Source organism: Kribbella sp. NPDC056345 (assembly GCF_042262745.1).
In the GTDB taxonomy this organism is placed as follows: Bacteria; Actinomycetota; Actinomycetes; order Propionibacteriales; family Kribbellaceae; genus Kribbella.
The window spans coordinates 223,740-338,102 of the sequence record NZ_JBHJQQ010000001.1; the positions used below are offsets into that span (position 1 = coordinate 223,740).

Here is a 114,363-nt window from a genome sequence, read left to right on the forward strand (position 1 = left end):
GCACTCGGGAAGCCGACGAGGCCGATGTCCGCGACGACCTTGAGCTCGAGGACGAGCGTGCGCTCCTCGCCGTCCTCACCGAGCAGCGCGAAACCAGGCGCCTTGCGGGCGCTGCTGGCCAGTGCCGCGTTGCCGAGACCACCCTTGCCGCCTTGTGCAGCAACGAATTCGGCGCCGGGGCCGACGAGGTCGGCGAGCACTTCGCCGTCCGCCGTGCTGATGACCGTGCCGTCCGGGACAGGCAGTACGACGCTGTCGCCGTTGCTGCCGGCCTGGTTGTCACCCTTGCCCTGGGCACCGTTCGTCGCGGTGCGGTGGCTGGAACGGTGGTAGTCGACGAGCGTGGTGGTGTCCGGGTCGACGCGCAGGATCACGCTGCCGCCGTCACCACCGTTACCGCCGTCGGGACCGCCGAGGGGCCGGAACTTCTCCCGGTGCACCGAGGCACATCCGTGTCCGCCGCGGCCCGCGGTGACGTGCACCGTCACGCGGTCGACAAAACTGGGGATTGCCATCGGTGCCTTCTCAACTTCCTGTTGCCTGATAAAAAAGTACAGCTATCTAAGACAGCAAAAGAGCGGGTCCGCGGCATTCCGCGACCCGCTCTCTTGAAGAGCTGTGACAAAACCCGGGTGGCGGTGTTACTCCGCCGGGGCCGGGACGATGTTGACGACGCGGCGACCGCGCCGGGTGCCGAACTCCACCTTGCCCTCAGCGAGCGCGAACAGCGTGTCGTCGCCGCCACGGCCCACCAGGTTGCCCGGGTGGAAGTGGGTGCCCCGCTGGCGAACGATGATCTCGCCGGCGTTGACCAGCTGGCCGCCGTACCGCTTCACGCCGAGGCGCTGCGCGTTGGAGTCACGACCGTTGCGGGTCGAGGCTGCTCCCTTTTTGTGTGCCATTTTCTAATCAGCTCACTTCTTCGCGTCGATCGCGGTGACCTTGACCTGGGTGTAGTGCTGACGGTGCCCCTGGCGCTTGCGGTAACCGGTCTTGTTCTTGTACTTCAGGATGTGGATCTTGGGGCCCTTGGTGCGGCCGAGAACCTCAGCCGACACGGCTACCTTGGCCAGCGCCGCCGCATCGGTCGTCACGGTGTCGCCATCGACAACCAGGACTGCCGGCAGGACGACGGTGTCGCCCGCCTTGTCCGTGAGGCTGTCGATCTCGATGACATCGCCGACGGCGACCTTCTGCTGGGTGCCGCCACTGCGCACGATCGCGTACACCGTGGATCTCACTCTCTGCTGGATCGGAAGTTCTGTACGAAGTGTGCTGGTCCGTCACCGCGAGCAATCCCTCAGTGACACACTCACAACACACAAGTCGGCGCGCCTGGAGCGCACCGAAGGTCCAGGATACTACGACAGCGCAGCATCCCGGAAATCGGGTTACTGAGCGGCCGAGACCAGCTCCGCAGGCGTCTCCGGAGCCTCCCCCGCCGCCTTACCGCGGCCCCGGCTGCTGCGCCGGCGTCGCGTGCTCTTGGTGCCGTTCTGCTCGGCTTCCGGCTCGTCCGCCGGTACGTCGGCCGGCGGGAAGCCGGTCGCCTCCGGGCTCACGGGCTCGTCGGCTGCGCCGGAGACCGGGTAGCCGGTCGGCTCCGGCGTCCCGTTCGGCTCCGTGGCGCCGTTGGACGCCGACTCGTCGGCATCCTTCTTCGCCGAGGCCGCGGCGATCTGGGCGAGGCGCTGAGCGGCGTCGGCGTGGTGCTGGGCGGTCTCCTGCTCGGCGGTCTCCTCGTCGGAGCGGCCCTTGCCGCGGCGGCGGCGCGAGCTCTTCCGGCCGGACTCCTCGGCCTGCGCGGCCGCCTTGTCGTGGCCGTTGCCGTTCTGGCTGCCGTTGCCGTTGCCGTTGCCGTTCTGGGCGCCGGCCGCGGCGCGGCCGCCGTCGCGGCGACGGGACTCCTTGGGCTCGTCGTGCAGGATCAGGCCGCGGCCACCACAGTGGTCGCAGTTCTCGCTGAACGCCTCGAGCAGACCGGTACCGATCCGCTTCCGGGTCATCTGGACCAGGCCGAGCGAGGTGACCTCGGCGACCTGGTGCTTGGTCCGGTCGCGGCCCAAGCACTCGACCAGGCGACGCATGACGAGGTCCCGGTTCGACTCCAGCACCATGTCGATGAAGTCGATCACGATGATGCCGCCGATATCGCGCAGCCGGAGCTGGCGGACGATCTCTTCGGCCGCTTCCAGGTTGTTCTTGGTGACGGTCTCCTCGAGGTTTCCACCGGAGCCGGTGAACTTGCCGGTGTTGACGTCGACGACCGTCATCGCCTCGGTGCGGTCGATGACCAGCGAACCACCCGACGGCAGCCAGACCTTGCGATCCAGCGCCTTCTTGATCTGCTCGTCGATCCGGAAGTTCGCGAAGACATCGTTGTCCCCGGTCCACCGCTCGACCCGCTCGGCCAGGTGCGGCGCGACGCCGGCGACGTACTCGCGGACCTCGTCGACCGCGTCGCTGCCCGAGATGACCAGCTTCGTGAAGTCCTCCGTGAACAGGTCACGGACGACGCGGATCAGCAGGTCGGGCTCGGCCGACAGCATCTGCGGGGCCTGGCCGTTCTTCGACTTCTTGTCGATCTCGGTCCAGACGGTCTGCAGGCGGGTGACATCCGCGGTCAGCTCCTCCTCCGACGCACCCTCGGCCGCGGTCCGGACGATCACGCCGGCCTCGTCGGGGACGATGTCCTTGAGGATGGTCTTGAGCCGGTTCCGCTCGGTGTCGGGGAGCTTGCGGCTGATGCCGCCGTTCCCGCCGCGGGGGACGTAGACGACGTACCGGCCGGGGAGGCTGATCTGGTTGGTGAGCCGGGCGCCCTTGTGACCGATCGGGTCCTTGGTCACCTGGACCAGGACCGCCTGGCCGGACTTCAGCACCTGCTCGATCTTGCGCGGCCCGTTGGCCCCGCCGAGCGTGGCCCAGTCGACCTCACCGGCGTACAGCACCGCGTTGCGGCCCTTGCCGATGTCGATGAAGGCCGCCTCCATGCTGGGCAGCACGTTCTGCACGCGACCGAGGTAGACGTTGCCGATCAGCGAGGTGTGCTCGGCCTGGGCGACGTAGTGCTCGACCAGGACGTTGTCCTCGGAGACCGCGATCTGGGTCAGGTCCTCGCGGGACCGGATCACCATCGTCCGCTCGACCGACTCACGCCGGGCCAGGAACTCGGCCTCGGACACGATCGGCGCGCGGCGGCGACCGGCGGCGCGACCCTCGCGGCGACGCTGCTTCTTCGCCTCGAGCCGGGTCGAACCCTCGATCGCGGTGACCTCGTTGGACGTGTTCTTGCTACGCGGCTCCCGGACCCGCACGACGATCTCTTCGGGGTCGTCGGCCGCGCTGGTGCCCTCTTCGCCCTTGCGGCGACGGCGACGCCGGCGGCGACGTGACGAGCTGCCACCGTCCTCACCGTCGTCGGCAGAGCCGTCCTGCTCGTCGTCGGCCGAGGCCTCGGCGTCGTCGGAACCGTCGCCGTCCTCGTCCTGCTCGTCGGCGCTGTCCTCGGCGTCACCGGTCTTGCGGCGACGACGGCCGCCACGGCGGCGGCGCCGGCGGCGGGTGCCCTCGGCGGACTCGTCGTCGTCGCCGTCCTCGGCCTGTACGTCGTCGGTCTGCTCGTCCGTCTCGTCGGCCTCGGTCTCGGCCGCCTCGTCGGTCTCTTCCTCGTCCTCGAGCTCCTCGACGGGCTCGACAATCTCTTCCCGCGCCTCGGCATCGCGCCCACGACGGCTGCGACGACGGCGCGACGTGGCCGGCTGCTCGTCGTCACCCGGCTCGGCGGTCTCGGCGATCGGCTCGGCCGCGACCTCCGCGGTCTGGGCGTTCTTGGCGCCGCGACGGCTCCGCGAACGGGTCGTCGGGGCCGGGTCGGTCGCCTCGACCGGGCTGGTCGCCGCGGCCTGCGCCGGAGCCTCGGTCTGCGCCTGCCCGGCCGGAGCGGTGCTCGGCACGGTGGGCGCCTGGAACAGCACGGCGGCAGCGGCCGGAGCCCGCCGACGGGTGCGTCGGGTCGTGGTCTCCTCAGCCGGTACGTCGGCCTCCGCGGCCGGGGCGTCGGCGGTCGGGAAGAGCGGGGTCGCCTCGGATGCGGCGGGCGCGTCGGCGGCGGACTGGCCGCCGCGGCGCCGCGAAGTGCGCTTGCTGGTGCGGCCGGAGCCGGCCCCCGCTGCGCTGCCGGAATCACCAGTCGAGTCAGCGGTGCTGCTGGCCGAGCTCGCGGCGGTACCGGCTGAGTCGGTGGTGCCGGCGGAGCTGCGCACGTGGGAGCTGCCGGTGAAGGTGGTGGGGCGGTTCGCGGGGGCCGGGGCGGTGGACGTGCTCGCGGAGGCGGTCGCGTCAGTTGCGCTCGCGGTGTCCGCAGCAGTGGCGCTCGCGGTGTCAGCGGCGGCGCCGCGGCGGGAGCGGGTGCGACGGGCGGGAGCGGAGTCCGGCGTACCGGTCTGCTCGGCGTCGGCTACCGGGCCGTCGGTGAGGGGGGTGTCGGTCGCGACCAGGGTGGCGGCGGCCTTCTTGGTGGTGCGCTTGCGCGCGGTCGTCTTCTTGGCCGGGGTCTCCTCGACGACCGGCTCGGCGGCCTTCTTGGCGGCGCGCTTGACCGGGGCCTTGGCGGCGGCCTTCTTGGCCGGTGCCTTCTTCGCGGCGGCCTTCTTGGCCACGGCCTTCTTCGCCGTCCGCGGCGCCGGGTCGGCGGCCACGTCGTCGGACTGGGTCGGCACGTCGGCGGACTTGGCCACCCGCTTGCGAGCGGTCGTCGTGGCCTTCTTCGCCGCGGTCTTCTTCACTGTCTTCTTGGCAGTGGAACGGGCGGTGGCAGCCTTGGCTGCCTCGGTGGTCGGCTCGTTGTCGAGCATGTGGTGCGGTCTCCTCAAGCCCGGCGGCGCTGCCTGCGACCCCTGTCACGGGTCCGGCGCTGCCACCTGGCGGTCACGGTTCGCCGCTCCTGGCCGTTGAGCCCGGGCGACGGAAGCCTGCTGGATCCGCTCCGCCCGCACTTCAGGGCACAGAGGGAGCGGCGGCGTCGCCCTCCGCTGTATGCGTCTGGTGGGGACCTGCCTGGCCGGTCGCGGTCGCCTGGTTGGCGTCGCGGTCACGGGCGAGCGGGTCGTCCACTGTGCCGGTTGCCGCGATCAGCGGGCCCTGGGCGAGCCTGGTCAGAAGAGCCGGGCCCGTCACCGGGAGCGTCGCTACTTCGAGCAAGCCGGCGAGAACGTCGTCGGGTCTCACGGCCGGGGTTCCGTGCCGTAACACCACTTGCAGTATCGCACATGTCTCAACCGACCCCGGTTCACTGCCGACGGTGAGTCGGAGAACGGCGTCCCGACAGTCGAACGAGCGAATGCCCCGTTTGGTCATGCGCTCGACCGTGATTTCGGTCCGGGCCAGGAACGCCTCGACCGCCGCCGCGGCCGGCTCCGGATCCACCCCGGGCAACGCGATCCGCCACTCACTGACCTCCAGCCGCTCGGCCAGCGCACCCGGCCCGGCGACGACCACCTCGAGCACATCCAGCCCCGGCGGCAGCGCCTCGTCCAGCGCGGCCCGGACCTGCTCGGCGTCCCGCTCATGTGTGAGCGAGATCTCCAAGTACTCCGCCTCCGAGGCGGCTCCGGTGGGCGCGGCGCCGGCGTACGAGATCTTCGGGTGCGGGCTGAAGCCGTGCGAGAAGGCCACTGGGAGCTCGGCGCGCCGGACGGCACGCTCGAACGCCCGCTGGAAGTCGCGGTGTGAGGTGAAGCGCAGCCGCCCGCGCTTGGCGAACCGGATCCGCAGTTTCTGGACCGCGGGGAGCTGCTGCGACGGCGGAGCTTGAACAGGCACAGCCGCATTCTGTCAGGAACGACACGTAGTAGTCGCCCGAGCTGCTGGGTTTGACGCTCAGCGAGGAGGCTGACTAGTCCGGAATTCGGGACCAGTACGTGTCCTTACCGACCATCTAGGGCTGGGTGGCGGATTTGCCGGTGAGGTAGAGGGCCCAGGCGAGGAGGCCGAAGGCGGTGAGGTCGAGGACGGTGCGGATGTTGTTGAAGGTGCGCCAGCGGGCCTCGTCGAAGGCGGCCCGGGCGGCGGTGACGTCGATCGTGTTCGGGTCGCCGGCCGCCTTGAGCGCATCGTTCAGGGGGACGTTGACCGCGATCGTGAGGATCATCGTGATCAGGTAGAGGACGAACGCCGCCGCGATCCACGGCAGCGCCTTCTCCTTGAGGCTCAGGAGCCCGGCGAGCGCTGTGAACAGCAGCGAGCCGAGGAAGCCGAGCCCGAGGAAGGCCGGGTTCATGATCGCCCGGTCGGCCGCCTGGAACGCGCCGACGAAGGTCTTGTCGTCGACCTTCGCGAGCCCGGGCATGATCGCCATCCCGTACGCCCAGTAGACCCCGGTCATCGCGCCGGTCGAGATCGTGGCCGCGATCAGCGCCGCCACCCGCAGTCCGTTCATGTCACTCCTCCCAGTACGGCGGGTGTCGTCCCGCCGTACTGAAGAAGTTAGGGCAGCCGACCTGTCACCGACATGTCGCGAAAACTCACGTTGATGTCCGACCGGCTCAGAGGCGGGCGCACTGGCCGGATCGCGGTCCGGCGACCTGGTTCGGGGCCTCCAGGTTGGTCGGGGCGACGGCGTTGCCGTAGCAGGACAGCGGCCCGCCGATCGTGTTGCCGGCCAGCGCGACCGGATCGCTGGTGGTCGCCGTACCGACCGAGACCGGGCCGCTGATCGTGCTGCCGACGACGGCCGCGCTGCGGGTGGTTCCGGACAGCGAGACCGGTCCGCGCACCGACGTACGGAGGAGGTGTACGTCGGCCGCCTTGGACGCGTTGACCGGGCCGGAGATCCGGGCGTCGGTGGCAACCAGGGAGGCGCCGGCCGCGATCTGGATCGGGCCGTTGACGGTTGCTCCGGTCAAGCAGGTAACGCCGGATCGCAAGACCAGTGGGCCGTTGTGGGTCCCGGTGATCGTCGTCGTACAGGTCGGGGCCGGGCGCAACAACGTGACCGCGAACCGGCTCGCCGTACCGATGTTGCCGGAGGCATCGATGGCCCGGTACTCGACCTGGTGCCGGCCGTAGCCCGGCGGGACGTCGTCCCACGGGACCACTCGCGGTACGCCGAGTTTGCCGTAGACGAGCTGGTCGATCGCGGTCCCCTCCGCGGTGAACTTGAACGGCGCATCCGCGTCGGTCGGCCAGCCGAAGTAGTTGAACCAGCCGTCCCCGTTGACGCGGAACTCCGGGACGACGTACCCGGTGCTGTCGTCGGTCGCGGCCAGCTTCATCGTGAAGGCGTCGTTGTAGATGTACTCCGGTCCGGTCGGCTTCTGGACCGTGACGAGCGGCTTGGACATCGTCGAGGTGACCTTCGGCTCGACGCCGTCGACCTCCCACGTCAGGGTCTCGGTCCCGGCGGTCGCGGTGAGGGTGTGGCGGCCGGCCAGCTTGAGCGCGCCGAGGTCGAAGTCGCGGTCGTTGCCGGGGTTGCCGACCGGCTGACCGTCCAGCTTCCAGGCGATCGCGGGCTGGTCGGTGTCCGATTGCGTGGTCTCGGCGTACACGACCTCTGCCGCGTTGACCGGGTGGTCGGTTGCGGTGGATCCGGTGAAAGCGACCGGGGTGGTCGTGGGCTGGGCCGTCAGGGCGGTGTTGACCGTCCAGGTCCGGGAGGCAGTCGGCCGTACGGCGGGGTCGCGGATGAAGCCGGTCGGGTCGACGATCTTGGCGGTGAGCGTGTGCAGACCGGGGGCGAGGTCGAGCGTGGCGAGGTCGATCGCGCGCTGGTTTCCGGTCGGGAGGGTCCGGCCGTCGAGGGTCCAGGTGACGTCGAGCTCGTGGCTGCTCGGGTGCAGGGTCTGCAGCCAGACGACCTGATCCGGGGCCACCTGACCGGTCGGCGTACTCGCCTGGAACAGGTTGGCGCGGGACGAGATCCGCTGCGTCATCCGCTCCCGCGAGATCTGGTCGAAGTAGTAGCCGAGGGTCTTCATCATCGAGTGCCGGCTCGGCCGCCAGACGCCGGAGCCGGCGTACATGCCGCCCTCGTAGCGCCCGATCGTGCCACCGGACTCGGACGGCTCCCCCAGCCAGCGGAACCACTTCTGCTGCTGGTCCCGCAGCTGCTGCTCGGTCAGCAGCGTGTGATGGATCGACGACGGCTCCGGCCCCTCGTACGGCGCTCCGCGGTCGCCGCGCGCGTAGTAGTCGTACTCGTCCTGGAGGCCGCCGAGCGAGTGACCGAGCTCGTGCGGGGTGATCAGGGCGGACAGGGCGTTACCGCCGGAGGCCGTGGCGTAGGTACCGCCGGCCCCGCCGTAGGTGTCGCTGTTGCCGATGGCAAGGATCTGCCGGTTGGCCGCGGCGGTGCCCGGGACGAGGTCGGCGTACTGGATCGCGGCGGTCGAACTGACGGTCAGCAGGCGCTGGACGCTGTTCGGGTTGCAGCCGCCCCAGAAGCCCATGTTGAGCGGGGTGTCGACCTTGGGTGAGGTGAGGTTCGGGTCACAGTCGACGCCACTTTGGGGTGAGGCGATCTCGACGGCGTACACGTTGATGTAGTTGCGGTACGACTTGAACGGCTCGATGCTCCAGAGCACGTTCAGGTGTTTGTCGATCTGCTCGCGGAACTTCGGCAGGTCGGTGGCGGTGTAGCCGTCACCCATCACGATCAGGTTGAACCGGGAGGCGGCCGGGCCGGTCACCTGGAGCGGGACCACCTTGGCTTCCGGAGCCACCTCGTCGGCCTGCGCCGCCGTACCGGTTCCTATCAGCGCTGCGGTCAGCAGGCCGACTACTGCAGTCAAACGTGTGGTCCTCACGACAACTCCCCTGCCCCTGGCGACACTGCCGTGAGCAGCTTACGAAGCTCGGCCTCAGACTGTCAGGACCTTCCGCGTGGCGACTTGGCTCCCGCCACGGGCCGTCGTACGGCATCATGTGGGTTCGGGGAACGTGAGGAGAGGACATCGATGACGGAACCGGCGCAGTCGCCACGGCCAGACCGCAGGGTGGATCCGGTGGTGGACGCGGCGGCGGACGGTGACGGCAAGGGCATCTACTGGGTGCTCCGGAACGTCCTGGTCGGCCCGCCGGTCAAGCGGCTCTTCCGGCCGATCGTGGTCGGCGCCGAGAACGTCCCGGCCAAGGGTGCGGCGATCATCGCCAGCAACCATCTCTCGTACGCGGACTGGATCTTCATGCCGCTGGCTCTGCGCCGCCGCGTGACGTTCGTCGCAAAATCGGACTACTTCACCGGCGCCGGGATCAAGGGCCGGTTCCAGCGCGGGTTCTTCAAGGGGACCGGCCAGGTCCCGATCGACCGCTCCGGCGGCTCGGCCTCCGAGGGCGCGATGCGGGCCGGGATGAAGGTGCTCGAGCGCGGCGACCTGTTCGGCATCTACCCCGAAGGCACCCGCTCGCACGACGGCCGCCTGTACAAGGGCCGGACCGGTGTCGCCCGGCTCGCGCTCGAGGCGAAGGTCCCGGTGATCCCGTGCGGGGTGATCGGCACCGACGTGGTCGCGCCGCCCGGGAAGGTGGTGGCGTCGTTCGCCTCCCCGACGGTCAAGTTCGGCGAGCCGCTGGACTTCTCCCGGTACGAGGGGATGGAGAGCGACCGGCTCATCCTGCGCGCCGTCACCGACGAGATCATGTACAAGATCATGGAGCTGTCGGGCCAGGAGTACCTCGACATGTACGCCACCAAGGCCAAGGCCCTCGAGGGCCGGGCAACCACCGGAGCCCCGAAGAAGGTCCGCAAGTCGGACACCTGATCCGCGGGGTGAGATGAGGCGGGTCTAGTCTGGGTGCTGTGGACGGACCGATCGCGTACCAGGGTGAGCCCGGAGCCAACTCGGCGATGGCGTGCACCGACATGTTTCCGGACCGCGAGCAGCTGCCCTGTACGACGTTCGAGGACGCTCTCGAGGCGGTGAGCAGCGGCCGCGCCGGGCTGGCGATGATCCCGATCGACAACTCGATCGCCGGCCGGGTCGCCGACATCCACCACCTGCTCCCCGAGTCCGGGCTGCACATCATCGGCGAGTACTTCCTGCCGATCCACTTCCAGCTGATGGCCGTGCCCGGTACGTCGATCGACCAGATCCGGACCGTCCGCAGCCACGTCCACGCGCTCGGGCAGTGCCGCAAGATCATCCGTGAGCACGGGTGGTCCACGGTGGTTGCCGATGACACGGCCGGTGCGGCACGCGAGGTGGCTGAGCTCGCCGATCCGTCGGTGGCCGCCCTGTCGCCGCGGGCCGCGGCGTCGCTCTACGGCCTGGAGACCTTGGCCGAGGACGTCGAGGACGAGCACCACAACACGACCCGATTCCTCGTGCTGGCCCGCGAGCCCGTCGTACCGCCGGTCGGCTCCGGCCCCATCGTCACGAGCTTCGTCTACCGCGTCCGGAACGTGTCGGCTGCCCTCTACAAGGCACTCGGCGGGTTCGCGACCAACAGCGTGAACATGACCAAGCTGGAGTCCTACCAGCTGGGCGGCATGTTCTTCGCCACCCAGTTCTACGCCGACATCGAAGGTCACCCCGAAGACCCGAACGTCGCCCTCGCGATGGAAGAACTGGCCTTCTTCTCCGTCGAGGTCCGCCTCCTGGGCGTCTACCCCGCCCACCCCTTCCGAGCCCAGATCGCCGAACCAGCCGCCAACCGAGCCCTCCGTCCACACCACTAGTCCCCCTTCGCACCGGCGCGTCGACCCGGTGGCTGAGGTGTTGTCGGACGAGGGTTCGGGGCCGGACGCCCAGCCCATCACAATTGTGCGAGCGGCCGGCGGCTGAGCCTGCGTGCCGTAGGTGAGTCGCAGTTGTGATGGCCTGGCGGTCCGGGGGCGTACCTGCGGCACTGATCAACCGGGGTTGATGAGGCGGCGTCAGGCGTGCACGAGTTGCGACTTTGTGCACCCACCAACCGTTTCGTGGGCTCCGCGTGCTTGGTGGGTTCCCAAGGATGAGGTGGGTGCGCAAAGCGCAGCGGGGGTGCTGGGGAGCGGGGGCTGCTCTTTGGGGGCTCGGCGAGGGGTGGGGGCGGGGCTGGTGGGCCGTCCGGGTCAGGGGGTTAGTTGGATGATGGTTCGGCCTGGGTCGGTGAAGGCGTTTGCTGCTTCGGTGAGGGGGCGGACTTTGGTGACCAGGGGGGTGAGGGTGCCTTGGCGGAGGCGGTCGGCGAGTTGCGCGAGTTGGGTGCGGTTGGGTTCTACTACGAAGAAGATGGCTCGGCCGGCGGGTGGTTGGACGGTGGGCGGGTCGGGGATGGTGACCAGGGTGCCGCCGGGGCGGAGCAGGGCGGTTGAGCGGTTGCGGATTTCGCCGCCGAGGACATCGAGGACGACGTCGACCTCGCCGACGCGTTCCAGGTTGTCGCCTTCCAGGGTGATGAACTGGTCGACAAAAGCGGACTCCGGGTTCGAGCGGCCGGTGCCGATGACGTAGGCGCCTGCTTCGCGGGCAAGCTGGGCGGCTACGGAGCCGACTGCGCCGCCGACGCCGTGGATCAGGACCGTTTGGCCGGCCTTCAGGTGGGCGTGGTCGAAGAGGGCTTGCCAGGCGGTCAGGCCGGAGATCGGGAGGGCGGCCGCGGTGACGTGGTCGATGCCGGTCGGTAGCGGGGCCAGGTTGCGGGCCTCGACGGCTACGTACTCGGCGAGCGAGCCGTCGCGGGTCCAGTCCGTCAGTCCGAAGACGCGCTGGCCGACGGTCAGGCCGGTGGTTCCGTAGCCGAGTTCGGCGACTACTCCTGACACCTCGTGCCCCGGGACGCTCGGAGCCCGGTCGCGGCCGGCGCGGTCGGTCCAGGTGCCGGGCCAGGTGAGTTCGCCGCGGGTGAAGCCTGCTGCGTGGACCTGGACGATGACGTCGTTCTCGGCGGCGTGCGGGTGCGGCAGCTCGGTCAGGGACAGGTCGAGGGCCTCGCGGTCGCTGACGGTGATGGCTTGCATGACCACCAACTTAGCCTCGCCCGGAGGAAAGTCGATTGACCGGCGGCACGGTCGGTGTGAGGCTCGCTGGCTATGTCGAAAGTCGCGAAGCTGCACGATGACGAAGTAGAGATCGACGCGCAGCTGGTGGCGCGTCTACTGGCCGAGCAGTTCCCGCAGTGGTCGGGTGCCCCGATCGAGGTTGTTACCGCCTCGGGGACCGACAACGTGACGTTCCGGGTCGGCGAGGACCTGGCGGTCCGGCTCCCCCGGACGCCCGGTACGCAGGGCCAGGTCGAGAAGGACCTCGCCTGGCTGCCCAAGCTCGCCCCACACCTCCCCCTCGCCGTACCCGAACCGCTCGCCCTCGGCGAACCAAGCGCCGACTACCCCTTCACCTGGGGCGTCTACCGCTGGCTCGAAGGCGAACCCTTCGACCTCGACCAGCTCGCCGACCCGAACGCGACCGCCCGCGACCTCGCCGAGTTCATCCGCTGCCTGCAGACCGTCGACACCACCGACGCCCCCGTTCCGCCGGACAATCCCTTCAGCCGCGGTACGCCGCTCGCCCCGCGGGACGCGATGTTCCGCGAGGCGCTCGATCAGCTGCGGGACGAGTTCGACGTCGAGCTGGTCCTCGCCGCCTGGGAGGCGTCCCTGGCCGCCGACACCTACACCGGCCCACCCCGCTGGGTACACGGCGACCTCATGTCCGGCAACATCCTGGTTGCCAACGGCAACCTCTCGGCCGTGATCGACTTCGCCACGGCCTGGGCCGCCGACCCGGCGGCTGACGTGCTCGCCGCCTGGTGGATCTTCGAAGGCGATTCCCGGCGAGCCTTCCGCGAGGCACTGGAGGTCGACAGCACGACCTGGGCGCGGGCCCGCGGCTGGGCGCTCTCCGCCTCGATGATCGCCATCCCCTACTACCGCACCCGCCGCCCCGACCCCAACCCCGGCGAACACCCCTTCATCACCGACCTCCTCAACGACTTCACAGCGGAGGGATGAGATGTCGCGAAGGACACGTAGTAGTCGCTCGGCGAGCCGACCGCCACGCTCAACGAGACCCCGGATGAGCCAGCCGCGGGGACTACTACATGTCGTTGGCGACGGCGGGAGGGTCTGAGATGGAGATCGTGGCGGTGGACGGGCGGGACGTTGATGCGTTCCGGAAGTTCTATGAGGTGAAGTACGGGGTTCGGCGGGAGCTGGAGTTTCCGGTCGGGATGGGGCTCGAAGAGGCTCGGGTGCTGATGGCTCGGGAGCACGCTGAGGTGCGGGCCGATGGGGTCGGAGCAGTAGCCGACGGAGTTTGGCTCGGAGTGGCCTGGTTCGACTGGTGGTTGGTGGGGAGCACGGACACGGTCGAGGTGGAGATCGCGGTCGCGGCGGAACACCGGCGGCGTGGAGTCGGCTCGCGGTTGCTGGAGGTTGCGATCGAGCGAGCACGACAAGCCGGCCGACGGGTGCTGAGCGGGTCGGACCTGACCGGGGATCCGGTGACTGGTGAGAGCGCCGGTACGGCGTTCGCCCGCGCTCGCGGGTTCGTGCGCAAACATGCCGAGCTGCATCAAGTGCTCGAACTTCCGATCGTCATTGCGGAGAAACCCGTTGCTGGGTACGAGATTGTGCAGTGGCGGGAGCACACGCCGGACGAATGGATCGAGCAGTTCGCCGATCTGCAGACCGGGATGAGCGAGGACGTTCCGGCCGGCGAGCGCACCACGGACACCGTGCACTGGACGCCCGAGCTGATTCGCGATGCGGAAGCCCGGCGGATTGCTCAAGGACGGTTCACCTATGCCACGGCGGCTGTCCACACCGCGAGTGGCGAACTGGCGGCGTACACGCAGATGGGCGGTACGCCGGAGACGCCGGACCGGCTGAGCCAGTACGACACGTATGTCCGGCGATCCCATCGTGGTAACGGACTTGGGCTCGCCGTGAAGGCGCCGAACCTTCGCGCACTGCAAGAAGGTGTCGCGCGATCCGCCGTACTGCACACCTGGAACGCACCCGAGAACACGCCGATGATCGCCGTCAACAACAAGCTCGGCTTCCGTCCCGTCGCGCAGCGGACGAACTGGGAATTCCTAGTCTCGTAAGGGGTTGTGCGCGCGGCGTGATCGGAGGATGGTGAAGGCAGAGCAGTGACTTGGGGGCCGACTGTTCGGCGGGAGAGGGCGGGACGAGCCGTCCTCGGCCGTGGGGTGCGCTGGGGGTGATGGCTCGACGGTCCGGCAGGTGCCGGCCTGCTTCACGTGCCCCTGCGTTAGGGGGATGGACATGCCGAGGAAGGCCAACGGGAGAGCGTCGGCGAACGGCACGCCGGCCACGGGGATGAGCAGCGCAACCGGGGGCGCTGCGGGGATGAACGCAGCGCCGGGTGGTGGCGCGATGAGTAGTGCGGCGGGTGGCAACCCGACGATGAGTGGCGGTGGCTCGTCGGGCAGCACCGAGTATCCGGCGCGTCGGCGGTGCGGTGTGATGGACGTGCACCGGCGGTTGCTGACCACCTCACCGGAGTACGCCGCCGCCCGGTCGGCACTGGAGAACGCGACAACGCAGTACGTGGCCCGCCAGCAACGGTTCAGCGGTGTCGTGCGGATCCCGTGTGTGGTGCATGTGGTGTGGAAGACGTCCGCGCAGAACATCTCGCAGGCCCAGATCGACAGCCAGCTCGACGTCCTGAACCACGACTTCCGGGCGACCAACGGCGACATCGGATTCGTGCCGGCACCGTTCACGAGCCTGGTCGCGGACTCGCGGATCGAGTTCTTCCTGGCGACCGAGGACCCGGCCGGCAACCCGACGACCGGGGTCACCCGGACGCAGACGACAGCTGCGTCGTTCAGCACGGACGACCGGATCAAGTCGTCGGCGACCGGCGGTATCGACCCCTGGCCGACGGACCGCTACCTGAACATCTGGGTCGGCCAGCTCGGAGGCGGACTGCTCGGGTACGCACAGTTCCCGGGTGGGCCGGCAGAGACCGACGGTGTGGTCGTCCTGCACTCCGGGTTCGGCACCAACGGTACGGCGGCCGCGCCGTTCAACCTCGGCCGGACGACGACCCACGAGGTCGGCCATTACCTCAACCTGTTCCACATCTGGGGTGACGACGGCACCGGCTGCAGCGGCACCGACGAGTGCGCCGACACCCCGAACGCCGGTGGCCCGAACTTCGGCGTACCGACGTTCCCGAAGCTGTCCTGCAGCAACGGGCCGAACGGGGACCTGTTCGTCAACTACATGGACTACACCGACGACCGCGGCATGGTGATGTTCACCCACGACCAGGTCGCGCGGATGGAGGCCTGTCTGGACACGGTCCGCTCGACGTTACCCGTGACGGGCGGCAGCGGATCCGGTACGCCGGAACCGGCCGGCTCGGTGGTGTCGTGGGGCTCGGACCGGCTGGACACGTTCGTGCTCGGGACGGACCTGGCGACGTACCACAAATGGTGGGACGGATCGGCCTGGGGACCGTCGGTCACCGGGTACGAGAACCTCGGCGGGATCTGTCTGAGTGCGCCCGAAGTCGCGTCGTGGGCACCGAACCGGCTCGACGCCTTCGTGCTGGGGACCGATCACGCGGTCTATCACCAGTGGTACGCCGGAGCCGGCTGGTCGGGCTGGGAGAACCTCGGCGGCGTCTGCATGAGCCCGCCGCGACTGGCGACCTGGGGACCGAACCGCCTGGATGCATTCGTGCTCGGGACCGACCGCGCGCTCTACCACAAGTGGTGGGACGGGACCGCCTGGGGACCGTCGGTCGACGGCTACGAATACCTCGGTGGAATCTGTATGAGCCCACCCGAAGTAGTTGCCTGGGGCCCCGACCGGCTGGACGTGTTCGTGCTCGGTACCGACAACGCGACGTACCACCAGTGCTGGGACGGCGCGGCCTGGTCGGGCTGGCAGTCCCTCGGTGGCGTCTGCGCTTCGCCACCGCGGGCGGTCGCCTGGGGTCCGAACCGGCTCGACCTGTTCGTGATCGGGACCGATTCCGCCTTGTACCACAAGTGGTTCGACGGTACGGCGTGGTCCGATTGGGAGTCGCTCGGCGGGACCTGTACGTCGGCGCCGACCGTCGTCTCGTGGGATGCGAACCGGCTGGACGTCTTCGTTCTCAGCACGGATTCCGCGCTGTACCACCAGTGGTGGGACGGGTCGACGTGGTCCGGGTGGGAGTCACTCGGCGGCGTCTGTACCGACGAGCCGCGCGTGGTCTCGTGGGGACCGAACCGGCTGGACGTGTTCGTCACCGGAACTGACAGCCAGCTCTATCACAAGTGGTGGGACGGAACCGCCTGGGGACCGTCGATCGACGGCTACGAAGCACTCGGCGGCACGATCTCGGACTTCAAGGTCACCATCCCGACCGCGCCGCCCCTTGGAGAGGTGGTGCTGAGCTGACCACCCACCTGCCCGGCCGGTGGACGCACTCCTTCGAGGAAGACCACGACGGGGTCACCGTCTACCGCCGTGACGACTACGCCTTCCCGCCGGCCCGCGGCCGGCGGGGGGTGCAGTTCCGCCCGGACGGCACGCTGCTCGAATACGCCATCGGCCGCGGCGACGCTCCCGAGGAACGCCCGGCCGGCCGCTGGTCCGCCGACGGCCGCCTCACCAACGGCCGCATCGTCACCGCGACCCCCGACCGCCTGGAAATCCGCTGGGAGGAATAGCTATGCCCACCGCACCCGTCCGGTACCGCGTCATCCCCACCACTGACGTGGTACCGGCGCACGCCGCCGAGTCGAGGCAGGGCGGGGTGGCGCGGCACGAGGCAAAGGTCGCGCAGTTCGGCGAGCGGAGCGTCGTCTGGGGCGCCGCCGGGGACGGAGTCGGGCGGGGCGCTCGGACGGCGCCTGGGCTGCTGCTGGTGACGCAGGTCGGGCGGAGTTTCCAGGACGAGTTCCCCGGAGTGAAGCCGGTGCTCGATCGCGGGCGGCACCTGGTGATCTCAGCGGCGGACAAGCCGCGGCGCCGCTCCAACCACTGCTGGCGCGTCGAAAAGCTCCGGCCCGAAACGATCGTGGGACGGCCCGATCCGGTTGCAGCACGCGTCGATCCGGCGATTGCGGGACTACTCGCGGAGCTGGACCCCGCGTCGTACCAGACTGATGTGACGTGGTTCGCGAGCTTGCCGACGCGGCACTCGCACAGTACGTCGTTCGTCACGGCGGTGGAGTACGCCGAGCAGCGGATGGTTGCCCTCGGCTACCAAACGCGGCGGCAGCCGATCACAGTCGGCACGAAACCGTCGCAGAATCTGATCGGCGAACGCACCGGCTCCGGCGGTGGTGTGGTGCTGGTGACGGCCCACCTGGACTCGATCAACCTGGCAGGCGGTGCCAGTGCACCCGCGCCCGGCGCAGACGACAACGCGAGCGGCTCAGCCGGCGTGCTCGAACTAGGCCGCGTGCTGGCAACCAGAACCTGGCAGCACGACATCCGGTTGATTCTCTTCGGCGGTGAGGAGGAGGGGCTCTACGGCAGCAAGCAGTACGTCGCCGCGCTGCCGCCGGCCGAGCGGGCACGGATCCGCGCAGTACTCAATCTCGACATGATCGCCAGCAAGAACAGCACCACCCCGACTGTTCTGCTGGAAGGAGCCCCGCTCTCCTCGGGCCTGGTCGACGACCTCGCGACCGCGGCCGCGACGTACACCGGTCTCGCCGTGGAGACCTCGTTGCACCCGTTCGCAAGCGATCACGTCCCGTTCATCACCGCGGGCATCCCCGCGGTCCTGACGATTGAAGGCAGTGACAGCGCCAACGGGCACATCCACTCCGCCAACGACACCCTCAACTTCCTCGACTGGCCGCTCGCCACGGAGATCCTCCGGATGAACACGGCCGCCCTCGCCGGCTGGCTGGAGCCCGTCGCCGCCCGCCCGCGCCCGGCCGGCTCGATCGTCTCCTGGGGACCGAACCGCATCGACATCTTCGTCAGTTAGGCGAAGGTCCAGGCCGGGTGGCTGGTCTCCAGCAAGGAACGATGACCAGCCCAGTCCCGAGCAGCCAGCGAGGTGACGTCGCTCAGCTCGGGCCTGCCCGAGTACAGCTCGTACCCCCAGGAGAACCCAGCGATCGGCTCCACGACGCGCGAGCGGATGACATCCGGTACGACGACCAGGAAGGTGTCGGCCCGCCAGCTCCCGTCGGGGTCATCGGGGTGGACCGGGGCGTCGAAGAAGGTCGGCAGATACCCGTAGCTGGAGAAGGGATCGACACTCGACAGGTTCGGGACCAGGTCGACCGTGGCGGACCCGCCGTTGGTGACCACCTGGATCCAGCCCATGATCGCCTCGATCCCCTGCCCGTGGTACCGCAGACCCGCCGTACACACGGGGAACCCGCGGAAGGACTCCGCGTCCAGGTCGGGGACGACGAGCTGGTGCCCGGAGGCCCAGGGATCGTCGTTCGGAATGACACGCACGGAGATCAGCCCACGGTGCCCGCGGGTCTCGAACGGGATCGACATCTCTCGGCGCATCAGTACCACCTCACTACGAGCCTGATCGAAACGATACCCACCGATCACCCCTGCGCCGACAATCAACCGCATGAGACGCCCGTTCGCCGCGCTGCTCACCGCGGCCGCTCTGCTCACCTCGGTACTCACCACCCTGCCGGCGCAGGCTGCGGACGACGGACCACCCGCCGTACGGGCACTGCTCGAGCGCGTCGTGGGCAAGGCGCGCGCTGATCAGGTCTCGCTGCGCCTGCAAGCCGACCAGGCCGCCGAGTGGTTTCGCGTGACCGCCGTGGGCGGGCGCATCGAGGTGAGCGCGAACAGCTCGCCCGCCCTGCTCACCGGCTTCAACCGGTACCTCAAGCAGGTCGCCCACGCCGACGTCTCGATCATGGGCAGTCAGCTCCCCGCGACCCTTCCGTTGCCCACGGCCCCCATCAGCCGGACCTCGACGGTCGAGCACCGCTTCGCTCTCAACGACACCAACGAGGGCTACACCGGTCCGTACCAGTCCTGGCCGGAATGGGAGCGCCACCTCGATGTCCTCGCCTTGAACGGCGTCAACGAGGCCCTGCTGTACGTCGGTCAGGAGGCCGTGTACCGGGAGACCTTCCAGCGGTTCGGGTACTCCGATCTCGAGATCCGGGACTGGATTCCGCAGCCCGCCCACCAGCCGTGGTGGCTGATGCAGAACATGTGCTGTTTCAACGAGCCTGTCTCGACCGAACTGCTCGACCGCCGGGTCGCGCTGGGCCGCCAGATCGCCGACCGGATGCGCTCACTCGGCATCACGCCGGTCTTCCCCGGGTACTTCGGAACCGTTCCGCCCGGCTTCTCCGCCCGCAACGGCGGCGTCCTCACGGTGCCCCAAGGAACCTGGGTCGACGGGCTCGAGCGGCCGGACTGGCTCGACCCGACGACTCCGGTGTTCAGCCAGGTCGCGTCGACCTTCTACGCCGTGCAGAAGCAACTCTTCGGCGCCACCGGTCTGTACAAGATGGACCTGCTGCACGAGGGTGGCACGGCCGGCCAGGTTCCGATCGGTGCGGCGTCGCGCGCGGTTCAGGTCGCACTGAACGCGGCCCACCCCGACGCCCGGTGGGCGATCCTGGGCTGGATCGGGAACCCGCTGCCCCAGACACTCGAGGCGGTCGACCGCAGCAAGATGCTGATCCTGGACGGCATGAGCGAAGCCGCCGAGATCACGGACCGCGAGACCGACTTCCAGCAAGCGCCGTACGCGTTCGGCACGATCTGGAACTTCGGCGGTCACACCAACATGAGCGCAGCGCTCCACACCTGGAACACCAAGTTCCACGAGTGGCGGCGGAAGGCCGGCAGCCGGGTGACCGGGATCGCGCTGATGCCGGAGGCGATCGAGAACAACCCCGTCGCGGTCGAGTTCTTCCTGGAACTGCCGTGGCAGGACGGCCCGGTCGATCTGGACGCGTGGTTCGCCGAGTATGCCCGCGCCCGGTACGGCGTCGCCGACGTGCACGCCCAGCAGGTCTGGAAGCGGCTGAGCGAGACCGCGTACAGCACGCCGAGCTTCTGGACGGCCAAGGAAGGCACTGGCTTCCTCGCCAACCGTCCCCAGCTCGACGCCCGCACCGAGCCCCTGAACTACCCGGTCGCTGCCTTCGACCAAGCGTTCGCCGAGCTGCTGCAGGTCGCGCCGGCAGCCCGGGCGAGTAGCGCGTACCGGTACGACCTGGTTGATGTCGGCCGGCAGGTGCTGGACAACCACAGTCGCGACCTGCTGCCACAGATCGCGGCGGCGTACCACGCCAAGGACCTGACGAGCCTGCGTCGCTTGAACGCCCAGTGGCTCGAACTGCTGGGTCTGCTCGAGAAGCTGCTCGCAACTCACGAGGACTCGCTGTTCGGCCCGCTACTCGCCGACGCGCGCGCCATGGCCGCCAGCGACGCGGAGGCCGCCGTACTGGAGTACGACACTCGCGCTCTGATGACCACGTGGGGCGAGCGGGCGACCGAAGCACACTTGTTCAACTACACGCGGCGGCTGTTGGGCGGTCTGGTCGGTGACTTCTACCTTCCCCGCTGGCGGTTGTTCCTGACCGGCCTGGAGACTGCGCTGCAACAGGGCAAGCTGGCGCAACCGATCGACTGGTACGCCATTGGTGCGCAGTGGTCGCGGCAGCGCAACGTGCTCCCGACCAGTCCGGTCGGCGACACGTATACCGTCGCCTCCGAGCTGTACGAGCGGCTGGCCGCGGACTCGATGCTGGCCAGGCTCGACGTGGCCGCTGACCCGGTTGTCGTTGCTCCTAACGGCTCCGGCACTCTCACCGCCGTACTGCGCAACACGAACGGCTTTGCTGCCAGCGCCCAAGCGATTCAGCTCTCGGTGCAGACACCGCCCGGTGTGCATGCCGAACCACTGACCGCACTGTCGGTCGACGAACTGACGCCGGACGCAACGTTCACTGCCCGCTGGCGAGTGACAGCACCGGACCCAGCTGCGCTGACTGGGCTCGTCAGTGTGGCCGCACGGGTCACCTACGGCACCAAGACCGGGACCGTGACCGGTGGGGCCGGACTCGTCACCGGGGCGGCACCCGACGCGTCGTACCGGACCTTCTCGTCGAACTACTCGACGTTCGCGCAGCGGGGTAGTCAGATCGCGATCCACGGCGGTGGCTCCGATTTGTGGCTCGGGGTCGAGGAGTTCGGCACGGTCTACCGGCCGGCGGCGCTGCGGCACGAGAACCTGGTGTCCGCCAAGGTTCTGCGGCAGGACGACACTGCCCCGTGGGGACGGGCCGGTCTGTTCGTCCGCAACGGCATCGGGCCCGACAACTTCGGCGTGGTGAACCTGGCGGTGACACCGGGCAACGGCTGCGTGCTCAGCTCCGACGAGAACGGCGACGGCCGGTTCGACACCGTCCGGACAGCGCCCGGGATCGGTGCACCGGCGTGGATCCGGCTGCACCGTGGTCCCGGCGGCTTTACCGGCGACTGCTCGGCCGACGGCGTGCACTGGACCCGGGTCGGCGTGGTGGCTGCGCCCGGAACGAAGACGACCCAGGACGTCGGCGTCTTCATGACCGCCGCGAACGGTGGCAACGGCCGCACCGGAACGGCAGTCTTCGACGATCTGCAGGTCGTCCCGGCCACCCGGCCTCCGGGCCTGCTACCAATCGCGTCGAAAGGCTCGACCTCGGTTACCAAGTGACCTAATCTGTTTCTTCTTTCGTTAATTGATAACCGAAGGGACTGGGGATGAGGAAGCTTCTGGTTACGGCCACCGCGATGGCAGCGGCTGTCGTGGGGATGGCGGCGCCGGCTCAGGCGAGCACGGCCGGCACGCAGGCCTGCGACCTGCACATCGCGAAGGGCGTGTACTCCAGCGCCAACATGCTGTACGTCGCCGTCTCGCTGGACGGCTGTTCGACCAGTGTCACCGAGGTCAGGGTCGAGCTGTGGCGGTCGGACAGCGCGAGCGGGCCGTTCACCAAGTTCGACGAGGCGAACGCGTACTCGGGTGGGGCCGCGTGGTTCGGGCCGGGCACCGATTGCGGCTACTGGAAGGGCGTCGCGCACTGGCAGGACCAGACCGAGACAACTCCGGACATCAACCACGGCTGCAGCTGACGAACTACTGATCCGGGGCCCGTTGTCCCGCGGGCCCCGTGTCAGGTTGAGGTCAACCACCTCCACGGGCTGTCGCCAGCCGCGAGGCTTTTGGTGTGACCGATGCCGTTGTGACTGCGCTGCGCGAGATCGCCAACCGCGATCTGTACCAGCGCAATGCCTTTCACATCACTGGTCTGTCGACCGGAGTGGACCGCCGTACGACGCGACGTCGGCAGCAGCACGTGACCGCCGTACTGGAGGCCGGGGCGGATCTGGAGACCAGCGGGTCGACCGATCCGGATGAGCTGCGGATCGCGTTTGACCGGTTGCTCGGTGATCCACGCCGGCGGCTTGTCGACGAGGTGTTCGGCGAGTGGGGCCGGCCGAACGGTGAGTGCGGCTGCGATGTGCCTGTGCACCAAGCGCATGACGAGGCGGTCTACGCCCACGCCAGTGCGATCGAGTTGCTCCTCGCACCGCCTGGCCAGCAGCAGTACCTGGCCATGTGGCGCCGAGCGGGTGAGCGTTGGACGACGGCGATGGAGGACCCGCAGTTCTGGCAGCACCTGCGGAATCGGGTGCTGGCGCTCGACGACTGGCAGCTGGCGGCGAGTGCGATCGACCAGATCCGCTCTGAGCTGTCTGCCGCTCTGACTGGTCCCCTGCTCGACCTGGCCACCACCAGCGAGTACCCGGCTCGGGTGGCGAAGGTGCTCGAGGACTGGCCGGTCGGTGGTGAGGCGACGCAGCGCTGGGTGCTGGATGCCATGCGACCGCAGTACGAGCGGGCTGAGGACGCCACCGTCGCACTACTGCGCAGACTGCAGCAGGGGCATCACGAAGTCGACCCGGTGATCAGTGAGCTGGACCGCAGCGTGCTGCCGGTCTACCGCCGGCTGCAGGTGATGCTGCCGTCTGAGCAGCACCAACGGACGCTGACGCTGCGGGACGACATCGCGCTGGTCTATCACAACAGCGCAGTCGGGATCGCGAACGAAGGCTCGGTCCACGACAAGCGGATCACCCATCTACTCGACCAGGCTGACGGGTACGCCGGTACTCCGGTGATGAAGGCGAAGATCGCCGAGAACCGAGTCACCGCACAGTACCTCGCCCGGAACACCTCACGCGGCGCACGAGCAGCGCAGCAGCCGGAAGCCGATCCCGCAGGGTGCGGTTGCGCCGTCCTCATCCTGATCGCCATCGCGGTCCTCATCTACGTCCTCGTCAAGGTCCTGTCGTGACCGCGTTGCTGGCGCCCGGGGATCGGGTCGGGGAAGCGTTGGTGGTGGACCGGCGTCTTGGGGCAGGTGCGTTCGGAGAGGTGTACCGGGTGCGGCACGAGCACCTCGGGCTGCAAGCGATGAAGGTGTTCCGCGAGGTGACTTCGCTCGAAGGGACCGACGAGCTGCTGGAAGAGGCCCGGCTGCTGTCGACGCTCGGCCATCCCAACATCGTTCGGCTCTTCGATGCCGGCGTCGTAGCGACCTGCGAGGGTCAGCGCGGGTACTTCACCATGGAGTACGTCTCCGGCGGCACACTGCAGCAGCTGGCCGATGCGTACCGCCCGGCGCTTCCGACCGAGCTCGCCGTTCAGGTGATCGAGCAGCTCGCCTCCGGGCTGGCCGCGGCGCACGACCGCACACCGCCGATCCTGCATCGCGACCTGACGCTCGCGAACGTCATGTACGGCTACGACAACGAGCGGTTGCGGATCCGGATCTCCGACTTCGGACTGGCCAAGAGCGCCAACCCGATCACCATGCTGGCCAGCGCGCAAGGCACCTACGTGTTCATGGCACCTGAGGTACTGCGGGACTTCGGCTACTCGACCGCGTCCGATGTGTGGTCGATCGGGGTGATCGGCTATCTGCTGCTCACCGGCCTGCTCCCGTACGACGACGGCACGGATCCGACCACCTGGTCTCAGACCCGGTACGCACGTCGGCTGCATCCGCCGAGCTCGTTCGACCCGCGAATCGACGCGGAACTCGACCGCATCCTGCTCGCCACGCTCGCACCGCTCCCCCGCGATCGGACCGCGTCCGCGGTGGAGCTGGCCGAGCAGTTGGCGGCATGGCGTCGTACGACGAAGTCACCGGCCGAACGCGCGCAGGAGCTGGCCTCGGACGCGGTGGAAGCAGCGGGAGCCGGGGCGCTGGAGCGAGCGGTGGAGTTGATGGAAGAGGCGTTCGTGCTGTCGCCGGAGCTGCGCCTGCAGTACTGGCTGGACGTGGCGCGGTGGAAAAGAGGAGTGATCTGGTGAGGACCTGGTTCCGGCAGTGGCGGCAGCATCGCGAGATCCGGATCGCGGAACCGACGTTCAGCGCGGAGCAGTGCCGGGAGCTGGCCGAGCTGTTCACGCTGCTCGAACGCGCGCCCTCAGAACCAGCCTCGGAACCGGCAGAGGACACGAAGGCCTTGGCGGAGGCCGCCACCAGTCTGTGGCGAGCGCAGCGGAAGCTGACCCAGGCCGGACGCTCGGCCGAGAACCGGCAGACCGGCCGCTACCTGCGTACCTGCGCGGAAGCGCTGGCCGCAGCCGGACTCGTCGTACAGGAACACGACGGTACGACGTTCAACGCGGGCCGGGCCCTCGATGTCCTTGTGTACCAAGACGATCCGGTGGTGACCGAGGAGACGATCGTCGAGACCGTGCGTCCGTCGGTCTACTACCACGACCGGCAGATCCAGCGCGGCGAAGTCATCGTCGCCCGGCCAATCGCAGACGAATCCACGAAGGTGAGCGATGGATATGCGTGACACGATCGATTTCGGGATCGACCTGGGCACCACGAACAGCGCGCTGGCGGTGGCCGGTGACGACGACGTCCGGATCCTGAAGAACAACGACGACCAGTCCGACATCACGCCGTCCGCGGTCTGGCTGCCGAAGGCCGACACGGTCTGGGTCGGCCGCCGCGCGCGGCACCGGGCCGAGACGGATCCGGAGAACGTCGCGATCGAGTTCAAGCTCGAGATGGGGCTGGCGGATGCGAGCCGGACGTTCGGGAAGGCCGGGGTGACGCTCAGCGCGCCGCAGCTGTCGGCCGAGGTGCTGAAGACGCTGCGCGCCGACGCCGCCCGGTATGCCGGTGCCGCGCCGGACTCGGTGGTGATCACGGTTCCGGCGGCGTTCGCGCTGAACCAGAACAAGGCGACCCTGGAGGCCGCGCGACTGGCCGGGTTCACCGGATCGGTGCCGCTACTGCAGGAGCCGACCGCGGCCGCGTTCGCGTACGGCTTCGAGGATGCGGACGAACGCGCGTACTGGATGGTGTTCGACTTCGGCGGCGGCACGTTCGACGCGGCCGTGGTGAGTAAGCGGGACGGCGATCTGCGCGTGCTCAATCATGCCGGCGATCCGTACCTGGGTGGCAAGCTGATCGACTGGGCGGTCGTCGAGCGACTGCTCGCTCCAGCTGCCGCCCGTGATCTGGGGCTGAAGGACTTCCGTCGTGACAACGCGATCTGGCGCGGGAACTTCGGCCGGCTGAAGCAGGCCGCCGAGCAGGCGAAGATCCAGCTGTCCGGGCGCGATCGGGCCGAGCTGCTGCTCGAGCTCGTGGTCGATGGGTCGGAGGAGACGTTCGAGTTCACGCTGACGGCAGAGGCGCTGGACGCGGTCGCGATGCCGTACTGGGCGCGCGCGGTCAACCTGTGTCGTGAGGCCTTGGTCGACAGCGGTCTGGGCTCTGAGAAGATCGATCGGCTGTTGCTGGTCGGCGGGGCGACGCTGGCCCCGGGATTGCGTGAGCTGTTGAGCGATCCGGTTCACGGCCTGCAGATCGAGCTGGATACGCGGATCGATCCGACAACCGTGGTGGCGCGTGGTGCGGCGATCTTCGCCGGGACGATGCGGCGGCCGGCGTCGGAGTCGGTGGTGCGGGCGGTTGGTGAGTACGGCGTGGAGCTCGCGTACGAACCGAGTTCGACGACGACTCGGCCGACTGTGGCCGGGCGGTTGAGCGGGCCGTCAGGTGAGGTCGACTGGTCGGGGCACAGCGTGGTGATCGCGAACCCGGAGGGCCGGCCGCCGTTCCGGACCGGGCGGGTCACCGTGAACCGGGTCGGCGCGTTCGCTACTGAGGTCGAGCTGGACGAGCATCGCACGTCGCGATTCGCTCTTGAGCTGTACGACGGGAATGGCGCGCCGCTGCCGTTGGCCGGGGGAACGTTCGGGATCACGCATCGGGACGTGGAGTTCGGTGGTGCGCGGTTGACGCATTCGCTCGGGATCGCGCTCGTCGATCAGAAGTTCTCGCCGCTGGTCCGGAAGGGAACCGCCGTACCAACGCGGGTGCGGGAGATCTTCCGGACGTCGCACGCGTTCAACCGCTCCGACCCCGAAGCGATGGTCCGGATCCCTGTGGTGCAAGGGGAACGGGCACGTGCCGATCGGAACCGGCAGGTCGGGATGCTGCAGATCCGGCCGGTCGACATCCGGATCGACCTGCCCGCCGGGACCGAGGTCGAGGTCACCTTCGAGGTGGACGAGTCGAACCTGGTGACCGTGGTGGCCGACGTACCGCTGATCCAGGCGCAGTTCGAGGCGGAGATCGACCTCGACGACGTGCTGACGCCGGATTCCGACGTACTGGCTGACGAGTTGGCCGAGGTGGAGCGGCGGATTCTTGAGGCGCAGCGGACTGCGGCGACGAGTCCGGAGGTCGAACAGCGGTTGGCGCGGCTGCAGGAAGAGGGCACGCTGGCGACCGCCCGCGAGCAGGTACGAGCGGCATCCGCGGATGCCGGTGCGGCCGTGACGGCCGAGGACCGGTTGCGCGAGGTGCAGGCACAGCTGGACGACATCGACGAGGCCGCCCAACGCCCAGCCAAGGAACGCGAACTGCGCGAAGTCCTCGCGGAGGCCGAGGAACTGGTCGCACAGGTCGGCCGAGCCGCAGACCGCGCCGAACTAGCCGACCTACGAACCCGCGCCCAGGACGCCATCGACCGCAAGGACATCCGCTCCATCGAACGCGAGACCGAGCAGGTCGTGTCGTTCCTGATCGGGCTCGAACGTCGGCAGCCCGGCTTCGTCATCCGCCTCTTCAACCAGCTAGCCCTCGACACCTCATCCATGCGCCCGGCCTCCGAAGCCCGCCGCCTGATCGCAGCCGGCCGCACCGCAGCCGCCCGCGGCGACGAGGCCGGCCTGATGGTCATCTGCCAGCAACTCGTCCGCCTACTCCCCCAGTCCGAACAAAACACGGTCGTCGGACTGGTCCGCTCATGACCCCACAACAGCTAGCCGTCGCCACCGCCGCCCACACCGCCCGCCAAGGCAACCTCACCAAGGCCCTGCATCTGATGGAAGGCCTGGACTCCGCCGAAGCCCTGGACCTGCGTGCCCGAGTGTTGGCGCAACTCGGCCGCTGGCAAGAAGCCCACGACACCTGGGCCCCGCTAAGCCCCACCGCCGCACCAGGCCACGCGGGCGTCACCGCTGACGCAGGCGACCCATCTCCCCACCTTCACCCCGGGACGGGGGTGGAGGTGGGGGCCTCGGCCGGACGTGCTTTGGCCGAGCGGGCGCTCGCGGGGCGTGCGTTGGCGCGGAAGGTGCTGGCCGGCCGGGTGCGGCAGCGGCCCGTCGTACGGCCGGTGGCAGTGGCCGCCGTCGCGATGCTTGCCATCGGCGGGATCACGGCAGGAACCGCGCTGGCAGTCAACCGTCCTGATCCCGTAGTCGCGGAGCCTCAGCCTTCTGTGGCACCGCGGACGGTCACTGTGACGCCGACCGGGCAACTTGATGAGCTGAATCGGCGGATTGCCGCGGAGAAGGCTGCGGCGGCTCGGCTGGATGCGATCGCGGCGGCGGTGGCGATGCCTGGCGTGACGGTACGCCGGGAGCCCGGTGCCGTGCGCGTCGTGTTCGACCGCGGCCTGTTCAGCTCGGGAACCACGTTCGCCGGCGGCAGTGCGGAGTTGCTGACCCGGCTGGCCCCGAAGCTCAAGCGGGTCCCCGGAATCACGGTCGTGGGCCAATCGGTCGCCGTACCAGGTAGTGAAGCCACCGGCGGCTCCAGTACGGCGCTCGCCCGAGCCCGAGTCGCCGCCCAGCAGCTCGCCCGAGCCGGCGGCCTTCCGCTGACCCGGTTCGCACTCGCATCCGGCGACCAGTCCCGGCCACTGTTCCCCGGCCAAACCCGCAACCGAACCGTCAGTCTGCTCCTAACCCCCTGAGGGCTAGACGACGGAGAGGGGGAGGAGTTTTTTGCCGGTGGGGCCGATCTGGATCTCGGTGTTCATCTGGGGGCAGACGCCGCAGTCGAAGCAGGGGGTCCAGCGGCAGTCCTCGACCTCGATGGCGCCGTCCTCGTCGAGGGCGTCCTGCCAGTCCTCCCAGAGCCAGTCGCGGTCCAGGCCCGAGTCCAGGTGGTCCCAGGGCAGGACTTCGGCGTACTCGCGCTCGCGGGTCGTGTACCAGGCCAGGTCGACCGGCTCGTCGGCGAGCGCCTTCTCGGCGCTGCTGATCCAGCGCTCGTAGGAGAAGTGCTCGCTCCAGCCGTCGAACCGGCCGCCGTCGCGCCAGACTTCCTCGATGATCCGGCCGACCCGGCGGTCACCGCGGGACAGCAGGCCCTCGATGATGCCGGGCTTGCCGTCGTGGTAGCGGAAACCGATCGCCTTCGCGTACTTCTTGTCGGAGCGGATCGCCGCGTTCAGCTTCGCCAGCCGCGCGTCGGTCTCCTCGACGCCGAGCTGCGAGGCCCACTGGAACGGCGTGTGCGGCTTCGGCACGAAACCGCCGATCGACACCGTGCAGCGGATGTCGTTGCGGCCCGAGACCTCGCGACCGGTCGCGATCACCCGCTTGGCCAGATCGGCGATCGCGAGCACGTCCTCGTCGGTCTCGGTCGGCAGGCCGCACATGAAGTACAGCTTCACCTGCCGCCAGCCGTGGCTGTAGGCCGCCGCGACCGTGCGGATCAGGTCGTCCTCGGAGACCATCTTGTTGATCACCTTGCGCATCCGGTCCGACCCGCCCTCGGGGGCGAACGTCAGACCGCTGCGCCGGCCGTTGCGGGAGAACTCGTTGGCCAGCGTGATGTTGAAGGCGTCGACCCTTGTCGAGGGCAACGACAGTGACACGTTGCTGCCCTCGTACCGGTCGCCCAGTCCCTTGGCCACGTCGGCGATCTCGCTGTGGTCGGCCGAGGACAGGCTGAGCAGGCCGACCTCCTCGAAACCGGTCTTCTTCAGGCCGTTCTCGACCATGTCGCCGATCGTGGTGATACTGCGCTCCCGCACCGGCCGGGTGATCATCCCGGCCTGGCAGAACCGGCAGCCGCGCGTGCAGCCGCGGAAGATCTCCACCGAGAACCGCTCGTGCACGGTCTCGGCCAGCGGCACCAGCGGCTTCTTCGGGTACGGCCAGGCATCCAGGTCCATCACCGTGTGCTTCGCCGTCCGGAACGGAACGCCGGTCCGGTTCGGCACGACGCGCTGGATCCGCCCGTCGGGCAGGTAGTCGACGCTGAAGAACTTCGGGATGTAGACACCACCGGACTTCGCCAGCCGCAGCAGCACCTCGTCGCGGCCGCCCGGGCTGCCCTCGTCCTTCCACTCCCGGATCACCTCGGAGATGGCCAGCACGATCTCCTCGCCGTCCCCGAGCACCGCCGCGTCGATGAAGTCCGCGATCGGCTCCGGGTTGAACGCCGCGTGCCCACCGGCGAGCACGATCGGGTCCTCGTCGGTCCGGTCCACGGCGTACAGCGGGATGCCGGCCAGGTCGAGCGCGGTCAGCATGTTGGTGTACCCGAGCTCGGTCGAGAACGACAGCCCGAAGACGTCGAACGCCCGCACCGGCCGGTGACTGTCGAGCGTGAACTGCGGGATCTGGTGCTCCCGCATCACCGCCTCCATGTCCGGCCAGACCGAATACGTCCGCTCGGCCAGCAGGTGCTCACGCTCGTTCAGCACTTCGTACAGGATCTGGACGCCCTGGTTGGGCAGTCCGACCTCGTACGCGTCCGGGTACATCAGCGCCCAGCGCACACTCGCCGTGTCCCAGTCCTTACTGACCGAGTTGAGCTCACCTCCGACGTACTGGATCGGCTTCTGCACACTCGGCAGCAGCGCCTCCAGGCGCGGGAACAGCGATTCGACAGTCATCAGGCACTTCCGGTCGAGGACAAAGCACCTACCAGATTAGCCCCGCAACCGCTCTACACCTGAATCGCCGCGGCTAGCTCAGGTGAGTGAGCAGGAGCGGGTTGACGATCTCGGGGTGGGAGTAGGTGACGAGGTGGGCGGCGTTCTCGATGATCTCGAGGTGGGCGCCGGGGATCTGACCGGCCAGCGGTACGACGGTTTCCGGCGGGACGGAGGTGTCGGAGTCGGTGGTGACGAGGAGGACCGGTGCGCTGATCTCGCCGAGTCGTGGGAGCAGGTTGGTGTGGGCGAGCGCTTCGCAGCAGGCGGCGTACCCCTCGTCCGACGTACTGAGAAGCATCTCCCGCACTGGGGCGGTGTCGGTGAACTCCGGGAGGAACCAGCGGCCCAGGGTCGCGTCAGTGATCGCCTGGGTGCCCTCGGCCCGAACTTGCGCGGCGCGATCCAGCCAGGGCTGCGGGTTCGCTGCCAGGTTGGACGGCGGGCAGAACAGGGCGAACCGGTGGAAGCGCTCAGGCGCGTTCTGCGCCAGCCACAGGCCGATGGCGCCGCCGAGCGAGATGCCGACGTACGACGCCTGCTCGATCTCCAGCGTGTCGAGCAGCTCGACCACATCGCCGCCGAGCTCGTCGATCGTGTAGGGCCCCTTGGGCGCCTCGGAGCCGCCGTGTCCCCGGTGGTCGAACGCGATCACGCGGAACCGTCCGGACAAGGACTCGAGTTGCGGCGCCCACATCGTGTGCGCCGCACCGAGTGACGAGCCCATCAGCACCACAGGTGCTTCCGAGGGACCTGTCTCCACATAGTTGAGTCGCATGCGACCCAGTATTCACCGGCAGATTGTCATTGCACTTTCCGGACCCGAACATCCATGTCGGCCAGGAATCGCAGCAGTGCCCCCAGCATGGTCTTGCTGGTCGCCCGCGTACGTCGCCTCACAGCTACTTCTCTCCTCACTCGATCCACACCAAAGCCGCCTACAGACAGGCGGGGCGGTCTGTCGATCGAGGCGGCTGGCTGAGCCTATCCCGCTCCGGGTTCGCGAGGGGCCGCCGGATCACCCGGCGGACAAACCTGCAGGTTGTTGCAACGAGCGGAGAGCACTCCCGAGATCAGACCGTAGCCGGTTGTGCGCGGGTGGTGATGGCGAGGCGGTTCCAGAGGTTGATGGTGCCGATGGCGAGGACCACGTTGACCGTTCCCTCTTCACCGAAGTGCTTGACCGCGTCGTCCCAGACGTCGTCCGGGACACCGTGGTCACCCAGCTTGGTGACCGCGTCGGTCAGGGCGAGCGCGGCCCGCTCGGTCTCGTCGTAGAACGAGACCTCGCGCCAGGCGGCCAGCCCGAACAGGCGCTGCGTGGTCTCGCCTTCCTTGAGCGCGTCCTTGGTATGCATGTCCATGCAGAAACCACACCCGTTGAGCAACGAGGCGCGCACCTTGATCAGGTGCAGCAGGGTGTGGTCCAGAACGCTCTGTACGTAGGTTTCGACGCCGTACACGGCCTTCACACCGGCCGGCACTGCCTTCATCATGTCGCTGCGTTGTTCCATACCTGTTCGACCAGATGACCCGGTACGGCGTGACTTCCGGGGCCGGTGACCTCGGTCACGTGGCCGGTTTGAGCACCGCCTGCGCCCTCGTCGCGGCCGCCTCGGCGGCGGCCTCCAGCACGGACTCGTCACCGGCCAGCACGCTGACCGACAGCATCACGTCGTTCACGCCGGTGATGAGGGCGGTGAGCTCGAGACCCCGCTTGGGACCGCTGACGCCCATCAGCCGGAACGCGAACGGCTCGGTGCCGTACTTCGGGGCGGTGAGCTCGTCGACCTGCATGGTCGTGCTGCCCTCGCCCTCGGCGCGCATGCTGACCCGCGTGCAGGACGAGACGGCGTCCGAGTACTTCTCCCGCAGGCTCGCGACCTTCTCCACCGAGCCCAAGGCGTCGAAGCCGAAGTCGATGTAGGGGCCTTCCTGACCGCCGGAGAACGAGCGGCTGACGGTTGCCTTCGTGCCCGGAGCCTCGGTGGCGTTCAGGTATTTGACCAGGGGCTTGCAGCGGCTGCTCGAGGTCCAGAACGGCTTCGAGCCGTCATCGGGTTCCTCGGCCTCGCGGGTGAACCCGGCCGGCAGGTCGGACAGCTCGAGGAGTGCCTTGGTCAGGTCTTCCTCGGAGCGCACGACCAGGCCGGTCGCCGGATCGGTCGTCGCGGTGACCGGTTCGGGCACCGTGGAAGTCGGCGTCGACGGGACCGACGGTGCCGGAGTCGGCGGGGCGGAGCTCTTGTCATCACCGCCACCACACGCAGTCAGCGTGAACGTGAGGGCGGCGGCGAGAGCAAGGGAGGACGACACGAACCTGGTCATGGAATTCCTCGGTGGCGGAGTCACACCGCTATCTGGACAACGTGTCCAGAGGGCGGCCGAGCAGGCAGCAGCGTACCGGATCAGAAACTGTGCGAACGCAGGTGGATGTTCTGCAGCAGACCGACCGCGAGCAGACAGGCGAACATCGACGAACCACCGTAGGAGACGAACGGCAGCGGCAGCCCGGTGACCGGCATGATTCCGAGCGTCATCCCGATGTTCTCGAAGGCCTGGAAGGCGAACCAGCACACCACTCCGGTGGCCACCAGCCGGCCGAACGCGTCGCGGGCGTTGATCGCGATCCGCAACCCGCGGAACAGGATCAGCGCGAACAGCACGATGATCGCACCGGCCCCGATCAGGCCGAGCTCCTCACCGGCCACGGTGAAGACGAAGTCGGTGTGCTGCTCGGGGACGAAGGCGTTCTGTGTCTGGCCGCCGTGGAACAGGCCCTGGCCGAAGACCCCGCCGTTGCCGATCGCGATCCGGGCCTGGTTCACGTTGTAGCCGGTGCCTTGCAGGTCGCCCTCGGGATTCGCGAACGAGGTGAAGCGATCGAGCTGGTAGGACTTCAGGATCTGCAGCTTGATCGCCAGCGCCGCGATCACCACGCCGGCCGTGACGAGGCCGAGCATCCAGCGTTTCGGGACGCCGGAGACCGCGATGATCCCGAACACGATCGAGCCGAGCACCATCACCGTGCCCAGGTCGGGTTGCAGCATCACCAGCACCACCGGCACCGCCGCGATCGCGATGGCCTGGGCGATGTCGACGGTCCGGGCGGTCGCGTTCCGGTCGGTCTCGCCCTTCTCCGCGATCAGCAGCGACATGCCGACGATCACCGCGAGCTTCGCGAACTCACTGGGCTGGATCGAGATCCACGGCAGCTGGATCCAGGACCGCGACCCGTTGATGGACGCACCGATCCCGGGCACCAGGACGAGGATCAGTCCGACGATCGCGACGGCGTACAGGATCGGGGCGAGCAGCCGGAGCCGGCGCGGGTCGGTGACCGCGGCGCCGACCGCGAGGATCAGACCGATGGCGAAGTTCATCGCGTGCCGGAGCAGGAAAAAGTGCGGGTTGCCCTCGGTCAGCGACTCGCGGTTGTGGGTCGCGGACCAGATCAGCAGCGCGCCGATCGCCGACAGCGCGACCACGCCCAGCACGAGGATCCAGTCCAGCTGCCAGACGGTCGATCGCCGGTCCGCGCGCGGCCTGGTCCGGATCGGGGAAAGCGTGGCCATCACTGCGGCTGCTTCGGCTTGGTGGCCGGCGGCGCCGGCTTGATGTCGTACAGCGTCTCGTAGATCTTCCGGACCGCTTCACCACCGGCACCCGAACCGGTCCCGGCCTGACTCAGCATCATCACCACTGCATAGCGATCGGTGTACGCCGCCATCCACGAGGTGGTCTGTTTGCCGAAGACCTCGGCCGTCCCGGTCTTGGCCCGGATCGGGATCGTGTCGAGCGGGAAACCGGCGAACTTCCAGGCCGCCGTGCCGCTGCGGGCCGTCTCCTTGAGCCCCTTGTCGATATAGCGCAGGTTGCTCGCCGAGACCGGCAGCTTGGCCTTCACGGTCGGCTTGATCACGTGGTTCTTGCCGTTGGCGCCCCGCCACGACGCGACGACCCGCGGCTCGTAGAGAGTGCCGCCGTTCGACAGAGCCGAGTAGACGACCGCCAGCTGCACCGGCGTGATCGTGGTGTCACCCTGGCCGATCGAGAAGTTCACCGCGTCACCCGCGCGGTAGCGGTAGCCGTCGACGCAGAACTCGCGGGAGAACTGCTTCAGGAACGCCGACGTCCCGGCCGGCGGGTTGCTCGCGAGCTTGCAGTAGTAGTCCTTCTGCGAGTCGTAGTACTCCTTCTTCCACTTGCGGTCCGCGATCCGGCCGCTCACCTCACCGGGCAGATCGATCCCGGTCGGGGTGCCGAGACCGAACTTCTTGGCCATCTCGACCAGCGGGTCACGCGCGTTGATGTCACCGGAGTTGCCGCCCTCCTTGAGCCACAGGGCGTAGGCGATCCGGTAGAAGAAGGTGTCGCAGGAGATCGACAGCGCGCGGTCGAATCCGATCATCCCGTAAGAGGCGGATTCGTAGTTCTTGAAGCGGCGATCGCCGACCTCGAGGAACGACGAGCAGTCCAGCCGGGTCTTCGTGCTGTACCCGGCGCCGAGCGCAGCCGCGGTGGTGATCGGCTTGAACGTCGACCCGGGCGCGAGCTGACCCTGCAGAGCCCGCGAGACCAACGGCGTCCCGGACTTGGGCGAGTAGAGCGCGTCGAGCTCGCTCTGACTGATGCCGCCGACCCAGACCCCCGGGTCGTAGTTCGGGTAGCTGGCCATCGCGACGATCCGGCCGGTCTTGGTGTCCATCACGACCGCGGCACCGGAATCGGCGACGTAGTTGCGTTTGGTGATCTTGTCGTACTGCTTGCGGGCCGTCAGCAGCGCGCCGCGCAGTTGCGTCTCGACCGAGGCCTGGATCCGTGCGTCGATCGAGCTGACAACGGTCGCGCCCGGGGTCGGTGCGGTCTGCTTCTCGACACCGGTCGTGTACCCGACCGCGTCGACGATGACGTCCTTCACACCAGGTGCGCCCCGCAGCATCGCGTCGTACGTGCGCTCGACGCCGGCCCGGCCGACGAGATCCGAGCGGTGCGGCACCGAGTCCTGCCCGGACTCGTCGATCTTCTCCAGCTCTTCGGTGGTGATCGGCGAGAGGTAACCGAGGATGTGCGCCGCGTTCACCCGGTACGGCGCCGGATACGCGCGCAGGGTCTGGGAGTCGGCCGCGACCCCCGGGAAGTCCTCGCGGCGTTCCATCACCTCGATCGCGACCTGCTCGCTGACGTCCTTGGCGACCGGGATCGGCTGGTACGGCGTCCCGTTCCAGCAGCGCGGTGGCTTCGAGGCACCGGGCTCGCCGCAGAGCATCGTGCGGTCCTTCAGCTCCTTCGGGGTCTGGCCGAGCACCTTGGCCAGCCGGGCGATCACCTGGGTCTGCTGCTGGTCCGGCAGCTTGGCCAGCACCGAGCGGTCGACGGTGATCACCAGCGACACCCGGTTGCCGACCAGCGTCCGGCCCTTGGCGTCCACGATCGTGCCGCGCGGCGCGGGCACCAGCACCTGGCGGGTGTGATTCTGCGTGGCGGCCTGGGTGTAGTCGGCACTGGACATCACCTGCATGTACCAGAGCCGGGCGAACAGTGTGCAGAACAAGGAGAAGACCAGCACACCGATCACGAACAACCGCAGCCGTGCCTTCAGCGGCGTCTCGAAGAAATCAAAACTCACGGGTCATCACCCGGCGCTCACGCGTGGCGGTGAAGCGGGACATCAGCCACATCACCAGCGGAATGACGACGATCGCACCGACCACGTCATAGCCGGCCGCGATCCCGATGCGGACACCGAACTGCCCCCAGTCGACCGAAGGATCGTGCAGCAACGCACCAGTCGCCGAGTAGATCAGCAGCGACAGCCCAGCTCCGAAGACAACGGTCAGGGCGACACCCAACGGCCCGACCGGACCGGCTGAGGTCTCCCGCCGGATCAGACCGGCCACGTAGCCCGCGATCGCCAGCGCGAGCGCCCAGCGACCGGCGGTGTGATCAGCAGGCGGCGCGATGTCGAGCAGCAGCCCACCCACGAACCCCGCGATCGCACCCCACTCCGGACCGCGCGACAACGCCAGCGCGATGACCACGATCAGGACCAGGTCACACGTGACTCCGGCGACCGCGATATTCGTCAGCACGGACGTCTGGATGGTGACTGCCAGCATCAACAGCAAGGCAGCCAACCCGACTCTTAATGCAATCACGTCAACTCCCCCTTCTCTTAACGAGCACTGCCTGCTGTTGTTGATGGCTTGAGTTGTGGTCGGGCCGGGCGAGCCGGCGGACCGGTCACCACACCCACGGTGTCGATCCGGGTGGGATCGACGTACGGCTTGATCGTTGCGGTCGTGCCGAGCCCACCCGCCGTCGCCGACACCGAAGTGACGACGCCGATCGGGACACCAGGCACGTACGGCGCGTTGCCGCTGGAACCCCAGGTGACGATCCGGTCCCCGACCCGGGGCTTGGCCTTCAGGTCGACGAGCTTGTAGTCCAACGTCCCGGCCAGCTCGCCACGGCCGGAGACGAATCCCAGTGCCAGCGTCGAGTTCAACCGTCCACCGACCGTCGAGTTACGGTCGCCGATCAGCAGCACGGTCGCGGTCGCCTCGGTGGTCCGCACCACGCGACCGACCAGACCACTGCCGTTGATCACCGTCATGTCGGCACGGACGCCATCCGCCGTCCCGGCATCGATCGTGACGGTGTGGTTGAAGCTCTGCAGGCTGCCGATCCCGATCACCCGGGCCGGCGTCATGGTGAACTTCGGCGCGAGCCGGAGCAGGCCGTCCAGCTCGCCGGCCCGGTTCCGCGCGTAGTCGGTGGTGTTCAGCTCCTGGCGGAGCTTGTCGTTCTCGCTTTGCAGTTTTTCGTTCTCTGCTTTCAACTTATCCGTTTCCGCGAAGCGGTCCCGGAGGTTGTCCACAGGCTGCCGGGCCGAGCTCGCGGTCGACTCGAGCGGGCCGAAGACCGCCGCCGCGCCGGCCCGCAGCGGCTCCACCGGCGAACCGGCCGAGCGGCGGGCGTCGAGCACGATGAGCGTGAAACAGGCGAGGATGATCAGGACCAGAATCGTCCGGCGGCGCCGGACCTCCCGCGGTACCCCGGCCGCCCGGACCAGGCCTCGCGCGGGGGTGCCGAGGTCTTTGAGCATGCTCAGCGCCGGTTGTCGGTGACGAGAATCCGGTTCAGCGTCTCGATGTTGTCGACACACTTGCCGGCCCCGAGGACGACCGCGTCCAGCGGGTTGTCCGCGACATGGATCGGGATCCCGGTCTCGTGCCGGAGCCGCTCGTCCATCCCCTTGAGCAGGGCTCCGCCACCGGTCAGCACGATGCCGCGGTCGACGATGTCACCGGCCAGCTCCGGCGGGGTCTTGTCCAGGGTGGCCTTGACCGCGTCGACGATCGCGGTGATCGGCTCCTCGATCGCCTGCCGGATGTTCGCCGAGGAGACCTTCACGGTGCGCGGCAGTCCGGAGATCATGTCCCGGCCGCGGATCTCGCTGTCCGGCCCGTCGGTGGTCGGGAACGCCGACCCGATGGTCATCTTGATCTGCTCCGAGGTCGCCTCGCCGAGCAGCAGCGAGTACTCCTTCTTGCAGTAGTTCACGACCGCCTTGTCGATGGCGTCACCGGCCACCCGGATCGACTGGCTGGTGACGATGCCGCCGAACGAGATGACCGCGACCTCCGTCGTACCGCCGCCGATGTCGACGACCATGTTGCCGGTGGCGTCGCGGACCTCGAGATTCGAGCCGAGGGCGGCGGCCATCGGCTCCTCGATGATGTAGACCTTGCGGGCGCCCGCCATGTACCCGGCGTCCCGAACCGCGCGCTGCTCGACCGCGGTGATGCCGGACGGTACACAGACCACGATCCGCGGTTTGGCGAAGTACCGGCGGCGGTGCACCCGCTGGATGAAGTAGCGCAGCATCTGCTCGGCGGCGTCGAAGTCGGCGATCACGCCGTCCTTGAGCGGCCGGATCGCGGTGATGTTCCCCGGTGTCCGGCCGATCATCTTCTTCGCCTCGTGACCGAACGCGACCGCTTCGCGCGGTTCGTCGGTCCGGGTCGCGACCACGGACGGTTCGTTCAGGACGACGCCACGCCCTCGTACGTAGACGAGGGTATTGGCCGTTCCGAGGTCGACCGCCATGTCGCGGCCGAGCATGCTGTTCGCCATCTCGGGGGCCCTCCACCTGCTCGGGTCCTGCGATTCTCAGGCTAAGCGCGGACCCAGCGCCACCCGGGGACCGACACGACCCGCCTGCCCAGCACGCATCGTATCGGTCCCCTCACCCAAACAACGTCCCGGGCTGTACTACGGCAGGTCCGGGAACCAGATCTTGATCTCGCGGTCGGCCGACTCCGGGGAGTCGGAGCCGTGGACGAGGTTCTCGCGGTTGGACAGCGAGAGGTCGCCGCGGATGGTGCCGGGGAGGGCCTTGCGGCCGTCGGTGGCGCCGTTCAGGGCGCGGACCACCTCGATGGCCTCGTCGCCCTCGAGCACCAGGGCGACCAGCGGGCCGCTGGTGACGAACTCGCGCAGCGGCGGGTAGAAGTCACGCTCGACGTGCTCGGCGTAGTGCTGGTCGGCCGTCTCACCGTCGATCGTGCGGAACTCCATCGCGACGATCGACAGCCCCTTGGCCTCGAACCGGCCGAGAACCTCGCCGACCAGCCCGCGACGTACCGTGTCGGGCTTCAGCAGGACCAGGGTGCGCTGCGACATCTTTCAACTCTCCGTAGAAGTAGTCGGGGCGGCAGAGCCTACCTGCTGAGCTTTCTTGACTTCCTCGATGCGACGGCCGAGAACAATGGCGGCCACCCAGAAGGCCCCGAAGGCCAGTCCCAGCAGGAACATGACGGGCACGACGAAGCCCAGACCAACGGCGCCGACCTGTACGGCGGAGCCGAGGATGTAGCCGGTCCGGTTGCGCAGCAGGCCTGCGGACAGGATGGCCAGTACGGCGAGGCCCAGGCAGACCGGGAGTGCGACGGCCGGGCGGACGTCGGCGACCGAGATCATCACCGGGGTGACGAGGGCGAGCAGCAGGGCCTCGAAGCCGAGGACGATGGAGGCTAGTGACCTCATTCGCCGTCAACCTCCTGGGAGTAGCCGGGAAGCGGGTCGGCCTCCTTGGGCTTGCGGACCAGCAGGGTGCGGGCCTCGCCGGCGGTGACCACCGAGCCGGTGACCAGTACGCCGCCGCTGCCCATGGCGATCGCGCCCTCCTCGGCCAGCCGGATCGCGTCGTCGATCGCGTCGATCAGGTGCGGACGGACCAGGACCCGGTCCTCGCCGAAGATCTCCATCGCCAGCTCACCGAGCTCCTCGGCCGGCATCGAACGCTCGACGAAGCTGTTCCGGGTGCAGATGACGGTTTCCATGATCGGCTCGTAGGCCTCGAGCAGGCCGTAGACGTCCTTGTCCTTCATACAGCCCAGGACGCCGATCAGCGGCTGGAACGCGAACGCCTCGGACACCGCCGCGACGGTCGCCTGGGCGCCGTGCGGGTTGTGCGCGGCATCGACGAGGATCGTCGGGCTGGTCCGGACGACCTCCAGCCGGCCAGGGCTGGTGACCTCGGCGAACCCGGTCTGGAGCAGCTCGGTGGTGACGCGACCCTCGGACTCCTCACTGGCACCGAAGAGCGCTTCGACGGCCGCGACCGCAGTGGCCGCATTGTGCGCCTGGTACTCACCGTGCAGCGGCAGGAAGATGTCGTCGTACTCGCCGCCGATGCCCTTGAGCGAGATCAGCTGGCCGCCGACCGCGACCGAGCGGCTGACGACCCCGAACTCGATTCCCTCGCGGATCATCGGCGCACCGACCTGGGCGGCCCTGGCCATCAACACTTCGAGTACGTCGAGGCTCTGCTGCGAGACGACCGCCGTACCGGACTGTTTGATGATGCCGGCCTTGTCCCGGGCGATAGTGACCGGATCCGCACCCAGGATGTGCGCGTGGTCGACCGCGACCGGCGTGATCACCGAGACCGTCCCGTCGGCGACGTTGGTCGAGTCCCAGGTGCCGCCGAGGCCGACCTCGACGATCGCGACGTCGACCGGAGCGTCGGCGAAGGCCGCGAACGCCATCCCGGTCATCACCTCGAAGAACGAGAGCGGGTGCTCCTGCTCGGAGTCGACCACGTCCAGGTACGGCTCGATCTCGACGTACGTCTCGACGAAACGCTCCTCACTGATCGGTTCGCCGTTCAGCGTGATCCGCTCCCGGACCGACTCCAGGTGCGGGCTGGTGAAGCGCCCGGTCCGTAGCCCCGCCTCCCGCAGCAGGGAGTCGATCATCCTGGCGGTGGAGGTCTTGCCGTTGGTTCCGGTCAGGTGCACGACCGGGTACGACTTCTGCGGGTCGCCGAGCAACTCGACGAGCCGCTGCACGCGGTCGAGCGTGGGGTCGATCTTCTGCTCCGGCCAGCGGGCCTGGAGCCGTGCCGATACCTCGGCGTAGGAGAGGTCGCTCATCAGGGCTTCAGTCTAGTGAGGCTGTGGATAAACCGTTCGGAGCACCCCTTGACAACCACTAGGATTGTGGGCATGAGCCAGATGTCCCGCGTTCCAGACAAGCCCAGCCTCGACGGCCTCGAGGAGAAGTGGGCTGCCGTATGGAAGGAGCAGCAGACCTACGCCTTCGACCGGACCGCGGAGCGCGCCGATGTCTACTCCATCGACACGCCGCCGCCGACGGTCTCGGGGTCGCTGCACGTCGGGCACATCTTCAGCTACACCCACACCGACCTGATCGCGCGCTTCCAGCGGATGCGCGGCAAGAAGGTCTTCTACCCGATCGGCTGGGACGACAACGGCCTGCCGACCGAGCGCCGCGTCCAGAACTACTACGGCGTCAAGTGTGACCCCTCGCTGCCCTACGACCCGGACTTCACCCCGCCGGAGAAGCCGGACCCGAAGAAGCAGATCCCGATCTCCCGGCAGAACTTCGTCGACCTGTGCGGTGAACTCACGCATATCGACGAGCAGGCGTTCGAGGCGATGTGGCGCCAGGTCGGTCTGAGCGTCGACTGGAACCACCTGTACACGACCATCTCCGAGGATTCCCGGCGGACGTCGCAGCGCGCCTTCCTGCGCAACTTCGCCCGCGGCGAGGCGTATCTGTCCGAGGCGCCGACGCTCTGGGACGTCACGTTCCAGACGGCGGTCGCGCAGGCGGAGCTCGAGGCGCGCGACTACCCGGGTGCGTACCACCGGGTCGCGTTCCACGGCACCGACGGACCGATCTACATCGAGACCACGCGGCCGGAGCTGATCCCGGCCTGTGTCGCGCTGATCGCGCACCCGGACGACGACCGCTACAAGCACCTGTTCGGGACGACGGTCAAGACGCCGCTGTTCGGCGTCGAGGTCCCGGTCCTGGCGCACGAGGCCGCCGAGATGGACAAGGGCGCCGGGATCGCGATGTGCTGCACCTTCGGTGACCTGACCGACGTCACCTGGTGGCGCGAGCTGCAGCTGCCGGTCCGCACGGTCATCGGCCGCGACGGCCGGATCCTGCGCGAGACGCCGGCCTGGCTCGAGGGCTCGGAGCTGTACGCCGAGCTCGCGGGCAAGACGACGTTCTCCGCGCGCGAGCTGATCGTCGGCAAGCTGCGCGAGAGCGGCGACCTCGACGGTGAGCCGACGGCGACCCAGCGCAAGGCGAACTTCTACGAGAACGGCGACAAGCCGCTCGAGATCGTCTCGACCCGCCAGTGGTACATCACCAACGGCGGCCGGAGTGCGGAGCTGAAGGCCGAGTTCATCGACCGGGGCAACGAGCTCGGCTGGGTCCCGGAGCACATGAAGCACCGCTACCTGAACTGGGTCGAGGGCCTGAACGGCGACTGGCTGGTCTCCCGGCAGCGCTTCTTCGGCGTCCCGTTCCCGGTCTGGTACCCGCTGACCGAGGACGGCGAGCCGGACTACGCGCACCCCCTGCTGCCGTCCGAGGACGAGCTGCCGATCGACCCGACCTCGCAGGCACCGCGGGGGTACGACGAGTCCCAGCGCGGTAAGCCCGGTGGGTTCGAGGCCGACCCCGATGTGATGGACACCTGGGCGACCTCATCGCTCACCCCGCACATCGCGTGCGGCTGGGAGCGGGACGACGACCTGTTCCGGCGGACCTTCCCGATGGACCTGAACACGCACGCGCACGAGATCATCCGCACCTGGCTGTTCTCCCGCGTCGTCCGGGCCAACTTCGAGAACGGGACGCTGCCGTGGGCGCGCTCGATGATCTCGGGCTTCGTCGTCGACCCGGACCGCAAGAAGATGTCGAAGTCCAAGGGCAACGCGGTCGTCCCGTCGGAGATCCTGGAGAAGTTCGGCTCGGACGCGGTCCGCTGGCGTGCCGCGATGGCCCGGCCGGGGATGGACTCGCCGTTCGACGAGTCGCAGATGAAGGTCGGCCGGCGGCTCGCGATCAAGGTTCTGAACGCTTCGAAGTTCGTGCTGTCGTTCGGGGCGACCACGGTGGACACGGCCGCGGTCACCGAGCCGGTCGACCTGGCGATGCTGCAGCGGCTGCGGGCTGTTGTCGCGGATGCGACGGCGGCCTTCGAGCGATACGACTACACCGGTGCGCTCGAGGTGAGCGAGCGGTTCTTCTGGACTTTCTGCGACGACTACGTCGAGCTGGTCAAGGAGCGTGCGTACGGCGGTCAGGGCGATGCTCCCGCGGCTTCGGCCAAGGCGGCACTCGCGGTCGCGCTGTCGGTTCAGCTGCGACTGCTCGCGCCGTACCTGCCGTTCGCGACCGAAGAGGTCTGGTCGTGGTGGCAGGAGGGTTCGATCCACCAGGCAACCTGGCCGACCGATGCCGATCTTGCGGTTGCTCCGCAGGAGGCCGAGGTTCTGGACGCGGTCTCCGAGGTGCTCGCCGGGATCCGTGGCGCGAAGTCCGCGGCGCAGGTCTCGATGAAGACCGAGGTCAGCAAGGTCGAGGTCAGTGGCCCGGCGGCCCGCCTGGCCCTGGCCGAGCGCGCCGAACCCGACCTGCGCGCCGCCGGCCGGATCACCGGCGAGATCGTCTGGAACGCCGAAGAGACCGACGCCGTCAGCGTCGTCGCCACTCTCTGACGTAGTACCGGTAGTGCCCGTCACCCCGGCCGGGGAGGCGGGCACTACGCGTTTGAACCGAACGACTACGCTGCGGAACCAGGTTGTCCGATGTGCGACCATCGGCCTCGACCCCGCGTCAGCACCAAGGAGCCTTCCCATGAGCGATCCCACCACTCCGAGCGACCCCGCTTCCCCCGAGGGACAGCCGGAGTCCCCGGAGACCGGTGCGGAGAAGCCCGCTCCCCCGGCACCCGCCGCGCCCCCGAAGCCCGGCGCCCCGAAGCCCGCCGCCTCGGAGAACCCGGCTGCTGCGAAGCCAGCTGCGGCGGACAAGGCTGCGAACGGCGAAGGGGAGCCGGCGAAGGGCGCCGACCCTGGAGCCAAGGAGGCCGGCAAGCAGGAGAAGGACCAGCCGCCGGTGACGATCGCCGTCGACAAGTCGCTGCCGCCTGGAACGGTGGTGATTGAGACGGCCGACGGCGCGACCGCGTACGGGGTGGATGGGAAGAAGGTCCCGTTCTGGCGGCGGGGGCCGTTCGTGACGGTGGCTGGGGCGGTGGTGGTGCTGCTGGTGCTGGCGGTGCTGGGGTATGTGTGGGGTCTGGGACCGTTGAACCGGCTGAACACGGCCCGCGGGATCACGCCGCCGGCCAAGCTCGCCGGCCTGGACCGGGTGACGGACGCGGACATCCGCAACCAGCTGCAGCTGGACCAGACGCGGCAGGCGCTGAGCCGGATCAACAACGGCAAGCAGGCGACCGTCGAGGCGTACGGGAACCTGGACGGCGACCGCCTGTTCGTGGTGATCGCGTTGCGCGGGAAGGTCGACATCGCGAAGACCATCGCGGACTCCGGCGCGGCACCCGACAAGGTGAAGACGATCGGCCAGGCCACCTGCGTCGAGACCACCGGCAACCTCCCCACGCAGTGCTACCGCGGTTCCAACACCCTCACCGTCATCGCCCAGTCAGCCAACGAAGGCGTCACCGTCGACCAGGTAGCCCCCGTCGCGGTAGAAGCCTTCCACGCGATGAAGTAGTGCCTCACGCGAGTAGGCCGGCTATGGCGGTCATCAGGGGGATGGAGACGAGGGTGCTGATGAGGACTGCGCTTCGGGCCAAGGTGCGGGAGGTTCGGTAGTGGACGGAGTAGACGTAGACGTTCTGGGCGGTTGGTAGGGCGGCTAGCAGGGTGGGGGCGAGTAGGGCGGTGCCGTGGAGGTTGAGTAGCCAGCGGGCGACGGCGTACGCGAGTAGTGGTTGGGCGACGGTCTTCAGGACGACAGCTAGTACGACGTCTCGCTGCAAGGTGATCGAGTCCTTCGCACCGGCGCTCAGGCTGAGGCCGTAGGCGATCAGCGCGACCGGTACGGCGGCTGCGGCCAGGAGGTCGATCGGCCGCATCAGCACGGTCGGCAGCGGTACGTCGAATGCCGCCGCCACCAAACCCAGCAGTGACGCCACCGTCAGCGGATTCCGGAGCGGACGCGTGAGCACCGTGCGCAGCTGGACCCGGCGTCCGCTCCCCAGTCGATCGCTGTCCAGGATCGCGAACGCGACCGGCGCGAAGACCAGCAGCTGGAACAGCACGATCGGCGCGACCAGCGCTCCGTTACCCAGCACGTACGCCGCGATCGGTACGCCGAGATTGCCTGCGTTCACGTACGACGACGCGAGTACGCCGACTGTCGCCTCGGAGCGGGATCGCCGCCAGAGCAGCACCGCGACCAGCAGGAAGACCACCTGGACGACGAGCAGGCTGGCCAGGTTCGTCACCAGCACCACGGAGAAGATCGAGTGCAGGTCGGCCCGGGCGACCGTGGTGAACAGCAGCGCCGGTGTCGCCACGAAGAACGCGAGCCGGGACAGTACGAGCTCGTCCTCGGAGCGCAGCACCCCGGCCAGACCGACGACGTACCCGAGCATTGCGACCGCCACCAGCGCGACGAACGCACCCACGACGGCGGACACCCGCGGTCAACTCCTCAACGGCTCGGCAACCTCCGGATCGTATCCGGAAGGCATCCAGGCACCTTCGGGCAACCACCCTCCGGACATCTTCACCGTTCGTGCCCGGGCGATTACTCTGGTAATCGCTGACAGCTCAGCGCATCGCCGCGGAAAGATTCCGCCCTGGGGGAAGGTACCGCCCATGCCTGCTCAACTCCTCAAGCGAGGGCTCGTCGTCGCGACCCTCCTGACGATCACCGTCGTACCGGCCGCGGCCGCAGCGGGCGGCGACCCCGGATCGTCGGGCTACAACTCCGACCCGGCCTCGCCGGGATACACCCCGGGCAAGGCGAGCATCCCGCCCCCGCCCGCGCCACGGGCCGACGGTGGGTTGCCGATCGGCGACGCGGACCTCACGGAGACGCGCACCGACAGCGCGCTCGCGCCTGGCGTGACGCTGACCAGGATCGTCCGCGGGACCGTGCCGGCCGACCCGGATGAGATCGGTACGACGACCCGAGGTCCCTGGGTGGTCAACGTGGTGACGATCGATCCGGCACTCGCGCAGGGCCGCGTGCAGACGTCGTACGGACCTGACCTGGCGCGGACCGAGAAGACCTCGGCACTGGTCAAAGCGGCCGGCGCGGTCGTCGGGACGAACGCGTCGTTCTTCACGTTCACCGCGAATCCGACGTATCCGGGCGAGCCGGTCGGGCTCGCCCTCTCGGACGGTCAGCTGATCAGTGAGCCGACCACCAGCATCAGCGAGATGAGTCTGCTGATGGATGCCCGGAGCAACCAGATGAGCGTGCAGAAGGTGCGCTGGACCGGTCAGATCAAGAACCGCGACACCGCCGCGACGCTACCGCTCGAGTTCGTCAACCACCCAGCGGTGGTTCCGGCCGCCTGCGCCGACCTCGTCGATCAGACCACGTGCACTGCCGCCGGCGACGTCGTACTGTTCACGCCGCATTTCGCTGCCAAGACCCCCTCGGGACACGGTGTCGAGATCGTCTTCGACCGGCTCGGGTGCGTGGTCCGGACGTCGGCCACGCGCGGCAGCACGATCACGGTCAGTCAGTTCGCCCTGCAGGCGACCGGCAAGGACACGAACGCACTGCTGGCCCTGACCGCTGCCGGTGGATGCGTCGACCGCAGTCACGTGCTCACCAACGACCAGGGCGCGCCGATCACCCTGCATCGCGGCCTGTACGGCGTGGTCGGGCGCTACCGCCTCACCCAGGGCGGCGCGATCGTCGTACCGCCTGGCTCCGGCAGCTTCTTCGCCCGCAATCCGCGAACCATCGCCGGGACCACGGCCGACGGGAAGCTCATGCTCGCCACCATCGACGGCCGGCAGACCACGAGCGTCGGTACGACGATGGCCGAGACCGGCGCGGTCGCGGACGCACTGGGCCTGACCGAGTCGGTCAACCTCGACGGCGGCGGGTCGACCACGATGGCGCGCACCGACGGCACGCTGATCAACCACCCGAGCGGAACCAACGGCGCGGAACGCTACGTCGGCGACGCGATCGTCTACTACCCCACCCGCCCGTAACCTGGTAGATGCTAACGAGCCAACATCACGAACGGTAAAATTCCACCCACTCGGGGAAGGATGGGCGACATGACTCCTTCCCGCCGTGGCCTCGCCGCCACCGCCCTACTGACCGTCGCAGCCACCCTCACCACAGCCCTCACTGCAACCGCCGTACCGACCGCGACGGGCGGGTTGCCGATCGGCGACTCCGATCTGGTCGAGACGCGGACCAGTGAGAGCCTGGCGCGTGGGGTGACACTGACCCGGATTGTGCGTGGGACGGAGCCGGCGCCGGCTGATCAGATCAACACGACGACGCGTGGGCCGTGGGTCGTGAGTGTGCTGACCATCGATCCGCGGCGGGCGCGCGGGCAGCTGCAGGCGACGTACGGCGCGGATCTCGCGCGGGTGGAGAAGACTTCGGATCTGGTCCGGACCGCCGGTGCGGTGGCCGGGGTGAATGCGTCGTTCTTCACGTTCACCGCGAACCCGGCGTACCCCGGTGAGCAGGTCGGCCTGGGGATCTTCGACGGCAAGCTGCTGAGCGAACCGCTGACCGACCCGGCCGAGGCGAACCTGCTGATCGATGCCAAGAGCAACAAGGTGCTCACCGGCCACCTGAGCTGGACCGGGCAGGTCCGCAACCGGTGGACCGGGGCGACGCTGCCGCTCGAGTTCGTCAACCATCCGCCAGTGGAGAGCGACACTGTGCTGTTCACGCCGGAGTTTGCGGCAGCGACGCCATCCGGTGCTGGTGTCGAGGTCGTGTTCGACCGGCGCGGCTGCGTCGTCCGGACAGCGACCACTCGCGGAACCACGCTGACCAAGAGCCAGTTCGCCGTACAGGCAACCGGCCAGGACACGAACGCACTCCTCGCACTCACCGAGCGCGGCTGCGTCGACCGCCAGCTCGCCGTTGCCGACCAGCGGGGCCGCAAAGTCCAGCTCCACAAGGGCTTGTACGGCGTGACCGGTCGCTACCAACTCACGTCGAACGGCGCGGTCGTCGTACCGCCTGGTTCCGGCAGCTTCTTCGCCCGCAACCCGCGCACGATCGCCGGCACCACCCACGACGGCAAGATCATCCTCGCCACCATCGACGGCCGTCAGACCACCAGCGTCGGCACCACGATGGACGAGACCGCCGCAGTCGCGAAGGCGCTAGGCCTGCACGACTCCATCAACCTCGACGGCGGCGGCTCCACCGCCATGGCCCGCGCCGACGGCACGCTCATCAACCACCCCAGCGGAACAGGTGGCGCCGAGCGCGCCGTGGGCGACGCCGTGGTCTTCGTACCGCGCCACTGATAATGACCTGGTGAAGCGGACGGCATTCCTGGAGATCCTGAGCGACCTCGCCGATACGGACCCGACCTTGCTCTGGGAAGAGCGGACCGTCGAGGCCGAGCCGGCGGCATCAGACTTCGTGCTGACGACCGCCGGCCCGGTCTCCGTCTACGTCTGGGGAGTGCGAGCCGAGTTCGACGACCTCCGCGTCCTGGTCGACGACCACACCTTCGACTTCGTTCCCGCAGCCGAACTCCGCGACTTCCTAGCAGCGGCGCTGTCCGGACAAGCAGAAGTCATACCGGGTCGCGGCCTGCTGCGGCCCGCGCGAATGGTGGTTCGCTCGGGCCAGCAGGTGTGGGAGTCGTAGCGACGGCTAGGCGGTGCCGGCCAAGGCCTTGAGGCGACGGAGGGTTTCTTCGGCTCCCAGGGCCTGGGTGGTGGCGTGGAGGTCGGGGCTCTTGGTGGCGCCGGTGATGGCAACACGGACGAGCTGGGAGGCCTCGCGGATGGAGCCGGGGTAGGCGTCCGGATCCTTCTTGTATTCCTTGGCGTTGGCGGCGAAGCCGTGCTTGGCGGCGAGGTCGCGGATCTGGTTGAACCACTCCGAGGCATCGTCGCGGTGCTCGTAGGTGGCGACCAGGTCCTGGGCGAAGGCGGTGACGACCTCCGGGGCGACCCCCAGCGCAGCGATGCGCTCGTCGGACGGACCGCTCACCAGCTCGAACAACGCCGGGAAGAAGAACGCGTAGGCGGTGCGGAAGTCGGACCACTTGCGGAGGTCCTTGCGCGGGTTCTCGACACCGTCGCGCTCGACCGCGAGGGCGCGCAGCGCAAGCTCCGGCTCGGCGTCCAGCACGGGGACGAGCTCGGCGTCGTACTCGCGAGCCCACACGCGCACCGCGTCGAGGATCTGCTGACCGCTCAGCGTGGCGATGTGGTCGGCGCTGATGTCCTCGAGCTTCACGAGGTCGACGAGCGGACCGGCGACACCGCACTGGTCGAGCTGGATCGGCGCGGCCAGCGCCTCGGCCAGCGGAACCTCGGCCAGCCGGCCGTTAGCCAGGCCGCGCAGGTAGTACAGGACCGCGTCGGCCGGGAAGCCCGCGCCGATGTAGAAGTCGACGCCGGCCTCGGGGTCCTTGCGCTTGGACAGCTTCCGCTTGCCGCCAGGGATCTGCTTCATCAGCGGCGCGATGTGCGCGTACTGGATCGGCTCGAACTCCAGCGCGGCGAACAGCTGCAGGTGCAGCGGCACCGACGAGATCCACTCGTCGCCACGGATGATCAGGTTCACCCGCATCAGGTGGTCGTCGACAGCGTGCGCGAAGTGGTACGTCGGGAGCCGCGGCGACTGGTCGGACGCCTTCAGGATGACGGCGTCGTTCCGGTTCGCCTCGTGCTCGAGCTCGCCGCGGATCGCGTCGGTGAACCGGGTCCGCTGCCCGTCCGCGTCATCCGGTGCGCGGAAACGGACGACGTACGGCGTCCCGTCGGCCAGCTTGGCGGCGACATCGGAGGCGTCGGCGTCACGCCAGATCGCCCACTTGCCGTAGTACCCGGTCGGGACCTTGTTCGCCTGCTGGCGACCGGTGATGTCGGCCAGCTCCTCCTTGGTGGCGAAGCACAGGTACGCCTTGCCCTGGCGGAGCAGGTGCCGCACGTAGGTCAGGTAGATCTGCTCACGCTGCGACTGCATGTAGGGGCCGTACGCGCCCTTGGTGACATCCTCGTCGGAGGCGATGCCGAAGTAGTCGAACCCGCGGTCGAACTGCGCCAGCGCACCTTCGACCTCACGTGACTGGTCGGTGTCCTCGATGCGGATCAGGTAGACACCGCCGGTCTTCGTCGAGATGTCCCGGTCGATCATCCCGGCGTAGATCCCGCCGATGTGGATGAATCCGGTCGGCGACGGACCGAGCCGCGTCACCTTCGCACCGTCGGCCAGCTCACGCTGCGGATACTTCTCCTCCCAGAACTCCGGCTCGGGGAGATCGGCAGGGAACAGGCCATCGATGACCGCGCGGTCGAGCATTTTGAGGTACGTCTCACTTCCAGGTCGGTGCCAACCTGTCGAGCCTAGCAACAGAACCGCGGTCAGAGCGTTGCGCGGTGGGCGCGGTTGATCTTGATGAGCTCGTCCAGGGTGTCGCGGGTCTTGAGCAGCTCGTTGATGTGGTCCGACAACCTGTCGCGTTCCTGGGCCATCCGGTCGGCGGCGGCATCGGAGGTCTGCTCGCTCGGGGCGTAGCTGCAGGGCAGCACATCGGCGATGGTTTTGCTCGACAGGCCGGCGGTGTAGAGCAACTGGATGAACGCCACCCGGTCGACCGCCGCCTCGCCGTAATAGGGCTGCCCACTCGCGCTCCGGGTGCTCGCGAGCAGTCCCTGCTCCTCGTAGTACCGCAGCGAGCGCACGCTGACGCCGGTCCGCGTGGAGAGTTCGCCGATCCGCATCGACACGTCGGATGTGACCTGAACCACGATGATTTGCCCCTCACATGGATGTGAGCTTTTAGCTTAGCTCGTATGACCTCTCTCTTCGACAAGCACCAGCTCGGCCGCCTCGAACTCCCCAACCGCGTGGTGATGGCTCCGATGACCCGGGTCCGCGCCGGCGCCGGCGGACTCGCGACGCCCGCGATGGCGACGTACTACGCGCAGCGCGCGACCGCCGGACTGATCGTGTCCGAAGGCGTGCAGCCGAGTCTGATCGGGCAATCCAACCCCGGTACGCCGGGACTGCACACCGACGAGCAGGTGGAGTCGTGGCGCCCGGTGACCGCCGCCGTCCATGCGAACGGTGGCCGCATCTTCGCCCAGATCATGCACGGCGGCCGCGTCTCACACCCGGACACCAATGGCCTGCAGCCGGCCGGACCGTCAGCCGTCCCCGCGGTCGGCGAGGTCTTCACGCCCACCGGCCGGCAGCCGGCCCCGATGCCCCGCGCGATGACGACTTCCGAAGTACCGGAACATGCCCGCTCGTACGGCGAGGCTGCGCGGCGCGGGGTCGAGGCCGGGTTCGACGGTGTCGAGTTGCATGGCGCGAACGGCTACCTCATCCAGCAGTTCCTCTCCGACAACGCCAACCTCCGCACCGACCAGTACGGCGGCGCAGTCGCGAACCGCATCCGCTTCGCCGTCGAGGCGGTCGCGCACACCGTCGACGCGATCGGTGCAGCCCGCACCGGGATCCGGCTCTCCCCCGGCGCGACGATCTGGGGTGTGCAGGAGAACGACGTACCGGCGCTCTACACCGCGCTGCTCAAAGAGCTCGCGCCACTCGACCTCGCCTACCTGCACCTCGAAGTCACCACGGACGAGGCGACCCTCCGCACGCTGCGCGACCTCTGGCCAGGCACGCTGATCATCAACCCCGGCCCGGTGCTCGGCCCAGGTCAGACCCGTCCCTCCGATGCCGATTACTGGCTTCAGAGAGGCGCGGATCTGATCAGCTTCGGCCGCGCCTTCATCGCCAACCCCGACCTGGTCGAGCGCCTGCGAACCGGCCTCCCCCTGGCCCCCGCCGACGAGTCCACCTACTTCGAGGGCGGCACCCACGGCTACCTGACCTACCCGGCGTACCAGCACACAGCGGCCTAACTCAGCACCGCAACATCCGCCCAGGCGATCCGCAAGCAGGCCGGGCTGCCGTTGAGCCGGCTCGGATCGCCACCGGGCGGTGGGACCGGCGCAGTCTCCACCGCGTCGCCTCCGTTGGCGCGATAGAACCCCTGCGCCGCAATGTTCTGCTCGAGCACCCACAAGTACATGGCACGAGTCGCCGCCCGCTGCTCGACGGCACTCGCGGCCTGGCGCAACAAGCGGCCGCCGATCCCCGACCCACGCCGCGCAGTCCGCACGTGGAGGTTGTCCACCAGACTCCCCCACCGCGGATCCGCATCGAGCATCACATGCACGAACCCGATCAGCTGACCGGATTCCTCGGCCAGGATCGTCTCGGTGTGGGCCGGGGCGGCGAGCCGTTCCGTCCAGACCGTACGACGGTCGGCCTCGATATCGCCGTCCAGAAACGCATCGGCGTACGCACCTCGGTAGTGCCGCCGCCAACTGTCCGCGTGCAACGAAGCAACCTGCTCGGCGTCGGCCGCCGTTGCCACTCGAATCTCCACCTGACCAAACCTAGTTTGTGTTGGCATACTCGGCGAGCATGAGGATCAAGCCGCGAATCGTCCTGATGTCCGCCCTCGTCACCGCCGGGCTTCTCGTTGCACCTACCGCCCGGGCCGCCGGCACCGCGCCGGTCGATCCACGTCCGTCGACCGCGAAGCTCGCCGTACAGCTGCACAAACTTGCCATCCAGAGTCATGGCAAGGTCCGCGTCAGTCCGATCGGCCGCAGTAACCAGGGGCGGCCGGTCTGGGCGGCGCGGGTCGGTCATGGCAAGGTCAAGATCCAGTACGTCACGCAGCAGCACGGCGATGAGCCGCTCGGGACTCCGGCGGCGCTGGAGTTCCTGCGTACGGTCGGCGTCGGTAACAGCGCCTGGCAGCGCAGGCTGCTGTCGCAGGTGACCGTCGACATCGTCGTGCGCGCTAACCCGGACGGCCACGAACACAACTGGCGCTACAACTACGACCCGACCGCTGACCCCGAGTACGGCGAAGCCGGCAAGGGGTACGACATCAACCGGTACCACGATCCGGCGGTCGCGCCGGCCGACAACCCGGCGACCGAGGCCGGGCTGATCCAGCGCCGGTTCGCCGCGTTCCAGCCGGACATCATGGTCGACTACCACATGCAGGGTCGCTACAAAGATGCCTCCGGCAAGGAAATCACCGCCTCGACCATGTGGCCGACGCACGCCGGCGTGAAGCCCGCGGACGTCGACTTCGCCAAGCAGGTCGCGGTGGTCGTGCAGCGATCGATCAACGGCGCCGGCGGCAACGTGTCGCAGTACCCGGGTGGCGACTACCAAGGCATCGCCCGCAACGGCTACGGCCTGCTGGGCAGCGGCAGCGTACTGGTCGAGCTCAGCGACATCCCCGGTCGCGAGCAGCGCCAGATCTCGGATGCACTCGCCTCGATGCTCGCCATCGCCCGTTCCGCCGCTGACGGTTCCGTACGCACCATCGACCCCGCAGCCGCCACCGCCATCCCGCCCCGCGGCCCCGCTCTCCCCGGCACCGTCGAGGAGGACGAGGCTGCCTGATCGACAGCACGAACGACAGGAGGTCTACACCTCATCGCGGCTGCTGAAGCCGGGCGCAGGCGTGGGACGGCGTATACGTAGGTCTCTACATCCTGTTCTTAGTGCACCGAGTCGACGCGGACCTGGACGCCGTGGCGGGGGCGCATGGCTCCGTAGCCGATCGGCTGGATGCGTTGTGGGACCGGGCTGAGCGTTACGCGCTCGAGTAGGCGGCTGAGGACGACCTGCAGCTCGACCGTCGCGAAGGTCGCACCGATACAGCGGTGCGGCCCCGCGGCGAACGGGAGGAACTCGGCCGGCGTCGGCTTGTGGTACCCGGGCCGCTCCGGATCCCACCGATCAGGATCGAACCGCGTCGGCTCCGGCCAGATCTCGGCCAGCCGATGCGTGACGAACGGGCTGATGATGAGCTGGGTACCGACCGGGATCCGCTCTCCGGCGAACTCGAACTCCGTCGCGACATACCGCGCCGACAACACGGCCGGCGGATGCAGCCGGAGCGCTTCGGACACCAGGTTCGCGATCAAAGGATCGTCGTACGGCGCTCCGGCCGCACGCTGCCGGTGTTCCGGGGCGTTGACCAGCTCGTGCGTCAGCCAGCCCATCGCAGCACTCGTGGTCTCGTAACCGGCCGAGATCAGGCTGATCACCTGATCCCGGATCTCCTCGTCGGACAGCCGGTCACCGTCCTCGTCGACCGCCGTCACCAGCGACGACAGCACATCCGTCCCGGCCTCCTCCGGATGCGCCCGTCGATACGCAATCTCCTCGTACACCCTGGCATCGACCTCAGCCTTGGCCGCCAGCGCCCGCCGCCACTTCGGCAGGTTGAGCCGTTCCTGCAGCAGCCGCTCGAACGGCAGCAGGTCGAGCAGATCCAGCACGAGCTGCAGCTGATCCCCCAGCCGCTGCTCATCCGCAGCCAGCCGCTCCCCGAACAACAGCTCGATCGTGCTCCGCCGGATGGCCCGCCGGAACTCGGCATACGCGTCCACCACCTCGCCGGGCCGCCACCCGTCGATGACCCGATCGGCATTGCGCCGGAACGTGTCGACGTACCCGGCGATCTGCCGATGATGGAACGCAGGCTGCACCAACCGCCGCCGACGCTTGTGCGGCTCACCGTCACTCGTGATGAGCGCCGTCTCGCCGGTGATCGGAACCAGGAACTCGAACGCCTCGCGCCACCGGAACAGCTCCGAGTTGGCAAACACGAACCGATTCGCCTCGGCCCCGAAAAGGTAGGTGAAGTGAATCGGCCCGAGTCGCGTCTTCACCACCTCACCCCGCCGCCGGTACATCGCCACGAACTCGTCGTACGGACGGCGCAACAGGTCGAAGTAGTCAACTACCTTCGCGGTGGGCACCCATCCATCATCACCTCGCGTGATCGCGCACGAAGGCATCGTGCGCGATCACGCAACAACTCAGGCCGCTTCAGGCAGCCTGACTTACCAGCTGTTGTTGGAGATCGAGGTGCCGAGGTGGACCTGGTCGTAGGTGTTGCCGTCGTTGTCGTCGGTGTAGGCGACGGCTACTTCGGCGTACGGCGAGACTGCGACTGCCATCTGCTCCTGGCGGCCGGCCGTGACTGAGCTGAGTTGCTGGGCGGAGAGGCGGCCGGTGTCGGTGCCTGCGGCGTTGAAGCCGCGGACCCAGACGTCCAGGTCGGTGGCCTGGGTGGTCCAGCCGACCACTGTCTGCTCGGCGTCGTCGATGCCGATCGAGGGGGCCTTGCCACCAGCCGCGACCTGTACGTCGGCGAAGCGGGCGGTGCCGTTGGCGTCGAACGTGCGGGTCCAGGCGCCCGCCGTACCGGTGTGGTCGGATTCCCAGGCGACTGCGAAGTCACCGTTGAAGTTTGCCGCTACCGATGCGCGCGTCTGCTGGCCGTCGCCGTTGGAGTTCGCGATGCGGCGCGAGAGGTTCACTGCACCGTTCGTCCGTGCCAGACGGACCAGACCGACGTTGTACGCCGCGTTGGCGTCACCGTCCTCGTCCCACACGACCACCGCGTCACCTGATGCTGAGACGGCCACGTCCGGGTTGTGGTGCTGACCTGTGGTCTGCGAGGCGGTGACCTCCCAGGCCCGAGTGGTCGGGCCGGTGTACCCGGCCGCCTTCACCGTGGCCGGCGTACCGGTCTGGATGTCTTCCCAGACTGCAGTGAAGGCGACAGCGCCACCCAAGGGCGCGCCATCTGGGTCCACAGCCACGCGGGGGTTGATCTGCTGGCCGTCCGAGCTGGTGTTGGCGCGACCCGACGCGGTCACGGTGCCGGCGGTGTTCACAACCCGGTAGGGGATGTTGTAGAAGCCGTTGCCGTCCGGGTCGTCCTGCCAGACCACTACGGCGTTGCCGTCCTCATCCAGGTCGACGTCCGGATTCAGGTGCCGCCAGGTGGTCACACCGGAGTCGCCTCCGGCGGACAGCTTCTTCTCGTAGACAGCGGTCCCGTTGCGGAACAGCCGCAGCCAGATGTCGCTGTGCACGTTGTCGGTGGCGTTGTCGGTGTCGCGGTCGTCCTCCCAGACCACGGCGACGTACCCGGACCGGTTGATCGCGACGGACGGCGCATCCTGGTCGCCGGTGGACGAGCTGTTCGCAGTGACCCAGACCGGTGCCGCGATGTGCGCGGACGCCGTCGGCGCCATCAGCCCCAGCGCAGTGACCGCAACGCCTGCGATAGCCAGTGTTCGCTTCAGCATCGTCACACCGCCTGCAATCCGGGCTGACCCTCTTGGATGACGAACGATTTCACGGTCGTCGCTGCCGCGCCGTGCTCCGACACCTTGGCCACAGCGCGGAAGTCGGCCCGCATCTGGGTCGGGCTGATCGTCGTACGGACGTAGCCGCGTCGGTTGTTGAAGAACTTCAGCCAGGGGTTCGTCCCCACATCAGGGATCGCCGTAGCCCCGTCTCCGTCCCCGCCGGACGACACCGACGTGCAGACGAGCTCACTGCCGATCGTCGCCGAGTTGGCGTTCGCGTAGTCCTGCTTGAGGTCACTGGCCCACGCACGGTGCACGTCACCGGTCAGTACGACGGGGTTGCGCGTACCGCGGTCCACCCAGCCCTGCTGGATCCGGGCGCGTGAAGCGCGGTAGCCGTCCCACGAGTCCATGCTCGCGCCAGTCGCGTTGAACCGGCGGGCGAAGAACACCTGCTGCCCGATGATGTCCCAGGTGCCGGTGTGCTCGTTCAGACCGTTCAGCAGCCAGGTCTCCTGAGCGTTACCCGGCAGACTGCGCGAGGCGAGGTCAGCATCCGAGCAGACCTTCCACCCGTCGCCACAGGCCTGGTCGTTGCGGTACTGCCGCGTGTCGAGCATGTGGAACGTCGCCAGCTTGCCCCACTGCAGTCGCCGGTAGAGCTGGATGGCAGCGCCACCGTTCACCTGCGCCGGCCGCAGCGGCATGTTCTCGTAGTACGCCTGGTACGCCGCTGCCTGCCGAGCCGTCCACTGCGCAGCCGTCAGAGCAGGCGTGCTGTCGGCCCGGATGTTCCCGGCTCGGTTGTTCTCGACCTCATGGTCATCCGGTACGACGATCCAGGGCGCAGCCGCGTGAGCGGCCTGCAGGTCCAAGTCACTCTTGTACTGCGCGTACCGGCGCCGGTAGTCCGCCAGCGACACGATCTCGGTGGCTCCCGCGTGCAACCGCGGCCGTCCGGTCGTTGCGCCGTACTCGTAGATGTAGTCGCCCAGGTGGAGAATCAGACCGGGGTTGTCCTCGGCCATCCGCCGGTAGGCGGTGTAGTAGCCCTCCTCGTAGTGGGCGCAGGAAGCGAACGCCATCACGAGGTCGCGGCCGTTGGTACCGGCAGCCGGAGCGGTCCGGGTGCGGCCGACCGGTGAGAGGTGACCCTGAGCACGGAAACGGTAGAAGTAGTCGAAGTCGGGGTTGAGTCCGCCCGCGATGACATGGACCGAGTGGGCCGAGGCGGACTTCGCGACGACGGAGCCGGACGCGACCAGCGTGGCGAAGGTGTCAGTGGTCGACACCTGCCAGTCGACGGTCACATCCGCGGTCCCCATGCCGCCGAGGCCGTCGGCGTTCAGTGGCGAGGGGGCCAGGCGGGTCCAGAGGACCACGCTGGACGAATCGGGGTCGCCCGAGGCGACACCGAGCTGGAACGGGTACGGGACTGCTGCGGTCGCTGCGATCACGGCAGAGCGGACCGGGAGGGCGGTGACCCCGGCCGCGGCGAGTCCGCCGAGGACTAGGGTTCTGCGACTGATTGGGCTCATGAGGCCTCACCTTCACGGGTACTCAGGGCGGGGGTTTCCCGGACGGATGACGTGGACGCTGACATCCGGGAAACCTTGAGCGTTCGTGGTGCGGTGGCCATCTTCGCGCAATCGTCGTAACTTTCCTACCTTTTGGTTCGGTTCTGCTCAGTCCACGGCCAAAATGAGCAGTGCCAGCGCCGGGATGCCCTCCATCAGCGTGTTCAGCCACAGCCTCCGTTCGACGACGAGCAGCACGACCGACAGGAACGTGTGCTGGGCGGCGGTGAACACCACCAGCGCCTGCCCGGCCTCGACGTGACCGTTCCGGGCCAGGATCACGCCCGCCACCAGGGCGGCCGCCGTCGTCAGGTTGTAGAACCCGAGGTTGACCGTCCACAGCCGGACCGCGTCGAAGTCGGCCGGCTTGGTCAGGAACAACGGGTAGAGCCGCGGATGCCGGTACAGGAACGACTCCATCACCCAGACCATCGCCAGCAGCGCCGCGATCACCACGGCCAGCACCTGCGTCGCCGTACTCATGACCGGACCAGTTCGACGCCGTGCCGCTCGGCGACCGCGCCGAGTGCGGCGTAGTCGGTCTGGTCGGCGGTGGTGAGCTCGGCGAAGAACGCGCTCATCCCGCCGGTCCGGCTGAACGCGAGAAACTTCGCGCTCGGGGTGAGGACCGAGAACGTGTTGACGGTCCCGGCCGGGATGCTGATCGAGGCGCCCGGACCGAGGTCGTAGCCCTCGTTACCGGCCTGGACCAGGATCCGGCCCTGCAACACGTAGAAGGCCTTGCTCCACGGTTCCGTGTGCGGCGGGCCGCCGGGACCGCGCGGCGCGTCGATCTCGAACACCTCGAACTCGCCATCGGTGTGCTCCGCCCCGATCTTCACCGTCACAGTCGCGTCCGGCGCGACGTACTCCTGCCCGGTTCCTGCTGAACTCAGATGAACTGTCATACCGGCGACGGTAGGAAGCAGGACGGCGACCGGCCATCCCGGCGAACGGGGCATCCCGCAGCCGCTCGGATCCCCACAATTCAGGGATAGGCGGGCCCGGTACGGCGGCGCATACTGGGCCCATGTGGGAGGGTCGCGCGCGGACCGCGCGCCGGGATATTGCGGCGCTCGCGACGTCCGGACTGGGCGTCGAGGCGCTGCACACCGCCGCGATCGAGCTCGTCGCCGCGGTCGTGACCAGCGAGCTCACCTGCTGGGCCGCCATCGACCCGGGCACCCTGGTGATCAGCTCGATGACGGGTGGCCGGGACCGGATTCCACCGGAGTACGAGCCACTGCTGGCTCAGACCGAGTACGCGGGCGACGTACCGAACTCGTTTGCCGAGCTGGCTCGCCGCGCGCAGGAGGTGGCCAGGCTGTCCGACTTGCCACATCGCGAGGTGGTCGGGCATCGCCGGCTGAACGAGGTGTGGCGGCCGCTCGGCCTCGACCACGAGGTCCGTACGGCGTTCCTCGTCGACGGCGACTGTTGGGGTGCGGCCGGGTTCGTCCGGTCCGGTGCCGACTTCAGCGATCGGGAGTTGGAGTTCCTGGCCGCAGTCGCGCCGGCGATCGGCGCAGCGACCAGGGTCGCGGTCCGCACGGACGCCCACGGCTACCGCGGCGGGGCCGGCCCGTCGATCGTCGTCACCGGGCCGAACGGCGAACCGCGTGCAGTCACCGCGGCCGCCCAGACCTGGCAGGACGAGCTCGACCAGATCGCCCCCGGACGGTTCGCCGTACTGCTGCAGGCTGTGGTGACCGGGACGCGAGTCGCCGAGAGCGGCACCTTCCAGGCCCGTGTCCAGACCGCGTCCGGTGGCTGGGTCATGTTGCAGGGCAGCCGGTTGATCAGTGACGACGACCAGTCCGAGGTCGTCGTCACCATCGAGCCCGCCTCAGGTCAGCACCTGGTCGGCATGCTGCTGGCGGCGTACGGGCTGACCATGCGCGAACGCGAGATCTGCCTCGAGGTGATCTCCGGGCACACGACCACCGAGATCGCCGATCGCTTGTCGATCTCGCCGCACACCATCCAGGACCATCTGAAGGCGGCGTTCGCCAAGGTCGGCGTCCGCAGCCGTGGCGAACTGGTCGCCACGCTGCGGCCGGACGACCTGACTGTCAGCCGTTGATCAGCATCGTCGCGAGCTTGGGATCGAACTTGCCGGCCGGTTCGGTCGATGCGTTGCACACGCCGTCGGAGTCACCGGGCACCTTGACCCAGAGCAGCATCTCCGCACCGCCGCCTTGCTGCGCAACCGGTCCGAGCTTGCGGCCGCGCGGGTTGCACCAGGGGTCGACCGGCTCGTTGCCCGGCCCGTTGCCGTTGCGGCTGGTGTCGACGATGAACGGCTTGGGCGTCGCCAGGTGGGTGTTGAGGTCGTTGGCGAAGGCAACCGACTCGTTGGTGAAGTAGTAGTTCGACACGTTGACCGCGAGCCCGTGCGCCTTCGCCACCCCGGCCAGCTTCAGCCGGTTGGACAGTTCGGGGAGCTTGATGTCGTAACCCCAGCCCTTGTTGGTCGCGTCGGCGTACGTCCAGGTGTTCGGCGCGAACTCCTTGAAGGTCTGCAGCGCGAAGTCGAGCATCTCGTACCGGAAGGTGCGCTCCTCCTCGGTCTTGATGCACCCGATGTCGCCGATCGAGTCGGGCTCCACCACCACCAGGGCCGGGCGGGTACCGATCGCCGCGGCGAACGTCTGGATCCATTCCTTGTACGCCGCCACATTGCCCGCGCCACCGCTGGAATGGCCACCGCAGGCGTCGCGACCCGGAATGTTGTAGGCGACCAGCACCGGCAACTTACCGGCCGCGTTCGCCGGACCGACGTACTGCTGGACCGCGTCGGCCACGTTGGGGACCCAGCCACCGACCCAGCGGGCCATCGGCTTACTGGCCAGCGCATTGTTGATCGTCGTCGCCCTGGTGTCGTTCGGATTCAGGCGAACCCACTCTTTCGGGTTGGAGAGCGGGTCGACGTGGAAGCCGTTGGTCTGCGAGACCGGGTTGCCCGCGGGCGTGCCGTGCAGATCGATCAACGAGACGTTGTCCAGCCAGAAGGTATAGGCGCCGCCGGCCAGACCGCCGAGCTGGAAGGTGAGCTCGGCCTGGGTGGTGTCGAACTTACCGGTGAAGCCGAACGCGAACCGCTGCGTCTTCGTGCCGACCGCGAACGACTTGCCGAGAGTGTCGGTGTGCGGCGCCGTATTGAGCTGAACCGTGGTCCGAACCGTCCGGGCAGCCGAGGCGCGAGCGTCGAAGGCCAGGATGTACTTGTGACCCTGAACGATGGGGAACGCGGGGACCTTCTGGCCGACCAGCGCGTCCCACGGGTTCGTGGTGGCACCGGGTACGGCGGCCTTGAGCTGCCCGGCGTCCACGCTGATCGGGACGTTGTTCCCCCACCAGTTCGCCGTACTGGTGGTGAAGGCGCCGTTCGTGATCAGCTCGGTGGCAGCGCTGGCCGTGGGAGCGCTGCCAGGAATGATCACGCCGAAGGCAAGTGCGGCCGTGACCAGGCCGCGGGCAATCCATCGCATGTACTGCTCCTTTGGGGCGAAAGGGGCCGGTAACTGAGACCGGGAGCGCTTCCAGTTTGCCTGGTCACACTCCCGGTTGTCACTAGTTTTCGGTCACCGAATCAGACCGGCCACCGACTTACCCGTCGGCAGCGGGTCGAACGGCTTGCGGTCCTGCTGGCAGGTGGTGCCGTCGGCCGGGGCCTTCAGCGTAGTCAGGTACGTGGTCAGCAACTCGTCGGCGCACTTGCTCCCGCCGAGGCTGGTGGAGTGTCCCCAGCCCTCGATCGTGACCATCCGTGCGTCCGGCCACAGGTTCGCGTACGGACGGGTCGCCTGGTACGGCGTGGCCGGATCATGCCGGGTTCCGAACACGAGCACCGGTTCCTTGACCTTGTTCTGCCACGGCCCGAGGAACGCGTCGCTGTCCTTCAGCCCGAAGAACTCGCACTGGATGCCCACCCAGGCCCGGAACCGGCCGAAGTGCGGTGCGCGCTCGTCCGCAGCGTCGGCGTACGCCGGGTAGGCCAGCGGACGGCCGGTCTGCTTGGTCTCGATACACGGCTGCAGGCTGCTGCCGACCGACTCGTACTCCTCCTTGCGCTGGTTCCACCCGATCAGCGCCTGGGGTGCCTTCGGTGCGGCCTTGGCCTTGGCTGCCTTGGGGTTGCTGAGATTCGCCAGCAGCACCACCAGGTCAGCCAGCTCCGGGTAGCCGTAGGACGAGTAGAACTGCTGGAACATGACCATGACGGCCTGGGCGTAGTCGACGGTGAACTTCGAACCATCCGGCAGCGTCAGCTCGACCGGGTTCGTCTTCAGCCGTGCCAGCGTGGTCTCCGTGACCGTCCGCGGGTCGCCGAGAGCGTTCAGCGAACAGGCCGGGCCGGCCTTCTTGCACTCCAGCAGGAACTGCTGGTAGCTGTCCGAGGCGCCCTCACCCTGGCGGATGCGGGCTCCGACCGGCTGCCGCTCGCCGTTCGAGCCGGAGTACCACTCCGGGAGCAGCGTGCCGTCCAGCGCGAGAGCGCGGATGTTGTTCGGGAACAGCTTCGCGTAGGTGGCACCGAGATACGTGCCGTATGAGTAGCCGACGTACGAGAGCTTCTGGTCGCCGACGGCCTGCCGGAGCAGATCCATGTCGCGGGCAACGTTCGCCGTCGAGTAGTGGCGCAAGCGGTCGGGTGAGGTGGTCTGGCACTTCACCGCGAGCTTCGCCGCGGCGGCGATGAACGCCCGCTCCTGCTTGGCCGTCACCGGGAACGAACTGATCGCACCGAGCGCGGCCGCCTCCTCGGCAGCCGTCGGGTAGCAGGTCGCCGGATCCGACTTGCCGACGCCGCGCGGGTCGAAGCCGATGATGTCGAACTGCGCCCGCAGCGCAGGCGAGTAGAGGACCTGCGCGATCTGCTGGATGAACGGTACGCCGGGACCACCCGGGCCGCCGGGGTTCGTGAACAGGGACCCGATCTTCCTGGCCGGGTCACTGGCGGGCAACCGAGTCAGCGCGATCGTGGTCGTCGGCCCGTTCGGCCGGTCGTAGTCGGTCGGCACCTCGACCGAGGCGCACTGGAACGGCTTCAGCTCCGGCGCGGGACCGCAGGTACCCCAATTGATCTTCGGTACGGCGAGCTTCGGCGTACCGGCCTTGCCTGCTTGTGGTGCGGCAGCGGATGCGGTCACCGGTACGACCAGGGCGAACGCGGTGGCGGCGATGGTCAGACTTCGAACGATTCTTCGTTGCCTCATGCCGCCGACACTAGGGAGTGCCGAACTCCGGCCGCGTCCACCACGAGAAGGAGGCCGGGCACCCGCCGTACGGCGGACCCGGCCTCCCTCGTGCGAGTGATAGTTACGCGGTCTTGTCGCGCCGCTCGCGCTTGCGCTCGACCTGGTCGCGCGGGATCAGCGTGGGGTTCACGTTCTCCAGCACGACACCGCGGTTGACGACGACCTTCGCGACGTCCTCACGGCTGGGCACCTCGTACATCACGTTGAGGAGCACCTCCTCCATGATGGCGCGCAGCCCGCGGGCACCGGTGCCGCGCAGCAGCGCCTGGTCCGCGATCGCCTCGACCGCGTCCTCGCTGAACTCCAGCTCGACGTTGTCGATCTCGAACAGCCGCCGGTACTGCTTGACCAGCGCGTTCTTCGGCTCGGACAGGATCTTGATCAGCGCGTCGCGGTCCAGCGGGGAGACCGTGGTGATCACCGGGAGGCGGCCGATGAACTCGGGGATCAGCCCGAACTTCAGCAGGTCCTCCGGCATCACATCGGCGTACCCACCGACCTCGCGCGGCTTCTCCACCTCACGGGAGGCGTTGAACCCGAGGGTCTTCTTGCCGACCCGCTGCTCCACCATGTGGTCCAGACCGGCGAACGCACCGCCGACGATGAACAGCACGTTGGTGGTGTCGATCTGGATGAACTCCTGGTGCGGGTGCTTGCGGCCGCCCTGCGGCGGCACGCTGGCCGTGGTCCCCTCCAGGATCTTCAGCAGCGCCTGCTGGACACCCTCGCCGGAGACATCGCGGGTGATCGACGGGTTCTCGCTCTTGCGGGCGATCTTGTCGACCTCGTCGATGTAGATGATCCCGGTCTCGGCCTTCTTGACGTCGTAGTCGGCCGCCTGGATCAGCTTCAGCAGGATGTTCTCGACGTCCTCGCCGACGTACCCGGCCTCGGTCAGCGCCGTCGCGTCCGCGATCGCGAACGGGACGTTCAGCATCCGGGCCAGGGTCTGCGCCAGGTAGGTCTTGCCGCACCCGGTCGGGCCGATCAGCAGAATGTTCGACTTGGCCAGCTCGACGGCCTCGTCCTTCGCGTGCCGGCCGGCGCTCGAGGAGCCCTGACCGTCGCGGACCCGCTTGTAGTGGTTGTACACCGCCACCGCGAGCGCCTTCTTCGCCACGTCCTGTCCGACGACGTAGGCATTGAGGAAGTCGTAGATCTCCCGCGGCTTCGGCAGCTCGGTGAGTCCGACCTCGGAGCCCTCGTTCAGCTCTTCCTCGATGATCTCGTTGCAGAGATCGATGCACTCGTCGCAGATGTAGACGCCGGGACCGGCGATGAGCTTCTTGACCTGCTTCTGGCTCTTACCGCAGAACGAGCATTTGAGCAGGTCGCCGCCGTCACCTATGCGTGCCACCGGGACAGATCCCTTCTCTGAGCAGTCGAACAGGTACCCCCGAACCTGTTTCGACGGTACCCCGTCAGGAGCCGAAACACCGCGCTCTGGGCCGGGTTGTGTCTACGCCGGTGGCGAACGCGGCGGGGCCTTGACAGCGGCCGCCGGGCCGGGAGTGAACGGTGAGCCCCGGGCCGGGGCTCACCGCCGAATGCGTCAGACTCCGGCCGGAACCGGCTTCAGGGTCTGCAGCACGTCGTCGATCAGGCCGTACTCGATCGCCTGCTCGGCGGTCAGGAACTTGTCCCGCTCGATGTCACGGGAGACCTCTTCGTGCGACTTGCCGCTGGCGTCGGCGATCATCTTCTCCAGCAGCGCGCGCAGCCGGAGGATCTCGTTCGCCTGGATCTCGATGTCGCTGGACTGCCCGTAGGTGCCCTCGGTGGCCGGCTGGTGGATGATGATCCGGCTGTTCGGGAGCGCCAGCCGCTTACCCGGCGTACCGGCGGCGAGCAGCACCGCGGCGGCCGAGGCGGCCTGGCCCAGGCACACGGTCTGGACGTCCGGCTTGATGTAGCGCACGGTGTCGTAGATCGCGGTCAGCGCGGTGAACGAACCACCGGGCGAGTTGATGTAGATGCTGATGTCGCGGTCGGAGTCCATCGACTGCAGGCAGAGCAGCTGCGCCATCACGGCGTTCGCGATCTCGTCCGTGATCGGCGTGCCGAGGAAGATGATCCGGTCCTCGAACAGCTTGGTGTAGGGGTCGATGCGGCGCATGCCGTACGACGTGCGCTCCTCCCACTGCGGGATGAAGTAGTTCATGTGTGCGTCCTCTGTCGGTGGGAGATCAGGAGTTCGGGCTGCCGGAGCTGAGCTGAGCGGCGCTGTTGACCACGTGGTCGATGAAGCCGTACTCCTTGGCCTTGTCGGCGGTGAACCAGCGGTCGCGGTCCGCGTCGGCCTCGACCTGCGCCAGCGGCTGGCCGGTGTGCTCGGAGATCAGCTTGAACAGCAGCGCCTTCAGGTGCAGCGACTGCTCGGCCTGGATCTTGATGTCGGACGCCGTACCACCCATACCGCCGGAGGGCTGGTGCATCATGATCCGGGCGTGCGGGAGCGCGTAGCGCTTGTTCTTCGCGCCGGCGCAGAGCAGGAACTGGCCCATCGAGGCCGCCAGGCCCATCCCCACCGTGGCGACGTCGTTGGAGATCCACTGCATGGTGTCGTAGATCGCCATGCCGGAGTCCACCGAGCCACCCGGCGAGTTGATGTACAGCCAGATGTCCTTGTTGGGGTCCTCGGCGTTGAGGAGCAACATCTGCGCGCAGATCGCGTTCGCGTTGTCGTCGCGAACCTCGGACCCCAGGAAGATGATCCGGTTCTGCAGCAGGCGCTGGTAGATGTGGTCGTCGTGTCCGCCGGATCCATTGCCGCCCGCGGCGGTGGGGCTGGCTGCAAATGTCTCGTTCACGAAGCCGACATTACTGGGCGGCGGCGACAGACCTAAGGCTGGGCCACAGGTGTTCGCTCACGGCGCACCGGTGAGGCGGAACAACCGCCCCGAACCAGCCTCGATCGTGACCCGGAACGCTCCCGCGGTCAGGGTCACCGGCTGGTAGACACCTGTCGCCGGGACGAACTCCTCGACCGCGCCGACCGCCGCCTGGACGGTGATCGTGACGTTCGCGGCGGCGCCGTACCGGCGGTTGGCCACGAAGAGCCAGCGCCGGCCGTCGTCGGCCACGGTCCGGAACTGGCCGAGTACGGCCGGATCACCAGCAACAGAGCGCAGCTGAGTCGAAGGACTGAACCTGGTCGCCCCCAGCGGCAGCGGATCCTCGTTCGCGTGCACCACCGACTCGCTCACCAGGTGCTTCAGCTGCCGGCCGATCGGCTGCAGCCAGGTCGTGTTGATCGTCCTGGCCCAGCCGTACTTCTCGGTCGGACGCCCCTGCGCATCGATCAGCGCCGGACCGAAGGTGAAGTCGGGCCTGCCGACGGGCTGCCAGTAGGTGAAGTACTGGATGCCCTTGCACCCGTACGCCAGGCTCATCGAGATCTGCCATCGCAGTTCCTCCCGGGTGGGCGACTTCATGTTTCCGTGCAGCAGCGTCTGGATGTACGTCCAGGTCGGGAGCCCAGCCTGCAGACCCGCCTGCCGGATCAGCGCCCAATTGAGGAAATACGTCGGTCGAAGGGTGTTGTCGGTCAGCAGGGGGTAGTGGTCGAACGAGATGAACGTGGGCGCGAACTGGTCGACGTACCGGTTCAGGAAGTCCTTGTACGCCGCCTCCTGCCTCGGGTCGTAGAACGGGACCAGGTTCACGTGGGTCAGGTCGGTCGGACCTGCGGCAGCCAGTACGTCGGCGATCATCCGCAGCCGCGGGTAGAGGCGTGGAGCCGGTTCGTCGTACAGGCGGAATCCACCGAACGCGGGCAAGGCGGCGTACTGGTCGCGGACCCGGCGGATCTCGTCCTGCCAGCCGGGACAGACGGTGGCCTGGCTGATGCGGTCGTCGGACGGCAGTGCGGTCAGCCCGACGTCCGCGCAGCGCTGCAGCATCGGCAGGCTCTTGTCCCAGCCGTGCACGTCGTTGCCGGAGTTGACGAAGGTGAAGCCCGCGTCGGCGATCTGTTGGTAGCGGGCGAGGTTGGTCTCGGAGGACGGCGGCGGCCAGAAGAAGCCGATCGGATACGTGTCGTCGGCCAGCAGCCGCGGTACGGCGGCCTGAGCGGCGGTTTTGGCCTGGGCTGTGGTCAGAAGCGCTGGAAGGGCCACGGAGGCCGCACCAAGCTTCAGGAACGTCCTGCGTGTCGTCACTGGTTCACCTGCCTGGTCCAGGAGGCCGCTGCCGGGCCTGACGTGAACTGCTCGTCCCCCATCGGCGCCCAGGCGCTCCACACGCCGGGCTGGTCGGTGAGGTGGCGCTGCCAGATGCGGTTGTCCGTACCGAGCGCGAACAGGTTGAGGCGGCCTGGTGCCCAGGAGGCGGCCGCGGGGGCTTCTTTGAAGGTCTGGGCGCCGTCCAGCACGTACCAGGTCGTCCAGGCCTTGGCGGTGAAGTCGTACCAGGTGTGCCAGACCTTGCTGTCGGCACCGAGTGCGAAGACCTCCAGGTGCGCCGGGCCCCAGGAGACCGCACCGGGTGAGGAGGTGAACTCCTTGTCGCCCATCGGGACCCAGCCGCTCCAGACACCGGGCGCGGTGAGGAAGCGCTGGTACATGCGGTTGTCGATGCCACGGGCGAAGACGTGCAGCCTGTCCTTGGCGTAGGCGGACGCGGCCGGGGCGCCCTGGAACTCCATGGTGTCGTTCGGCCAGCCGTACCAACCACTCCAGCGCTGCTCGCCGAAGCGGTACCAGTTGTGTTGGAGGTGTTTGTTCTGGTCGAGTGCGAAGACCTCGTAGTGGCCGGTGCCCCAGGAGGCTGCAGCTGGGGCCGCTGCGAAGGTCTCAGTCCCCAGATCGCCCCACATGCTCCAGCCACCGAGCAACATCTGGTTGTTGACGTAGGCGCGATCCTTGATGCGGCCGTCTGGTCCTAGGGCGTTCAGGTGGACGACCTGGTCGTCGTGGGACGCGGCAGCGGGTGCTGAGGCCAGATCGCCACGAAGGCTCTGCCAGCAGGTCCACGGGTTGCCGAGATCCCAGTAGCGCTGCCAGAGCGCGTTGTCGGTGCCACGGGCGAACAGGTCGATACGACCGGCTGATTCGGCCGCCGGTGCCACGGCGGCCGCCGTACAGGCTGCTTGGGCTTGCTCGGGCACAGGGCCGCCTGCGGCGAGTGCTGCCAGTACGACGACAGCCAGCACCCGGGCGGACCTCCCGAGGGGACGGGTGGAGGTCATGGCGTGACGCTAGCCCGGACCGCTTTCAGCTCGCTGTCAACGCGAAACGGCCCGGAACCCCGTGGCGGGGTCCGGGCCGTTCGACGGACAGATCAGGCCTTGGCGGGCTCTTCCACCGGCGCCTCGGCAGCCTCCGGGTCGGCGTAGCTGCCGTCCGGCTGCAGGGTCTTCAGCTCGACCACGTTACCGGAGGCGTCGCTGACCTTGGCGTGCTCCACCAGGTGGGCCAGCGCCTTGCCGCGGACGACCTCGGAGACCAGGCTCGGGACCAGGTTGTTCTCCACCGCGTGCTGGGCGAACTGGTCCGGGCTGACGCCGGAACGCTGTGCGTGCCGGACGATGTGCTCGGTGAGCTCCTGGTCGTTGACGCTCAGCTCCTGCTGCTCGGCCACCAGGTCCAGCACGAACTGCGCCTTGATCGCGTCCTCGGAACGCTTCTTCAGGTCCTCGTCGAACTCTTCCTGGGTCTGCTCCTCGCCCTCCAGGAACTGCTCGAACGACATCCCGGAGTACCCGAGCTGCTGCTCCAGGTTCTCCTTGCGGGCGGCCAGCTCGTCGGTCAGCAGACCCTCGGGCACCGGCACGTCGACCAGGGTCAGGATCTTCTCCAGCACCGCGTCGCGGGCCTCGCCGGCCTGCTCGAGCCGCTTGCCGCGCTCCAGCCGGGCCTGTACGTCGGCCTTCAGCTCCTCGGCGGTGTCGAACTCGGACGCCGTCTGCGCGAACTCGTCGTCGAAGGCCGGGAGCTCCTGCTCCTTGACCGCGGTCACCGTCACCTCGACGTCGACGTCGTCACCCTTGAGCGAGCCACCCACCAGCTGCGTGACGAACGTCTTGCTCTCGCCCGCGCTCAGCCCGGTGACCGCCTCGTCGAGGCCGTCCAGCAGCTGACCGCTGCCGACCTGGTACGACAGGCCGGTGGCCTGGGCCTCCTCGACCTTCTCGCCGTCCTTGCTGGCCGACAGGTCGATGGTGATGTAGTCCTTGTCCGCCACCGCCCGGTCGACCGGGTTCAGCGAGCCGAACCGCTGCCGCAGCGCCTCGATCTGCTCCTCGACCTCGGAGTCGGCGATCGCGATGTCCTCGACCTCGGCCTCCAGACCCTCCAGGTCCGGCAGCGTGATCTCCGGGCGCACCTCGACCTCGGCGGAGAACTGCAGGCTCTCCTTGTCGTTGAACTCGGTGACGTCCACCTCAGGCCGGCCGATCGCCTTCACCTGGTTGTCCTGGACCGCCTGCGAGTACAGCTTCGGCAGCGCGTCGTTGATGGCCTCTTCGAGAACCGGACCCCGGCCGACCCGCTGGTCGATCACCTGCGGCGGGATCTTCCCCTTGCGGAACCCAGGAACCTGGATCTGCGAGGCGATGCTCTGGTACGCCGCGTCGAGGCTCGGCTTGAGCTCCTCGAACGGCACCTCGACGATGAGCTTGACCTTCGTCGGGCTCAAGGACTCGACGGTGCTCTTCACGGTGGCGGTTCTCCTTGATCTGATGACATAACCGGCGCGGCGGACAGCCCGCACCACAGCGGTGCTGCAGGGGGTGTGTCGGGGCGACAGGACTCGAACCTGCGGTCTCCTGCTCCCAAAGCAGGCGCGCTAGCCACTACGCTACGCCCCGCAGTGACCGCACGAGTCTAGTCGACCCGAAGGGGTGCTCGCGCCACCACCCCACCCCGGAACCAGTTTGAGCCCCGGCCCGGTGATGTGGAATCATGTCCGACGCACCCATTCCGATGGGCGCACGCGGGTGTAGCTCAATGGTAGAGCCCCAGTCTTCCAAACTGACTACGCGAGTTCGATTCTCGTCACCCGCTCGATCGAGGGCGACCTGTGTCTGCGGAATGCGCAGAGCTGGTCGCTCTCGCCATTTCATGGCTCGCTTCGCTCGCGGCGGGGGCTTCGCCACCCGCGCCCCCACCTCGCTTCGCTCGGCTCCCGCCATGGCTGGGGTCGCTTCCCCGGCTCGCCCACCCTGGCTGGGGTCGCTTCCCCGGCTCACCCCCTGGCTGGGGTCGATTCCACGGCTCGCCCACCCTGGCTGGGGGCGCTTGCCCGGCTCACCCCCTGGCTGGGGGCGATTCCACGGCTCGCCCCCCGTGGCTGGGGTCGATTCGCCGGCTCGCCCACCCTGGCTGGGGGCGCTTGCCCGGCTCACCCCCTGGCTGGGGTCGATTCCACGGCTCGCCCCCGTGGCTGGGGTCGCTTCGCCGGCTCGCCCTGCCTGGCTGGGGTCGCCCCCACAGCTCACCTCCTGGCTGGGGGCGGTTCTGGGGGTTTGGGGGTGGGGGGTGGAGACTTGGGGGGTGGGGGATTTGGAGGGGGAGCGGGGGGAGGCGGCTTATTGGGCTTGGTTGTATGGGCGGTGGGAGCCTATGGGGCCGGCTGGGGTGGTTGGGTTCATGCGGGGGTTCGGGCGGCCGTGGTGGGTGGTTGGGGGCTGGGCTATTGATGCGTTCACGGGGATGGGGCGGGAGCACTCTGATGTGGATGTGTCGATCTTTGCTTCTGATGTGGCGGCGCTTCGGGCGCATGTGGGTGATCGGTGGCAGTTGTGGAACCTTGCGGGCGGGGACATGCGGCCACTGACGGACCGGCACCCGGAGGTGTTCGGGCCGGCCACTCAGGTGTGGGTTCGGGAGCACGGGGATGCGCCGTGGGTGATCGATCTGCCGTTGACGCCGGATCGGGATGGCCTGTGGACCAACAAGTACTACCCCGAGCACACCGGCCGTCTGGAGGACGTGACGTGGGTGGCAGAGGACGGCATCCGTTACCTGAACCCTGAGATCGTGCTGCTGTTCAAGGCTCGGCTGTACCGGACCAAGGACCAGCACGACCTGGATCGGGCCTGGCCGTTGTTGCCGGCTGACAGGCGGCAGTGGCTGCGGGAGACGGTACGGAGCTACTTCCCGGACTGCCCGTGGAAATTCGTGTGACAGGGCTGGCGGTCCGAGGAATCGTTGGGGGTTCGGCCCGCCGCGGGCTGGGAAGTCGAGTATTGCGACGGTCATCCAGAACTACCGCCCCGGCGTCGGCCTTCGCCCCGGGGGTGAACGCCCTGACCTCGAGCCCCTGGTCGTGACCCTGTACGCCGCCATGTACGACGCGATCGCGGCCCACAGCCGGCTCGGGCTCAACGTGGTGATCGATGCCGTGCACCACGATTCGTACTCGACTCCGCTCGGGATCCTCCCTGCCTGCCTGCCTGCGCCGGCTCGAGGGGTGCCGGTGCGGAGGTCATTCGGGAGCAGCTGGTGAACCGTTAGGGTCTGCGGGTGGCTCAGATCGGGGACGGTACGACGCGGCTTGTGGTGGTGCGGGGGAATTCGGGGTCGGGGAAGAGCAGTACGGCGCAGGAGATTCGGCGGCGGCTCGGGTACGGCGTGGCGTGGGTGGAGCAGGACTACGTACGCCGAACTCTGTTGCGTGAGCACGACAAGTTCGGGCAGCCGAATGTCGGGTTGATCGACCTGACGGTGCGGTATGCGCTCGACCACGGGTATCACGTCGTACTGGAAGGCATTCTGAACAACCGCACGTACGGCGAGATGCTGCGGCAGCTCGTTGCGGACCACGCCGGTGTGACTGGGGCGTACTACTTCCAGCTGCCGTTCGACGAGACCATCCGGCGGCACTCGACGCGGGAGCTGTCGAAGACGGTCACGGCAGAGCAGATGCGTGACTGGTACTGCGACATCGACCTACTGGGTGTTCTTGGTGAGCAGGTGATCGGTATCGACAGCACACTGGACCAGACGGTCGACCGGATCCTCACCGACCTCAGCTGGACCTCCGGCGGTGCGATCAACGAGCCGATCGCGCACTAGCCGCGGTCGACCAGCTCACGGAGCGCCGCGGCGTGGCCGGCGTGGTGCGCAGTTTCGGTCGCCATGGTGAAGAGCAGGAAACCCAGTGTGGTCTCGTGATTCTCCCAGTGCGCGACGTGGCCGGGGCTGTCCAGCTCCAGGGACAGGATGACCTGGTCGGAGTGCGCAGCCAGCTCTCGGTAGACGGTGGTGATGTAGTCGGTTGACTCGTCCGGCTCAGCCCACATGTCGTGCTCTTCATACGGGTCGTCGCGGAACCAGGACGGGCGCAGCGCTGGTGTGCGACCGAGTGACTCGCCCAGGTAGCCATGCTCTTCGCCGGCCAGATGCTTGACCAGGCCGAGCAGATTCGTCCCGCTGGGCACCATAGGACGCCGGCGGTCGTACTCCGAGAGCCCGTCAACCGCAGCAAGCACCTGCCCGCGGCTGCGGCGCAGACTGTCCAACAACTCAAGCTTCACCGGTGCTCCTCAACAACCTTCAGAACCTCGTCAGCGACGGCCGTCACTGGCTGACTCGCATCGACGAGAGTGGCGCCGAAGCGTGCATTGTCAGCATCGATGGTCGCGTGCCAGTGGAGAATGCGGCCCAGTTCCTCCTCGGAGGAACCGAAGCCCTCGGGCCGCTGCGCGATCCGCCTTCGTACCGTATCGGCGTCCACCGACAGACTGATGACGTGCGCGAAGAGCGCCCAGATCTCACCCTCATTGCCCACCGTCCCGCAGACGAACCCAACCACGTCCCCCACCTCCATCACGAGCCGACGGACCGTCGCAGGCGGCAGGGTGTAGGTGTGGTCGGCAAACCACGCGTCATCGCGCAGCGCGGCCTCCGGCATAGCGACCGCAGTCCCACTCCGATCCAGCCACTCCCCCAACCCATCCGCATCCACGTCGTACGCGGGGTGACCACGCCGTACCAGCTCCGCGCATACCGTCGACTTCCCCACACCGGACGCACCAGCCACATAGAACAAAGGCATCCCCGCAGTCTCCCGTACGACGTCAGTCCGCGCTGAGGGTTTTGATGGTGCGCAGCGGTGATAGCGCTGCGATCAGTACGCCGATGAGCGTGCCGGCACTGGACAGCAGCAGGGTGGGGCGCAGACCGAGGGCGGTACCGAGCACACCGGCCAGTGCGGCGCCCAGGGCTTGTCCGCCGATGACCAGGGTGCGCCAGGTGGCCGTGGCTTGGCCTAGCTGGTGCGGTGGGATGCGGGACTGCCGGAGTGTCCGTTGCGGGATGCCGAACAGCGCCATGCCGAGTCCGGAAACCGTCTGACCCAGGTAGATCACCGGTGCCAGACCTGTTGCCAGCGCGGCACCGGACACGACAGACAGGAACTGTCCGGACAGGTAAGCGCGACCGATGCCGACGCGGTTGCACCAGGCGGTGGCCAGCAGGGTGCCGACCACGGCTGCGGCTCCGGACGCTGTCAGAGCAATACCGACGTACGCCGGGGACCAGTGCAGCTCCCGGACCAGATACAGCACCACAAGCGGCCCCTGCATCGCACCGAAGAGCGAGGCGACTGTCGCCGACAACGTGAGCGGACCGAGCACGCGATCGGCGAACAGCACCCGCAGCCCGGTCGACAGCCGCACCGGCATCCGCTCCGGCACCTCAACCCGCTCAGGCTCCCGAATCAAGTACGACGTCACCGCCGACACCACGAACGACAGCGCATCGACCAAGATCGCGAACGGCGCACTCACCGCCTGCACGAGAAACCCGGCCGCCGACGGCCCGGTAGTCGACGCCACGTTGGTCGTGAGCAGCGACGCGCTGTTCGCCCGCATCAGCTCCGCACGCGACACCAACGCCGGCAACAGCGTCTGAGCCGCAGTGTCAGCAAGCAGAGTGAGCACTCCAGCCAGTACGGCGACGCCGTACAGCTGCCCCATTCCCAGCACCCCCGCAGCAGTCGCCGCCGGAATCGACCCGAGCAGTACAGCGCGCCCCACGTCCGCCCACACCAGGAGCCGTCGCAGCGACACCCTGTCAACCACAAGCCCCGCAGGCAGCCCGAACACCAGATGCGGCAACACAGTCAGCGCAGACAGCAACCCCATCTCAAGCGTCGACGCCTGCAACGTCAACACCGCCACCAGCGGCAGCGCAACCGTGGTGATGGAGCTACCCGCCGTGGAAACCATCTGCCCAACCCACAGCTTCCGCACCTCCCCCCGCACCAGCAACGCCATACCCGGCAACCTGTCACCTCTCCGACCCGTCGACTACCGCTGTTCGCCCCAGGCGGAGCGTGTTCACTCCACGCGAACTGGGAACTCGCGCATCCCGCGGAGCGGCTGCCTGCACAGCTGCGTCAACGACAACGCCGCTACCGCCGAGCACAACGCCAGTGCGACCACCGCGCTCGGAAACGCATCGGCCACCACTCCACCGACCAGAGCACCGACCGGGATCGTGCTGAGGTTGATGGTCCGCGCTGTTGCCTGCACTCGCCCCAGATAGGCCGACGGCGTGAGGTGCTGGCGCAGGGTGATGACGGTGGCGTTCCACACCGGCAGCCACAGCGACGAAACGAACATCAGGCCGACCACCCAGGCCACAGCTCCTCCGAGCAGGCTGAGAGGTACCAGCAGCCACACTGCGCCCTCAAGCCCAGTGAGCAAGAGCGTTCGGCCCACACCGATCCGACGGAGCAGCCATCCGGTTCCGGCGACGCCGGCAAGCGCACCAATGGCGCCCACTGTGAACAGCATCCCGACAGCACCAGCTGAGAGGTCCAGGCCGCGGTACAGGAACACAATCAGCACAGTGCGGTTCGCGTTCATCCCGAGATTGCGCAGTGCCGCCGAGAGCGTCAACGACCGCAGTACTGGATGTCCCAAGACGAACGCGAGCCCGTCGCGGATCTCACGCCAGAGGCGCCGACGCGTGGCGGAAGTGGGCGCCTCCTCCGGAGTACGGATTGCCGCGATACCCAGAAGGGACGCCACGAACGACGCTGCATTCACACCGAACCCCACCGCGACCCCGCCGTACTGCAGCAGCAGTCCGCCGAGCGAAGGACCGCCGAGCCGTGCAAGTGAGTTCGACAACTCCAGTTGCACATTCCCCCGTGCCAGCTCAGGTCCAGTCAGCAGGGACGGCAGGTAGGTCTGGTAGGCGATGTCGAAGAGCAGTGTCGCCACACCGGCCAGCGCGGCCACGACGTACAGCAGGGGCAGCGACAACCACCCCAGCGCCGCGCAGAACGCCAGTACGCCGAAGCAGCCGATCCGGATCGCGTTAGCGGCAAGCAGCACCGGACGCCGCCGTACCCGGTCCAGAACGGCTCCAGCGACCAGACCGAGCACTGGGTAGGTGATGCTGCCAACCGCGTTGAGTGCGCCGACCTGCGTCGCGGAGGCGCCCAGGACCAGGAGTGCGGCCGTCGGGAGGGCCAGCGCCGAGACCTGGTCGCCGAGCAGGCTGACCGACTCGCCGAACCACAGTGAACGGAAGTCGCGGCGGCGTTGCACCCGGCTCACCTTGCCGCAGGGACACGCGCGGCGTCCGCGGGATTGCAGGAAGGTGCAATCCGAAGGGGGGACCTATCGCGGTTCGTAATGGCTGTGACGGCGGTCACCGCTTGGGTCCGGTGATGGCCTATTGCAACAAGCTGTAATTCATCCACGGGGAATGGAATTGACACGACAAGCGCTTACCTACTGAGCGATACTGGAAAGTGCGCCGTCTTCCGGTCGCGAACCCCTTGCCTAGTTGATGATGGGAAGTGCGCCCGTCCAGATGCCCTCAGAGCACCCTGTCCAAGCTCCCTCGATCCCTGCTCCCTCAATAGCAGCTCCTTCTTCCCGAGCACCCGAACGCAGCCGCAACCTCTGGCGACTCCGGCCCTATCTGCGGCCACACCGGTGGCGGCTGGTGTTGATGTTCTCCACGGCCATGCTGGGCGTCGGGGTCAGCCTCTCCGTTCCGCTGGTCACCCGTTCCATCATCGACGGCCCGGTCACCCGTCGTGAGCTGGATCTGCTGGTCCCGCTGGCCTTCCTGGCGCTCGGGCTGAGCATTGCCGAGGTCCTGCTGGTCTGGATCCGCCGGATGGCGCAGTCCCGCACCGTCTCCGATCTGGAGGCGTCGCTCCGGCACGACCTGTACGTCCGTCTGCAGTCCCTGCCGATGGAGTTCCACACCCGGTGGCAGAGCGGTCAGCTGCTGTCCCGGGTCACCACAGACTTGTCCACCATCCGCCGGTTCATGGGCTTCGGCCTGCTGTTCCTGGTGATGAACATCCTGCAGCTGGCCGTCGTCACGATCCTGCTGCTGCGGCTGTACTGGCCGCTCGGCATCGTCGTGCTCGCGGCCGCCGTACCGATCGTCACGTTGTCCATGCGCTTCGAGAAGAAGTACCTGCGGATCTCCCGCCAGGTCCAGGACCAGCAGGGCGACCTGGCCACCCGGATCGAGGAGTCGGCGCTCGGCTTCCGGGTCGTGAAGGCGTTCGGGCGCCGCCGGCACGTGCAGCGGCAGTTCGACGACGAGGCGATCAGCCTCTACAACACCGAGGTCGACAAGGTCCGGCTCGCATCCCGGTTCTGGAGCTTCCTCGGCGTCATCCCGAACCTGACCCTCGTGATCGTGCTGCTGCTCGGCGCGCTCGCGGTCGGCCGGGAGGCGATCACTCTCGGCACGCTGGTCGCGTTCATCACGCTGATGCTGTCGCTGGTCTGGCCGGTCACCTCGCTCGGCGGGATCCTCGCGATGGCCCAGGAGGCGATGACCGCGGCAGACCGGATCAGCGAGATCCTCGACACCCACTCGGTGATCACGTCCGGTCCGCTCGAGCTGACGAACTCGCGCGGTCACCTCCGCTTCGAGCACGTCGGCTTCCAGTTCTCCGACGACTCCGCGGAGATCCTGCACGACATCAACCTCGACCTCACCCCCGGTACGACGCTCGCCCTGGTCGGGGCCACCGGGTCGGGCAAAACCACGCTGACCGCGCTGGTCCCCCGCCTGTACGACGTGACCGCCGGCCGGATCACCATCGACGGGCACGACATCCGGGAGCTCACCCTGAACTCGCTACGGACGGCGGTCGCCTCGGCGTTCGACGACCCGACGCTGTTCTCGATGAGTGTCCGGGAGAACCTCACCCTCGGCCGCCCGGACGCGACGGACGCCGAGATCCAGGAGGCACTGCAGGTCGCCCAGGCCGAGTTCGCCAACGACCTCCCCTGGGGGCTCGACACGCGGGTCGGCGAGCAGGGCATGTCGCTGTCGGGTGGCCAACGCCAGCGGCTCGCACTAGCCCGTGCAGTGCTCGCCAAACCCGCCGTACTGGTGCTGGACGACACCCTGTCCGCACTGGACGTCCACACCGAGGCATTGGTGGAGGAGGCACTCCGCAGGGTGCTGGCCGACACCACCGGAATCGTGGTCGCACACCGCGCGTCCACGGTGATGCTGGCCGACCAGGTGGCCCTGCTGCAGGGCGGCACGATCACCCACGTCGGTACGCATCAGGAGCTGCTCGCGACAGTACCGGCGTACCGGCATCTACTGGCAGCCGAAGAAGAGGAGGTGCACGCATGACGACAACGCAGCAGACACCTCCTCAGGAGCAGGATCCGGACAAGCCGGAGCAGTCCTGGCGCGGGGTGTACGAGGACGAGGGCAGCAAGGAGTTGTCGAAGGCAACGACCGTGCGGCTGAAGGAGGACTCGCGCAAACTGCTCGGGGAGCTGCTCCGGCCGTACAAGAAGCTGATCTGGATCCTGGTCGCGATCGTCGTGATCGAGAACGCGGCCCGGCTCGCAGTGCCGTACCTGGTCCACCTCGGCATCGACAACGGCATCCCGCCGATCCTCGCCGGGGACGGTCCGAGAGCACTGATCACAGTTGTGAGCGCTGTCCTCTTCAGCGCGCTGCTGCAGGCGTTCACCCGGCAGATCTTCCTGATGCGGTCCGGCCGGCTCGGGCAGACGATCCTGCTCGGTCTGCGGCGGCGTGTGTTCGACCACTTCCAGCGGTTGAGCCCGGCGTTCCACGACAAGTACACGTCCGGCCGGGTGATCTCCCGCCTGACCTCCGACGTCAGCGTCATCGACGAACTGCTGGCCAACGGGTTCGACGGTCTGGTGACCGCCGTGCTGACGCTGTTCGGCACGATGATCCTGTTGCTGGTGCTCGACCTCAAGCTCGGTCTGATCGCGCTGCTGTCGTTCCCGCTCCTGCTGTTGCTGACAGCCTGGTTCCGGAAGCGGTCGGCGGTCGTCTACCGGCGGACCCGCGAGGCCGTCGTACTCGTCATCGTGCACTTCGTCGAGTCGATGACCGGGATCCGCGCCGTCCAGGCCTTCCGCCGGGAGCCGCGCAACGAGGAGATCTTCGCCGGTGTCAACGAGCAGTACCGGGAGGCGAACTACGAGTCGTTCCGGCTGAACGCGGTCTTCATGCCGTCGATCAAGGGCGTCGGCAACGTGACGATCGTGGCGATCCTCGCGTACGGCGGTTACCAGGCGTACCACGGTCATGTCACCGTCGGCGTCCTGACCGCGTTCCTGCTCTACCTGCGGCAGTTCTTCGAGCCGCTGCAGGACATCTCGCAGTTCTACAACACGTTCCTGTCCGCGAGTGCCGCGCTGGAGAAGCTGTCCGGCGTACTCAACGAGGAGCCGGACGTGCCCGAGCCCGTCAAGCCCGTGAAGCCCGGAGTGGCCCGTGGTCACCTCGAGCTGCGCGGAGTGCGGTTCCAGTACGTCGACGGCGTACCGGTCCTGCCGGGTCTCGACCTGGATGTCCCGGCCGGTCAGACACTGGCACTGGTCGGTACGACGGGAGCCGGGAAGACGACCATCGCCAAGCTGGTCTCGCGTTTCTACGACCCGACCGGCGGCCGCGTACTGCTCGACGGCCAGGACCTGCGTGACCTGACCGAGGACGACCTGCGCGAGCGGGTCGTGATGGTGACCCAGGAGAACTTCCTCTTCACCGGCTCGGTCGCCGACAACATCCGCTTCGGCAAACCGGAAGCCACCCTGGACGAGGTGGTCGAGGCAGCCAAGGTGATCGGCGCGCACGACTTCATCACCGCACTCCCCCAGGGCTACGAAACCCAGGTGGAGAAACGAGGCAGCCGCCTGTCCGCCGGCCAGCGCCAGCTGGTCGCGTTCGCCCGCGCCTTCCTCGCCGACCCGGCAGTCCTGATCCTGGACGAGGCCACCTCCAGCCTCGACATCCCCAGCGAACGCCTCATCCAGCGAGCCCTCCGTACCATCCTCGCCGACCGCACCGCCATCGTCATCGCCCACCGCCTCTCCACCGTGGAGACAGCCGACCGCGTCCTCGTCCTCGAACACGGCCGCATCCTCGAAGACGGCCCTCCAGAAATCCTCATCACCACCGGCGGCAACTACGCCGGCCTCCACCAAGCCTGGGAAGACTCCCTGGCCTAACACCCGGTCGGCGCGTGGCTCACCCCCCACGCGCCGACCACCCGTACGTCGACGCAACCCCACGCGCCCGACTACGCCCGCTCCTACGTCGCGTGCTCGCGGCGCTCCCCCCCACCCCGACGCGGCGTGCTCCGCCCGCCTCTAGCGCTGTCGCGCGAATCTGCGGCTACCGCCGCGGGAGGCGTCCTGCCGCACGTACGCTCTCGGGCGCCGAGCGGCGAGCCGATGACCTGTGCGCACACAGCGCAGCGGGTGGTGGTGGGCACGGAGGTGTGGGCCGCGGACGCCCAGGCCATCACAACTGGCGAATGCGGGCCGGCGTACGCCTGAAAGAGGCTGCCGCGGTGCAGTTGTGATGGTGTGGGGGTTCGCCCTTTTGGGTGAATCCGGGCCATCGGCATCCGACCGTGCGGTTCAGGTACCGCTGAGCCCGGAGGCCAGAAACACCTCGGCGCGACCCGTGCACGAAACGATGTTGGCTTGGGCGGCGTCCATCAAGGCGATCTCGCCGTCGCGAACCTCAACACTCCAGCCCAGGGCGAACCCCCGCCGCCGAATCCATCAAGAGCACCACAAACTCGCAGACAGGGCAGTATCCGACGTGGGCTTGTGTCAGCACCAGGCAATCTCTGACGCTGTTGGTCCGCCCAGTCGAGTTGGGGTTCGGGGATGAGCGTTGGCGACTGGCTGGCGGGTGAGTTTGTGGACGACCAGGGGGAGGTTGGTCAAGGTGGCTCCGAGCTTCAGGCTTTCGAGGATCAGCATGCCGCGGTACATCAGCGCCTCCGTTCTCCGGGTACGACGGTGACGCTAGTGCCAGGTGATGGCGCCTAGGTCGTACTGGTCGTTGAAGTCCGGTTCTTGGTTCTGTTGCTGGTCGTCGTGGCCGTAGGGGGCGGCGACGTACTGGAGTTGAGCCAGTGGGTCTTTCGGGGAGGCCGCGGCGACTACGCAGGTGCGGGCGGTGCTGCCGAGGGTGGGGAGGTCTTGCACGCCGCCGGTGGGGTCGCAGGCTGGGTTTCCGCCGACACCGATCTGGTACGGCGTTTCGCGGCCGCTGCGGAGCTTGGCCACGAAGGTGGTTCCGCGGTAGCCGGTGAGGTCGCCGGTGGAGACGTTGGTGATCAGGATGGGGATGTAGTAGACGGACTGGCCTTTGGCGGGGCGGAAGTCGGCGGCTAGTGCTTTCACCAGGCTTGCTGGGGCTTTGCTGGGTGGTCGGGCGACGATCGAGAGGACGCCGCGCATGGTGGGGACGCCCAGGTCGGAGTACTCGACGGGAACGATCGCCGGTTGACCGAAGCGCAGGGTGGTCTTGGGTTTGGTGATGCCGGGGCCGATACGGAGCGGGCCTTTGGACGAGAACGCCAGCGGCTTGAGCGTGGGGGTCGGGCTCTGCGTCGGGGTCGGGCTCGGGGTTGGTGTGGAGGCTGGCGGGGTGGGCGTCGCGCCGGGGGTGGACTCGCCGCAGGCGGTCAGGGTGGTGAGGGCGAGGAGGCAGGCGATCGCCCGGACGTTCATGTCAGCAAGGTATTGAGGCCGGTCGGCAACAGACGGGCGTTGACCTGATGCGGCCAGAGTTTGTCGGAGGGGGTCTGTACGTTGGCGGCATGTTGAGGACGTTGGCGGTGGAGAACTATCGCTCGTTGCGGCGGGTGGTGATGCCGTTGCGGGGGCTGAACGTGGTGACGGGGGCCAACGGGACCGGGAAGTCGAGTTTGTACCGGGCTCTGCGGTTGCTGGCGGATGCTTCTCGGAACGGGGCGGTCGCGGCGCTTGCGCGGGAGGGTGGGCTGGGGTCGACGTTGTGGGCAGGGCCGGAGTTCGTGCGGGCGGAGCGGGCTGTGCAGGGGACTGTGCGGGGCGGGCGGGTGACGTTGCGGATGGGGTTCGCGGCGGACGACTACGGGTATCTGATGGATCTTGGGTTGCCGGTGCCGAGCAGTTCGATGTTCGGGACGGATCCGGAGATCAAGCGGGAGTCGTTGTGGGCCGGGCCTTTTCTGCGGCCTGCGTCGTTGCTGGTGGAGCGGGTCAACAGCCAGGTGCGGATCCGCGGCGAAAGCGGTGGGTGGGAGAGCGGCGGGCCGGATCTGCAGACGTTCGACAGCATGTTGAGTCAGTTCGCGGATCCGCAGCGGGCGCCGGAGTTGTTGCAGGTACGGGAGCGGATGAGATCGTGGCGGTTCTACGACCATCTGCGGACGGATGCGGATGCCCCGGCGCGGCAGGCGCAGGTCGGCACGCGGACGCCGGTGCTCGGGCCGGAAGGGGCCGACTTGGCTGCTGCGTTGCAGACGATCCGGGAGATCGGGTCGGCGGCGGCGATGGCCGAGGCTGTCGATCAGGCGTTTCCGGGGAGCAGCGTCGAGATCCAGGAGAGCGCGGGCCGGTTCGAGCTCGCGTTCCGGCAGCACGGGTTACTGCGGCCGCTCCAAGGAGCGGAGCTGTCGGACGGGACCCTGCGATACCTGCTGTGGGTGGCAGCGTTGCTGACGCCGCGACCGCCGGAGCTGCTGGTGCTGAACGAGCCGGAGACGAGTCTGCATCCGGATCTGTTGCCGGCGTTGGCGAATCTGGTCGTCACGGCTGCCAAGGAGACCCAGGTGATCGTGGTGACGCACTCCAGACCTTTCACCGCATCGCTTCAGGCACTGAAAGACGATCTGCACACGATCGAGCTGGTCAAGGACCGCGGTGCCACGACGATCGCCGGGCAGGGGCCGCTCGACGAGCCGCCCTGGAAGTGGCCCTCACGATAAGGGCCACGCTCCCGGGGGCAATCAGCGGACGACGTCGTACACGAGCTTCTGGATGCCGTTCGAGTACGACGCGTTGTCGACGAGCCGCAGGCTCTGCTTGTCCTTGTCGGCGTCGCTGAACAGGCGCTTGCCGGCGCCGAGCAGGACCGGGAAGACGAGCAGGCTGTAGCGGTCGATCAGACCGGCGTCGGCCAGGTTGCGGTTCAGGGTGGCGCTGCCGTGGATGCTGATCGGGCCGCCCTCGGTCTCCTTCAGCGCGGCGACGTCGTCGAGCGACCGCAGGATCGTGATGTCACCCCAGTTGGTGACCAGGTCGGACTCCTGCAGTGTCGTCGAGACGACGTACTTCGGCATCGCGTTGTACTGCGGGAACTCGGTGATCGACGGCCACACCGGAGCGAACGCCTCGTAGCTCACGCGCCCGATCAGCATCGCGGTCGCCTCGTCCTGCTCCTGACCCTTCAGGTCGTACGACGCCTTGTCCACCGCGATGTCCTTGAACGTCCAGCCGGAGTTCCGGTAGCCCGGCTCCCCGCCCGGTGCCTCGATGACGCCGTCGAGCGAAACGAACGCGGTGGTGATGAGAGTGCGCATCTGACTTTCTCCTTCAGGATGTTTGCTGCTGACATCACAGCGTCGACCGGGGTCCTCCGAACACGACATCACAAAAATGTGACCCCGGTCACACCCTTATTTCACGGATTCGAAGCGCACCAGTACGACAGAACCCGCGGCCGACAGCAGGAAGCCGACGATCGCCAGCGGCCACCAGCCGGCACGAACAGCGTCGGACAGTACGACGACGCCGACGACGGCCGGGGTGATGGTCTGCAACGCGATCATCGGGGTGGTGGCAAGCGTGACCGAGCCACGCTGGAGGGCGAGCGAGTAGAGAACGAAGGCCAGCGCACCACTCAACGGAAGCGTGTACGCCGTGGGGCTGCGGAGCAGTTCGCCGATCGAACCGTCCTGCAGCAGACGGGCCGAGATCGCGACACCGGCGTACCCGAGACCCGAAAGCATGCCCAGCAAAGCCGTCGAGATGCCGTGCTGAGAGCGGCTGGCCAGCGCACCGAGAACGGCGACGACCAGAAGGCCGACGATCACTCCGATCGTGAGCCCGTGGTGCTGAACGTTCGGACCCGCATCACCGGCGGACACCGCCAGCAGGCCGAGACCGACCACGACCGCGATCACCGCAGACCACTCGATGACGCTCAACTGGTCCGACATCAGCCGGGTGGCGAGCAACGCGGTGACGACCAGGCTGACCGCGATCCCAGCCTGGGCAAGGTAGAGCGGCAGCAGGCGCAACGCGACGAAGTGCAGGCCGAAGCCGGCCAGTTGCAACGCCAGCGCACCAAGGAACGCGGGCTGCCGGAGCAACGCGACGACGAAACCGGCGAACCGCCGCGGATCGAACTCGGACTGCGTCGGTACCTTGCGGGAGCCGACCGCCTGCAGGATCGACGCGATACCGAACAGGACAGCGGCAGCCAGGGCCGAACCGAGACCGAGTGCGAGGGTCAAGTCAGGCGACCTTGCGGCGCGGCACCCAGAACGTCAGATACAGACTGAGCGCCCCGTAGTACAGCAGGTAGGCGAGCGAGATCGCGACCACGATCGCGTTCGGGTTCGGCATCTGCGCCAGCAGGACGGCGTACGACGCGAGCCAGATCGCAGTCGTGAGCAGGTTCATCGACCGGAAGGTCTTGGTCCGCGACGGGTAGACGTACTTGACCGGAACGAAGACCAGGATCGAGCAGATCACCAGGATCAGACCGGTGGTGACCGGGCTGAGGCCGAGCACCACCACGTAGAACGCGACCACGTTCCAGTAGCTGGGGAAGCCGAGGAAGAAGTGGTCGTCGGTCTTCGCGTCGACCCGGCAGAACTGGTAGCTCGAGGCAAGCAGCGGCAGCGCGGCGAGCACCGCTCCCCAGCCGCCGGCCGGCAGGTAGTTGCCGGACCAGAGCAGCACGATCGGCGCGAACGCGTACGTCAGGTAGTCGACGATGTTGTCGAGCATCGCCCCGTCGAACCACGGGATCGTCTCCTTGACCCGCAACTTGCGGGCGAGCATCCCGTCGGTCCCGTCGATGATCAGTGCGGCCAGCCCGAGCCAGAGGGCGCGGACGGCGTCGCCGTCGATGGCGGCGATGACGATCAGCAGCGCGAGCACGGTTCCGCTCGCGGTATAGGCGTGCAGCGCGAATCCGGCCAGACGCAACCGCGTCGACCCGACGAACGGCTCCCGCACCGCGTCGTGTGTGGTCAGGACGACTCCCAGAACTCAAACGGCCCAGACTTCGGCGCAACGCGCCGCCGCCAGCGTCTCACAGAGCAGGTCCTGACCTTGTCACCGGATGTGCGCACACGCCGGATCGGGTGTGCGCACGCCCAGCAACTACTCGGCCGGCTCCAGCACGAAGAACGGCATCTTCCGGGTGGTCTTGGCCTTGTACTCCTCGTACGGCGGGTAGGCGGCGACCGCGATCGGCCACCACTCGTCGTACTCGGCGCCGTCGATCTCGCGGGCGACGTACTGCTTGGTCACCTCGCCGTCCTGCAGGGTGACGTTCGGGTCGGCCTTCAGGTTGTAGTACCAGACCGGGTTCTTCGGGGCGCCGCCGAGCGACGCGACCGCGACGTACACACCGTCGCGCTCGACCCGCATCACCGGGACCTTGCGGAGCTTGCCGGACTTCGCACCGCGCATCGTCAGCAGCACGACCTTGAGGCCCATGATGTCGACGGCTTCGGTAGTGCCGGCCTCGGTGACCTTGTCCACCTGCTCGCGGACCCAGTCGGAGGTGCTCGGGGCGTATTCGTCGTTGGTGGTCATGTCACCCATCTTAATGGTGACGCATCAACATCCACAATCACAGTACGGCGTCAGGGTGCACACGACTGTAGTTGCGTGGCCGTGGCGATCGTCCCCTCGATCCAGCGCCGGCGCAGGAAGTGCGCCTTGAGCAACCGGTGCACGCCGTCCAGCACGACCAGCCGGCCGCGGTACGCGACCAGGTTGATCGGGAAGTCCAGGTCGGCGTCCATCACCCGCTGGTAGTGCGGGCGGTAGTTCATCGGCGTCTCGGCGACCTGGTGCGGCGTGACCTTGAAGCGTTCGCCGTCGAGCTGCCACAACGGCAGCTCGAACATCCAGACCAGGTCCGCGACCTCGATCGGCTCGACCTTGAGGTCGAGCGCCCACAGCTTCTCGAGCTGCCACTTGGTCGGCGGGAAGACCGCGCGCAGCTCGTCCGGCATCGAGGCGACCAGCTCGGCGAACGAGACGTCCGGCGCACTCCGATCAGCAGCATCCATCACGACGCAGCAGGCTACGCCATCGGCCGCTCAGGAATGTGCGAGCCGGTGGATGATCACGATCGCCGAGTCGTCACCCGGTCCCCCGGCCGCGGCGACCAGCTCGGCCGCGCCGCCCTGGAATCCCTGTGCCACCAGGCGTTCCGCGTGTCCGGCCAGCCGGTCGGTACCGCGCCCGATGTCGCGGCGCGGCGTCTCGACCATACCGTCGCTGTACAGGAACAGCGCGTCGCCCGGCTTCAGTACGCCGTGGTTCGGCGCGAACTCGGGTGCTTCCATCAGCCCGAGCAGCGGCCCGTCCGCGTCCCGCGTCCCCCACCGCCCGGACCACGCGTCGAACTGGATCGCCGGCGGATGCCCGGCAGTCCGGACACAGAACGCCCCCGTGCCCAGCTCGACCGCGACATGGACGACGGTCGCGAAGTCGTCCTCCCAGTTCTGCCGCCGCAGATACCGGTTGGCGGCCGGGAGGAAGTCTTCGACCGGTACGACGCCGAGCAGTCCACCGAAGGCACCGGACAGCAGCAGCGCCCTGGTCCCCGCATCGACTCCCTTGCCCGAGACATCGACAAGTGCGACCTCGAGGACGTTGTCGCGTTCGGTCGACACCACGAAGTCCCCGGAGAACTTCGACTTGCCGGCCGAGCGGATCGCCACCTCGGCCCGCCATCCACCCGGCAGCGGCGGCAGCTCACCCTGGGCGGTGAGGGTGTCGCGCAGCTCCATCAGCATCGACTCACCGCGGGTGCCCGGGACACCGAGTTGGTTGCGGACCTTCGCGCCTGCGATGACGATCCAGCCGATGGCCCCGAGCACCAGTGCGAAGCCGGTCGTCGGAGTCGGCGCCTCCCGGGAGACCAGCACGAACGATGCGATCGCCATCGTCAGCAGGGTGAGGACCACCAGTTGCCGGAAGCCCAGGATCAATCCACCCAGCAACAAGGGAATGACGACCCCGGAGAGCGGAACATACGTCGGCCAGGCCGCGCTGGCCGCGGCGATCAGCATCGTCAACGACAGCAACGCGACGGCCGCCAGCGGGTGCAACCGACGGGCACGTCTGACCAGCGCGACGACCAAGCGGCCGACTCGTCGTACGACAGCGCGTCCGCCACTCTTGATCATGGTGTGAAGAAGATAACGGCACTCCTCGGTCCGCGCATCAAAAAGCTTGATAACTGTTCAGACTTACTTCCGGGTGAGGCCGGTGCGTTGGCACTTGGGGCACCAGAAGAGGTTGCGCTGGGCCAGGATCTCGGTCCGGATCACCGAGTGACAGACATGGCAGTGCTGGCCCTGCCGGCGGTAGACGTAGACCTCGCCACCGTGGTCGTCCTGCCGGGGGTCGCGGCCCATCGCCTCGGGTGTGTGGTCGTCGGCAACAGTGTCGATGCGGCCGGTCTCGACGCCGTACTTCATCAGCTCGAGCAGGTCGTCCCACATGCCTTGCCACTCACGCTTCTTCACCACCTGGCCGCGCGTCAGCGGATGCAGCTTGGCGCGGAACAGCACTTCGGCGCGATAGACGTTGCCGACGCCACTCAACACCTCCTGGTCCATCAGCAACTGCCCGATCGGCTGCTTACTGCGATGGATCCGCTTCCACGCGAGCTCCGGGTCGGCGTCGTCGCGCAGCGGGTCCGGACCGAGCCGTCCGATCAGCACCTCGCGTTCGCCATCGGTCAGCAGCTCACAAACGGTCGCACCGCGCAGATCGGCGTACGACGTCTCGTTCTGAAGCCGCAGGCGGACCTGGCCGACCGGTTCGGGCACGGGCGCCGCACCGAAGTCGACCTTGCCGATCAGGCCGAGGTGGATGTGCAGCCAGCCGGCCCCGTCGAAGTCGGCGAGGAAGTGCTTGCCGTGGGCCTCCGTGTGCCGCAGCACCTGCCCGTCGAGCCGTGCGGCGCCGTCGGCGAACCGGCCCTGCGGACTGGTCGCCCGGACCGGCCGGCCGCCGAATGCGTCCCAGACGTCGTTCGCCAGCCGATGCAGAGTGTGGCCTTCAGGCATGATTCCTCTTATGGGGATTGCAGGTGGTACGCCGAAGGGGCGGTCCGGACCGTCCACACCGGCTGTGGTGGGCATCGGCCGGTCGATGCGGGCCCGCGACGTCTCCCGGCCACGGGAGCCGTTCAAACGCCGCGGGGTCCAGCCTCCGGAGGATCAGGATCAGGAGAGCGGCGGGAGCTCGCCAGTCTCTTCGTAGGCACTGAGCATGTCGATCCGGCGGGTGTGCCGCTCCTCGCCGGAGTAGTCGGTGGCCAGGAACGTCTCCACGAACCCGGTCGCCTCCTCGGTCGAGTGCATCCGCGCCCCGACACTGACGACGTTGGCGTTGTTGTGCTCGCGCCCCAGCTTGGCGGTGTCGGTGCTCCAGGCCAGCACGGCCCGGACACCCTTCACCTTGTTCGCAGCGATCTGCTCCCCGTTGCCGGAGCCGCCGATCACGACTCCCAGGCTGCCCGGGTCCGCCACCACGCCGGCGCCGGCCCGCAGACAGTACGGCGGGTAGTCGTCCACCGCGTCGTACACGGCGGGACCGTGGTCGACGACGTCGTGGCCAGCAGCAATGAGGTGCTGGACCAGGTGATTCTTGAGCTCGAAGCCGGCATGGTCAGAGCCGATGTGCACTCGCATGGCCTGCAATCTACTGATACACCGGAACGCCCGGCAGCTTGGGTGCACCCGACCCGACGTACACGGTGGTCACGTAACCGCCGTATTTGGGCAGATAGGCCCACCAATCGCTGGATCGCGGTGGTGCGTCGATGAGCTCGCCCTGCTTCTGGCCACTGACCAGCACCTCGACCCCGGCCGGCAGCATGCCCAGGATCCCGCAGGAGGTGTTCGGGGCCGTCCGGACCCGCACACCCTCACCGGTGGTCTCCAGCCAGCTCCCACTGGTCCGCACCCCGCCCGGAACGATCAGCGACCGGGTCAACCGGGTCACATCGGTGTACGCCTTCCCGTACTGCGTCCCCCGCGGATGCAGTGTGTACACCGACACGATGCACCGGTCGTCCTTCCCGACCGTGCCCGTGGTGTGCAGGGCGTCGCTGACGAGGTCGAGGGTGTCCACCGGCTTGGCACGGTCACTGCCGTAACCACTCGAGCCGAGAAAACCCGACCAGCCCTGCTTGATGCTGAAATCAGGATCGAATACCGAGGCGATTCCGAAGAACTGGTCGAAGCCGTCGGTGCCGTACCGGGTCGGCTCGTGCAGCAGGTCCATCACCAGCTTCCGGATCGGTTCCGGAGCGTGGTCGAGGATGTATCGATAGATCCGGACCGTGTCGGCAGCGGTGATCGCGACATAGCCCCAGAAGCCCGGATGCGTGGGCGGCGGACCGTCGGTGTGCGTCAGCCCGAGCCGCCGCACCATCCGCTCGACGATGGCGGCGCCACCGTTGTGATCCCAGTAGTAACTGGCTGCGTCGTCGTCGCTACTGCGCAGCATCACCTCGAGCCGGGCCCGGTCCGCGGCCTCGACGGTGTACGCCGGGCCGCGTTCCCAGAGCAGGTCCAGGACGATCAGCAGCTTCACCACCGAGGCGGAGCGGAACCGGTGATCGGCGTTCGACTGCTGCACGAACCGCCCGGTGTGGCGGTCGAACACGGCGATGCCGGCGGTCACACCGGCGGGGACGGCATCGAGCTCGGTGCGCTCGTCACGTAACGTCATGGGCTACCTACTCACCACTTGAAGAATTCCCGTTGGTGAGCAACCTTCACCGGCACGGGCGGCTCAGTTCAACCCTTGAACCACAGACCGAATCTTTCCGGCCGGCGATTAGATCAAACCCGTCAGTCGAAGATCGGCTCGCGATCGCGGCTGCGTTTGATCTCGAAGAATCCGTCGGTGCCGGCGACGAGCAGGACGCCGTCCCACAGCTTGCCGGCCGCCTCGCCCTTCGGTGCCGGTGTCACGACCGGCCCGAAGAACGCGGTGCCCGCGACCGAGATGACCGGCGTACCGACATCCATCCCGACCTGGTCCATGCCGGCGAAGTGCGACTTGCGCAGCGCCTCGTCGTACCGGCCGTCGCCGAAGGCCTCGAGCAGTGACGCCGGCAGACCGGCCTCGGCGAGGGCCTCGGGCAGGACCTGCTCATCCTTGGTGCCCCGGCCTTCGTTGTGGATCCGGCGGCCGAGCGCGGTGTAGAGCGGCAGCAGGACCTCGTTGCCGTGCGCCTGCTCGGCGGCGATCAGGACCCGGACGTAGCCGAGTTTGCGGTGCCAGTTGGCGTCGTGTTCGTCACGTTCCTCGTTCAGGACGGCCAGGCTCATCACGTGCCAGGTCGTCGTCACGTCGCGGACCTGCTCGACCTCGAGCATCCAGCGGGACGTCATCCAGGCCCAGGGGCAGGCCGGATCGAACCAGAATTCGGCGGAGGCAGTCATGTGTTCGATCATACAAAATTGAAGAACCAGAGGTACCGGCTTGGTATCCATCGATGGATGTCGCGGGGAAACCCGCGTCCACCGCAGGCGTCAGGTGCATAGGATGCCGATATGCCTGGAACCAACCTGACGCGCGATGAGGCGCGTACCCGTGCCGGTGTGGTCAGCGATGTCAGCTACGCCATCGAGCTGGATCTGACCAACGCCCCGAGTGGAGCGCCGACCTTCCCGTCCGTGACCACGATCACCTTCACCGCGACCCACGGCGCGAGCACGTTCGCCGATCTGATCGCGGACAAGGTCCGTGAGATCACGCTGAACGGCAGCTCCCTCGACCCGGAGACGGTGTACGACGGCGCCCGCATCCAGCTCGACGGCCTGGCCGCCGCCAACGAGCTGCGCGTGGTCGCGGACTGCCTGTACTCGCGGACCGGTGAAGGGCTGCACCGCTCGGTCGACCCGGCCGACAAGGAGACCTACCTCTACACCCAGTTCGAGGTGCCGGACGCGCGCCGGGTGTTCACCACCTTCGAGCAGCCGAACCTCAAGGCCCCTTTCACTTTCACCGTCTCCGCACCGGCCCGCTGGGTCGTCATCTCGAACTCCCCCACCCCCGAGCCGACGACCTACGCGGGTCCGAGCGGCGAGGAGCTGGCCCGCTGGGAGTTCCCGCCGACCGAGCTGATGTCGACGTACATCACCGCTGTCGTGGCCGGTCCGTACCACGTGGTCACGGACGCCTACGAAGGTCCGCACGGCACCTACCCGCTGTCGCTGCTGTGCCGTCCGTCGCTCAAGGACTCGCTCGACACCGAGGACCTGTTCGAGGTGACCAAGCAGGGCTTCGCGCTGTTCGAGGAGGCCTTCGGGACGCCGTACCCGTTCCACAAGTACGACCAGGCGTTCGTGCCGGAGTACAACATGGGCGCGATGGAGAACGCGGGCTGCGTGACCCTTCGCGACGAGTACATCTTCCGCAGCCGCACCACGCACGCCGAGCTCGAGAGCCGCGCCAACACCGTGCTGCACGAGCTGGCGCACATGTGGTTCGGCGACCTGGTCACAATGACCTGGTGGGACGACCTGTGGCTGAACGAGTCCTTCGCCGAGTGGGCCTCGCACTGGGCGCAGGCGACGGCCACCACCAAGTACGCCGGTGCCTGGACGACGTTCTGCAACGCCCGCAAGAACTGGGCGTACCGGCAGGACCAGCTGCCCTCGACGCACCCGATCGCGGCCGACATGGTCGACTTCCACGCGGTCGAGGTGAACTTCGACGGCATCACCTACGCCAAGGGTGCCTCCACCCTGCGGCAGCTGGTCGCGTTCGTCGGTGAGGACACCTTCATCACCGCCCTGAAGGAGTACTTCGCCGATCATGCGTTCGGCAACACCGAGCTGACCGATCTGCTCAAGCCGCTCGAGAAGGCCTCCGGCCGGGACCTCGACGACTGGACTGAGCGCTGGCTGCGGACCGCCGGGGTGAACACGCTGCGCGCCGACTTCGCCGTCGACGCCGACGGCGCGTTCACGTCATTCGCGATCGAGCAGACAGCGGTCGAGGACTACCCCGTACTGCGTCCGCACCGGCTGGCCGTCGGCCTGTACCGGCTGACCGACGAGGGCCTGGTTCGCACCGAGCGGTTCGAGGTGGACATCGACGGTGCCCGCACCGAGCTGCCCGAGCTCGGCGGCGCCACCCAGCCGGACCTTGTGCTGCTGAACGACGACGACCTCACCTACGCGAAGATCCGGCTCGACGAGCGCTCCCGGGCCACCCTGGTCGAGTCCATCGACCAGTTGTCCGAGTCGCTGCCCAGAGCACTCGCCTGGGGTGCGGCCTGGGACATGACCCGGGACGCCGAGATGCCGGCCAGCCAGTACGTCGGGATCGTGCTGCGCGGGATCCGGGCCGAGAGCGACCTGACGGGTGTCCGGTCGCTGCTCTCGCAGGTCACCAGCGCCATCAACCTGTACGCCGCTCCGGAGCGGCGGGACGCCCTGCGGAACCAGTTCGAGGAGGCCCTCGCGGATCTGGTCGCCGAGGCCGAGGCCGGTAGCGATCACCAGCTCGCGTTCGTCCGGGCCTACAGCAGTGCGGTCTTCTCCGCGGCCGGTGCGGACCGGCTGGCCGCCTGGCTGGACGGGCGGGAGCTGCCCGCCGGTCTGGTCGTCGACACCGACCTGCGCTGGACGCTGATCGTCGCACTTTCCCGGCTGGGCCGGATCGGTGCCGACGAGATCGAGGACGAGCTGACCCGCGACACCACCATCACCGGTGGCGAGCGGGCCGCGCAGGCCCGCGCGGCGCGGCCGACCGCCGAGGCCAAGGAAGAAGCCTGGCGGATCGCAGTCGAGTCCGGAGACACTCCGAACGAGACACAGTTCCGGACCATCCTCGGCTTCCAGCAGCCCGGCCAGGAGGACCTGCTCCGCCCGTACGTCGGCAAGTACCTGAGCGCGGCCAAGGACGTCTACACCCGGCTCGGCTCGTCCATGGGCGAGAACGTGCTGGTCTACCTGTCGCCGCGCAACCTGGCCGAGCAGCCGACACTGGACGCGCTCACCGAGTGGCTGACGGCCGAGTCGACGGCTGTCGACGCACCGACCCGTCGCTACGTCTCGGAGGCCCAGGCCGACCTGACCCGCGCGATCGCCGCACAGGTTCGCGACGCAAGCTGAATGACAGGCTGCACCCGGCCGGGGTAGAACAGAGCAGATGCCTGCTTCTGACCCCGCCCTGGCCGGTGCAGCCGCTGTCGCGCTGACTGGACTCGCTGAGGCGTACCGCCCGCGCCCTGTCACTCCCCTGCTTCCGTGGCGGGACCCCCATCGGCTGGTGAAGCCGTACATCATCACCGCACGCGGGCGGCAGTGGGACGACCAGATGGTCGAGTTCGCGCGGGCTGGTGCGAGCCGGCAGCTGGACTTCGACGATGCGATGGGTTCGGTCGGCCTGGCCGTCGCGGTACTGCATCTGAGCGACGACGGCGCCTACTTGGTCGTGCACAGCTGGACGAAGGACTACCAGTCCAGGCTGAGCAGATTCAGCGGTGTCGACGTGGACGACCTGCGCCCGGTGCCCACCGGCGTCGCGCCGAGCGTGTGGGAGCTCGAGGTGCTCAGCCACGAGCGGACGGCGTACGTGACACACATCCTGAGCGGTGGTGTCGATGTGGACGCCTGGCTGGAGGACGCGCTCGACACGCGCCCCCAGCCCGATCCTCAAGGCATTCCTAGCGGCACATGACGTCGTCGATCAGCTTGGTGGCCGCGTTCTCCTGAGCCACCATCGCCTCACTCGAGTCGTACAGCTGGGTGGACATCGAGACCACCACACTGCGCTTCCCGTCGGCACTGACCGCCGTACGAGTCCGGAAGCCGATCTGGTCACCGCTGGGGATCCAGACTCGCCCACCGCAGGACAGCTCTCTCGAGCCGACCCCCAGGCCGTAGCGAGCGTCGCGCCAGATGATGTCAGTACCTTCCATCGCGACTGTGGTGGTCAGCTCACGCAGCTGGGCCGGCTTGAGCAACCGGCCGTCGAAGATGGCCCGGACGATCCGGTCCAGGTCCTTGAGCGTGGAGATGTAGCCACCTGAGGCGTCTGCGTCGATCAGCTCGGTCGTGTCGGTGTACTCGCCCGCAGTGAACCGCGTGTAGCCGTGCGCATGCGGTCCGCTGATCTTCGGATTCGTTCGCGGGAAGTACGTGTCGCGCAGGTGCAGCGGCCGGACGATCCGGCGGTCGACCTCGTCGTACCAGGTCCGTCCGGTGACGGCCTTGATCATCAGGCCCACCAGGTCGTACCCAGTGTTCGAGTAGTCCCACCCTCCGCCCGGCTGGAACGGCGGCTTGTTGCGCAGCCCGGCCTTCACGATCTCCTCCTCGGTGCGCACGAGGTAGCGGCGCTCGTAGTACTGCTCAGCGCTGTCGATGCTGGGGAAGCTGTCGTCGTTGATGCCGGCAGTGTGCTGCAGCAGGTGCCGGACGGTGATCTTCCGGCCGTCGTAGCCGTTCCCCTGCACCAGGCCAGGCAGCCACTGCTCCACCGAGTCGTCCAGCCGCATGCGGCCCTCGGCGACCAGTTGCAGCACCACCGTCCCCACCAGCACCTTGTTGGTGCTCCCGATCCGGAAGCGACCGTCAGCCCGGGGCACACTGCCACCGAGCACCCGCACTCCACTCACCGCCGTCCGCGAGCCCCGCGGCGATGTCTCCCGAGCCAGTACGCCGGTCACTCCGGTGGCGACGATTCCGTCGGCGTCTCGTTGCAGTGTGGACCGGCCGGCATCGGCACTGACCGGTACGGCGGCTGCCGCCAGCGTCACGGCAATGGCGGCGAAAAGTCGTCTTCTCATGTCTGGAAGGCTTTCAACGCACCATCCCGGCCGCCATCGCCTGCGGACCCGGACAGTGGTAGCGCGAACGCGACCTGTAGCCATCAAACGATTGCTCGTCGGCACACCGTGAGGAGTCGTGTGCAGACCGCGATCTCGTTGCCCAGAAGGAGATTCTCACCACGTGAAGAGCACTCACTTCTGGCCCGGATCGGTTTAAGCTCACGCGGAGAGACCTGGGGAGGGGTCCTGTGCCGTGACATCACATCGCCGGAAGAAACAGCAACCGCGCTCGCGTGCTGCGGTCGGTGCCGCCATTGTGGCCACCGCCGCGATCGCCACTGTGTCTGCCTTCATCCTGACCAAAGGTGAGCCCACTCCGTCGGCGGACGACGCCGTCCGTGCAGCCGGCGTACCGGACACTCCTGCCTCCACGCCGACTCCCAGCGCCCATCCAACGGTCGCCTCCAAGGCGGACCGGAAGCCTCCGTCCAGCCGTTCGGCGCCCAAGACGACGACGTCTGCGCCGCCCGACACCGGCCCGACGTCACCTCGCTTCAAGCGCGGGCAGTGGATCGCAGTGCTCGACAAGTACTCGTCCGACACCGGACTGGATGCCGGACAGCTCGCACAGAGCGCGGCGGCCAAGATCATCGCGGCCGGTGTCCCCGCGAAGGCCATGCTGGTCAACGGCCAGTACCCCGGCTTCGCCAACAGCTCAGGCGAGCCGGTGCTCGACACGTGGGTCGTCTACCTCGGCCCTGGTACGTCGTCGGCCCAGATGCTCAACCTGTGTATGGCACCGAAGACGCAGCGCGCGTACGACAGCCCTGCCTGCCCGACCTACGAACCGGCGACCGCAGGCCGGTGATCGGTCGCCAGGCGGGCGTGCAGGTGCGAGTCATGCCGCTCGCCGCTCGGCTCGACGTAGTAGTGCCGCATAATGCCTTCCAGCTGGAACCCTGCACGCACGGCAACCCGGCAGGACCCCTCGTTGACCAGTGAGTGGTCGAGAGAGATGCGGTGCAGCCCTAGACCGTCTGGCGCGAAGGCCCAGCGAGCGGCCGCGTCCAGAGCACGGGCACCGAGGGCTCGGCCACGAGCAGCCGGATTGACCCAGTAGGCAGCGACCGCCTGATCCGGAATCCGGTGCACGTCCCGCAAGGCGACGTTGCCGATCACGTAGTCGGTCGCGCGGTCCGCTACGGCAAAGATGGCATCGCCGCGCGACCAGGCGTCCAGGCGTGGCCGCAGCCAGCGCTGCGCCCGCCGGTCCGCGGGAGTGCGGATCACCGCAGTCCCAGCGGTCCAGCGCAGTACGTCAGGGTCCCGCAGCGCCTCGGCCACCGCCTCCTCGTCGGAGGCTACGAACGGACGCAGTACGACGTCGTCCAGCTCGATGCGGTGCGGCTGCAGGGCCCGGGTCACTGCTTGTGCGGCTCGTTGGCGTGCAGTAGAGGCGCCTGGTGCGCGTTGGTACCCAGCTGCTGCACTCCGGTCACCAGACCGCCGGTCAGGTCACCAGTGGCGAACGACGTCTGCATCGTCAGCGCGGCCAGCCCGGCAGCGGTGTCCGACAACTGACGCTTCGCCTCGGCACCGGTGACGATCTCCAGCCGGCGGCCGGCCGGGTCGACGTACACGAGCACCGTGTGGTCCGGGTCCTCGAGCTCGTTCAGCAGCTCCACGGCGAACGGACGGGTCTCGGAGTCCGCGCCACCGACGTACACGGAGAAGTGCAGGCCGGACGCCTCCTCGGCGTGCCGGACCGCGCGCTCGATGTCGTGGAGCTGGTCGGGCGTGAACGCGTCACCAACTGGCACTTGCGCCTCCGGTCGTACGGGCGACGCCGGCACCGGCGGTCGCGGGGGTTCCTGGCGCGGCGGGCAGCTCGGGCAGGTTGGCAGGGTCGGGCTTGGTGGCGACCGGTCCGTTGATCCAGACCGGCGGCGCCCACCAGGACAACCCCGGCCGGTACCGCGGCCCGCTCGCGATCGATCCCGCGAACACCAGCAGCGCCAGCACCGCGGCCACGAACACAGGAATCCCGACGAACACCAACACCGTGTGGCCGGACAGCTCAGCAATCACGCCTGCAGCCTAGTACTCCCGCGGCGGCGGCTGCTCCAGGGGGCTGGCGGACACTCCTTGAAATAGGGGCGGTTATTTCAAGGAGTGCAGTACCCGGGAAAGTTAGTTACCAAATGTGCGCTGAATCAGAAACGAACATCCGAACACTGGTAGAAAGCGTTCGCGGTGTCGGCGATCGTCCAGACCGAGACAATCATGTGCCGGCCGCTCTTACCCGACGGCAGGTTGCCGGTGTGGGAGAAGTCGTTCGGTGGGCGGCCGCTGTACGACCTGACCAGGAACGGCGTCAGTTCGAGCGCCGAGCGGGTCAGTGGAGCGTTCTGGTTCCAGCCGTTCTTGGTGATGTAGTACCGGAAATCGGTCGTCGAATGTGGCGCGGTCAGATACCACCTGAACGTGTACGACGCACCGGAGGTCAGGTTGTTGACCGGCCAGGCGCCACCGCGCTGATCGTCCAGCTGGGCGAACTGTCCCAGACCGGCCGAGCAGATCTTGCCGTCGGCAGGACCCCCGTTGGGGAAGCCTTTCGGGCCTTCGACACTCTGCGGCTCCCACTGGATCTGGCCGCAGTTCGTCGCCTGGCCGGACTGGCAGAACTTGGCCCGGCTGGTCGGTGAGTTGGTCCAGCCGTGGCCGTGGGCCAGCGGCACGGAGGTGGTGAAAGTCAGGGCCAGTGCGCCTATGGCGACACCGGCCATGCTGACTTTGCGTGATCGCAGCATGAGGTAACTCCTTGCACTGTGGGGCGGTGAGACAGTGAAGGAAGGCGCCTTCGTGGTTGACCAATAGAAAACAACTCTTCAAATCTATTGTCAACAACTCGTGACCGGTGAAATACGGAAAGCTAGATTGTCAGAGCGCCGATCAAGCGTCTGAGCCGCAGATTGTTCGGCAGGTCCTCGACGAGAGCCGGTTCACCGTCCGGACCGCCGAGCGGGATCCGCCAGTTCGGATACTCATCTGTCGTCCCCGGCTGATTCTGCGTACGCCGTTCTCCGATCGCGTCGGTCAGTGCGACACCGACCAGCTTCGACGGAGTGTGAGCGACGTACTGGTGCAGTGCCTCCACGATGCGTTCGACGTCGCCGTCGGTGTAGCGGAGCAGGTGGCGCTCGCGCAGTGCGTCCAGCCACGCATCCCGATCCGCCTCGTCCACGGCCAGCTCTTCGGCCACCGGACGAGTCAGCAGGCCCAGCCGGTTGCGCAGCTCGACATGGTCGCCGGCCAGGTAGCCCGCGGTCGGCGGCAGGTCGTGCGTGGTGACGGTGGCCAGGCACAGCTCGCGCCAGCGCTCAGGCGCGAGTGGCTTGCCATCTGCATCCCGCTCGAACCACAGCACCGACGTACCGAGCACTCCGCGCTCAGTGAGGTAGTCACGCACCCAGGGCTCGACGGTGCCGAGGTCCTCCCCCACGACCGTCACTCCGGCCCGGGTGGCCTCCAGGACGAGGATGCCGATCAGCGCCTCGTGGTCGTAGCGCACGTAGGTGCCCTCGGTCGGTCGCTCCGGTGAGGTCACCCACCAGAGGCGGAACATGCCGAGGATGTGGTCGATCCGCAGTCCACCGCCGTGGCGCATCACCGCGCGGACCAGGTCCCGCCAGGCGGCGTACCCGGTCTCGGCCAGCGCGTTCGGCCGCCAGGGCGGCTGGGACCAGTCCTGGCCCTGCTGGTTGAACGCGTCCGGCGGCGCTCCGACGTGGATGCCCTGGGCCAGCACGTGCTGCAGCGCCCACGCGTCCGCACCATCCGGATGTACGCCGACTGCCAGGTCGTGGACGACGCCCAGCGACATGCCGGCCGTCTTCGCCCGGGCCTGCGTGCGGGCGAGCTGCTCGTCCATCTGCCACTGCAGCCAGCAGTGGAACTCCACAGCGTCCGGATTGTCGTTCCGGAACGCAGTGACCGCCGAGCTGGTCGGGTCCTGCAGTTCCTCGGGCCACTTGCTCCACTCAGGCCCGTGGACGTCGGAGATTGCCGCCCAGGTCGCGAAATCGACCAGCCCCTGGTTCTCACGGTCGCAGTACGCGCCGTACTCGGCGATCCGGCCGATCGAGGGTCGCACGCCGAACAGCAACTGCAGTGCCTCGCGTTTGGCGGCCCAGACCGTGTCACGGTCCAGAGCATTCGCGTCCTCACTCAGCGCCCGCGCCTGCAGGCTGAGCGTCCGGACCCGGTCCCGCTCGGCCGGCGCCAGATCGCCGTACTCGTCGATGTCCTCGATCCGCAGGTAGATCGGGTTGCCGAAGCGCCGGGAAGCCGGCAGGTACGGCGAGGGCTCCATCCGGCCGGCCAGTTCGGCGGCATGCAGCGGGTTGATCAGCACGAACCCGGCACCGAGGTCGTTGGCGGACCAAGCGGCCAGGTCGGCCAGGTCGTGCAGGTCACCGATCCCCCACGAGCGCCGCGAGCGGACGGAGTACAGCTGCAGCACCCAGCCCCAGGTGCGGTTCAGCTTCTCCGGCTCCAGCTTGCTGGGGGTGACGATCAGCGACCCGACCGAGATCTCCGGACTGGTGCCGACCCTCGCGCACAGCCGGTGATAGCCCAGCGGCAGGTCTCCCGGGAGCTGGAACGTCGCCTCACCGATCTGCACGCCGTCGACCCACTCCGGCTCGACCCAGTGGTCCTGCTGCGGGATGTCCCGTCGCTGGCCACCGTCCTCCAGGTCCACCCACACCTCGGCAGTGGAACCATGCGGCAGGTGCACGGCGAACCATGGCGTCCAGCCCGCGCGCATCACCACAGTGGCCGGCAACGTCCGTCGCCAGCGCGCCAGCTGATGTTCGTCCAGGGCCTCAGCAGCCTTCTCCGGTGTGGACGCGTCCACACCGAGTGCCGCGAGCACAGTGGAGACAACCTCGCTGGAGACGATCACATGCTCGCCTTGCCAGTTCCAGTACTCCGTCGCCACACCATGGGCAACCGCTAGCTCGACAAGGGCCGGAGTGGGAGCAGTCACCTCAGCGAGTCTGCCGCATCAAGGCCCCTGGTGTGTAACGCAGCGCCGTGTCAGTTAGCTGGTCGTCGCTTGCTCAGGAGCAGTACGGCGAACAGGAGCGCCACGCTGGCCACTACGAGCCCGATCGCCACCCCTGCGACATTGTCGGTGAGCTGGTAGAGCGCAGTCGGCCAGATGACCAGCAGGATCGAGCAACCGACCACCGCGTACGCCGATGCGCGCCGCCGCCCGTACGCGACCAGCAGTGCGGCCGGACCGGCGGTTCCGACCGCCAGTGCCATGATCTCGCCGCGCTCCTGGATCAGCCAGCAGATCGACGAGCTGAACATCGCCGCACCGGCCAGCGACCAGGCAGTGGGCTGGTCGCGGAACAGTCCGAGCACGGCCATCACGAACGCGACCAGGATGAACCCGGTCCCGGCGATCCCCGCCGAGTTCGACGCCGATCCGTCGTCCGGGGTGAGCACGTCGGCGGTGATCACCAGCACCCCGACGGCCAGGATGCCGAACGTTGCCACCAGCAACGACGATCCGGCCAGCCACCACAGGCCGAGGCCGGCCAGCGTGAGCGCGATGGCGACCCCGACGATCCGGCCGGCCTCCCCCTCGATCGCGACGTACGTGGCGAAACCGGCCACACAACAGCCCAGCGAGGCCAGCGCCGAGGCGAGTTGGTCCCGGCGCCCGAAGATCTTCAGCACGACGGCCGCCCCGAGCAGCACGACCGCGGCGACAGTCCCGGTGCTGATCCGGGCCGCCCGGCCCATCTCACCCCAGTTGGCCAGCGTGAGCAGCGCCACGGCACCGAGCAGGAGCGCACCACCGACGTACCCGAGCACCTCGACCAGTGCGCTCGAGTGGGCAGCGGCGGGCGGCGTCCGCTTCGGCGGCGGGGGCGCGGGTGGCTCGGGCCGGTTCCGCGCGATGGCAGCGTCGACCTCGGCATCGGCGGCCGCGCGCAGCGCCTCGGCCTGGTACTGGCGCAGCACGCCCGCGCTCACGAGCCTGAGCAGCTCGTCGTCCAAGCGGCTGGGCATGCGATTCGTCTCCCTGGTCGAGGTCACTAACATGGGCGGCGATATGCCTATTCTGACCAGCTACCTTGTGTCCGCGTTCAGTCACCCCCTGTTTTCCCGTCCGCTGGAGCTCCCAACCTTCTTCCGGTGGGGCAACGACGGCAAGCTCGAGGTGACCGACCAGATCATCACCGTGCCCGCGCGCATCCTGGCGCTGGTCATCGGTTTCTTCGTGCTCCGCTGGATCCTGCACAAAGCCATCCGCCGGTTCGCCCGCCGGACCGGTAACGGCACGGTCGCCGGCGTGCTGTCCAAATCGAAGCTCGGTCAGGACTTCGTCGAGAACAACCTGGCCACCGAGCGCCGGACCCAGCGCGCCGAAACGATCGCTTCGCTGCTGAGCAGCGTGGTGACGATCGTGCTCACCGCGGTCCTGGTGGTGATGCTGCTGGCCGAGCTCGGCTTCGACATCATGCCGGTGCTGGCCACCGGAAGCATCCTCGGCGTCGCGCTCGGCTTCGGCGCCCAGACGCTGGTCAAGGACTTCCTGGCCGGTGTCTTCATGATCTTCGAGGACCAGTACGGCGTCGGCGACCTGATCGACATGGAGAAGGCGACCGGCACCGTGACGGCGGTCGGCCTGCGGATCACCACGCTCCGCGGCGAGGACGGCACCACCTGGTACGTCCGGAACGGCGAGGTCCTGCGGATCGGCAACCTGACCACCCGCGACCCGCAGTCCGCTGCCCCCTCCGGCGTCGGCAGCGGCACCGAGAAGGCCGAAGACACTCACCTTCCGACGGAATAGCACACAATTCATCGTCACAGATCTTGACCGGCCCAGCACCGCGCGTCATCATCGGCAGTGATTAGGAAACCTTCCTAACCAAATCCACTCCAACTCAACCGCCCCGGTTTTGGAGCTCGAGATGCGCCGATCGTCGTTGCGTCGCGCCCTGGTGGCGCTCCTGTCCCTGACCATGCTGACCACTCTGCTGGTCGCACCCACCCAACCCGCCAACGCCGAGGTGCAGCACCCTCGGCAGCAGTTCCTCCGCGATTCCGTCGGCGGACTGTTCCTGCACTGGGGGATGCGAACCTCCCCCGGCTACACCAGTTGCAGCACCTGGGAGAGCGCCGTGAAGTCCGGCGGCTGGGACCCGGCGTACTGGGTCCGAGAGGCTCAGAAGCTGCACACGCAGTACCTGGTCCTGGCCACGTTCCACAGCCGGCTCGGCTACGCGCGACCGTGGCCGAGCAGCATTCCCGGCAGCTGCCACACCGGCCGCGACCTGGTCCGGGAGACCATCGACGCCGCGTCGGCCAAGGGTCTGAAGGTCATCCTCTACATGACCGACGACCCGCAGTGGCACGCCGAAGGGCTGCCGGCAGGCAAGTCCTGGCTCGATTCCGCCGCCTACTCGAAGTACAAGGGCCGTTCGGTCGACCTGACCACCCGCGACGGGTTCGGCGAGTTCAGCTACGACAACTTCGTCGAGGTGATGGGCCGCTACCCGGACCTCGGCGGCTTCTGGATCGACAACGACAACGCCTACTGGGAGCGCAACGGACTGTACGAGCGGATCCGGCGCGAGCGCCCGTCGTACACGCTCAGCAACAACAACGAGGACACGCCGATCATGGACATGATCAGCAACGAGCAGAAGACCGGCATGTCCCCGGACTACGACTACCCACAGGCCGTCTACACCGCCGCACCGCGGCTGATCGAGGCCGATTTCAAGCTCCCGTCGACCGGACCCTGGTGGTACAACGGCTCCGACCCGGCCGTGGACGCCAAGCTCACGATCGGCCGGCTGGTCAGCAACGCCGGGTCGTCGATCAAAGCGCTGATGGCCGAGACCGCCATGGTCAACGGCCGCTTTCCCGCTCGCCAGGAGAGTTTTAACAACCTTGTTGACAAATTTATGCGGCCGATCTGGCCGTCGCTCCACGGCACCGAAGGCGGCGGGTACGCGTACGGCGGCCTGAAGCCCGGATTCTGGAACGACGGGGCGCACGGAGTCACCACGATCAGTCGCAGCAACCCCGACGAGCACTACGTCCACGTGCTCACCCGGCCGTCGACGAACACCTTGCGGATCCGCGACAACGGCTACCGGGTCGCCCGAGTGACCGATCTCCGGACAGGAGCCGTGATCCCGCACACGCAGGCGACCGGTGTCCTGACGCTGACCGGGATCACCAGCTGGGACCAGTACGACACCGTGTTCAAAGTCGAGACGGCCGGTCGCGAGGGGATTGTCAGGGCCACAACAAGCGCGCCGGCCGCCGCAGACGGTAGCTATCTGACCTACTGGGACACCAACAAGACCACACCGGTGTCACTGCGCTACGACCTCGGCTCCGCGAAGACAGTGCGGTACCTCGGCATCAACCAGCGTGAGGACTCCGTCGCCTACGCGCGGTCGGCGACCGAGCAGTCCGCGCGCATCAAGGACTACCGCGTCTACGTCAGCGCCGACGGCACGAACTGGGGTTCACCGATCAAGACCGGCACCCTCCCAAGCCGGCGCGGCGTCGCCTTCATCGACCTCCCGGCAACGAGCACCCGGCACATCCGTCTGGAGGTGGTCAACACCCACGCCGCCGCCAGCGACACCACCCGCTACAAGCGCCTGCGCATCGACGAGACCTGGGTCGGTACGGCGTACGCCCGGTCCGCCAACGTGGTCACGCAAGCCGTGGCCGCCGCCGAGTTCAACGTGAAGAACTACGGCGCGAAGGGGGACGGCAACGCCAACGACAGCGCGGCGATCAACAAGACCATCACCGCCGCGGCCAACGCCGGTGGCGGCACGGTCCGCTTCCCGCCGGGCACCTACAAGAGCGCCAACTCGATCCATCTGAAGAGCAAGATCACCTACCAGCTCGACTCCGGCGCGACGATCCTCGGTGCGAGCAACGACACCTACGACGCGGCCGAGCCGAACCCGTACGACGACTACCAGGACTACGGCCACAGCCACTTCCACAACGCGATGATGTGGGGCGACCAGCTGACCGATATCGCGTTCACCGGGACTGGCACGATCGACGGCGGCGGTCACCTCATCACCGGCAACCCGAAGGCCGGCGAGGCGGACAAGATCATCTCGCTGACCCGCTGCAGCGGACTTCGGGTGGACGGTATCCGGCTGCGCCGCGGCGGTCACTTCGCGATGCTCACCAACGGCTGCGACAACATCAGCTCGGACAACCTGCGGATCGACACCGCGAGCGACCGCGACGGCTGGAACGTGATCAACGCCAAGAACGTGACGATCACCAACGCGAAGTTCGCCGCGAACGACGACGCGCTCGCCTTCAAGAGCGACTGGGCGCTGGGCCGCACGATCGACAACGGCCACGTCCGGGTCTCCGACTCCGAACTGTCGGCCGGCTGCTGCAACGCGCTGATGTTCGGCTCGGAGACCTGCGGTGACTTCACCGACTACACCTTCGAGCGGATCAAGATCACCGGTGCGAGCAAGTCCGGCCTCGGCATGGTCTCGATGGACGGCAGCAACATCTCCGACGTGCACTACCGCGACATCACCATGTCCGGTACCCGCAGCCACATCATGCAGAAGGTCGGTACCCGCAAGCGCTGCGGCGACAACCCCGGTGTCGGTTCGATCAGCAACATCACCTACCAGAACATCACCGCCACGTACGACGGCTCCCGGGGTACGGCGTACAGCCCGACGCTGTGGGGCGAGTCCGGCAACACGATCCGCGATATCACGTTCGACAACGTCCAGCTGAACGCGCCCGGTGGCAACGGCACGATGAGTACCGGCGTACCGGCCAACGACCCGAAGAACTACAACCCGAACAGCATCGGAACCAGACCGGCGTACGGGTGGTACATGCGCCGCGTGAACGGAGTGAAGTTCACCAACAGCTCGGTCCGATTCACCAAGAACGACGGTCGGCCCGGGGTGATCGCCAACGAGTCCGGAAACGTCCGGCTGGCCGATTTCGTCGCCGAGCGCGGCACTGCGAGCCCGCACGACCTCGGCTTCCAGACGGTGGCCGGCTACTGCGCCACTGGCAAGAACACCACCGGCGGGGCGCTGCGGGTCAACGCGTCCGGCTCGACGAGCAACTGTCCTGCCAATGCTGTGATGCTGGACAACGGCCTGGCCAGGACACCACCGATGGGCTTCAACAACTGGAACTCAACCAAGTGCTCGAGCACCTTCAACGAGTCGATGATCAAGAGCATCGCGGACCTGTTCGTCAGCCGCGGTCTCAAGGACGCCGGGTACCAGTACGTCAACATCGACGACTGCTGGGCGCTCCCGCAGCGCAACGCGCAAGGCAACCTGGTGCCCGACCCGGCGCGCTTCCCGAACGGCATCAAGAGTCTCGCGGACTACGTGCACAGCAAGGGACTCAAGTTCGGCATCTACACCAGTGCGGGCACCAAGACCTGCAACACCGCAGGCTTTCCCGGCGGTCTCGGTCACGAGCAGCAGGACGCGAATCTGTTCGCCTCCTGGGGTGTCGACTACCTCAAGTACGACAACTGCAACAACCAGGGAGTGGATGCCCAGCAGCGCTACAAGGCGATGCGGGACGCACTGGCCCGCACCGGCCGGCCGATCGTCTACTCGATCTGCGAGTGGGGTCGCACCGGTCCCCCGCGGGTGTGGCAGTGGGGCAAGGACGTCGGCAACCTGTGGCGGACCACGGGCGACATCAGTGACAACTGGGGCAGCATGATCGGCAAGGCCCAGGCCAACCGCGTGCTCGCCCAGTACGCCGGTCCTGGCCACTGGAACGACCCGGACATGCTCGAGGTCGGCAACGGCGGGATGACGGCGACCGAGTACCGCACCCACCTCAGTCTGTGGGCGATCATGTCCGCTCCCCTGCTGATCGGCTCCGACCTGCGCAAGGCGTCCGACGAGACGTTCGAGATGCTCACCAACCGCGACGTGATCGCGGTGGATCAGGACAAGCTCGGCCGCCAGGCCACTGTGGTCAGTTCGTCGGGCGGACTGGTTGTCTATGGCAAGACTCTGGCCAACGGCGACCGTGCCGTCGCCCTGTCCAACGAAACGACGTCCACCGCCACCATCTCCACCACTGCGGCAGCACTCGGCCTCAGCGGATCGTCGTCGTACACACTGAAAGACCTGTGGAGTAAGGCGACCCGGACCACCTCGGGTGCGATCAGTGCCTCGGTCCCGGCCCACGGCACCGTGCTCTACCGCGTCACTCGCGCTGGTACGACGACCCGGTACGAGGCGGAGGCGGCGACGTACTCGGCCGGCAGCTCGGTGGACACCGATCACTCGGGCTTCTCGGGCACGGGTTTCGTGAACACGTCCAACGCAGCCGGCAGCTACGTGCAATGGACCGTCAACCGCCCGCAGGCCGGCCCGGCTACCCTCACCTTCGACCACGCCAACGGTACGACGGCCAGCCGGGCCGTGGACATCGCCGTCAACGGGACCGTGGTCGCCAGGAACGTCGCAGTGCCGTCCACCGGTGCCTGGACGCTCTGGAAGACGCTGGTAACCACTGCGAATCTCAACGCCGGCGCCAACACCATCCGGGTGACGGCAACCACCGCCAACGGCGCTCCGAACCTGGACTACCTCGATGTCACCACCAGCTCGACCGCACCGGAGCTGGCCGCGACGGACTGGTCGAAGGAGCTGGTCGACTCGACCATGGCGCGCTACACACCGGCGACCATCGGCGGCTGGTCCTACCCGATCGGCCTCTACCTCTACGGGCAGTACCTGGTCTACCAGCGGACCCATGACCCGAAGTACCTGAGCTACCTCAAGACGTGGGTCGACCGGTTCGTGGACTCGTCCGGGAACATCAACCACAGCTTCAACAACCTCGACAGCATGCTGTCCGGGCGGCTACTCGTCCTGCTGCACCGTGAGACGGGCGACAACCGCTACAAGGTTGCGGCGACCAAGATCCGCACCAGGCTCAACACCTACCCGCGGACCGCGGACGGCGGGTTCTGGCACGCCACCAGCCGCCAGCACCAGCTGTGGGGTGACGGGGTGTTCATGGTCGACCCCTTCCTCGCGGAGTACGGCCGCCAGTTCGGCGACTCGACGTACACGAACAAGGAGACTGTTGATCAGCTGCTGACGACTGCGAAGCACCTGCAGCGCCCGAGCGGTCTGCTACGGCACGCGTACGACGAGGCTCGCGCGCAGACCTGGGCGAATCCGACCACTGGGCTGGCGCCGGAGGTCTGGTGCCGCGCCGAGGGCTGGTACGGGATGGCGGTCATCGACGTGCTCGAGGTGGTTCCGGCGAACCAGCCCCGGCGGGCCGAGCTGGTCGACGTACTGCGGAAGCTCGTGACCGGGTATGCGCGGTACCAGGACCCGAAGACCGGGCGGTGGTTCCAGGTCGTCGACAAAGGCAGCCGGGCCGACAACTGGACCGAGACCTCCTGCTCGTCGATGTACACCTTCGTCATCTCCCGGGCGGTCCAGCGGGGGTACGTCGACCCGTCGTACCAGGCAGTGGCTGATCGCGGCTACCAAGGCGTGCTGGCGAAGATCTCGCTCGGCAGCGACGGGCGCACCAACCTGAAGGACATCAGCATCGGGACCAACGTCGGCAACTACAGCTACTACATCGGCCGGGAGCGAGCCACCAACGACTTCCACGGGCTCGGGGCGTTCCTGATCATGAACGAACAACTCCGGGCGAAATGACAGCAAGGCGCCCGGTGCGATCCACCGGGCGCCTTGGTATGTCGGATGTCAGGCGGTGAAGGTGACGTCCAGCGTGATCGGGGTGGCGGCCAGCGCCTGGGAGACCGGGCAGTTCTTCTTCGCGTCCTCCGCGAACTCCGCGAACTGGTCCGCAGTCAGGCCCGGCACCTTGCCGTTGACCGACAGTACGATCCCGGTGATGCCCTCACCCGGCTGGAAGGTGACGTCGGCGGAGGTGTCCAGCGACTCCGGTGCGTTGCCGCCCTGGGCCAGCGCGTGCGAAAGCGCCATCGAGAAGCAGGCCGAGTGCGCGGCCGCGATCAGTTCTTCCGGGCTGGTCTTGCCGTTCGCGTCGTTGGCGCGCGAGGCCCAGGTGACGTCGAAGGTGCCGGCACCGGAGGACTCCAGGGCGACCTGCCCCGCGCCCTCCATCAGCGAGCCTTCCCAGTGTGCCTTGGCCGTACGAGTGGTTGCCATGCTCGTCTGTTCTCCTTGCGAAGCTCTTAGTTGCCGGACACGTCGATCGCGCCGGGGTAGTTCGGTTCGTCGGTGTTCACCATGCTGTGCGCGGCCATCACCATGTAGCGCCAGATCTCCTCGTCCCGATCGGGAGGCAGGGCGATCTCGTCCAGGGCGGCCCGCATGTGGCCCAGCCAGCGGTCCCGGGAGCTCGGCGTGACGGCGAACGGCGCATGCCGCATCCGCAGCCGCGGGTGCCCGCGCTCGTCGGAATAGGTGCGCGGTCCACCCCAGTACTGCTCCAGGAACATCCGGAACCGCACCTCGGCCGGGCCGAGGTCCTCCTCCGGGTACATCGGCCGTAGCTCGGGGTCGGCGGCGACGCCACGGTAGAACGCTGCCACCAGCCGGTGGAAGGTGTCCGCCCCACCGACGGCGTCGTAGAAGCTCTCTGCGTCACTCATGTCGGTACCAGTGTCTCAAGTCACCCGAAGCTGCTGTTCGAGGGCTGCCCGTTCGGGCGCGAACAGCTCACGCTTGGCGTGGGTGACACCGTCCACGGCCACCAGCACGGACGTCGCCTTCGCGTACACGTCCTCCCCGCCACCGCTGCGGTCGACGATCCGGGAACCCATCGTGTACGACGTCGTTCCGACCGACTCGATCCACACATCCACGTCGTACGGCGGGTGCCGCAGCAGGATCGGTCGCAGGTAGTCGACGGTCTGGCTGACCAGCACCACCGGGTACTCGGCGAAGTAGTCCCGCGTGCCGGCCAGGTGACTCAGGAAGGCGATCCGCGCTTCCTGGAGATAGTCGAAGTACCGGACGTTGTTGACGTGGTCGTAGGAGTCGATATCCGACCAGCGGACCAGGACCGGGTACGTGAAAGTCACGAAGCCACCATCCGGGAGAGGACTTCGCGTTCCTCCGGGGTGATCCGGCGCAGACGGTTGGCCTTGAAGTCGAACGGGACCAGCTTGGTCCGGGCCTCGACGTACGTCGTCCGGGCCGGCTCGAGATCGAGGATCTCGTAGTCGACGGTGAACTGGGCCGCCCTGATCTCGCTGATCCAGAGCTCGATCCGGACCGGCTCCGGGCGGAACCGCAGCGGTGCGCGGTAGTGGACCTCGTGCCGCGCCACCAGCAGACCGGTCTCCAGGGTGTCCGCACCGAGCTCGGCGGCGGTCCGGAACAGGAAGTCCACCCGGGCGTCCTGGAGATAATCGACGTACCGGCCGTTGTTCACGTGGCCGAGCGCGTCCATGTCTCCCCACCGCAGCGGACAGAGATAGACATGGCGGTTGTGATGATCCACACGGCGATCATCGCATCCTGGGTACTCCGGGCCTGACGCAGCGTGGGTAATGTCATCCCCGGCAAGAGATACCTACCGGTAGGGAGCGGCAATGGCGCAGCGAGTGGCGATCGTGACCGGGGCAGCCCGGGGAATCGGCGCGGCCGTCGCGCTCCGGCTGGCCAAGGACGGGAACGCGGTCGCGGTCCTCGACCTGGACGAGGCTGCCTGCGCGGGCACCGTGAAGACGATCACCGAGGCCGGCGGCAAGGCCGTCGCGATCGGCGCCGACGTCAGCAAGTCCGACCAGGTCACCGCCGCGATCGAGCGGGTGGTGGCCGAGCTCGGCGCCCCGACGATCCTGGTGAACAACGCCGGCGTGCTGCGCGACAACCTGCTCTTCAAGATGTCCGAGGACGACTGGGACACGGTCATGTCCGTGCACCTCAAGGGCAGCTTCCTGATGTCGAAGGGCGTCCAGGCGCACATGGTCGAGGCCGGGTACGGCCGGATGGTGTTCCTGTCGTCGACCTCCGCACTGGGCAACCGCGGCCAGGCGAACTACGCCTCCGCGAAGGCCGGCCTGCAGGGTCTGGCCAAGACGCTGGCGATCGAGCTGGGCAAGTTCGGCGTCACCGCGAACGCGATCGCCCCGGGGTTCATCGAGACCGACATGACCGCGGCCACCGCGGCCCGGGTCGGTGTGGACTTCGAGGAGTTCAAGAAGGCGACCGCCGCGACCATCCCGGTGAACCGGACCGGTACCCCCGACGACATCGCGGCCGCCGCGTCGTTCTTCTGCAGCGAGGAGGCCGGTTTCGTCTCCGGCCAGGTCCTGTACGTCGCCGGCGGACCCCGGAACTGAGGATTCGATCATGCCCAAGTCCTTCACCGGTGTCGACGAGGTCGTCAATGCCGTCGGCACCACCCTGGGCGAGTCCGAGTGGCTCGAGATCACCCAGGAGCAGGTGAACCAGTTCGCCGAGGCGACCGGTGACCACCAGTGGATCCACGTCGACGTCGAGCGCGCCGCCAAGGGCCCGTACGGCGGCACGATCGCCCACGGCTACCTGACCCTGAGCCTGATCGCGCGCTTCGGTGACGAGCTGTTCTCCGTCTCCGGCGTGACCGCGAAACTCAACTACGGCGTGAACAAGGTCCGCTTCCCGACCCCGGTCCCGGTCGGTGCCCGGGTCCGGGCCGGAGCCTCGATCGCGAACACCGCCGAGACCCCGGCCGGCGTCCAGGTGTCGCTGAACTGGGTGATCGAGCTGGAGGGATCCACGAAGCCCGCTTGCGTCGCGGAGACCGTCGTACTGCTGGTCCCTTAGAGCGGGCAGAGCAGGACCGAGTGAGTGGCGACGCGGTAGTAGCCGAGCCACTCATTCACAGCAAGCATCGGCACGTTGCCGTCGTAGTTGGCGGTGTAGCAGTTCTGCACCCCAACCGCGGCGGCGCGGTGCAGCGCGGCAGTCTTGACCAGCTTGGCCAGCCCGCGCCCCCGGTACTCCGGCATCGTCGCGGTCATCTGGGACCACAGCTTCGTGTGATCCCCATTGCCCAGCGTGAATCCGACGACCTCGCCGCCGTAGATCGCGGCCACGCTCAGGTCCAGCGCCATCACCGGCGACTCCCAGATCGCCCGTAGCCAGTCGGCGTACGGCCGGGCGACGATCTTGGCGTCCCCCGGTTTGGTGCGCTGGGCAATCACATCGGCCGCGTAGACCTTCAGCGGGTCCGCCTGGTTCAGCGGAAGCAGCTCCACGCCCGACGGGACCTCCGGAAGCTCCGGCGCCTTCTGCGGATCGATCCCGGCGTAGTGCACCTGGCGGGTCTGCCGATAACCCCAGCGACCGGCCCACTCGGCAGTGGACGGCTCCGCGAACACCCGCGCACTGGTCGCTCCGGCAGAACGCAGTACGTCGTGCGCTGCGTCCAGCAACTGCGCTCCGATGCCTTGGCCCCGGTACTCGGGCCGGACCAGCACGCGCAGCTGCCCGTCCAACGGATCGGAGCCGGCGATCAGCCCGGTCGTCGCCCACCCGACCACCTGGTCACCGCCGACCGCGGCGAATGTCGCCTGCCCCGGTCCCAGCGGCGTCGTCAGCCGCAGCCGCAGCCCGATCTCAGTCACGACCAGGTACGGCGCGAGCTGGTCGTGCAATGCCAGCGCGCCGTCGAGATCCCCCGCTTCAGCAGCTCTGATCTCCACGAGAACTCCTTCGCCGAAGTTCTCCGAAAGATAGCCCGCAACCCAGCGCATCTTGCATACATTTTCACGTTACAGATCGGACTCAACACTCCACGTAACCGCTGTACCGGTCGCCGCCTCCCGGTAGCCGAGCCATTCGTTCACGGCGAGCATCGGCGCGTTGCGCGGACTGTTCTGGGTAAATCCGACCCTGCAGCCGGCTTCGGCGGCCCAGCTCAGGGAAGACCACTTGAGGATCTTGGCCAGGCCGCGGCCACGGTACGACGCCGAGGTCGCAGTCAGATTGGTCCACAGCCGGTCATCGGCGCGGTGCACCAGCGACACCCCGACCACCTTGCCGGCGACCACCGCGGCAGCACCCAGTTCGAGCTGGTTCCCCCGGGCCGGGTCCCACGCGTTGGCCAGGAACGCGTCGTACGAGACGTCATATCCCTCTTCGAAGCCGGGAATCTGCAGCACGGTCTCGGCGTACACCGGATGCACGTCCTGCGGCTCCAGCTCGCTCAGCCGCCGTACCGTCACCTCGGCCGGTACGTCGGGTGCAGCCGGCAGCTCGTCGAGTCGAACCGACGCCACCCGGGCGGCCTCACCAGGGACACCACCTCTGGCAACTGCGAAGGCCAAACCACCTGGGCCTTCAGTGAGGACATCCAGTCGCTTGGCGCCGTGCGCATGCAGGTGCTCCTGCATCAGATCGGCCAGCGCGCGACCGATTCCCTGGCCGAGATGATCGGGGTGCACGATCAGCATCCCCTGGTAGGCATCGGCTTGGGTGCGGAAGTCCGCCGGAGTCACTCGGCCCCAACCGACGATTACGCCGTCCTGCTCGTACACCCAGCCCCTGACCCGCTCGTCAGTAGCCGCTCGCTCCAGCCCTCGCTGAGTGGCTCCCGGCGGCAGCACGATGTACGGCCGCACCAGAGCGAACAGGGCACCCAGTTCATCGGCGTCGGCGACCACTGTCGCGCGGAGAGGCATGTCTCAGAGCGTACGCATCAGGCCGTACTCGGTGGCGACGCGGCGATAGCCGAGCCAGTTGTTGACGGCAAGCATCGGGCCATTGACGTCGTCGTTGGACGTGTACGCCGAGGTGATACCCGCGGCGGCGCAGCGACGTAGAGCGACCGACTTGACCAGCTTGGCGAGGCCACGACCCCGGTACGCCGGAATCGTGCCGGTCATGCCCGACCAGGCGCGGTCGCCCGCAGTCTCGACCGCGGTGAAGCACACCACCTCGTCACCGACCACTGCGGCGACACTGAGCGACTTGTCGAGACCAGGTGCTGTCCAGACCTCCTTGAACCAGTCGTCGTAGTCGACTGCGTCCATCGGGGCATCGCTGGGCTCGTCGAGTGAGGCTGCGGTGTCGGCAGCGAACGCCTGCCGCGGATCCACCTGATCCATCGTCACCACTTCGATGTCCTCGGGCGTCGGCGGCTGCTCCGGCAGATCCGCTGTACTGGCCCCGGCGAAATGCATCTGCCGGGTCCCCTCGTACCCACGCTTGCGGGCGAACTCCAGCCCGTCGGGCGTCACGAAAATGCCCACCTTGGTCGCACCGACCTCAGTGAGGTGCTGGTGCAGCCGGTCGGTCAGTGTGCCGCCGATGCCCTGCTTGCGGTGCTCCGGGTGCACGTAGATCGAGATGTTGCTGCGCCCGGCCTCACTGGTCCAGGTGTTGAGCCCGGCCGACCCCCACGCGACCAACTCACCGTCGGCCTCGGCCACCAGCGCCAGGAAGCGCTCGGCCGGAGAGAACACCGTCATCATGTGTCGTGCCGCTGCCGGCGACATCACCTTGTACGCGTAGACAGCCCGGCGCAGTGCCGCGACCGCCTCGCCATCGTCACCGCTCGCCGGCCGGATCCGCACCCCTGTCGTCATGTCCGGACCATAGCCAGCCGCACTCCCGCCACGCCACGGAATTAGAAAGCAACGCGATCGCAACCAGTACGCGCGGACTGTGATTCGGTCGTGTAGCTCCGGGGTATTAGAGTGAGCCGGTGCTGTCGGACTACGCCCCGACCGCCGGAAGTGCCATCGTGCTGGGACACGACGGGGTCACCGGCGGCGGGGAGTCCACAGGGACTAGCTGTAGAGCTTGACCGCTCCGGTCGCCAGCTCCAGCATCCGAGCTCTCAGGTCCGCCGGACCGAGCACCTCGACCTCAGGTCCGAAGGCGATCAGCATTCCGCACGCCGCCTCCCGTACCCGGAAGTCCAGCCGCAAGTGCGGCCAAGGATCATCACTCGGAATCACTTGCGGGACTGCTCCTTTGGCCAGCATCGGTGTGACCACGCGGCGCACGATCTCCACCCGATCGGGATGCACACGCACCTCGGCCTGTACGCCGGTCGGTCCACCACCCGGCTGTTCCAGATTCGACCGGAGCCGCTCCCACTCGGCCCGGAGATCCAGTCCGGCCGGTCTGTCCGCCGCCTCTTCCAGTACGTCGACCTGCTCGATCCGCGACACCCGATACATCCGTGGTGCACCCCGATGCGCCGCTACCAAGTACCAACGGCCGGCCTGCTCGACCAGACCCCACGGATCGACGGTACGGCGCTGGAGCCCACTGCTCGCCGATGCGTAGCGCAGTCGCACCCGTCGCTCGGCCACCACGGCCTGACGCAGTACCGGCAAGGCTCCGTGGTCTTCTGCCTCGGCGAACCAGCGCCTGCGGTCCACCACGATCGCACCGGACAGCGCAGCGGCATCACCCTGCAGCTCCTCCGGCAGAGTCGCCGAGAGCTTGCCCATGGCCGACTTGAGACTCCCCCGGAGCCCCAGCTCGTCCGACAACTCGGACCGCCCGGACCACGCGAACAGCGCTTGCGCCTCGCGCGGCGTCAGCCCACTCACGTCAGCGCGATACCCCGGCAGCAACACACAACCACCGTTGCGCCCGCGCTCGGCGTACACGGGCACTCCGGCCGCGGACAGCGCCTCCATGTCTCGCAGCACCGTGCGCTTCGACACCTCGAGCCGCTCGGCCAGCTCCCGCGTGCTCAGCCGCGCATGCTGTTGCAGCAACAGGATGATCTGCAACAACCGGTCGGCTCGCATCCCCTGAGAATAGGCGACAGAAGATGTCACCTATAGAGCGCGAGGGTGGACCCATGACGAATCCTGATCCACGCCCGCTGTTCATCCGCGCACTCGACCAGACCCAGCAGCTCATCGACAGCGTCGGCCCCGACGAGTTCGGGCTGCGCACACCGTGCCCGGAGTACGACGTACGCACGCTGCTCGGTCATCTGCTCTCGGTCGTGCACCGCATCAACCTCGCGCTGACCGGCGGGGATCCGCTGACGATTCCGACGGTGACCGACAGCCCGGACATCGCCGGCACCTGGAAGGAACACCGGACAGCACTCGACACAACGCTGACCGACGACAGCATCCTCGGGCGGATCTGCAAGCTGCCCTTCGGAACCCTGCCCGGGGCAGCAGCCATCGGCGCCTACACCGGCGAGCTCACCACCCACTCCTGGGATCTGGCGAAGGCGACCGGCCGCCTCGACCAGCTCGACGACGACCTGGCCAACGCGGTGCTGCCGATGATCCAGCAGTTCCTTCCGGCGGAACCTCGGGGCGGTGGGGTTCCGTTCGGACCGGTTGTGGCGGTCGCCGACGACGCG

Annotated in this window: 104 protein-coding genes, 2 tRNA genes and 1 pseudogene (2 of these 107 running past the window's edge); 38 read left to right on the forward strand and 69 right to left on the reverse strand. The window is 67.9% G+C overall.

What is annotated here, in order from left to right; all coding sequences use genetic code 11:
* The 7 genes from obgE to ACFCV3_RS01130 all read right to left on the reverse strand — a co-directional run.
* A protein-coding gene (gene obgE, locus ACFCV3_RS01100) for a GTPase ObgE (RefSeq protein ID WP_376024941.1) crosses the window boundary here: on the reverse strand, positions 1 to 515 show its start. It extends 1,069 nt beyond the left edge of the window; 515 of the gene's 1,584 nt are visible here — the first part of the coding sequence; the start codon lies at positions 513 to 515; its stop codon lies off the left edge, out of view.
* Positions 516 to 641: 126 nt separating this feature from the next.
* A complete protein-coding gene (gene rpmA, locus ACFCV3_RS01105; RefSeq protein ID WP_132405181.1) occupies positions 642 to 902 on the reverse strand; it encodes a 50S ribosomal protein L27 in 261 nt (86 codons plus the stop codon).
* Between the two features lie 12 nt (positions 903 to 914).
* A complete protein-coding gene (rplU, locus tag ACFCV3_RS01110; protein WP_132405183.1) occupies positions 915 to 1,229 on the reverse strand; it encodes a 50S ribosomal protein L21 in 315 nt (104 codons plus the stop codon).
* Between the two features lie 162 nt (positions 1,230 to 1,391).
* A complete protein-coding gene (locus ACFCV3_RS01115; protein WP_376024944.1) occupies positions 1,392 to 4,856 on the reverse strand; it encodes an Rne/Rng family ribonuclease in 3,465 nt (1,154 codons plus the stop codon).
* A 142-nt stretch (positions 4,857 to 4,998) separates the two neighbouring features.
* Positions 4,999 to 5,823, reverse strand: coding sequence for a TIGR03936 family radical SAM-associated protein (locus ACFCV3_RS01120; protein WP_376024946.1), 825 nt, complete (start codon positions 5,821 to 5,823; stop codon positions 4,999 to 5,001).
* Positions 5,824 to 5,938: 115 nt separating this feature from the next.
* Positions 5,939 to 6,439 (reverse strand): DUF1772 domain-containing protein, encoded by a 501-nt coding sequence (locus ACFCV3_RS01125; RefSeq protein ID WP_376024948.1) that lies wholly within the window; start codon positions 6,437 to 6,439, stop codon positions 5,939 to 5,941.
* A gap of 106 nt (positions 6,440 to 6,545) precedes the next feature.
* Positions 6,546 to 8,807 carry a M64 family metallopeptidase gene (locus ACFCV3_RS01130; protein WP_376024950.1) on the reverse strand — a complete coding sequence of 754 codons (2,262 nt, stop codon included), beginning with the start codon at positions 8,805 to 8,807 and terminating at the stop codon, positions 6,546 to 6,548.
* A gap of 150 nt (positions 8,808 to 8,957) precedes the next feature.
* On the opposite strand from ACFCV3_RS01130, the gene ACFCV3_RS01135 reads away from it, so the two are divergent.
* Positions 8,958 to 9,761: a 1-acyl-sn-glycerol-3-phosphate acyltransferase gene (locus ACFCV3_RS01135; protein WP_132405191.1), complete on the forward strand. Its 804-nt coding sequence runs from the start codon at positions 8,958 to 8,960 to the stop codon at positions 9,759 to 9,761.
* Between the two features lie 38 nt (positions 9,762 to 9,799).
* A complete protein-coding gene (locus ACFCV3_RS01140; RefSeq protein WP_376024952.1) occupies positions 9,800 to 10,678 on the forward strand; it encodes a prephenate dehydratase in 879 nt (292 codons plus the stop codon).
* Positions 10,679 to 11,053: 375 nt separating this feature from the next.
* Here the strand turns inward: ACFCV3_RS01140 and ACFCV3_RS01145 are convergent, their stop codons facing one another.
* Entirely contained in the window at positions 11,054 to 11,941 is an 888-nt protein-coding gene (locus ACFCV3_RS01145) for an NADP-dependent oxidoreductase (RefSeq protein WP_376024954.1), read from the reverse strand.
* A gap of 72 nt (positions 11,942 to 12,013) precedes the next feature.
* Here ACFCV3_RS01145 and ACFCV3_RS01150 point away from each other — a divergent pair, with 72 nt between their 5' ends.
* From ACFCV3_RS01150 to ACFCV3_RS01170, 5 genes are all read left to right on the forward strand, one after another.
* Complete coding sequence (locus ACFCV3_RS01150; RefSeq protein WP_376024956.1) at positions 12,014 to 12,931, forward strand: aminoglycoside phosphotransferase family protein; 918 nt, start codon at positions 12,014 to 12,016, stop codon at positions 12,929 to 12,931.
* 119 nt (positions 12,932 to 13,050) lie between these two features.
* A complete protein-coding gene (locus ACFCV3_RS01155) occupies positions 13,051 to 14,028 on the forward strand; it encodes a GNAT family N-acetyltransferase (protein ID WP_376024958.1) in 978 nt (325 codons plus the stop codon).
* Positions 14,029 to 14,209: 181 nt separating this feature from the next.
* Positions 14,210 to 16,342 carry a M43 family zinc metalloprotease gene (locus tag ACFCV3_RS01160; protein ID WP_376024960.1) on the forward strand — a complete coding sequence of 711 codons (2,133 nt, stop codon included), beginning with the start codon at positions 14,210 to 14,212 and terminating at the stop codon, positions 16,340 to 16,342.
* Positions 16,343 to 16,452: 110 nt separating this feature from the next.
* Entirely contained in the window at positions 16,453 to 16,614 is a 162-nt protein-coding gene (locus ACFCV3_RS01165) for a hypothetical protein (RefSeq protein WP_376024962.1), read from the forward strand.
* A gap of 2 nt (positions 16,615 to 16,616) precedes the next feature.
* Positions 16,617 to 17,888 carry a M28 family metallopeptidase gene (locus ACFCV3_RS01170; RefSeq protein ID WP_376024963.1) on the forward strand — a complete coding sequence of 424 codons (1,272 nt, stop codon included), beginning with the start codon at positions 16,617 to 16,619 and terminating at the stop codon, positions 17,886 to 17,888.
* Here ACFCV3_RS01170 and ACFCV3_RS01175 read toward each other — a convergent pair.
* Positions 17,885 to 18,427 (reverse strand): hypothetical protein, encoded by a 543-nt coding sequence (locus ACFCV3_RS01175; protein ID WP_376024965.1) that lies wholly within the window; start codon positions 18,425 to 18,427, stop codon positions 17,885 to 17,887. The genes ACFCV3_RS01170 and ACFCV3_RS01175 overlap by 4 nt on opposite strands.
* Before the next feature lie 70 nt (positions 18,428 to 18,497).
* Between ACFCV3_RS01175 and ACFCV3_RS01180 the strand changes: the two genes are divergently transcribed.
* The 7 genes from ACFCV3_RS01180 to ACFCV3_RS01210 all read left to right on the forward strand — a co-directional run bounded on the left by ACFCV3_RS01180 (position 18,498) and on the right by ACFCV3_RS01210 (position 28,192).
* Complete coding sequence (locus ACFCV3_RS01180) at positions 18,498 to 21,602, forward strand: alpha-N-acetylglucosaminidase TIM-barrel domain-containing protein (RefSeq protein ID WP_376024967.1); 3,105 nt, start codon at positions 18,498 to 18,500, stop codon at positions 21,600 to 21,602.
* A 47-nt stretch (positions 21,603 to 21,649) separates the two neighbouring features.
* Complete coding sequence (locus tag ACFCV3_RS01185; protein ID WP_376024969.1) at positions 21,650 to 22,021, forward strand: hypothetical protein; 372 nt, start codon at positions 21,650 to 21,652, stop codon at positions 22,019 to 22,021.
* A gap of 95 nt (positions 22,022 to 22,116) precedes the next feature.
* Complete coding sequence (locus ACFCV3_RS01190; protein WP_376024971.1) at positions 22,117 to 23,247, forward strand: hypothetical protein; 1,131 nt, start codon at positions 22,117 to 22,119, stop codon at positions 23,245 to 23,247.
* On the forward strand, positions 23,244 to 24,269 hold the full coding sequence (locus ACFCV3_RS01195) for a serine/threonine-protein kinase (protein WP_376024973.1): 1,026 nt from the start codon (positions 23,244 to 23,246) through the stop codon (positions 24,267 to 24,269). Before ACFCV3_RS01190 ends, ACFCV3_RS01195 begins: the two co-directional genes overlap by 4 nt.
* Positions 24,266 to 24,766, forward strand: a complete 501-nt coding sequence (locus ACFCV3_RS01200) for a hypothetical protein (RefSeq protein WP_376024975.1) — start codon at positions 24,266 to 24,268, stop codon at positions 24,764 to 24,766. The genes ACFCV3_RS01195 and ACFCV3_RS01200 overlap by 4 nt, the downstream gene beginning before the upstream one ends.
* Positions 24,759 to 27,242: an Hsp70 family protein gene (locus ACFCV3_RS01205; protein WP_376024977.1), complete on the forward strand. Its 2,484-nt coding sequence runs from the start codon at positions 24,759 to 24,761 to the stop codon at positions 27,240 to 27,242. The genes ACFCV3_RS01200 and ACFCV3_RS01205 overlap by 8 nt, the downstream gene beginning before the upstream one ends.
* Positions 27,239 to 28,192 (forward strand): hypothetical protein, encoded by a 954-nt coding sequence (locus ACFCV3_RS01210; RefSeq protein ID WP_376024979.1) that lies wholly within the window; start codon positions 27,239 to 27,241, stop codon positions 28,190 to 28,192. Before ACFCV3_RS01205 ends, ACFCV3_RS01210 begins: the two co-directional genes overlap by 4 nt.
* Before the next feature lie 3 nt (positions 28,193 to 28,195).
* Here ACFCV3_RS01210 and ACFCV3_RS01215 read toward each other — a convergent pair whose 3' ends face one another.
* From ACFCV3_RS01215 to ACFCV3_RS01270, 12 genes are all read right to left on the reverse strand, one after another.
* Positions 28,196 to 30,127: a TIGR03960 family B12-binding radical SAM protein gene (locus ACFCV3_RS01215; protein ID WP_376024981.1), complete on the reverse strand. Its 1,932-nt coding sequence runs from the start codon at positions 30,125 to 30,127 to the stop codon at positions 28,196 to 28,198.
* 73 nt (positions 30,128 to 30,200) lie between these two features.
* The gene (locus ACFCV3_RS01220) at positions 30,201 to 30,944 is read right to left on the reverse strand and encodes an alpha/beta fold hydrolase (RefSeq protein WP_376024983.1); all 744 of its coding nucleotides are present in this window, start codon (positions 30,942 to 30,944) and stop codon (positions 30,201 to 30,203) included.
* Between the two features lie 295 nt (positions 30,945 to 31,239).
* Complete coding sequence (locus ACFCV3_RS01225; RefSeq protein WP_376024985.1) at positions 31,240 to 31,680, reverse strand: carboxymuconolactone decarboxylase family protein; 441 nt, start codon at positions 31,678 to 31,680, stop codon at positions 31,240 to 31,242.
* 55 nt (positions 31,681 to 31,735) lie between these two features.
* Complete coding sequence (locus tag ACFCV3_RS01230; protein ID WP_376024987.1) at positions 31,736 to 32,494, reverse strand: hypothetical protein; 759 nt, start codon at positions 32,492 to 32,494, stop codon at positions 31,736 to 31,738.
* Between the two features lie 80 nt (positions 32,495 to 32,574).
* The gene (gene rodA, locus ACFCV3_RS01235; RefSeq protein WP_376024989.1) at positions 32,575 to 33,741 is read right to left on the reverse strand and encodes a rod shape-determining protein RodA; all 1,167 of its coding nucleotides are present in this window, start codon (positions 33,739 to 33,741) and stop codon (positions 32,575 to 32,577) included.
* Positions 33,741 to 35,795 carry a penicillin-binding protein 2 gene (gene mrdA, locus ACFCV3_RS01240; protein ID WP_376024991.1) on the reverse strand — a complete coding sequence of 685 codons (2,055 nt, stop codon included), beginning with the start codon at positions 35,793 to 35,795 and terminating at the stop codon, positions 33,741 to 33,743. The genes rodA and mrdA overlap by 1 nt, the downstream gene beginning before the upstream one ends.
* Positions 35,785 to 36,324, reverse strand: a complete 540-nt coding sequence (gene mreD, locus ACFCV3_RS01245; RefSeq protein WP_376024993.1) for a rod shape-determining protein MreD — start codon at positions 36,322 to 36,324, stop codon at positions 35,785 to 35,787. The genes mrdA and mreD overlap by 11 nt, the downstream gene beginning before the upstream one ends.
* Before the next feature lie 17 nt (positions 36,325 to 36,341).
* Positions 36,342 to 37,274, reverse strand: coding sequence for a rod shape-determining protein MreC (gene mreC, locus ACFCV3_RS01250; RefSeq protein WP_376024995.1), 933 nt, complete (start codon positions 37,272 to 37,274; stop codon positions 36,342 to 36,344).
* Between the two features lie 2 nt (positions 37,275 to 37,276).
* Positions 37,277 to 38,305, reverse strand: a complete 1,029-nt coding sequence (locus ACFCV3_RS01255; RefSeq protein ID WP_132413477.1) for a rod shape-determining protein — start codon at positions 38,303 to 38,305, stop codon at positions 37,277 to 37,279.
* A gap of 138 nt (positions 38,306 to 38,443) precedes the next feature.
* Positions 38,444 to 38,854 (reverse strand): nucleoside-diphosphate kinase, encoded by a 411-nt coding sequence (ndk, locus tag ACFCV3_RS01260; RefSeq protein ID WP_376024998.1) that lies wholly within the window; start codon positions 38,852 to 38,854, stop codon positions 38,444 to 38,446.
* Between the two features lie 3 nt (positions 38,855 to 38,857).
* The gene (locus ACFCV3_RS01265) at positions 38,858 to 39,217 is read right to left on the reverse strand and encodes a DUF4233 domain-containing protein (protein ID WP_376025000.1); all 360 of its coding nucleotides are present in this window, start codon (positions 39,215 to 39,217) and stop codon (positions 38,858 to 38,860) included.
* Positions 39,214 to 40,608: a bifunctional folylpolyglutamate synthase/dihydrofolate synthase gene (locus tag ACFCV3_RS01270; protein WP_376025002.1), complete on the reverse strand. Its 1,395-nt coding sequence runs from the start codon at positions 40,606 to 40,608 to the stop codon at positions 39,214 to 39,216. Before ACFCV3_RS01270 ends, ACFCV3_RS01265 begins: the two co-directional genes overlap by 4 nt.
* Positions 40,609 to 40,680: 72 nt before the next feature.
* Here ACFCV3_RS01270 and valS point away from each other — a divergent pair, with 72 nt between their 5' ends.
* The gene (gene valS / locus ACFCV3_RS01275; protein ID WP_376025004.1) at positions 40,681 to 43,218 is read left to right on the forward strand and encodes a valine--tRNA ligase; all 2,538 of its coding nucleotides are present in this window, start codon (positions 40,681 to 40,683) and stop codon (positions 43,216 to 43,218) included.
* A gap of 139 nt (positions 43,219 to 43,357) precedes the next feature.
* Complete coding sequence (locus ACFCV3_RS01280) at positions 43,358 to 44,239, forward strand: hypothetical protein (RefSeq protein WP_376025006.1); 882 nt, start codon at positions 43,358 to 43,360, stop codon at positions 44,237 to 44,239.
* A 4-nt stretch (positions 44,240 to 44,243) separates the two neighbouring features.
* Here ACFCV3_RS01280 and ACFCV3_RS01285 read toward each other — a convergent pair whose 3' ends face one another.
* The gene (locus tag ACFCV3_RS01285) at positions 44,244 to 45,170 is read right to left on the reverse strand and encodes an AEC family transporter (protein ID WP_376025008.1); all 927 of its coding nucleotides are present in this window, start codon (positions 45,168 to 45,170) and stop codon (positions 44,244 to 44,246) included.
* A 181-nt stretch (positions 45,171 to 45,351) separates the two neighbouring features.
* Between ACFCV3_RS01285 and ACFCV3_RS01290 the strand changes: the two genes are divergently transcribed.
* The 3 genes from ACFCV3_RS01290 (at position 45,352) to ACFCV3_RS01300 (ending at position 48,349) form a co-directional block, all read left to right on the forward strand.
* A complete protein-coding gene (locus tag ACFCV3_RS01290) occupies positions 45,352 to 46,710 on the forward strand; it encodes a phosphodiester glycosidase family protein (RefSeq protein ID WP_376025010.1) in 1,359 nt (452 codons plus the stop codon).
* A 69-nt stretch (positions 46,711 to 46,779) separates the two neighbouring features.
* Entirely contained in the window at positions 46,780 to 48,000 is a 1,221-nt protein-coding gene (locus ACFCV3_RS01295; RefSeq protein WP_376025012.1) for a phosphodiester glycosidase family protein, read from the forward strand.
* A 10-nt stretch (positions 48,001 to 48,010) separates the two neighbouring features.
* Entirely contained in the window at positions 48,011 to 48,349 is a 339-nt protein-coding gene (locus ACFCV3_RS01300; protein ID WP_376025014.1) for a hypothetical protein, read from the forward strand.
* 6 nt (positions 48,350 to 48,355) lie between these two features.
* On the opposite strand, the gene ACFCV3_RS01305 is transcribed toward ACFCV3_RS01300, so the two are convergent.
* Positions 48,356 to 50,014 (reverse strand): glutamate--tRNA ligase, encoded by a 1,659-nt coding sequence (locus ACFCV3_RS01305; protein WP_376025016.1) that lies wholly within the window; start codon positions 50,012 to 50,014, stop codon positions 48,356 to 48,358.
* A gap of 62 nt (positions 50,015 to 50,076) precedes the next feature.
* Positions 50,077 to 50,463, reverse strand: a complete 387-nt coding sequence (locus ACFCV3_RS01310) for a MerR family transcriptional regulator (protein ID WP_376025018.1) — start codon at positions 50,461 to 50,463, stop codon at positions 50,077 to 50,079.
* Between the two features lie 45 nt (positions 50,464 to 50,508).
* Here ACFCV3_RS01310 and ACFCV3_RS01315 point away from each other — a divergent pair, with 45 nt between their 5' ends.
* A complete protein-coding gene (locus ACFCV3_RS01315) occupies positions 50,509 to 51,585 on the forward strand; it encodes an alkene reductase (protein ID WP_376025020.1) in 1,077 nt (358 codons plus the stop codon).
* Here the strand turns inward: ACFCV3_RS01315 and ACFCV3_RS01320 are convergent.
* The gene (locus ACFCV3_RS01320; RefSeq protein ID WP_376025022.1) at positions 51,582 to 52,115 is read right to left on the reverse strand and encodes a GNAT family N-acetyltransferase; all 534 of its coding nucleotides are present in this window, start codon (positions 52,113 to 52,115) and stop codon (positions 51,582 to 51,584) included. The genes ACFCV3_RS01315 and ACFCV3_RS01320 overlap by 4 nt on opposite strands.
* Before the next feature lie 38 nt (positions 52,116 to 52,153).
* Here ACFCV3_RS01320 and ACFCV3_RS01325 point away from each other — a divergent pair, with 38 nt between their 5' ends.
* Positions 52,154 to 53,155, forward strand: coding sequence for a M14 family zinc carboxypeptidase (locus ACFCV3_RS01325; RefSeq protein ID WP_376025024.1), 1,002 nt, complete (start codon positions 52,154 to 52,156; stop codon positions 53,153 to 53,155).
* Between the two features lie 98 nt (positions 53,156 to 53,253).
* On the opposite strand, the gene ACFCV3_RS01330 is transcribed toward ACFCV3_RS01325, so the two are convergent.
* From ACFCV3_RS01330 to ACFCV3_RS01350, 5 genes are all read right to left on the reverse strand, one after another.
* Positions 53,254 to 54,522, reverse strand: a complete 1,269-nt coding sequence (locus ACFCV3_RS01330) for a cytochrome P450 (protein ID WP_376025026.1) — start codon at positions 54,520 to 54,522, stop codon at positions 53,254 to 53,256.
* Between the two features lie 84 nt (positions 54,523 to 54,606).
* Positions 54,607 to 55,863: a hypothetical protein gene (locus tag ACFCV3_RS01335; RefSeq protein WP_376025028.1), complete on the reverse strand. Its 1,257-nt coding sequence runs from the start codon at positions 55,861 to 55,863 to the stop codon at positions 54,607 to 54,609.
* 2 nt (positions 55,864 to 55,865) lie between these two features.
* Positions 55,866 to 57,404 carry an alkaline phosphatase D family protein gene (locus ACFCV3_RS01340; protein ID WP_376025029.1) on the reverse strand — a complete coding sequence of 513 codons (1,539 nt, stop codon included), beginning with the start codon at positions 57,402 to 57,404 and terminating at the stop codon, positions 55,866 to 55,868.
* Positions 57,405 to 57,551: 147 nt separating this feature from the next.
* On the reverse strand, positions 57,552 to 57,926 hold the full coding sequence (locus tag ACFCV3_RS01345; RefSeq protein ID WP_376025031.1) for a DUF1304 family protein: 375 nt from the start codon (positions 57,924 to 57,926) through the stop codon (positions 57,552 to 57,554).
* Entirely contained in the window at positions 57,923 to 58,351 is a 429-nt protein-coding gene (locus ACFCV3_RS01350) for a cupin domain-containing protein (RefSeq protein WP_376025033.1), read from the reverse strand. Before ACFCV3_RS01350 ends, ACFCV3_RS01345 begins: the two co-directional genes overlap by 4 nt.
* Before the next feature lie 122 nt (positions 58,352 to 58,473).
* On the opposite strand from ACFCV3_RS01350, the gene ACFCV3_RS01355 reads away from it, so the two are divergent.
* Complete coding sequence (locus tag ACFCV3_RS01355; protein ID WP_376025035.1) at positions 58,474 to 59,526, forward strand: LuxR C-terminal-related transcriptional regulator; 1,053 nt, start codon at positions 58,474 to 58,476, stop codon at positions 59,524 to 59,526.
* Here the strand turns inward: ACFCV3_RS01355 and ACFCV3_RS01360 are convergent.
* The 9 genes from ACFCV3_RS01360 to ACFCV3_RS01400 all read right to left on the reverse strand — a co-directional run bounded on the left by ACFCV3_RS01360 (position 59,516) and on the right by ACFCV3_RS01400 (position 69,512).
* Positions 59,516 to 60,934: a glycoside hydrolase family 6 protein gene (locus ACFCV3_RS01360; RefSeq protein WP_376025037.1), complete on the reverse strand. Its 1,419-nt coding sequence runs from the start codon at positions 60,932 to 60,934 to the stop codon at positions 59,516 to 59,518. The two genes, ACFCV3_RS01355 and ACFCV3_RS01360, sit on opposite strands and share 11 nt — an antisense overlap.
* Before the next feature lie 93 nt (positions 60,935 to 61,027).
* Positions 61,028 to 62,662, reverse strand: coding sequence for an alpha/beta fold hydrolase (locus ACFCV3_RS01365; protein ID WP_376025039.1), 1,635 nt, complete (start codon positions 62,660 to 62,662; stop codon positions 61,028 to 61,030).
* Between the two features lie 103 nt (positions 62,663 to 62,765).
* Entirely contained in the window at positions 62,766 to 64,061 is a 1,296-nt protein-coding gene (gene clpX, locus ACFCV3_RS01370) for an ATP-dependent Clp protease ATP-binding subunit ClpX (protein ID WP_376025041.1), read from the reverse strand.
* A gap of 195 nt (positions 64,062 to 64,256) precedes the next feature.
* On the reverse strand, positions 64,257 to 64,865 hold the full coding sequence (locus ACFCV3_RS01375) for an ATP-dependent Clp protease proteolytic subunit (RefSeq protein ID WP_132410342.1): 609 nt from the start codon (positions 64,863 to 64,865) through the stop codon (positions 64,257 to 64,259).
* Positions 64,866 to 64,890: 25 nt separating this feature from the next.
* Entirely contained in the window at positions 64,891 to 65,514 is a 624-nt protein-coding gene (locus tag ACFCV3_RS01380) for an ATP-dependent Clp protease proteolytic subunit (protein ID WP_376025043.1), read from the reverse strand.
* A gap of 57 nt (positions 65,515 to 65,571) precedes the next feature.
* Entirely contained in the window at positions 65,572 to 66,864 is a 1,293-nt protein-coding gene (locus ACFCV3_RS01385; protein ID WP_376025045.1) for a hypothetical protein, read from the reverse strand.
* Complete coding sequence (locus ACFCV3_RS01390; protein ID WP_376025047.1) at positions 66,861 to 67,892, reverse strand: hypothetical protein; 1,032 nt, start codon at positions 67,890 to 67,892, stop codon at positions 66,861 to 66,863. Before ACFCV3_RS01390 ends, ACFCV3_RS01385 begins: the two co-directional genes overlap by 4 nt.
* Before the next feature lie 92 nt (positions 67,893 to 67,984).
* Entirely contained in the window at positions 67,985 to 69,361 is a 1,377-nt protein-coding gene (tig, locus tag ACFCV3_RS01395; RefSeq protein WP_376025049.1) for a trigger factor, read from the reverse strand.
* Between the two features lie 78 nt (positions 69,362 to 69,439).
* A tRNA-Pro gene (locus ACFCV3_RS01400) sits at positions 69,440 to 69,512 on the reverse strand.
* A 125-nt stretch (positions 69,513 to 69,637) separates the two neighbouring features.
* On the opposite strand from ACFCV3_RS01400, the gene ACFCV3_RS01405 reads away from it, so the two are divergent.
* From ACFCV3_RS01405 to ACFCV3_RS01425, 5 genes and pseudogenes are all read left to right on the forward strand, one after another.
* Positions 69,638 to 69,708: transfer RNA gene (locus tag ACFCV3_RS01405), tRNA-Gly, on the forward strand.
* Between the two features lie 585 nt (positions 69,709 to 70,293).
* Positions 70,294 to 70,395, forward strand: a pseudogene (locus tag ACFCV3_RS01410) (nucleotidyltransferase domain-containing protein); the annotation flags it as partial.
* A gap of 72 nt (positions 70,396 to 70,467) precedes the next feature.
* Positions 70,468 to 70,830, forward strand: coding sequence for a hypothetical protein (locus ACFCV3_RS01415; RefSeq protein ID WP_376026459.1), 363 nt, complete (start codon positions 70,468 to 70,470; stop codon positions 70,828 to 70,830).
* Between the two features lie 73 nt (positions 70,831 to 70,903).
* A complete protein-coding gene (locus tag ACFCV3_RS01420; protein ID WP_376026430.1) occupies positions 70,904 to 71,152 on the forward strand; it encodes a hypothetical protein in 249 nt (82 codons plus the stop codon).
* Between the two features lie 17 nt (positions 71,153 to 71,169).
* Entirely contained in the window at positions 71,170 to 71,721 is a 552-nt protein-coding gene (locus tag ACFCV3_RS01425; RefSeq protein ID WP_376025050.1) for a kinase, read from the forward strand.
* Here ACFCV3_RS01425 and ACFCV3_RS01430 read toward each other — a convergent pair.
* The 4 genes from ACFCV3_RS01430 to ACFCV3_RS01445 form a co-directional block, all read right to left on the reverse strand.
* Complete coding sequence (locus tag ACFCV3_RS01430; protein ID WP_376025051.1) at positions 71,718 to 72,182, reverse strand: DUF664 domain-containing protein; 465 nt, start codon at positions 72,180 to 72,182, stop codon at positions 71,718 to 71,720. The two genes, ACFCV3_RS01425 and ACFCV3_RS01430, sit on opposite strands and share 4 nt — an antisense overlap.
* Positions 72,179 to 72,703, reverse strand: coding sequence for an AAA family ATPase (locus tag ACFCV3_RS01435; RefSeq protein ID WP_376025053.1), 525 nt, complete (start codon positions 72,701 to 72,703; stop codon positions 72,179 to 72,181). Before ACFCV3_RS01435 ends, ACFCV3_RS01430 begins: the two co-directional genes overlap by 4 nt.
* A gap of 22 nt (positions 72,704 to 72,725) precedes the next feature.
* On the reverse strand, positions 72,726 to 73,925 hold the full coding sequence (locus ACFCV3_RS01440) for an MFS transporter (RefSeq protein ID WP_376025055.1): 1,200 nt from the start codon (positions 73,923 to 73,925) through the stop codon (positions 72,726 to 72,728).
* A gap of 63 nt (positions 73,926 to 73,988) precedes the next feature.
* Positions 73,989 to 75,209, reverse strand: a complete 1,221-nt coding sequence (locus ACFCV3_RS01445; RefSeq protein WP_376025057.1) for an MFS transporter — start codon at positions 75,207 to 75,209, stop codon at positions 73,989 to 73,991.
* Positions 75,210 to 75,618: 409 nt separating this feature from the next.
* On the opposite strand from ACFCV3_RS01445, the gene ACFCV3_RS01450 reads away from it, so the two are divergent.
* Positions 75,619 to 77,283 (forward strand): ABC transporter ATP-binding protein, encoded by a 1,665-nt coding sequence (locus tag ACFCV3_RS01450; RefSeq protein ID WP_376026432.1) that lies wholly within the window; start codon positions 75,619 to 75,621, stop codon positions 77,281 to 77,283.
* Positions 77,280 to 79,145 carry an ABC transporter ATP-binding protein gene (locus ACFCV3_RS01455; RefSeq protein WP_376025059.1) on the forward strand — a complete coding sequence of 622 codons (1,866 nt, stop codon included), beginning with the start codon at positions 77,280 to 77,282 and terminating at the stop codon, positions 79,143 to 79,145. The genes ACFCV3_RS01450 and ACFCV3_RS01455 overlap by 4 nt, the downstream gene beginning before the upstream one ends.
* A gap of 810 nt (positions 79,146 to 79,955) precedes the next feature.
* On the opposite strand, the gene ACFCV3_RS01460 is transcribed toward ACFCV3_RS01455, so the two are convergent.
* The gene (locus tag ACFCV3_RS01460; protein WP_376025061.1) at positions 79,956 to 80,666 is read right to left on the reverse strand and encodes a hypothetical protein; all 711 of its coding nucleotides are present in this window, start codon (positions 80,664 to 80,666) and stop codon (positions 79,956 to 79,958) included.
* Positions 80,667 to 80,755: 89 nt separating this feature from the next.
* Between ACFCV3_RS01460 and ACFCV3_RS01465 the strand changes: the two genes are divergently transcribed.
* Positions 80,756 to 81,907 (forward strand): AAA family ATPase, encoded by a 1,152-nt coding sequence (locus tag ACFCV3_RS01465; protein ID WP_376025063.1) that lies wholly within the window; start codon positions 80,756 to 80,758, stop codon positions 81,905 to 81,907.
* A gap of 21 nt (positions 81,908 to 81,928) precedes the next feature.
* On the opposite strand, the gene ACFCV3_RS01470 is transcribed toward ACFCV3_RS01465, so the two are convergent.
* The 10 genes from ACFCV3_RS01470 to ACFCV3_RS01515 all read right to left on the reverse strand — a co-directional run bounded on the left by ACFCV3_RS01470 (position 81,929) and on the right by ACFCV3_RS01515 (position 89,638).
* On the reverse strand, positions 81,929 to 82,501 hold the full coding sequence (locus ACFCV3_RS01470) for a dihydrofolate reductase family protein (RefSeq protein ID WP_376025065.1): 573 nt from the start codon (positions 82,499 to 82,501) through the stop codon (positions 81,929 to 81,931).
* A gap of 96 nt (positions 82,502 to 82,597) precedes the next feature.
* Complete coding sequence (locus ACFCV3_RS01475; RefSeq protein WP_376025067.1) at positions 82,598 to 83,437, reverse strand: hypothetical protein; 840 nt, start codon at positions 83,435 to 83,437, stop codon at positions 82,598 to 82,600.
* Position 83,438: 1 nt separating this feature from the next.
* Complete coding sequence (locus ACFCV3_RS01480; RefSeq protein WP_376025069.1) at positions 83,439 to 84,167, reverse strand: CDP-alcohol phosphatidyltransferase family protein; 729 nt, start codon at positions 84,165 to 84,167, stop codon at positions 83,439 to 83,441.
* 147 nt (positions 84,168 to 84,314) lie between these two features.
* Complete coding sequence (locus tag ACFCV3_RS01485; RefSeq protein WP_376025071.1) at positions 84,315 to 84,752, reverse strand: nitroreductase family deazaflavin-dependent oxidoreductase; 438 nt, start codon at positions 84,750 to 84,752, stop codon at positions 84,315 to 84,317.
* A 50-nt stretch (positions 84,753 to 84,802) separates the two neighbouring features.
* Positions 84,803 to 85,234, reverse strand: coding sequence for a hypothetical protein (locus tag ACFCV3_RS01490; RefSeq protein WP_376026434.1), 432 nt, complete (start codon positions 85,232 to 85,234; stop codon positions 84,803 to 84,805).
* Positions 85,235 to 85,264: 30 nt separating this feature from the next.
* Positions 85,265 to 86,359 carry a PP2C family protein-serine/threonine phosphatase gene (locus tag ACFCV3_RS01495; RefSeq protein WP_376025073.1) on the reverse strand — a complete coding sequence of 365 codons (1,095 nt, stop codon included), beginning with the start codon at positions 86,357 to 86,359 and terminating at the stop codon, positions 85,265 to 85,267.
* 63 nt (positions 86,360 to 86,422) lie between these two features.
* On the reverse strand, positions 86,423 to 87,247 hold the full coding sequence (locus ACFCV3_RS01500; RefSeq protein WP_376025074.1) for an Fpg/Nei family DNA glycosylase: 825 nt from the start codon (positions 87,245 to 87,247) through the stop codon (positions 86,423 to 86,425).
* A 159-nt stretch (positions 87,248 to 87,406) separates the two neighbouring features.
* Positions 87,407 to 87,874 carry a ribose-5-phosphate isomerase gene (locus tag ACFCV3_RS01505; protein WP_376025076.1) on the reverse strand — a complete coding sequence of 156 codons (468 nt, stop codon included), beginning with the start codon at positions 87,872 to 87,874 and terminating at the stop codon, positions 87,407 to 87,409.
* 10 nt (positions 87,875 to 87,884) lie between these two features.
* Positions 87,885 to 88,919, reverse strand: coding sequence for a hypothetical protein (locus ACFCV3_RS01510; protein ID WP_376025078.1), 1,035 nt, complete (start codon positions 88,917 to 88,919; stop codon positions 87,885 to 87,887).
* A 122-nt stretch (positions 88,920 to 89,041) separates the two neighbouring features.
* A complete protein-coding gene (locus ACFCV3_RS01515; RefSeq protein ID WP_376025080.1) occupies positions 89,042 to 89,638 on the reverse strand; it encodes a DsbA family protein in 597 nt (198 codons plus the stop codon).
* Between the two features lie 111 nt (positions 89,639 to 89,749).
* On the opposite strand from ACFCV3_RS01515, the gene pepN reads away from it, so the two are divergent.
* Entirely contained in the window at positions 89,750 to 92,320 is a 2,571-nt protein-coding gene (gene pepN, locus ACFCV3_RS01520; protein ID WP_376025082.1) for an aminopeptidase N, read from the forward strand.
* A 37-nt stretch (positions 92,321 to 92,357) separates the two neighbouring features.
* Positions 92,358 to 92,888 carry a hypothetical protein gene (locus ACFCV3_RS01525; RefSeq protein ID WP_376025084.1) on the forward strand — a complete coding sequence of 177 codons (531 nt, stop codon included), beginning with the start codon at positions 92,358 to 92,360 and terminating at the stop codon, positions 92,886 to 92,888.
* Here the strand turns inward: ACFCV3_RS01525 and ACFCV3_RS01530 are convergent.
* Positions 92,875 to 93,999, reverse strand: coding sequence for a serine hydrolase domain-containing protein (locus ACFCV3_RS01530; protein WP_376025085.1), 1,125 nt, complete (start codon positions 93,997 to 93,999; stop codon positions 92,875 to 92,877). The two genes, ACFCV3_RS01525 and ACFCV3_RS01530, sit on opposite strands and share 14 nt — an antisense overlap.
* A gap of 235 nt (positions 94,000 to 94,234) precedes the next feature.
* On the opposite strand from ACFCV3_RS01530, the gene ACFCV3_RS01535 reads away from it, so the two are divergent.
* Complete coding sequence (locus tag ACFCV3_RS01535) at positions 94,235 to 94,849, forward strand: hypothetical protein (protein ID WP_376025087.1); 615 nt, start codon at positions 94,235 to 94,237, stop codon at positions 94,847 to 94,849.
* On the opposite strand, the gene ACFCV3_RS01540 is transcribed toward ACFCV3_RS01535, so the two are convergent.
* From ACFCV3_RS01540 to ACFCV3_RS01565, 6 genes are all read right to left on the reverse strand, one after another.
* Complete coding sequence (locus ACFCV3_RS01540) at positions 94,822 to 95,406, reverse strand: GNAT family N-acetyltransferase (RefSeq protein WP_376025088.1); 585 nt, start codon at positions 95,404 to 95,406, stop codon at positions 94,822 to 94,824. The two genes, ACFCV3_RS01535 and ACFCV3_RS01540, sit on opposite strands and share 28 nt — an antisense overlap.
* Positions 95,403 to 95,801, reverse strand: coding sequence for a DUF5130 family protein (locus ACFCV3_RS01545; protein WP_376025090.1), 399 nt, complete (start codon positions 95,799 to 95,801; stop codon positions 95,403 to 95,405). Before ACFCV3_RS01545 ends, ACFCV3_RS01540 begins: the two co-directional genes overlap by 4 nt.
* Positions 95,788 to 96,069: a hypothetical protein gene (locus ACFCV3_RS01550; RefSeq protein WP_376025091.1), complete on the reverse strand. Its 282-nt coding sequence runs from the start codon at positions 96,067 to 96,069 to the stop codon at positions 95,788 to 95,790. The genes ACFCV3_RS01545 and ACFCV3_RS01550 overlap by 14 nt, the downstream gene beginning before the upstream one ends.
* Positions 96,070 to 96,194: 125 nt before the next feature.
* Complete coding sequence (locus tag ACFCV3_RS01555) at positions 96,195 to 96,791, reverse strand: lytic polysaccharide monooxygenase (RefSeq protein ID WP_376025093.1); 597 nt, start codon at positions 96,789 to 96,791, stop codon at positions 96,195 to 96,197.
* 122 nt (positions 96,792 to 96,913) lie between these two features.
* Positions 96,914 to 99,031, reverse strand: a complete 2,118-nt coding sequence (gene malQ / locus ACFCV3_RS01560; protein ID WP_376025095.1) for a 4-alpha-glucanotransferase — start codon at positions 99,029 to 99,031, stop codon at positions 96,914 to 96,916.
* A 50-nt stretch (positions 99,032 to 99,081) separates the two neighbouring features.
* Positions 99,082 to 100,068, reverse strand: coding sequence for a hypothetical protein (locus ACFCV3_RS01565; protein WP_376025097.1), 987 nt, complete (start codon positions 100,066 to 100,068; stop codon positions 99,082 to 99,084).
* 43 nt (positions 100,069 to 100,111) lie between these two features.
* On the opposite strand from ACFCV3_RS01565, the gene ACFCV3_RS01570 reads away from it, so the two are divergent.
* Positions 100,112 to 100,855 (forward strand): mechanosensitive ion channel family protein, encoded by a 744-nt coding sequence (locus ACFCV3_RS01570; protein WP_376025098.1) that lies wholly within the window; start codon positions 100,112 to 100,114, stop codon positions 100,853 to 100,855.
* A gap of 121 nt (positions 100,856 to 100,976) precedes the next feature.
* Entirely contained in the window at positions 100,977 to 106,754 is a 5,778-nt protein-coding gene (locus ACFCV3_RS01575; protein WP_376025100.1) for a glycoside hydrolase family 88 protein, read from the forward strand.
* Between the two features lie 48 nt (positions 106,755 to 106,802).
* Here the strand turns inward: ACFCV3_RS01575 and ACFCV3_RS01580 are convergent, their stop codons facing one another.
* Genes ACFCV3_RS01580 through ACFCV3_RS01595 form a run of 4 tightly spaced genes read right to left on the reverse strand, consistent with a single transcriptional unit; the run spans position 106,803 to position 108,531 of the window.
* On the reverse strand, positions 106,803 to 107,231 hold the full coding sequence (locus tag ACFCV3_RS01580; RefSeq protein WP_376025101.1) for an OsmC family protein: 429 nt from the start codon (positions 107,229 to 107,231) through the stop codon (positions 106,803 to 106,805).
* Positions 107,232 to 107,257: 26 nt separating this feature from the next.
* A complete protein-coding gene (locus ACFCV3_RS01585) occupies positions 107,258 to 107,677 on the reverse strand; it encodes a globin (RefSeq protein WP_376025103.1) in 420 nt (139 codons plus the stop codon).
* A 15-nt stretch (positions 107,678 to 107,692) separates the two neighbouring features.
* Positions 107,693 to 108,109: an acyl-CoA thioesterase gene (locus ACFCV3_RS01590; protein WP_376025105.1), complete on the reverse strand. Its 417-nt coding sequence runs from the start codon at positions 108,107 to 108,109 to the stop codon at positions 107,693 to 107,695.
* On the reverse strand, positions 108,106 to 108,531 hold the full coding sequence (locus ACFCV3_RS01595; RefSeq protein ID WP_376025107.1) for an acyl-CoA thioesterase: 426 nt from the start codon (positions 108,529 to 108,531) through the stop codon (positions 108,106 to 108,108). The genes ACFCV3_RS01590 and ACFCV3_RS01595 overlap by 4 nt, the downstream gene beginning before the upstream one ends.
* A 91-nt stretch (positions 108,532 to 108,622) precedes the next feature.
* On the opposite strand from ACFCV3_RS01595, the gene ACFCV3_RS01600 reads away from it, so the two are divergent.
* Positions 108,623 to 109,375 (forward strand): SDR family oxidoreductase, encoded by a 753-nt coding sequence (locus ACFCV3_RS01600; RefSeq protein ID WP_376025109.1) that lies wholly within the window; start codon positions 108,623 to 108,625, stop codon positions 109,373 to 109,375.
* A gap of 10 nt (positions 109,376 to 109,385) precedes the next feature.
* Positions 109,386 to 109,841, forward strand: coding sequence for a MaoC family dehydratase (locus tag ACFCV3_RS01605; RefSeq protein WP_376025110.1), 456 nt, complete (start codon positions 109,386 to 109,388; stop codon positions 109,839 to 109,841).
* Here ACFCV3_RS01605 and ACFCV3_RS01610 read toward each other — a convergent pair.
* The 4 genes from ACFCV3_RS01610 to ACFCV3_RS01625 all read right to left on the reverse strand — a co-directional run bounded on the left by ACFCV3_RS01610 (position 109,838) and on the right by ACFCV3_RS01625 (position 113,788).
* A complete protein-coding gene (locus ACFCV3_RS01610) occupies positions 109,838 to 110,722 on the reverse strand; it encodes a GNAT family N-acetyltransferase (RefSeq protein WP_376025112.1) in 885 nt (294 codons plus the stop codon). The genes ACFCV3_RS01605 and ACFCV3_RS01610 overlap by 4 nt on opposite strands.
* Positions 110,723 to 110,791: 69 nt before the next feature.
* Positions 110,792 to 111,700: a GNAT family N-acetyltransferase gene (locus ACFCV3_RS01615; RefSeq protein WP_376025114.1), complete on the reverse strand. Its 909-nt coding sequence runs from the start codon at positions 111,698 to 111,700 to the stop codon at positions 110,792 to 110,794.
* 3 nt (positions 111,701 to 111,703) lie between these two features.
* Entirely contained in the window at positions 111,704 to 112,606 is a 903-nt protein-coding gene (locus ACFCV3_RS01620; RefSeq protein ID WP_376025116.1) for a GNAT family N-acetyltransferase, read from the reverse strand.
* A 204-nt stretch (positions 112,607 to 112,810) separates the two neighbouring features.
* Entirely contained in the window at positions 112,811 to 113,788 is a 978-nt protein-coding gene (locus ACFCV3_RS01625) for a helix-turn-helix transcriptional regulator (RefSeq protein WP_376025118.1), read from the reverse strand.
* 53 nt (positions 113,789 to 113,841) lie between these two features.
* Between ACFCV3_RS01625 and ACFCV3_RS01630 the strand changes: the two genes are divergently transcribed.
* A protein-coding gene (locus ACFCV3_RS01630) for a TIGR03086 family metal-binding protein (protein ID WP_376025120.1) crosses the window boundary here: on the forward strand, positions 113,842 to 114,363 show its 5' portion. It continues 45 nt past the right edge of the window; the window shows 522 of its 567 coding nt (coding positions 1-522); the start codon lies at positions 113,842 to 113,844; the stop codon falls past the right edge of the window.

Excerpts from the sequence above, each read along its gene's own strand:
- ACFCV3_RS01180 (WP_376024967.1), top strand. The coding sequence starts at position 18,498 with ATGAGACGCCCGTTCGCCGCGCTGCTCACCGCGGCCGCTCTGCTCACC.
- ACFCV3_RS01355 (WP_376025035.1), top strand. The coding sequence starts at position 58,474 with ATGTGGGAGGGTCGCGCGCGGACCGCGCGCCGGGATATTGCGGCGCTC.
- rodA (WP_376024989.1), bottom strand. The coding sequence starts at position 33,741 with ATGGCCACGCTTTCCCCGATCCGGACCAGGCCGCGCGCGGACCGGCGA.
- ACFCV3_RS01575 (WP_376025100.1), top strand. The coding sequence starts at position 100,977 with ATGCGCCGATCGTCGTTGCGTCGCGCCCTGGTGGCGCTCCTGTCCCTG.
- ACFCV3_RS01375 (WP_132410342.1), bottom strand. The coding sequence starts at position 64,865 with ATGAACTACTTCATCCCGCAGTGGGAGGAGCGCACGTCGTACGGCATG.
- ACFCV3_RS01360 (WP_376025037.1), bottom strand. The coding sequence starts at position 60,934 with ATGCGATGGATTGCCCGCGGCCTGGTCACGGCCGCACTTGCCTTCGGC.
- ACFCV3_RS01345 (WP_376025031.1), bottom strand. The coding sequence starts at position 57,926 with ATGAGTACGGCGACGCAGGTGCTGGCCGTGGTGATCGCGGCGCTGCTG.
- ACFCV3_RS01335 (WP_376025028.1), bottom strand. The coding sequence starts at position 55,863 with ATGCTGAAGCGAACACTGGCTATCGCAGGCGTTGCGGTCACTGCGCTG.
- ACFCV3_RS01440 (WP_376025055.1), bottom strand. The coding sequence starts at position 73,925 with ATGGCGTTGCTGGTGCGGGGGGAGGTGCGGAAGCTGTGGGTTGGGCAG.
- ACFCV3_RS01585 (WP_376025103.1), bottom strand. The coding sequence starts at position 107,677 with ATGAGTGACGCAGAGAGCTTCTACGACGCCGTCGGTGGGGCGGACACC.
- ACFCV3_RS01265 (WP_376025000.1), bottom strand. The coding sequence starts at position 39,217 with ATGAGGTCACTAGCCTCCATCGTCCTCGGCTTCGAGGCCCTGCTGCTC.
- ACFCV3_RS01525 (WP_376025084.1), top strand. The coding sequence starts at position 92,358 with ATGCCTGCTTCTGACCCCGCCCTGGCCGGTGCAGCCGCTGTCGCGCTG.
- ACFCV3_RS01570 (WP_376025098.1), top strand. The coding sequence starts at position 100,112 with ATGCCTATTCTGACCAGCTACCTTGTGTCCGCGTTCAGTCACCCCCTG.
- ACFCV3_RS01530 (WP_376025085.1), bottom strand. The coding sequence starts at position 93,999 with ATGAGAAGACGACTTTTCGCCGCCATTGCCGTGACGCTGGCGGCAGCC.
- ACFCV3_RS01175 (WP_376024965.1), bottom strand. The coding sequence starts at position 18,427 with ATGCGCCGAGAGATGTCGATCCCGTTCGAGACCCGCGGGCACCGTGGG.
- ACFCV3_RS01170 (WP_376024963.1), top strand. The coding sequence starts at position 16,617 with ATGCCCACCGCACCCGTCCGGTACCGCGTCATCCCCACCACTGACGTG.
- ACFCV3_RS01460 (WP_376025061.1), bottom strand. The coding sequence starts at position 80,666 with ATGAACGTCCGGGCGATCGCCTGCCTCCTCGCCCTCACCACCCTGACC.
- ACFCV3_RS01270 (WP_376025002.1), bottom strand. The coding sequence starts at position 40,608 with ATGAGCGACCTCTCCTACGCCGAGGTATCGGCACGGCTCCAGGCCCGC.
- rpmA (WP_132405181.1), bottom strand. The coding sequence starts at position 902 with ATGGCACACAAAAAGGGAGCAGCCTCGACCCGCAACGGTCGTGACTCC.
- ACFCV3_RS01315 (WP_376025020.1), top strand. The coding sequence starts at position 50,509 with ATGACCTCTCTCTTCGACAAGCACCAGCTCGGCCGCCTCGAACTCCCC.
- ACFCV3_RS01205 (WP_376024977.1), top strand. The coding sequence starts at position 24,759 with ATGCGTGACACGATCGATTTCGGGATCGACCTGGGCACCACGAACAGC.
- ACFCV3_RS01620 (WP_376025116.1), bottom strand. The coding sequence starts at position 112,606 with ATGACGACAGGGGTGCGGATCCGGCCGGCGAGCGGTGACGATGGCGAG.
- ACFCV3_RS01125 (WP_376024948.1), bottom strand. The coding sequence starts at position 6,439 with ATGAACGGACTGCGGGTGGCGGCGCTGATCGCGGCCACGATCTCGACC.
- ACFCV3_RS01625 (WP_376025118.1), bottom strand. The coding sequence starts at position 113,788 with ATGCGAGCCGACCGGTTGTTGCAGATCATCCTGTTGCTGCAACAGCAT.
- ndk (WP_376024998.1), bottom strand. The coding sequence starts at position 38,854 with ATGTCGCAGCGCACCCTGGTCCTGCTGAAGCCCGACACGGTACGTCGC.
- ACFCV3_RS01555 (WP_376025093.1), bottom strand. The coding sequence starts at position 96,791 with ATGCTGCGATCACGCAAAGTCAGCATGGCCGGTGTCGCCATAGGCGCA.
- ACFCV3_RS01160 (WP_376024960.1), top strand. The coding sequence starts at position 14,210 with ATGCCGAGGAAGGCCAACGGGAGAGCGTCGGCGAACGGCACGCCGGCC.
- ACFCV3_RS01185 (WP_376024969.1), top strand. The coding sequence starts at position 21,650 with ATGAGGAAGCTTCTGGTTACGGCCACCGCGATGGCAGCGGCTGTCGTG.
- ACFCV3_RS01565 (WP_376025097.1), bottom strand. The coding sequence starts at position 100,068 with ATGCCCAGCCGCTTGGACGACGAGCTGCTCAGGCTCGTGAGCGCGGGC.
- ACFCV3_RS01145 (WP_376024954.1), bottom strand. The coding sequence starts at position 11,941 with ATGCAAGCCATCACCGTCAGCGACCGCGAGGCCCTCGACCTGTCCCTG.
- ACFCV3_RS01365 (WP_376025039.1), bottom strand. The coding sequence starts at position 62,662 with ATGAGGCAACGAAGAATCGTTCGAAGTCTGACCATCGCCGCCACCGCG.
- ACFCV3_RS01295 (WP_376025012.1), top strand. The coding sequence starts at position 46,780 with ATGACTCCTTCCCGCCGTGGCCTCGCCGCCACCGCCCTACTGACCGTC.
- ACFCV3_RS01255 (WP_132413477.1), bottom strand. The coding sequence starts at position 38,305 with ATGGCGAACAGCATGCTCGGCCGCGACATGGCGGTCGACCTCGGAACG.
- ACFCV3_RS01225 (WP_376024985.1), bottom strand. The coding sequence starts at position 31,680 with ATGGAACAACGCAGCGACATGATGAAGGCAGTGCCGGCCGGTGTGAAG.
- ACFCV3_RS01615 (WP_376025114.1), bottom strand. The coding sequence starts at position 111,700 with ATGCCTCTCCGCGCGACAGTGGTCGCCGACGCCGATGAACTGGGTGCC.
- ACFCV3_RS01470 (WP_376025065.1), bottom strand. The coding sequence starts at position 82,501 with ATGCGCACTCTCATCACCACCGCGTTCGTTTCGCTCGACGGCGTCATC.
- ACFCV3_RS01605 (WP_376025110.1), top strand. The coding sequence starts at position 109,386 with ATGCCCAAGTCCTTCACCGGTGTCGACGAGGTCGTCAATGCCGTCGGC.
- ACFCV3_RS01485 (WP_376025071.1), bottom strand. The coding sequence starts at position 84,752 with ATGACCACCAACGACGAATACGCCCCGAGCACCTCCGACTGGGTCCGC.
- ACFCV3_RS01115 (WP_376024944.1), bottom strand. The coding sequence starts at position 4,856 with ATGCTCGACAACGAGCCGACCACCGAGGCAGCCAAGGCTGCCACCGCC.
- ACFCV3_RS01325 (WP_376025024.1), top strand. The coding sequence starts at position 52,154 with ATGAGGATCAAGCCGCGAATCGTCCTGATGTCCGCCCTCGTCACCGCC.
- ACFCV3_RS01340 (WP_376025029.1), bottom strand. The coding sequence starts at position 57,404 with ATGAGCCCAATCAGTCGCAGAACCCTAGTCCTCGGCGGACTCGCCGCG.
- ACFCV3_RS01490 (WP_376026434.1), bottom strand. The coding sequence starts at position 85,234 with ATGGATGCTGCTGATCGGAGTGCGCCGGACGTCTCGTTCGCCGAGCTG.
- ACFCV3_RS01455 (WP_376025059.1), top strand. The coding sequence starts at position 77,280 with ATGACGACAACGCAGCAGACACCTCCTCAGGAGCAGGATCCGGACAAG.
- ACFCV3_RS01350 (WP_376025033.1), bottom strand. The coding sequence starts at position 58,351 with ATGACAGTTCATCTGAGTTCAGCAGGAACCGGGCAGGAGTACGTCGCG.
- ACFCV3_RS01465 (WP_376025063.1), top strand. The coding sequence starts at position 80,756 with ATGTTGAGGACGTTGGCGGTGGAGAACTATCGCTCGTTGCGGCGGGTG.
- ACFCV3_RS01435 (WP_376025053.1), bottom strand. The coding sequence starts at position 72,703 with ATGCCTTTGTTCTATGTGGCTGGTGCGTCCGGTGTGGGGAAGTCGACG.
- ACFCV3_RS01390 (WP_376025047.1), bottom strand. The coding sequence starts at position 67,892 with ATGACCTCCACCCGTCCCCTCGGGAGGTCCGCCCGGGTGCTGGCTGTC.
- ACFCV3_RS01500 (WP_376025074.1), bottom strand. The coding sequence starts at position 87,247 with ATGCCTGAAGGCCACACTCTGCATCGGCTGGCGAACGACGTCTGGGAC.
- ACFCV3_RS01280 (WP_376025006.1), top strand. The coding sequence starts at position 43,358 with ATGAGCGATCCCACCACTCCGAGCGACCCCGCTTCCCCCGAGGGACAG.
- ACFCV3_RS01495 (WP_376025073.1), bottom strand. The coding sequence starts at position 86,359 with ATGATCAAGAGTGGCGGACGCGCTGTCGTACGACGAGTCGGCCGCTTG.
- ACFCV3_RS01220 (WP_376024983.1), bottom strand. The coding sequence starts at position 30,944 with ATGCGACTCAACTATGTGGAGACAGGTCCCTCGGAAGCACCTGTGGTG.
- ACFCV3_RS01600 (WP_376025109.1), top strand. The coding sequence starts at position 108,623 with ATGGCGCAGCGAGTGGCGATCGTGACCGGGGCAGCCCGGGGAATCGGC.
- ACFCV3_RS01230 (WP_376024987.1), bottom strand. The coding sequence starts at position 32,494 with ATGACCAGGTTCGTGTCGTCCTCCCTTGCTCTCGCCGCCGCCCTCACG.
- valS (WP_376025004.1), top strand. The coding sequence starts at position 40,681 with ATGAGCCAGATGTCCCGCGTTCCAGACAAGCCCAGCCTCGACGGCCTC.
- ACFCV3_RS01580 (WP_376025101.1), bottom strand. The coding sequence starts at position 107,231 with ATGGCAACCACTCGTACGGCCAAGGCACACTGGGAAGGCTCGCTGATG.
- ACFCV3_RS01290 (WP_376025010.1), top strand. The coding sequence starts at position 45,352 with ATGCCTGCTCAACTCCTCAAGCGAGGGCTCGTCGTCGCGACCCTCCTG.
- ACFCV3_RS01305 (WP_376025016.1), bottom strand. The coding sequence starts at position 50,014 with ATGCTCGACCGCGCGGTCATCGATGGCCTGTTCCCTGCCGATCTCCCC.
- ACFCV3_RS01215 (WP_376024981.1), bottom strand. The coding sequence starts at position 30,127 with ATGACTGTCGAATCGCTGTTCCCGCGCCTGGAGGCGCTGCTGCCGAGT.
- ACFCV3_RS01150 (WP_376024956.1), top strand. The coding sequence starts at position 12,014 with ATGTCGAAAGTCGCGAAGCTGCACGATGACGAAGTAGAGATCGACGCG.
- ACFCV3_RS01415 (WP_376026459.1), top strand. The coding sequence starts at position 70,468 with ATGCGGCCACTGACGGACCGGCACCCGGAGGTGTTCGGGCCGGCCACT.
- ACFCV3_RS01505 (WP_376025076.1), bottom strand. The coding sequence starts at position 87,874 with ATGCGAGTGCACATCGGCTCTGACCATGCCGGCTTCGAGCTCAAGAAT.
- ACFCV3_RS01155 (WP_376024958.1), top strand. The coding sequence starts at position 13,051 with ATGGAGATCGTGGCGGTGGACGGGCGGGACGTTGATGCGTTCCGGAAG.
- ACFCV3_RS01135 (WP_132405191.1), top strand. The coding sequence starts at position 8,958 with ATGACGGAACCGGCGCAGTCGCCACGGCCAGACCGCAGGGTGGATCCG.
- ACFCV3_RS01210 (WP_376024979.1), top strand. The coding sequence starts at position 27,239 with ATGACCCCACAACAGCTAGCCGTCGCCACCGCCGCCCACACCGCCCGC.
- ACFCV3_RS01515 (WP_376025080.1), bottom strand. The coding sequence starts at position 89,638 with ATGACTGCCTCCGCCGAATTCTGGTTCGATCCGGCCTGCCCCTGGGCC.
- mreC (WP_376024995.1), bottom strand. The coding sequence starts at position 37,274 with ATGCTCAAAGACCTCGGCACCCCCGCGCGAGGCCTGGTCCGGGCGGCC.
- pepN (WP_376025082.1), top strand. The coding sequence starts at position 89,750 with ATGCCTGGAACCAACCTGACGCGCGATGAGGCGCGTACCCGTGCCGGT.
- ACFCV3_RS01450 (WP_376026432.1), top strand. The coding sequence starts at position 75,619 with ATGTTCTCCACGGCCATGCTGGGCGTCGGGGTCAGCCTCTCCGTTCCG.
- ACFCV3_RS01510 (WP_376025078.1), bottom strand. The coding sequence starts at position 88,919 with ATGACGTTACGTGACGAGCGCACCGAGCTCGATGCCGTCCCCGCCGGT.